This is a genomic window from Ruegeria sp. BB10 (genome assembly GCF_056535725.1).
This window is the reverse complement of the sequence record NZ_JBQFIW010000001.1, coordinates 2,360,024-2,471,720: the sequence shown is the minus strand read 5'-3', so window position 1 is coordinate 2,471,720 and position 111,697 is coordinate 2,360,024. Positions and strand designations below refer to the sequence as shown.

At 58.8% G+C, this 111,697-nt stretch carries 114 protein-coding genes, 1 other RNA gene and 1 riboswitch (1 of these 116 only partly in view); of the genes, 62 read left to right on the top strand and 53 right to left on the bottom strand.

The window, feature by feature from the left end; translation table 11 throughout:
- The 3 genes from ACR3EP_RS12780 to ACR3EP_RS12770 form a co-directional block, all read right to left on the bottom strand.
- Positions 1-1,192: the 5' portion of a DUF427 domain-containing protein gene (locus ACR3EP_RS12780; RefSeq protein WP_480638147.1), read on the bottom strand. Its footprint begins 380 nt before the window's first position; 1,192 of the gene's 1,572 nt are visible here — the first part of the coding sequence; its start codon is at positions 1,190-1,192; its stop codon lies beyond the left edge, outside the window.
- Between the two features lie 106 nt (positions 1,193-1,298).
- Positions 1,299-2,000 (bottom strand): winged helix-turn-helix domain-containing protein, encoded by a 702-nt coding sequence (locus ACR3EP_RS12775; RefSeq protein WP_170398171.1) that lies wholly within the window; start codon positions 1,998-2,000, stop codon positions 1,299-1,301.
- Complete coding sequence (locus ACR3EP_RS12770) at positions 1,972-2,259, bottom strand: hypothetical protein (protein WP_170362372.1); 288 nt, start codon at positions 2,257-2,259, stop codon at positions 1,972-1,974. Before ACR3EP_RS12770 ends, ACR3EP_RS12775 begins: the two co-directional genes overlap by 29 nt.
- 176 nt (positions 2,260-2,435) lie before the next feature.
- On the opposite strand from ACR3EP_RS12770, the gene ACR3EP_RS12765 reads away from it, so the two are divergent.
- The 4 genes from ACR3EP_RS12765 to ACR3EP_RS12750 all read left to right on the top strand — a co-directional run bounded on the left by ACR3EP_RS12765 (position 2,436) and on the right by ACR3EP_RS12750 (position 6,394).
- Positions 2,436-2,924 (top strand): hypothetical protein, encoded by a 489-nt coding sequence (locus tag ACR3EP_RS12765; RefSeq protein WP_480638145.1) that lies wholly within the window; start codon positions 2,436-2,438, stop codon positions 2,922-2,924.
- Between the two features lie 110 nt (positions 2,925-3,034).
- Entirely contained in the window at positions 3,035-3,652 is a 618-nt protein-coding gene (locus ACR3EP_RS12760) for a ribonuclease HII (RefSeq protein WP_480638143.1), read from the top strand.
- Between the two features lie 108 nt (positions 3,653-3,760).
- On the top strand, positions 3,761-4,861 hold the full coding sequence (locus ACR3EP_RS12755) for a site-specific DNA-methyltransferase (RefSeq protein WP_170351075.1): 1,101 nt from the start codon (positions 3,761-3,763) through the stop codon (positions 4,859-4,861).
- Positions 4,862-5,005: 144 nt separating this feature from the next.
- Complete coding sequence (locus tag ACR3EP_RS12750; protein ID WP_480638141.1) at positions 5,006-6,394, top strand: adenylate/guanylate cyclase domain-containing protein; 1,389 nt, start codon at positions 5,006-5,008, stop codon at positions 6,392-6,394.
- Between the two features lie 78 nt (positions 6,395-6,472).
- Here ACR3EP_RS12750 and ACR3EP_RS12745 read toward each other — a convergent pair whose 3' ends face one another.
- Positions 6,473-7,609: an alkane 1-monooxygenase gene (locus tag ACR3EP_RS12745; RefSeq protein WP_480638139.1), complete on the bottom strand. Its 1,137-nt coding sequence runs from the start codon at positions 7,607-7,609 to the stop codon at positions 6,473-6,475.
- A 59-nt stretch (positions 7,610-7,668) separates the two neighbouring features.
- Entirely contained in the window at positions 7,669-8,724 is a 1,056-nt protein-coding gene (mutY, locus tag ACR3EP_RS12740) for an A/G-specific adenine glycosylase (protein WP_480638138.1), read from the bottom strand.
- Between the two features lie 81 nt (positions 8,725-8,805).
- On the opposite strand from mutY, the gene ACR3EP_RS12735 reads away from it, so the two are divergent.
- Positions 8,806-9,312 (top strand): DUF721 domain-containing protein, encoded by a 507-nt coding sequence (locus ACR3EP_RS12735; RefSeq protein WP_170351071.1) that lies wholly within the window; start codon positions 8,806-8,808, stop codon positions 9,310-9,312.
- Positions 9,313-9,326: 14 nt separating this feature from the next.
- Positions 9,327-9,983, top strand: coding sequence for a DsbA family protein (locus ACR3EP_RS12730; RefSeq protein ID WP_170351070.1), 657 nt, complete (start codon positions 9,327-9,329; stop codon positions 9,981-9,983).
- Between the two features lie 39 nt (positions 9,984-10,022).
- On the opposite strand, the gene lpxK is transcribed toward ACR3EP_RS12730, so the two are convergent.
- From lpxK to ACR3EP_RS12710, 4 genes are read right to left on the bottom strand one after another with little or no spacing between them, the layout of a single operon-like run.
- On the bottom strand, positions 10,023-11,021 hold the full coding sequence (gene lpxK, locus ACR3EP_RS12725; protein ID WP_480638135.1) for a tetraacyldisaccharide 4'-kinase: 999 nt from the start codon (positions 11,019-11,021) through the stop codon (positions 10,023-10,025).
- A complete protein-coding gene (locus tag ACR3EP_RS12720) occupies positions 11,021-12,244 on the bottom strand; it encodes a 3-deoxy-D-manno-octulosonic acid transferase (RefSeq protein WP_170533590.1) in 1,224 nt (407 codons plus the stop codon). The genes lpxK and ACR3EP_RS12720 overlap by 1 nt, the downstream gene beginning before the upstream one ends.
- Positions 12,241-13,041 (bottom strand): inositol monophosphatase family protein, encoded by an 801-nt coding sequence (locus ACR3EP_RS12715; protein ID WP_480638133.1) that lies wholly within the window; start codon positions 13,039-13,041, stop codon positions 12,241-12,243. The genes ACR3EP_RS12720 and ACR3EP_RS12715 overlap by 4 nt, the downstream gene beginning before the upstream one ends.
- Positions 13,028-14,374 (bottom strand): TldD/PmbA family protein, encoded by a 1,347-nt coding sequence (locus ACR3EP_RS12710; RefSeq protein ID WP_480638132.1) that lies wholly within the window; start codon positions 14,372-14,374, stop codon positions 13,028-13,030. Before ACR3EP_RS12710 ends, ACR3EP_RS12715 begins: the two co-directional genes overlap by 14 nt.
- Before the next feature lie 239 nt (positions 14,375-14,613).
- Here ACR3EP_RS12710 and ACR3EP_RS12705 point away from each other — a divergent pair, with 239 nt between their 5' ends.
- Positions 14,614-15,540 (top strand): hypothetical protein, encoded by a 927-nt coding sequence (locus tag ACR3EP_RS12705; protein ID WP_480638130.1) that lies wholly within the window; start codon positions 14,614-14,616, stop codon positions 15,538-15,540.
- Between the two features lie 49 nt (positions 15,541-15,589).
- Here the strand turns inward: ACR3EP_RS12705 and ACR3EP_RS12700 are convergent, their stop codons facing one another.
- Entirely contained in the window at positions 15,590-17,113 is a 1,524-nt protein-coding gene (locus ACR3EP_RS12700; protein ID WP_480638128.1) for a DUF2125 domain-containing protein, read from the bottom strand.
- Positions 17,114-17,252: 139 nt separating this feature from the next.
- Here ACR3EP_RS12700 and ACR3EP_RS12695 point away from each other — a divergent pair, with 139 nt between their 5' ends.
- Genes ACR3EP_RS12695 through ACR3EP_RS12685 form a run of 3 tightly spaced genes read left to right on the top strand, consistent with a single transcriptional unit; the run spans position 17,253 to position 19,335 of the window.
- Positions 17,253-17,996, top strand: a complete 744-nt coding sequence (locus tag ACR3EP_RS12695; protein WP_480638126.1) for an SDR family oxidoreductase — start codon at positions 17,253-17,255, stop codon at positions 17,994-17,996.
- Complete coding sequence (locus ACR3EP_RS12690; protein ID WP_480638124.1) at positions 17,993-18,601, top strand: enoyl-CoA hydratase/isomerase family protein; 609 nt, start codon at positions 17,993-17,995, stop codon at positions 18,599-18,601. Before ACR3EP_RS12695 ends, ACR3EP_RS12690 begins: the two co-directional genes overlap by 4 nt.
- Positions 18,598-19,335 carry a VOC family protein gene (locus tag ACR3EP_RS12685; RefSeq protein WP_480638122.1) on the top strand — a complete coding sequence of 246 codons (738 nt, stop codon included), beginning with the start codon at positions 18,598-18,600 and terminating at the stop codon, positions 19,333-19,335. Before ACR3EP_RS12690 ends, ACR3EP_RS12685 begins: the two co-directional genes overlap by 4 nt.
- Here the strand turns inward: ACR3EP_RS12685 and ACR3EP_RS12680 are convergent, their stop codons facing one another.
- Positions 19,336-19,632, bottom strand: a complete 297-nt coding sequence (locus ACR3EP_RS12680; protein ID WP_480638121.1) for an HNH endonuclease — start codon at positions 19,630-19,632, stop codon at positions 19,336-19,338.
- A gap of 48 nt (positions 19,633-19,680) precedes the next feature.
- Between ACR3EP_RS12680 and ACR3EP_RS12675 the strand changes: the two genes are divergently transcribed.
- Positions 19,681-20,862 carry a TIGR03862 family flavoprotein gene (locus ACR3EP_RS12675; protein ID WP_480638119.1) on the top strand — a complete coding sequence of 394 codons (1,182 nt, stop codon included), beginning with the start codon at positions 19,681-19,683 and terminating at the stop codon, positions 20,860-20,862.
- Here ACR3EP_RS12675 and holA read toward each other — a convergent pair.
- The 4 genes from holA to ACR3EP_RS12655 form a co-directional block, all read right to left on the bottom strand.
- Positions 20,859-21,887 (bottom strand): DNA polymerase III subunit delta, encoded by a 1,029-nt coding sequence (holA, locus tag ACR3EP_RS12670; protein ID WP_480638118.1) that lies wholly within the window; start codon positions 21,885-21,887, stop codon positions 20,859-20,861. The genes ACR3EP_RS12675 and holA overlap by 4 nt on opposite strands.
- Positions 21,884-22,375, bottom strand: a complete 492-nt coding sequence (lptE, locus tag ACR3EP_RS12665) for an LPS assembly lipoprotein LptE (protein WP_480638116.1) — start codon at positions 22,373-22,375, stop codon at positions 21,884-21,886. The genes holA and lptE overlap by 4 nt, the downstream gene beginning before the upstream one ends.
- Positions 22,362-24,899 (bottom strand): leucine--tRNA ligase, encoded by a 2,538-nt coding sequence (gene leuS, locus ACR3EP_RS12660; protein WP_480638114.1) that lies wholly within the window; start codon positions 24,897-24,899, stop codon positions 22,362-22,364. Before leuS ends, lptE begins: the two co-directional genes overlap by 14 nt.
- A 72-nt stretch (positions 24,900-24,971) precedes the next feature.
- Positions 24,972-25,457: a DUF3576 domain-containing protein gene (locus ACR3EP_RS12655; RefSeq protein WP_170351055.1), complete on the bottom strand. Its 486-nt coding sequence runs from the start codon at positions 25,455-25,457 to the stop codon at positions 24,972-24,974.
- 283 nt (positions 25,458-25,740) lie between these two features.
- Between ACR3EP_RS12655 and ACR3EP_RS12650 the strand changes: the two genes are divergently transcribed.
- Complete coding sequence (locus ACR3EP_RS12650) at positions 25,741-26,814, top strand: porin (RefSeq protein WP_480638112.1); 1,074 nt, start codon at positions 25,741-25,743, stop codon at positions 26,812-26,814.
- A 102-nt stretch (positions 26,815-26,916) separates the two neighbouring features.
- On the top strand, positions 26,917-27,576 hold the full coding sequence (locus tag ACR3EP_RS12645) for a YggS family pyridoxal phosphate-dependent enzyme (RefSeq protein WP_480638110.1): 660 nt from the start codon (positions 26,917-26,919) through the stop codon (positions 27,574-27,576).
- Here ACR3EP_RS12645 and ACR3EP_RS12640 read toward each other — a convergent pair.
- Positions 27,560-28,060: a L,D-transpeptidase family protein gene (locus tag ACR3EP_RS12640; RefSeq protein ID WP_170398239.1), complete on the bottom strand. Its 501-nt coding sequence runs from the start codon at positions 28,058-28,060 to the stop codon at positions 27,560-27,562. The genes ACR3EP_RS12645 and ACR3EP_RS12640 overlap by 17 nt on opposite strands.
- The gene (gene ribA, locus ACR3EP_RS12635) at positions 28,057-29,151 is read right to left on the bottom strand and encodes a GTP cyclohydrolase II (protein ID WP_170351052.1); all 1,095 of its coding nucleotides are present in this window, start codon (positions 29,149-29,151) and stop codon (positions 28,057-28,059) included. The genes ACR3EP_RS12640 and ribA overlap by 4 nt, the downstream gene beginning before the upstream one ends.
- A gap of 161 nt (positions 29,152-29,312) precedes the next feature.
- On the opposite strand from ribA, the gene ACR3EP_RS12630 reads away from it, so the two are divergent.
- On the top strand, positions 29,313-29,999 hold the full coding sequence (locus ACR3EP_RS12630; RefSeq protein ID WP_058283107.1) for a response regulator transcription factor: 687 nt from the start codon (positions 29,313-29,315) through the stop codon (positions 29,997-29,999).
- A 191-nt stretch (positions 30,000-30,190) separates the two neighbouring features.
- On the opposite strand, the gene ACR3EP_RS12625 is transcribed toward ACR3EP_RS12630, so the two are convergent.
- On the bottom strand, positions 30,191-30,646 hold the full coding sequence (locus ACR3EP_RS12625; RefSeq protein WP_170351051.1) for a hypothetical protein: 456 nt from the start codon (positions 30,644-30,646) through the stop codon (positions 30,191-30,193).
- A gap of 224 nt (positions 30,647-30,870) precedes the next feature.
- Here ACR3EP_RS12625 and ACR3EP_RS12620 point away from each other — a divergent pair, with 224 nt between their 5' ends.
- From ACR3EP_RS12620 to ACR3EP_RS12605, 4 genes are all read left to right on the top strand, one after another.
- A complete protein-coding gene (locus ACR3EP_RS12620; protein WP_170378290.1) occupies positions 30,871-31,659 on the top strand; it encodes an exodeoxyribonuclease III in 789 nt (262 codons plus the stop codon).
- Between the two features lie 76 nt (positions 31,660-31,735).
- Positions 31,736-32,653: a thioredoxin gene (gene trxA, locus ACR3EP_RS12615; RefSeq protein WP_170378292.1), complete on the top strand. Its 918-nt coding sequence runs from the start codon at positions 31,736-31,738 to the stop codon at positions 32,651-32,653.
- A 27-nt stretch (positions 32,654-32,680) separates the two neighbouring features.
- Entirely contained in the window at positions 32,681-33,322 is a 642-nt protein-coding gene (locus ACR3EP_RS12610) for an LON peptidase substrate-binding domain-containing protein (protein ID WP_170362347.1), read from the top strand.
- Positions 33,319-33,504, top strand: a complete 186-nt coding sequence (locus tag ACR3EP_RS12605) for a Trm112 family protein (protein WP_170351047.1) — start codon at positions 33,319-33,321, stop codon at positions 33,502-33,504. Before ACR3EP_RS12610 ends, ACR3EP_RS12605 begins: the two co-directional genes overlap by 4 nt.
- On the opposite strand, the gene ACR3EP_RS12600 is transcribed toward ACR3EP_RS12605, so the two are convergent.
- Positions 33,501-34,763, bottom strand: a complete 1,263-nt coding sequence (locus ACR3EP_RS12600; protein WP_425081809.1) for an FAD-dependent monooxygenase — start codon at positions 34,761-34,763, stop codon at positions 33,501-33,503. The two genes, ACR3EP_RS12605 and ACR3EP_RS12600, sit on opposite strands and share 4 nt — an antisense overlap.
- Before the next feature lie 54 nt (positions 34,764-34,817).
- Between ACR3EP_RS12600 and ACR3EP_RS12595 the strand changes: the two genes are divergently transcribed.
- From ACR3EP_RS12595 to ACR3EP_RS12580, 4 genes are all read left to right on the top strand, one after another.
- Positions 34,818-36,146: an amidase gene (locus ACR3EP_RS12595; protein WP_480638107.1), complete on the top strand. Its 1,329-nt coding sequence runs from the start codon at positions 34,818-34,820 to the stop codon at positions 36,144-36,146.
- A gap of 109 nt (positions 36,147-36,255) precedes the next feature.
- On the top strand, positions 36,256-37,437 hold the full coding sequence (locus tag ACR3EP_RS12590) for an aminotransferase class I/II-fold pyridoxal phosphate-dependent enzyme (protein WP_480638105.1): 1,182 nt from the start codon (positions 36,256-36,258) through the stop codon (positions 37,435-37,437).
- A 14-nt stretch (positions 37,438-37,451) separates the two neighbouring features.
- Positions 37,452-40,349 carry a DNA translocase FtsK gene (locus tag ACR3EP_RS12585; RefSeq protein WP_170506721.1) on the top strand — a complete coding sequence of 966 codons (2,898 nt, stop codon included), beginning with the start codon at positions 37,452-37,454 and terminating at the stop codon, positions 40,347-40,349.
- Between the two features lie 39 nt (positions 40,350-40,388).
- Positions 40,389-40,985: a LolA family protein gene (locus ACR3EP_RS12580; protein WP_480638103.1), complete on the top strand. Its 597-nt coding sequence runs from the start codon at positions 40,389-40,391 to the stop codon at positions 40,983-40,985.
- A 12-nt stretch (positions 40,986-40,997) separates the two neighbouring features.
- Here ACR3EP_RS12580 and ACR3EP_RS12575 read toward each other — a convergent pair whose 3' ends face one another.
- On the bottom strand, positions 40,998-41,579 hold the full coding sequence (locus ACR3EP_RS12575; protein WP_170351042.1) for a transglycosylase SLT domain-containing protein: 582 nt from the start codon (positions 41,577-41,579) through the stop codon (positions 40,998-41,000).
- Between the two features lie 60 nt (positions 41,580-41,639).
- Complete coding sequence (locus ACR3EP_RS12570) at positions 41,640-42,521, bottom strand: AEC family transporter (RefSeq protein ID WP_170351041.1); 882 nt, start codon at positions 42,519-42,521, stop codon at positions 41,640-41,642.
- An 80-nt stretch (positions 42,522-42,601) separates the two neighbouring features.
- Here ACR3EP_RS12570 and hspQ point away from each other — a divergent pair, with 80 nt between their 5' ends.
- Positions 42,602-42,928 carry a heat shock protein HspQ gene (hspQ, locus tag ACR3EP_RS12565; protein WP_170351040.1) on the top strand — a complete coding sequence of 109 codons (327 nt, stop codon included), beginning with the start codon at positions 42,602-42,604 and terminating at the stop codon, positions 42,926-42,928.
- A gap of 25 nt (positions 42,929-42,953) precedes the next feature.
- On the opposite strand, the gene ACR3EP_RS12560 is transcribed toward hspQ, so the two are convergent.
- The 3 genes from ACR3EP_RS12560 to ACR3EP_RS12550 form a co-directional block, all read right to left on the bottom strand.
- Positions 42,954-44,531, bottom strand: a complete 1,578-nt coding sequence (locus ACR3EP_RS12560) for a gamma-glutamyltransferase family protein (RefSeq protein ID WP_480638101.1) — start codon at positions 44,529-44,531, stop codon at positions 42,954-42,956.
- 211 nt (positions 44,532-44,742) lie between these two features.
- Positions 44,743-45,183: an ATP-binding protein gene (locus tag ACR3EP_RS12555; RefSeq protein WP_480638099.1), complete on the bottom strand. Its 441-nt coding sequence runs from the start codon at positions 45,181-45,183 to the stop codon at positions 44,743-44,745.
- 32 nt (positions 45,184-45,215) lie between these two features.
- Positions 45,216-45,554, bottom strand: coding sequence for an STAS domain-containing protein (locus ACR3EP_RS12550; protein ID WP_480638097.1), 339 nt, complete (start codon positions 45,552-45,554; stop codon positions 45,216-45,218).
- Positions 45,555-45,655: 101 nt separating this feature from the next.
- Between ACR3EP_RS12550 and ACR3EP_RS12545 the strand changes: the two genes are divergently transcribed.
- Together ACR3EP_RS12545 and ACR3EP_RS12540 are read left to right on the top strand one after the other, a co-directional pair.
- Entirely contained in the window at positions 45,656-46,828 is a 1,173-nt protein-coding gene (locus ACR3EP_RS12545; protein ID WP_170398261.1) for an acetyl-CoA C-acyltransferase, read from the top strand.
- Between the two features lie 54 nt (positions 46,829-46,882).
- Positions 46,883-47,335 (top strand): GAF domain-containing protein, encoded by a 453-nt coding sequence (locus tag ACR3EP_RS12540; protein ID WP_480638095.1) that lies wholly within the window; start codon positions 46,883-46,885, stop codon positions 47,333-47,335.
- A gap of 54 nt (positions 47,336-47,389) precedes the next feature.
- Here the strand turns inward: ACR3EP_RS12540 and ACR3EP_RS12535 are convergent, their stop codons facing one another.
- Positions 47,390-47,785: an SHOCT domain-containing protein gene (locus tag ACR3EP_RS12535; protein WP_480638093.1), complete on the bottom strand. Its 396-nt coding sequence runs from the start codon at positions 47,783-47,785 to the stop codon at positions 47,390-47,392.
- Between the two features lie 105 nt (positions 47,786-47,890).
- A complete protein-coding gene (locus ACR3EP_RS12530) occupies positions 47,891-48,160 on the bottom strand; it encodes a DUF1294 domain-containing protein (protein ID WP_480638091.1) in 270 nt (89 codons plus the stop codon).
- 129 nt (positions 48,161-48,289) lie between these two features.
- Between ACR3EP_RS12530 and ACR3EP_RS12525 the strand changes: the two genes are divergently transcribed.
- From ACR3EP_RS12525 to rarD, 10 genes are all read left to right on the top strand, one after another.
- Positions 48,290-48,859: a helix-turn-helix domain-containing protein gene (locus ACR3EP_RS12525; protein ID WP_480638090.1), complete on the top strand. Its 570-nt coding sequence runs from the start codon at positions 48,290-48,292 to the stop codon at positions 48,857-48,859.
- Positions 48,859-49,482 carry a LysE family translocator gene (locus ACR3EP_RS12520; RefSeq protein ID WP_480638088.1) on the top strand — a complete coding sequence of 208 codons (624 nt, stop codon included), beginning with the start codon at positions 48,859-48,861 and terminating at the stop codon, positions 49,480-49,482. Before ACR3EP_RS12525 ends, ACR3EP_RS12520 begins: the two co-directional genes overlap by 1 nt.
- Positions 49,483-49,486: 4 nt before the next feature.
- Positions 49,487-49,867 carry a GFA family protein gene (locus tag ACR3EP_RS12515; protein WP_480638086.1) on the top strand — a complete coding sequence of 127 codons (381 nt, stop codon included), beginning with the start codon at positions 49,487-49,489 and terminating at the stop codon, positions 49,865-49,867.
- A 15-nt stretch (positions 49,868-49,882) separates the two neighbouring features.
- The gene (locus ACR3EP_RS12510; RefSeq protein ID WP_170351030.1) at positions 49,883-52,333 is read left to right on the top strand and encodes a GcvT family protein; all 2,451 of its coding nucleotides are present in this window, start codon (positions 49,883-49,885) and stop codon (positions 52,331-52,333) included.
- A 17-nt stretch (positions 52,334-52,350) separates the two neighbouring features.
- The gene (locus ACR3EP_RS12505; protein WP_480638084.1) at positions 52,351-52,827 is read left to right on the top strand and encodes a cupin domain-containing protein; all 477 of its coding nucleotides are present in this window, start codon (positions 52,351-52,353) and stop codon (positions 52,825-52,827) included.
- Between the two features lie 12 nt (positions 52,828-52,839).
- Positions 52,840-53,892 (top strand): alcohol dehydrogenase catalytic domain-containing protein, encoded by a 1,053-nt coding sequence (locus tag ACR3EP_RS12500; RefSeq protein ID WP_170578116.1) that lies wholly within the window; start codon positions 52,840-52,842, stop codon positions 53,890-53,892.
- Positions 53,893-53,904: 12 nt separating this feature from the next.
- The gene (locus ACR3EP_RS12495) at positions 53,905-54,798 is read left to right on the top strand and encodes a homocysteine S-methyltransferase family protein (protein ID WP_480638082.1); all 894 of its coding nucleotides are present in this window, start codon (positions 53,905-53,907) and stop codon (positions 54,796-54,798) included.
- A gap of 10 nt (positions 54,799-54,808) precedes the next feature.
- Positions 54,809-55,780, top strand: a complete 972-nt coding sequence (locus tag ACR3EP_RS12490; protein ID WP_170362328.1) for a GlxA family transcriptional regulator — start codon at positions 54,809-54,811, stop codon at positions 55,778-55,780.
- Between the two features lie 90 nt (positions 55,781-55,870).
- Complete coding sequence (locus ACR3EP_RS12485; RefSeq protein WP_480638081.1) at positions 55,871-58,324, top strand: GcvT family protein; 2,454 nt, start codon at positions 55,871-55,873, stop codon at positions 58,322-58,324.
- 158 nt (positions 58,325-58,482) lie between these two features.
- Positions 58,483-59,388, top strand: coding sequence for an EamA family transporter RarD (gene rarD / locus ACR3EP_RS12480; RefSeq protein WP_170398288.1), 906 nt, complete (start codon positions 58,483-58,485; stop codon positions 59,386-59,388).
- Here the strand turns inward: rarD and ACR3EP_RS12475 are convergent.
- Positions 59,379-60,083 (bottom strand): SGNH/GDSL hydrolase family protein, encoded by a 705-nt coding sequence (locus ACR3EP_RS12475; RefSeq protein ID WP_480638079.1) that lies wholly within the window; start codon positions 60,081-60,083, stop codon positions 59,379-59,381. The two genes, rarD and ACR3EP_RS12475, sit on opposite strands and share 10 nt — an antisense overlap.
- A 2-nt stretch (positions 60,084-60,085) precedes the next feature.
- Positions 60,086-60,496 (bottom strand): nuclear transport factor 2 family protein, encoded by a 411-nt coding sequence (locus tag ACR3EP_RS12470; protein ID WP_170398292.1) that lies wholly within the window; start codon positions 60,494-60,496, stop codon positions 60,086-60,088.
- Between the two features lie 97 nt (positions 60,497-60,593).
- Between ACR3EP_RS12470 and ACR3EP_RS12465 the strand changes: the two genes are divergently transcribed.
- On the top strand, positions 60,594-61,241 hold the full coding sequence (locus tag ACR3EP_RS12465) for an RluA family pseudouridine synthase (RefSeq protein ID WP_170362323.1): 648 nt from the start codon (positions 60,594-60,596) through the stop codon (positions 61,239-61,241).
- A 2-nt stretch (positions 61,242-61,243) separates the two neighbouring features.
- On the opposite strand, the gene ACR3EP_RS12460 is transcribed toward ACR3EP_RS12465, so the two are convergent.
- Entirely contained in the window at positions 61,244-61,429 is a 186-nt protein-coding gene (locus tag ACR3EP_RS12460) for a hypothetical protein (protein WP_480638077.1), read from the bottom strand.
- A gap of 102 nt (positions 61,430-61,531) precedes the next feature.
- Here ACR3EP_RS12460 and ACR3EP_RS12455 point away from each other — a divergent pair, with 102 nt between their 5' ends.
- The 4 genes from ACR3EP_RS12455 to ACR3EP_RS12440 all read left to right on the top strand — a co-directional run bounded on the left by ACR3EP_RS12455 (position 61,532) and on the right by ACR3EP_RS12440 (position 64,507).
- Entirely contained in the window at positions 61,532-62,224 is a 693-nt protein-coding gene (locus tag ACR3EP_RS12455) for a helix-turn-helix transcriptional regulator (RefSeq protein WP_170351019.1), read from the top strand.
- 118 nt (positions 62,225-62,342) lie between these two features.
- Positions 62,343-63,014 (top strand): YiaD family glycine zipper/OmpA-like lipoprotein, encoded by a 672-nt coding sequence (locus tag ACR3EP_RS12450; RefSeq protein WP_170351018.1) that lies wholly within the window; start codon positions 62,343-62,345, stop codon positions 63,012-63,014.
- A gap of 114 nt (positions 63,015-63,128) precedes the next feature.
- Entirely contained in the window at positions 63,129-63,671 is a 543-nt protein-coding gene (locus tag ACR3EP_RS12445) for an NADPH-dependent FMN reductase (RefSeq protein WP_170506695.1), read from the top strand.
- A gap of 38 nt (positions 63,672-63,709) precedes the next feature.
- Positions 63,710-64,507 carry an HTD2 family dehydratase gene (locus tag ACR3EP_RS12440; protein ID WP_480638074.1) on the top strand — a complete coding sequence of 266 codons (798 nt, stop codon included), beginning with the start codon at positions 63,710-63,712 and terminating at the stop codon, positions 64,505-64,507.
- Here the strand turns inward: ACR3EP_RS12440 and ACR3EP_RS12435 are convergent.
- A complete protein-coding gene (locus ACR3EP_RS12435; protein WP_480638073.1) occupies positions 64,499-65,539 on the bottom strand; it encodes an NAD(P)/FAD-dependent oxidoreductase in 1,041 nt (346 codons plus the stop codon). The genes ACR3EP_RS12440 and ACR3EP_RS12435 overlap by 9 nt on opposite strands.
- Before the next feature lie 49 nt (positions 65,540-65,588).
- On the opposite strand from ACR3EP_RS12435, the gene mnmC2 reads away from it, so the two are divergent.
- Together mnmC2 and ACR3EP_RS12425 are read left to right on the top strand one after the other, a co-directional pair.
- Complete coding sequence (gene mnmC2, locus ACR3EP_RS12430) at positions 65,589-66,254, top strand: tRNA (5-methylaminomethyl-2-thiouridine)(34)-methyltransferase MnmC2 (protein WP_480638071.1); 666 nt, start codon at positions 65,589-65,591, stop codon at positions 66,252-66,254.
- Positions 66,251-67,120, top strand: coding sequence for a DMT family transporter (locus ACR3EP_RS12425; RefSeq protein ID WP_170362317.1), 870 nt, complete (start codon positions 66,251-66,253; stop codon positions 67,118-67,120). Before mnmC2 ends, ACR3EP_RS12425 begins: the two co-directional genes overlap by 4 nt.
- Here the strand turns inward: ACR3EP_RS12425 and ACR3EP_RS12420 are convergent.
- Positions 67,094-69,058 carry a lytic transglycosylase domain-containing protein gene (locus ACR3EP_RS12420; RefSeq protein ID WP_480638070.1) on the bottom strand — a complete coding sequence of 655 codons (1,965 nt, stop codon included), beginning with the start codon at positions 69,056-69,058 and terminating at the stop codon, positions 67,094-67,096. The two genes, ACR3EP_RS12425 and ACR3EP_RS12420, sit on opposite strands and share 27 nt — an antisense overlap.
- A 134-nt stretch (positions 69,059-69,192) precedes the next feature.
- Between ACR3EP_RS12420 and dapA the strand changes: the two genes are divergently transcribed.
- Complete coding sequence (dapA, locus tag ACR3EP_RS12415; protein WP_480638068.1) at positions 69,193-70,065, top strand: 4-hydroxy-tetrahydrodipicolinate synthase; 873 nt, start codon at positions 69,193-69,195, stop codon at positions 70,063-70,065.
- Between the two features lie 100 nt (positions 70,066-70,165).
- On the opposite strand, the gene ACR3EP_RS12410 is transcribed toward dapA, so the two are convergent.
- The 7 genes from ACR3EP_RS12410 to pdxR all read right to left on the bottom strand — a co-directional run bounded on the left by ACR3EP_RS12410 (position 70,166) and on the right by pdxR (position 80,119).
- Positions 70,166-71,038, bottom strand: coding sequence for a dimethyl sulfoxide reductase anchor subunit family protein (locus ACR3EP_RS12410; RefSeq protein WP_170351011.1), 873 nt, complete (start codon positions 71,036-71,038; stop codon positions 70,166-70,168).
- Entirely contained in the window at positions 71,038-71,787 is a 750-nt protein-coding gene (locus ACR3EP_RS12405; RefSeq protein WP_170362313.1) for a 4Fe-4S dicluster domain-containing protein, read from the bottom strand. Before ACR3EP_RS12405 ends, ACR3EP_RS12410 begins: the two co-directional genes overlap by 1 nt.
- Positions 71,784-74,603, bottom strand: a complete 2,820-nt coding sequence (locus tag ACR3EP_RS12400; protein WP_480638066.1) for a molybdopterin oxidoreductase family protein — start codon at positions 74,601-74,603, stop codon at positions 71,784-71,786. The genes ACR3EP_RS12405 and ACR3EP_RS12400 overlap by 4 nt, the downstream gene beginning before the upstream one ends.
- A 24-nt stretch (positions 74,604-74,627) precedes the next feature.
- A complete protein-coding gene (locus ACR3EP_RS12395; RefSeq protein ID WP_480638064.1) occupies positions 74,628-75,659 on the bottom strand; it encodes a YeiH family protein in 1,032 nt (343 codons plus the stop codon).
- 71 nt (positions 75,660-75,730) lie between these two features.
- Positions 75,731-76,753 carry a phosphate acetyltransferase gene (pta, locus tag ACR3EP_RS12390; protein WP_480638062.1) on the bottom strand — a complete coding sequence of 341 codons (1,023 nt, stop codon included), beginning with the start codon at positions 76,751-76,753 and terminating at the stop codon, positions 75,731-75,733.
- 4 nt (positions 76,754-76,757) lie between these two features.
- The gene (xsc, locus tag ACR3EP_RS12385) at positions 76,758-78,533 is read right to left on the bottom strand and encodes a sulfoacetaldehyde acetyltransferase (RefSeq protein ID WP_480638060.1); all 1,776 of its coding nucleotides are present in this window, start codon (positions 78,531-78,533) and stop codon (positions 76,758-76,760) included.
- Positions 78,534-78,658: 125 nt separating this feature from the next.
- Entirely contained in the window at positions 78,659-80,119 is a 1,461-nt protein-coding gene (pdxR, locus tag ACR3EP_RS12380; RefSeq protein WP_480638058.1) for a MocR-like pyridoxine biosynthesis transcription factor PdxR, read from the bottom strand.
- 136 nt (positions 80,120-80,255) lie between these two features.
- Here pdxR and ACR3EP_RS12375 point away from each other — a divergent pair, with 136 nt between their 5' ends.
- Both ACR3EP_RS12375 and ACR3EP_RS12370 read left to right on the top strand, forming a co-directional pair.
- A complete protein-coding gene (locus ACR3EP_RS12375; RefSeq protein WP_480638056.1) occupies positions 80,256-80,564 on the top strand; it encodes an ArsR/SmtB family transcription factor in 309 nt (102 codons plus the stop codon).
- Positions 80,557-81,588, top strand: coding sequence for a permease (locus tag ACR3EP_RS12370; protein WP_480638054.1), 1,032 nt, complete (start codon positions 80,557-80,559; stop codon positions 81,586-81,588). The genes ACR3EP_RS12375 and ACR3EP_RS12370 overlap by 8 nt, the downstream gene beginning before the upstream one ends.
- Before the next feature lie 38 nt (positions 81,589-81,626).
- On the opposite strand, the gene ACR3EP_RS12365 is transcribed toward ACR3EP_RS12370, so the two are convergent.
- Both ACR3EP_RS12365 and ACR3EP_RS12360 read right to left on the bottom strand, forming a co-directional pair.
- Positions 81,627-82,019: a hypothetical protein gene (locus ACR3EP_RS12365; protein WP_170362307.1), complete on the bottom strand. Its 393-nt coding sequence runs from the start codon at positions 82,017-82,019 to the stop codon at positions 81,627-81,629.
- Between the two features lie 54 nt (positions 82,020-82,073).
- Positions 82,074-82,835: a DUF1013 domain-containing protein gene (locus ACR3EP_RS12360; RefSeq protein WP_480638053.1), complete on the bottom strand. Its 762-nt coding sequence runs from the start codon at positions 82,833-82,835 to the stop codon at positions 82,074-82,076.
- A gap of 130 nt (positions 82,836-82,965) precedes the next feature.
- Here ACR3EP_RS12360 and ACR3EP_RS12355 point away from each other — a divergent pair, with 130 nt between their 5' ends.
- Complete coding sequence (locus tag ACR3EP_RS12355) at positions 82,966-83,595, top strand: ribonuclease T2 family protein (RefSeq protein ID WP_425081834.1); 630 nt, start codon at positions 82,966-82,968, stop codon at positions 83,593-83,595.
- Here ACR3EP_RS12355 and ACR3EP_RS12350 read toward each other — a convergent pair.
- The 4 genes from ACR3EP_RS12350 to ACR3EP_RS12335 form a co-directional block, all read right to left on the bottom strand.
- Positions 83,592-84,080: a hypothetical protein gene (locus tag ACR3EP_RS12350; protein WP_170351000.1), complete on the bottom strand. Its 489-nt coding sequence runs from the start codon at positions 84,078-84,080 to the stop codon at positions 83,592-83,594. The two genes, ACR3EP_RS12355 and ACR3EP_RS12350, sit on opposite strands and share 4 nt — an antisense overlap.
- A 770-nt stretch (positions 84,081-84,850) precedes the next feature.
- Positions 84,851-85,444, bottom strand: coding sequence for a recombination mediator RecR (recR, locus tag ACR3EP_RS12345; RefSeq protein ID WP_170350998.1), 594 nt, complete (start codon positions 85,442-85,444; stop codon positions 84,851-84,853).
- Positions 85,445-85,508: 64 nt separating this feature from the next.
- Entirely contained in the window at positions 85,509-85,853 is a 345-nt protein-coding gene (locus ACR3EP_RS12340) for a YbaB/EbfC family nucleoid-associated protein (RefSeq protein ID WP_170350997.1), read from the bottom strand.
- 235 nt (positions 85,854-86,088) lie between these two features.
- Positions 86,089-87,849, bottom strand: coding sequence for a DNA polymerase III subunit gamma/tau (locus ACR3EP_RS12335; protein ID WP_480638049.1), 1,761 nt, complete (start codon positions 87,847-87,849; stop codon positions 86,089-86,091).
- Positions 87,850-87,982: 133 nt separating this feature from the next.
- Here ACR3EP_RS12335 and ACR3EP_RS12330 point away from each other — a divergent pair, with 133 nt between their 5' ends.
- Positions 87,983-88,477, top strand: coding sequence for a protein-tyrosine phosphatase family protein (locus ACR3EP_RS12330; RefSeq protein ID WP_170553050.1), 495 nt, complete (start codon positions 87,983-87,985; stop codon positions 88,475-88,477).
- 1 nt (position 88,478) lies between these two features.
- Here the strand turns inward: ACR3EP_RS12330 and ACR3EP_RS12325 are convergent, their stop codons facing one another.
- Positions 88,479-88,886 carry a hypothetical protein gene (locus ACR3EP_RS12325; RefSeq protein ID WP_480638047.1) on the bottom strand — a complete coding sequence of 136 codons (408 nt, stop codon included), beginning with the start codon at positions 88,884-88,886 and terminating at the stop codon, positions 88,479-88,481.
- A gap of 83 nt (positions 88,887-88,969) precedes the next feature.
- Positions 88,970-89,190, bottom strand: a riboswitch (cobalamin riboswitch).
- 135 nt (positions 89,191-89,325) lie between these two features.
- Between ACR3EP_RS12325 and ACR3EP_RS12320 the strand changes: the two genes are divergently transcribed.
- Complete coding sequence (locus ACR3EP_RS12320) at positions 89,326-90,183, top strand: alpha/beta hydrolase family protein (protein ID WP_480638045.1); 858 nt, start codon at positions 89,326-89,328, stop codon at positions 90,181-90,183.
- Between the two features lie 32 nt (positions 90,184-90,215).
- Here the strand turns inward: ACR3EP_RS12320 and ffs are convergent.
- Both ffs and ACR3EP_RS12310 read right to left on the bottom strand, forming a co-directional pair.
- An RNA gene (ffs, locus tag ACR3EP_RS12315) (signal recognition particle sRNA small type) lies at positions 90,216-90,314 on the bottom strand.
- Positions 90,315-90,353: 39 nt separating this feature from the next.
- Complete coding sequence (locus tag ACR3EP_RS12310) at positions 90,354-92,234, bottom strand: bifunctional 2',3'-cyclic-nucleotide 2'-phosphodiesterase/3'-nucleotidase (RefSeq protein ID WP_480638044.1); 1,881 nt, start codon at positions 92,232-92,234, stop codon at positions 90,354-90,356.
- Positions 92,235-92,423: 189 nt separating this feature from the next.
- On the opposite strand from ACR3EP_RS12310, the gene nudC reads away from it, so the two are divergent.
- From nudC to ACR3EP_RS12295, 3 genes are read left to right on the top strand one after another with little or no spacing between them, the layout of a single operon-like run.
- Positions 92,424-93,404 (top strand): NAD(+) diphosphatase, encoded by a 981-nt coding sequence (nudC, locus tag ACR3EP_RS12305; protein WP_170553040.1) that lies wholly within the window; start codon positions 92,424-92,426, stop codon positions 93,402-93,404.
- 40 nt (positions 93,405-93,444) lie between these two features.
- Entirely contained in the window at positions 93,445-93,912 is a 468-nt protein-coding gene (locus tag ACR3EP_RS12300; RefSeq protein WP_170350991.1) for an SRPBCC family protein, read from the top strand.
- A 10-nt stretch (positions 93,913-93,922) separates the two neighbouring features.
- Entirely contained in the window at positions 93,923-94,390 is a 468-nt protein-coding gene (locus ACR3EP_RS12295) for an N-acetyltransferase family protein (protein ID WP_480638042.1), read from the top strand.
- 10 nt (positions 94,391-94,400) lie between these two features.
- Here the strand turns inward: ACR3EP_RS12295 and ACR3EP_RS12290 are convergent, their stop codons facing one another.
- Positions 94,401-95,234, bottom strand: a complete 834-nt coding sequence (locus ACR3EP_RS12290) for a prephenate dehydratase (RefSeq protein ID WP_170413783.1) — start codon at positions 95,232-95,234, stop codon at positions 94,401-94,403.
- A gap of 119 nt (positions 95,235-95,353) precedes the next feature.
- Between ACR3EP_RS12290 and ACR3EP_RS12285 the strand changes: the two genes are divergently transcribed.
- The 5 genes from ACR3EP_RS12285 to ACR3EP_RS12265 all read left to right on the top strand — a co-directional run bounded on the left by ACR3EP_RS12285 (position 95,354) and on the right by ACR3EP_RS12265 (position 101,714).
- Positions 95,354-95,863 carry a c-type cytochrome gene (locus tag ACR3EP_RS12285; protein WP_170351131.1) on the top strand — a complete coding sequence of 170 codons (510 nt, stop codon included), beginning with the start codon at positions 95,354-95,356 and terminating at the stop codon, positions 95,861-95,863.
- A gap of 236 nt (positions 95,864-96,099) precedes the next feature.
- Positions 96,100-97,938: an extracellular solute-binding protein gene (locus tag ACR3EP_RS12280; RefSeq protein ID WP_480639025.1), complete on the top strand. Its 1,839-nt coding sequence runs from the start codon at positions 96,100-96,102 to the stop codon at positions 97,936-97,938.
- A gap of 9 nt (positions 97,939-97,947) precedes the next feature.
- Positions 97,948-99,033, top strand: coding sequence for a microcin C ABC transporter permease YejB (locus ACR3EP_RS12275; RefSeq protein ID WP_170350988.1), 1,086 nt, complete (start codon positions 97,948-97,950; stop codon positions 99,031-99,033).
- Positions 99,034-100,140, top strand: coding sequence for an ABC transporter permease (locus tag ACR3EP_RS12270; RefSeq protein ID WP_170362297.1), 1,107 nt, complete (start codon positions 99,034-99,036; stop codon positions 100,138-100,140).
- Positions 100,137-101,714 (top strand): ABC transporter ATP-binding protein, encoded by a 1,578-nt coding sequence (locus ACR3EP_RS12265; RefSeq protein WP_170350986.1) that lies wholly within the window; start codon positions 100,137-100,139, stop codon positions 101,712-101,714. Before ACR3EP_RS12270 ends, ACR3EP_RS12265 begins: the two co-directional genes overlap by 4 nt.
- 28 nt (positions 101,715-101,742) lie before the next feature.
- Here ACR3EP_RS12265 and ACR3EP_RS12260 read toward each other — a convergent pair whose 3' ends face one another.
- The 3 genes from ACR3EP_RS12260 to hemN all read right to left on the bottom strand — a co-directional run bounded on the left by ACR3EP_RS12260 (position 101,743) and on the right by hemN (position 105,781).
- Positions 101,743-102,222, bottom strand: a complete 480-nt coding sequence (locus ACR3EP_RS12260; RefSeq protein WP_480638039.1) for a DUF995 domain-containing protein — start codon at positions 102,220-102,222, stop codon at positions 101,743-101,745.
- A gap of 96 nt (positions 102,223-102,318) precedes the next feature.
- On the bottom strand, positions 102,319-104,250 hold the full coding sequence (locus ACR3EP_RS12255; protein WP_480638038.1) for an elongation factor G: 1,932 nt from the start codon (positions 104,248-104,250) through the stop codon (positions 102,319-102,321).
- A 175-nt stretch (positions 104,251-104,425) separates the two neighbouring features.
- On the bottom strand, positions 104,426-105,781 hold the full coding sequence (hemN, locus tag ACR3EP_RS12250; protein ID WP_480638037.1) for an oxygen-independent coproporphyrinogen III oxidase: 1,356 nt from the start codon (positions 105,779-105,781) through the stop codon (positions 104,426-104,428).
- A 61-nt stretch (positions 105,782-105,842) separates the two neighbouring features.
- Here hemN and fnrL point away from each other — a divergent pair, with 61 nt between their 5' ends.
- Entirely contained in the window at positions 105,843-106,586 is a 744-nt protein-coding gene (gene fnrL, locus ACR3EP_RS12245) for a transcriptional regulator FnrL (RefSeq protein WP_170350982.1), read from the top strand.
- A 74-nt stretch (positions 106,587-106,660) separates the two neighbouring features.
- On the top strand, positions 106,661-106,912 hold the full coding sequence (locus ACR3EP_RS12240) for a GlsB/YeaQ/YmgE family stress response membrane protein (protein ID WP_058283041.1): 252 nt from the start codon (positions 106,661-106,663) through the stop codon (positions 106,910-106,912).
- Positions 106,913-106,950: 38 nt separating this feature from the next.
- Here the strand turns inward: ACR3EP_RS12240 and ACR3EP_RS12235 are convergent, their stop codons facing one another.
- Positions 106,951-107,790, bottom strand: a complete 840-nt coding sequence (locus ACR3EP_RS12235) for a universal stress protein (protein ID WP_480638034.1) — start codon at positions 107,788-107,790, stop codon at positions 106,951-106,953.
- Between the two features lie 195 nt (positions 107,791-107,985).
- Here ACR3EP_RS12235 and ccoN point away from each other — a divergent pair, with 195 nt between their 5' ends.
- From ccoN to ccoP, 4 genes are read left to right on the top strand one after another with little or no spacing between them, the layout of a single operon-like run.
- Positions 107,986-109,593 carry a cytochrome-c oxidase, cbb3-type subunit I gene (ccoN, locus tag ACR3EP_RS12230; protein ID WP_170350979.1) on the top strand — a complete coding sequence of 536 codons (1,608 nt, stop codon included), beginning with the start codon at positions 107,986-107,988 and terminating at the stop codon, positions 109,591-109,593.
- A gap of 14 nt (positions 109,594-109,607) precedes the next feature.
- Positions 109,608-110,336 carry a cytochrome-c oxidase, cbb3-type subunit II gene (gene ccoO, locus ACR3EP_RS12225; protein ID WP_170350978.1) on the top strand — a complete coding sequence of 243 codons (729 nt, stop codon included), beginning with the start codon at positions 109,608-109,610 and terminating at the stop codon, positions 110,334-110,336.
- Positions 110,337-110,348: 12 nt separating this feature from the next.
- On the top strand, positions 110,349-110,534 hold the full coding sequence (locus ACR3EP_RS12220; protein WP_170350977.1) for a cbb3-type cytochrome c oxidase subunit 3: 186 nt from the start codon (positions 110,349-110,351) through the stop codon (positions 110,532-110,534).
- The gene (gene ccoP, locus ACR3EP_RS12215; RefSeq protein ID WP_480638032.1) at positions 110,531-111,394 is read left to right on the top strand and encodes a cytochrome-c oxidase, cbb3-type subunit III; all 864 of its coding nucleotides are present in this window, start codon (positions 110,531-110,533) and stop codon (positions 111,392-111,394) included. Before ACR3EP_RS12220 ends, ccoP begins: the two co-directional genes overlap by 4 nt.
- A gap of 136 nt (positions 111,395-111,530) precedes the next feature.
- On the opposite strand, the gene ACR3EP_RS12210 is transcribed toward ccoP, so the two are convergent.
- The gene (locus ACR3EP_RS12210; RefSeq protein WP_480638031.1) at positions 111,531-111,668 is read right to left on the bottom strand and encodes a hypothetical protein; all 138 of its coding nucleotides are present in this window, start codon (positions 111,666-111,668) and stop codon (positions 111,531-111,533) included.
- Positions 111,669-111,697: the final 29 nt, after the last annotated feature.

Genomic DNA, 111,697 nt, shown 5'->3' with positions numbered 1-111,697 from the left:
CGGGAAAGACTGCCAGAACAGCGTCACCGATGAACTTCAATACTTCGCCGCCATTGTTATGCACGATATCGGACACGGTTTCGAAAAAGTCGTTCAGCACGTTGATATAGGCGGTACGGCCAAGCTGCTCTTCCAGGCTGGTCGAATTGCGCAGGTCGCAGAACATAATGGCCGCATCAATCTCATCCCCGTCGCCGCGCCGGATTTCACCGCCCAGCACCCGCGCGCCCGAGCGTTTGCCGACATAAGTCTCAAGCAACACCTGTGCGTTCTCGCGCTGCATGAAAACTTCGTAAAAGCGGGCAATGACAGATGAGCACTCGAACACCAACCCGAGGTTTTCTGTTGTAAACCCGTCAGGATGATCGCAGGTCAGGGTCAGAACATTTGTCCGCCCGTCCGAGAACGGCAATGGCATGGCGACGTAATCGGTGGCACCCTTGGCCCGCAGGTCCTCCATAATCGGGAAGCTGTTTTGGGGGTTTTCGTCGTTCAACCGCTGGCGCACGCCGCCCAGCCCGTTCGAGACGTGACGCAGGGGGCTGTTGATATAGGCCGGGTGATCGTGGATTTCATACGTGGGCACGTTGGTCGAAATCTCGGCCTCACCCTTTTCCCAGATATAATGCTTGCCCGCGATCAGCGGATGCAGAGACCAGGCCAGAATGCTGAGCCGTTGAATCGCGATGCCGTGTTCCAACATCTTTTCGGCCAATGCCTTGGTGAAGGCTTCCGGCGTGCTGAGGTTTGATGCACCACGCATCAGCCAATCAATCAGAGGCCCGCTTATATTGCCATCCTCGGTATCTCGCAGTTGGTTTTCGCCCAAGTCGACCCGTGTATAGGCCGAGGGCATAAACCCGACATAGCCCTGAATGGCGGCGCTTTCAGGCAGCGCTTCTTCATAGGCCCAGACTGAGTTGGCCAGCCGTTGCCCATCCAGGATGACATCGTGATAGGTCGCCGTTCCCTTGAATGGGCAAAACGTCTGCAACTCGGTTTCTGCACCAAGATCGACACAGATATCCGTGCGCGGGACGTAAATTGTGGCCGGCAGCCGCGTTTCATACATGACTTTCGCGTCGGTGCTTTCGGCCAACAGGGTGTCATCCCGATAGATCGCGATCCGACCTTTCAGCGATTCGACCGATATCCCGTAGCCTTTAGTCGGCGGTGTGGTATGGACGTTCATCATCAGTTTCCCTGACCCGCTTGGTATTAGGATGGGCCTTTGGGGCAAGCATTCCAAGGGGGATAACCGGCATTTTATCACACATACCTTGTGCGATGCGGCAAAGTCAGACCATCTGAATCACATCTTTTTCGATCGACAACATATAGCCTTTTTTGGCGATATTCTTGACCAGCAACTCACTGACCATCTGATTGCCCAAGGCATCGCGCAGCCGTTTGATCCGTGTGGCACCTGCGGCCTCGTCACAATCGGCGGTGTCTTTGCCCGAGATCATCGACTCGATCTGGACGCCGGATAGGACCTCGTCGTCCAAGCGGGATTCGGCCAGAACTGACAAGGTTTCCATCGCCGCGGGGGTCAGTTTGAAATCCATGTTGTTCAGATAGACGGTATTTTCCTCGCGGCTGATCAACAGCGAGGTGACCTGAATACCAGTGCGTTCGATCTGCGCCATGCGCCGGTTCAACAGAACCAGCATCACCAGAAACACCAGCGCCGTGATCAACATGGCGGTGGCGAAAACCAACAACACGAAAATCACCATGCGATAGCTGGATAGAGTATCGGCAAAGGCGGTGCCTGATTGCGCCAATACCTCAAGCAGACGAATCTCGGTTTGCGAGGTCAGGTCGCTTTCGATGAACAAACGTTCGACCCGGGCGTTAAAGGCATTAGCATCGGGCAGGGTCCAGAATAAAAAGATGGCCGCTGTTACCAGAATCACCACGATCGCCGCGATGCCCGCGCCGACCAGTCTGACACCAGATCGGCGGGCCTCAGTAACGGAGATAGAATTTTCCGGCATTGGCCTTCCTTTTATCCAACCCTTCCGGCCCGAACACGGACATGACGTTCAGCAGGGTCCAGCCCGACCCCTTGAGGCGCTGGGCGACTTCTTTTTTAGCCTGCCCTTTACCGCAAGCCGATACCTGCATGACGCCGTAGTGCAGGCGCAGTGGATTGTCTTGCTTGGCCTTGTAGTCGGCATAGCAATCGGCCGCCGAAGCGGTGGTGCCAAGCGATATCAGGGCCAACAGGGCCAGAGAAGAGAGGATCTGTTTCATAGGCCGCATCCTGCGCATGTGTTGGCACGATATTCAATAACCTAAGGGGTTTCGCGGGCCTGATATCGGATAACACCGGGCCGTTATTGCCTGTCTGAACGAGGCGCGGCCAGTGTCGGGTCATCAGCACACGGCCCGCCACCGGGTCACCTCAAGACTACTGAAGGACAAGCACCATGCATAAGAAATTCATTGCCCTGATCGTGGCCTCGGCAGTTGCCATCACCGGTATTTCCGCGTCTCAGGCGCGGGCCGCGGATGTCGAGGATATTCTTGGCGGGCTTGCAGCCATTGCGCTGATTGGCGCCGCTGTGAAGCATTTCGACGACAAGAGCAAAAAGAACAACGTGACGCACAACTACAATCACATATATAAGGCGCCCCAGAAACACGTACACACCCGGCCAAAGCACCGGCCACATCTCGTACGCCCGCTGCCTCCGCGTGTTGCGCGTTACAGCCTGCCGCAACGATGCTTGCGCACGTTCAAAGGGTATTCGCCCAATCAACGACTGTTGGGGCAGACCTGTCTGGGCAAGCATTACAAATACAGCAATAGCCTGCCTAACCAGTGCAAGGTCAGGTTCTGGAATGGCAAAAAGGTCAAGCGGGCATACCACCCCGGTTGTCTGCGCCAGAAAGGATACCGCGTTAGTTACAAGTAACGGTTTTCGAGCAGGAGCGGCGCCACAGAAGCGCTGTGCGGGAGAGGGCGGCGCAAGCTGCTCTCTCCTTTTTTCTTGCGGTGGGTGGCAAAACGCGGTTTTCCGGGGGTATGACGACTCCGGATTATGAAATTGAGAATGCCGCATCGGCGCGTGGATTTCTGCGGATCGCAGGTGTCGACGAGGTTGGGCGCGGACCGCTGGCCGGACCGGTGGTTGCCGCAGCCGTGGTTCTGCACCCCAGTGATATTCCTGACGGGCTGAACGATTCCAAAAAGCTGACGGCGAAACGGCGCGCCGCGTTAGAGGCAGCCCTGCGTGAGAAGGCCGAGATCGCAATTGCCGAGGCGTCAGTGGCCGAGATTGACGAACACAATATCTTGCGGGCTTCGCATCTGGCGATGGAGCGCGCGGTGGCAGCGCTGGACCCGCCGCCTGATTACCTGCTGATCGATGGGAACATGATTCCACGCGGCCTGACGATCCCCGCGAGGGCGGTGGTCAAAGGCGATGCGCATTCTGTGTCGATTGCGGCGGCTTCGATCGTCGCCAAAAACTGGCGCGATCAACTGATGGTGGATTTGGCGCAACAGCATCCGGGCTACGGATGGGAGACAAACGCCGGTTATCCGTCGAAACAACACAAGGACGCGCTGCAAAATCTTGGTGTGACCCCACACCATAGACGTTCCTTCAAGCCGGTACACAATATCTTGTATCAAGAGTAAATCGTAAGTCGCTGATTCAAAAAAGAAATTGACGGCGAATCGACTTTGACTCATCCTTGTCTCAACCAAATGAGCGCAAAAGCGCCGTGGATACTTGAGGCAGTACAAATGACAACAACCACTAAAAAGGGCGCAAAAGCGCTCCCTTTAAACACGATTCTATCCGGGGACTGCATCGATGTGATGAACAGTCTGCCCGAGGCGTCGGTGGACCTGATTTTCGCGGATCCGCCCTATAATCTGCAGTTGAAGGGTCAATTGCACCGCCCCGATAACAGTCAGGTAGATGCGGTTGACGATCATTGGGATCAATTCTCCAGCTTTGCCGTTTATGACCAATTCACCCGCGAATGGCTGAAGGCAGCGCGTCGTCTGCTTAAGCCAAATGGCGCGATCTGGGTGATTGGGTCTTACCACAATATCTTCCGTGTGGGTTCGGCCCTGCAGGACGCGGGCTATTGGATTTTAAACGACGTCGTGTGGCGCAAATCCAATCCGATGCCGAACTTCCGCGGCAAACGCTTTACCAACGCGCATGAGACGATGATCTGGGCGTCGAAATGCGAAGGGGCAAAGTACACGTTCAACTATGAAGCCTTAAAGGCGCTGAACGAGGGCGTTCAGATGCGCAGTGACTGGGTACTGCCGATCTGCACCGGGCACGAGCGCCTGAAGGATGAAAACGGCGACAAGGCGCATCCGACGCAGAAACCGGAATCGCTGTTGCACCGTGTGCTGATCGGCTCGACCAATCCGGGCGACGTGATCCTTGATCCGTTCTTCGGTACCGGAACCACAGGTGCAGTTGCCAAGATGCTGGGTCGCGAATTCATCGGCATCGAGCGCGAGGAAAGCTATCGCAAGGTCGCTGAAAAGCGCATCTCGAAGGTCCGTAAGTTCGACCGTGAGGCGCTGGAGGTCAGCGCCAGCAAACGTGCCGAGCCGCGCGTGCCCTTCGGCCAACTGGTTGAACGTGGGATGCTGCGCCCGGGTGAAGAACTGTATTCCATGAACCAGCGCCACAAGGCCAAGGTCCGTGCCGACGGCACGCTGGTGGGCAACAACGTCAAGGGCTCGATCCACCAAGTGGGGGCGCAGCTGGAAAACGCGCCGTCCTGTAACGGCTGGACCTACTGGTGCTTTAAACGCGACGGCAAAACGGTGCCGATTGACGTGTTGCGTCAGCAGATCCGGGCCGAGATGAACTGATTTTACCAACACCGCCGGTGCCTGTGGCCTGACACAAGGCACTAAGCCTTGCCCCGCCGATCTCGGCGGGGTCTTTTGTTTTCACGACCTCTGGTTTCAATACGGGCCTTCTGTATTCTGCGGTGCAGTGAAGGAGCTTGTGCAATGTCGGATACCACAGCCAGCGAGTCCCGCTTTGACCGGTTCTTTGTGACCCGCCCGGACAATTTCGATCTGGAAAACAAATATACCGAAGCCGCGATGGAACGACACAAGCGCGAGGGGCTTGAACTTGCGGTCCGCGCTCGCTGGATCGCGATGGCGCTGACTGGTGTGCTGCTGATCTACCTGAATCCGCAATGGGAAGTGCTGTGGTATCACTTCATCTTGCTGCTGATCTGCGCCAACGGCTGGTTTATCCGGCGCGCGGGGCGTGTGGGGCAATCGCGGACCGAGCTGCTTTTGATCTTTGTGGACCTGCTGATCATGACACTGGGAATGATTGTGCCCAACCCGTTCAGCGACGATGTCCGACCGTTGGCGATGCAGTACCGGTTCGACAATTTCCAGTATTTTTTCATCATTCTGGCGGCCGGTACGTTGGCCTATTCCTGGCGCACGGTGATTGCGATCGGATCATGGACGGCAGGGGTCTGGACAGCAGGATGGATCATCGCCTGGTGGGTTGCAACCCCGATGCCCGGTCTCAGCGAGCGTGTGGCTGAGGCATTGGCTGGCTATCCCGATGTGGCAGAATTGCTGGACCCCAACAGCTTTATGCCAGCGCAGCGTATTCAACAGGTGATCGTGTTCATGATGGTGGCGGTGACATTGGGCGTGTCGATGCGGCGGCTCAATCGGTTGCTGATGTCGAATGCGGGGTTGGAGCGCGAAAGGGCAAACCTGTCGCGGTATTTCTCACCGAACGTGGTGGATGAGCTGAGCCAGAATGATGAGCCGCTGAAGCAGGTGCGCAAAGAGCAAATTGCCGTCCTGTTCATCGATATCGTGGGGTTCACCAGATATGCCGCCGGGCGCGACCCTTACGAAGTGATCGAGGTTCTGCGCGGCTTTCACGCACGGATGGAGGCCGAAGTGTTCCGCCATCACGGAACGCTGGACAAATACCTGGGTGACGGGTTGATGGCCACGTTTGGGACGCCGGTGCCGACACCGCAGGATGCGAGTAATGCAGTGGCCTGCGCGCGTGGGATGATCGATGTGATTGACCGTTGGAACGTGGAACGCCGCCGTACGGGCGAGCCTGAGATACGTGTGGGGATCGGGGTCCATTTCGGCGCGGTCGTTCTGGGGGATATCGGCGCCAACCGTTTGGAATTTGCGGTGATAGGGGATGCGGTGAATGTGGCCGCGAAGCTTGAGGCGCAGACTCGCGAGTTTCAGGCAAAAGTCATCATGAGCGACGCAGTTCGGAGCCGTTTGGAGGAAGAAGGCCGCAACGTATCCGAGCTGATGGCGGGGTTTGCGAAACACGAAAATCGTGCGGTCCGGGGGGTGGAGGCCCCGATGGATGTATGGGTGATGACCGGGTGAGGGCTCCCGCCGATCAACCATGCATCGAAGATGCAAGGCGGATCGTTGGGCCGGGCAGCACGCTGACGCGTGCTGCGGTCAGGCACGTGGCAGCGGGTTTTGCAATTTGTTATAGGGCGTCCAGTCCGTAACTTCGGGATAATATTGGCGCCGCCAAGCGCGGACGCGCGGGTTCATGATGCGACGCCACAGCGGTGGGATCATCGCGGCGACCGTCATCACCGGATAGCCGTAGGGCAATTGCGGGGCGGCGTCCTCGGGGTGGTGTTGCAACAGTGGAAAGCGGCGGTTGGGTTTATAGTGGTGGTCCGAGTGGCGCTGCAAATTGATAAGCAGCCAGTTCGACGCTTTTTGTGACGCATTCCATGAGTGGCGTGGTTGGACATGCTCATACTTGCCTGCGCCCAGATGTTTGCGTGTCAGGCCATAATGTTCGACGTAATTAACCAATTCTAGCTGCCAGATGGCGACGCCCGCTTGGATCAGGAACAGTGCGAGCCCCGAGAGACCTCCCATCACGAAGGCCAATACCAGCATTGCACCTTGTAATGCCCAGTAGCGCCAGAACGGGTTGGAGAGGTCACTCCAAGGGCGGTCTTTACGGGCCAGTTTTTCGCGTTCAGCCCGCAAGGCCGAGAACAGGCATTGTTTCAGCACCCGCGGATAAAACCGATGAAACCCCTCGTTATAGCGTGCAGTCACCGGGTCGCGGGGCGTGCCGACATAGCGGTGATGCACCAGCAGATGTTCAGAGCGGAAATGTGAATACAGCACCATCGCCAGAAGGATATCGCCCAACCAGCGTTCGACTCGGCCTTTTTGGTGCATCAACTCGTGGCTGTAGTTGATGCCGATCGTGCCCGAGATTACTCCCATGCCGAAGAACAGCCCAACCTTAGCCAAGGTTGACAGGTGGTCGGTATGCGTGGCGTACCAGATCAGCCCGTAAAGGGTCAGGAATTGCACCGGAACCCAGGCTTTTGTCAGCAGGATGTACCAGTGCAACACCGAGTCGGGGGTATCGGGGCTGGCATTGGTCAGATCCAGTCCGGTGAGCCGGTCGAGCAACGCAAAGGCCCACCATGTGGAAAGTGGCACCAGCAAGACCCACCAACCGCCGGCCATTGCGGTGAACCAGATCAGCGGGATCAGCAGGAATGAGATCCAGAACGGCAGGGCCGATTGCCAATGGGGTAAGGTTTCTGTTGCGGTCATTGGGTGGCTCCGGATGACTACGCGCACATTAGCCACAGTCCGGCAGGACAGACAATGGGTTACCGGTTGCGCCAGAGGTCATATGCTTTGCGCATCACGGTCGGCAGGTCGCTGGGGCGGAAAGTGTGTTTTTCCAAAACGATCAGATCATCGAGGGTCGTTTCCGTCGGCAACGTAGCTGTCCAGACACATAGGATCAGGTGAAAATGGGTGAAGGTGTGGCGCACCTCACCTGCTAAAGCTTGCCAGTCAGCGGAAAAGGGAGGGGAGTCTGCTGGCGCATCTGACCAAACTGACCCCGGCCAGCCCAGCATGCCGCCCAGCAACCCTTTGTCGGGGCGCCGCTCCAGCAGCAGGGCTCCATCCGTACGCTGAGCGATATAGACATGGCCATACCGCGTGGGTTTCGGCTTTTTCGGTGTCTTTCGCGGCAGGTCGGGCTGGGTTCCGGCCGCACGAGCCTGACAAGGGTTGCGCAGGGGGCAGATGCCACAGGCCGGAGATTTCGGGGTACAGATCGTGGCCCCCAGATCCATCACGGCCTGTACATAATCTCCGGGTCGCAGGTCGGGCGTTAGCGCAGCGGCTTTTTCTTTCAACAGGGGTTTCGAGCCTGGCAGAGGGTCGTGAATGTCATACAGACGCGCCATGACCCGCTCGACATTGCCATCCAGAACAGTCTCGGGCTGGTCAAAAGCGATGGCCGAGATAGCGGCGGCCGTATAGGGGCCGATGCCGGGCAGTTTCAGCAGGGCGTCATAGGTATCAGGAAAAACGCCGCCATGTTCATTGGCCACCGCGCGCGCGCATTTCAGCAGGTTGCGGGCACGGGCGTAATAGCCCAGCCCGGCCCATTCGCCCATGACTTGATCATCCGGTGCGGCCGCCAGTGTCTGAACCGTAGGCCAGCGCGCGGTGAATCGCGTAAAATAATCTCGGACAGCGGCCACAGTGGTCTGTTGCAACATCACTTCGGACAACCAGACCCGGTAGGGGTCGGGTATCATGCCCGCCGCCCGGTCGGCTGGTCTAACACGCCACGGCATCGTGCGAGCGTGGCGGTCGTACCAGGCCAGTAACGCACCGCTCAGGTCATATTGAATAGTGTCACGCAAGTTTTATCTATCTCTCTGTCGGGTTTCGCTGGCGTCCGATATCATGCCCTTTACAATAGCGGCGCAGGAGTTGGAAACCAGATGCAGCGCAGACGTTCTTCGACCCGCGGGTTCAAACGCACCGCGACATTGCTGAACGGCCAGATCAGGCGCGCCGGGGAAAGCCGGGGCTTTGCCGTTTCGCGTCTGCTGACCCATTGGGCCGAGATCGTGGGCCAGGATATGGCCGCCATCGCGCGACCGGTGAATGTGGGCTATGGCAAGGGCGGGATCGGCGCGACGCTGACGGTGCTGACCACTGGCCCGCAGGCTCCGATGCTTGAAATGCAAAAGGAACAGCTGCGCGGCAAGGTGAATGCTGTTTATGGCTATAACGCCATCAGCCGGGTGCGTATCACCCAGACCGCGCCGACAGGATTTGCCGAGGGGCAGGCTAGCTTCGATCACAAACCGAAAGCGGCGAAACCCAAAATCGATCCCGAAATCGTGGCCGAGGCGGACCGGACCGCGCGCGACGTCAATGACGGTGATCTGCGCGCGGCCCTTGAACGTCTGGGCCGCAACGTATTATCCAAGCAAAAACGCTGAGAAAGGGCTGACAAATGAGCCGTATTGCAACCGGAATCTGCGCGGCCGTCGCTATTGCCGCTGGCGGCTATTGGCTGTCGAATTCCTCTACTTCATATCCGATGATTGGCAGTGCCGAGGCGCAAGAGGCCGATATTGACACCTCGACCATCGTCGAGATGGTGCAGGGGGCCGAAGATGCTCCGGTCGAGATCATCGAATATGCATCCTATACCTGCCCGCATTGCGCCAACTTCCATACGGGGGCGTATAAGCAGCTGAAGAAGGATTTCATCGACACCGGCAAGGTCAAGTTCATCTACCGCGAGGTGTATTTCGACAAATATGGCCTGTGGGCTTCGATGGTCGCGCGTTGTGACGGCCCCGATAAGTTCTTTGGCATTTCCGACCTGATCTATGAAGGTCAGTCCGAATGGACCCGCGCAGGTGGTCCAGCTGAAATCGTGGACGAGCTGCGCAAGATCGGGCGTCTGGCTGGTATTGACAATGACCAGCTTGAATCCTGTCTGCAGGACGGCACCCGCGCGCAAACACTGGTGGCCTGGTATCAGGAAAACGCCGAACGTGACGGTGTTCAATCCACGCCTTCGTTCGTTGTGAATGGCAAGAAGGTCGACAACCAATCTTATGCCGATTTCAAGAAGCTGATCGAAGAAGAACTGGGCAGCTGATTGCCTGTTGCGACCGGTTCTGCATGGACCGGTCGCACTTTACGGCGACGGGGCGATTTGCAGCAGCATCTGCCGCACCTTGTCGGCCTCATTCACATTCAAACGCACAGGCAGGGTGATGACCTTGCTGCGAAACGCCGGTGGCAGGCGCACGGCGTCTTTTTCTGTTGTCACCATTTGCGCGCCCAGCAGGCGGGCCTCGTTCTCTAACCGGGTCATAAGGGCAGGGGTCAGCGGTTGGTGATCGTCCAGTGCCTCGGCCCGCAAGAGTGTCGCGCCCTGTTGGCGCAAGGTGGCAAAGAACTTTTCAGGATGGCCGATCCCTGCAAAGGCCAGAACCGGCGTATCTGCCCAATCCATACCGGTTTGCAGGGGCTCAACCGTGCCGGTGGCGTGGGGAGCAGTCAATTTCGCCCCCCAGCGATCGGTAAATTGCGACTGCGCGTCGGTATCACCCAGCGACAGTACCAGATCGGCGCGTTGCAATCCGGTTTCAACAGGTTCACGTAAAGGCCCGGCAGGCAGACACAGCCCATTGCCGAATCCGCGCGCCGCATCGACCACGATGACCGAGAAATCCTTGGCGACCGAGGGGTTCTGAAACCCGTCGTCCAGCAGGATCACACTGGCCCCGGCTTCGGCTGCCGCGCGCGCGCCGGCGGCGCGGTCCTTGGCCACCCAGACCTCGGCAAAGGCGGCCAGCAACAGGGGTTCATCCCCGACTTGCGCGGCGGTGTGTTTGGATGGGTCAACCTGCACGGGCCCTTCTAACGAACCTCCATGACCACGCGTCACCACATGCGTTTCGTGCCAGGCGTCGCGTAATTGCTCGATCATCCAGATCACGGTTGGGGTCTTGCCGGTGCCACCCGCGTTCAAGTTGCCGATGCAGATGACCGGAACGCCGGGTTTAACCCCCGGTTTGGACGCAACCCGCCGGGCGGTTGCGGCGGCGTAGATTCGGCCAAGCGGTGCCAGTAGTCTGGCACGCATATCCAGCCGGTTGGGGGCGGTGTTCCAAAAACCAGGTGCTCTCATCAATCCGCACTCCGCTGATCCAGGCAATCCTGCACCATATCGATCAGTTGATCCGCTTGTGGTGCGCCTTCGGATACGATCTGCCACCCGGCCAACGCCATATCTGCAGCCCGGTCAGGCGATAGCAGCTCGACCACGGCGTCGCCCAGTTCGGTTGCGGATCTGACCATGCGGGCAGCGCCGGCCCGATCCAGTTGATCGTACATCTGCTGATGACGATGCACAAACGGGCCGTGGATGACAGACGACCCAAGGGCAACGGCAAAAAGTGGATCGCGCCCACCCGCGTCGCGCTCTAGCGAACTGCCCATGAATGTGACTGGCGAGATCCGGTGCCACAGGCCCAGATCTTCGGAGTGGGCGGACAGGATAACCTGCGTGTTGTCTTCGATCTGACCGCTGGTGTCCCAATTGGTACAACGCAGATCCATAGTCTCAAGGCGGTTTTGCAGTGGTTCTGCCTCGGCGGTGTCTGCCACATGCAGCACCAGTGTCAGCCGGGGCAACATCCGCAATGCCTGGCGATGGGCACTAAGGATCGAGATGAACTCCTTGTCCCGCACACATGCTGCCAACCAGACCGGACGCCCCGCCAGTGCGTGATTGGTTTCGATCAGTTCATCCTCGGGCCAGGGCTGCGGGTTCGGGCTGACATACAATGGTGGAGAGTCGGTGACTTTGCCCGACGTGATGCCAAGGCGACGGATTGTCCGGGTGGTTTCCGAATTCGTGGTCAGGATGGTTTTGAAACAGTCTAAAGTAAAACGGGTGATGTCCGGCAGCCACCGGGCGCCGCGCGCGATCTTTATATCAACCCGTGCTTCGATCAGGATCAGGGGAATACCGCGCTCTTCGGCGCGCGTGATAACATTGGGCATCAGCCCGCCCCCGACCCACAGGCCGATTTCGGGGTGCCAATGGTCCAGAAACGCGCGTGCTGCCCCCGCTTGTTCCGAGGGCAGGTTCACCAGCGGGTAGTCTCCTTGCTCCCAAAGGCTCAGGTCGGCTTCGGCGGGCACTGTCAGCAGCACATGCAAAGTGGGTCGGACCTGCTGCAGCCTATGGCAGAAATCTACGACCGCGCGCTGGCGATCCTGCGCGTTGATATGGACCCATAGCAACTCGCCCTCAGGGCGCTGGATCTCGGGTTGGCTGCTCGGGTTGGACACGCCCCAGGACAGAACCCGATAGGCTGCCAGGCTGAGGGATCGCGGTCGGCTCATGGGCGGATTCCGGTGCTGCCCGGGTCAAGCTGTGCGTGCAGGGTGTCATGAATGGGCGTGCCGGCCGCGATCACGCCGTTCAGGCGCGGATGGGCGTTGTTGAACCGCAAGGGTTGCGCCAACCGGTCGGAACAGCGGCCGCCAGCCTCACGGATAAGCAGGTCGCCCGCAGCGATATCCCATTCCCAACTGGGCCGCAGCGTCAGCATCCCGTCGAAACGCCCTTGTCCGACCAGCGCCATTCGATAGGCCAGTGACGGGCGATAGACCCGTTCAAAGTCAGGCACCTGACCCTGCCGCCAATGGTGTGGCTTCATATTGGGTTTGGCCGCCAATATTTGCGCCGTGTCCAGCGTCGTGATGCCCGAGACGTGGATCGGCGCCCCATTCAGAAACGCGCCTTGTCCTTTGGCCGCAGTATACATCAGATCGCGCAAAGGCAGGTAAATTACAGCTGCAATCACTTCGCCCTGTTCTGCAATGGCCAGTGAGTGTGCCCAGGTGCGCGATCCTTCGGCAAAGCTGCGCGTGCCGTCGATCGGATCGATGATGAACACCCGGTCCTTCGTCAGCCGGTCAGTGGAATCCTCGGTTTCTTCGCTCAGCCAGCCATAGCCTGGCCGGGCGGCGGGCAGGCTCTGTTCCAGCATGGTGTTGACGGCCAGATCGGCCTCGGTCACCGGTCCGGCGCCGTCGGGTTTATCCCAGCGCTGCGCCGTTGTGCCCGAGTATCGGGTGGCGATCTTTCCGGCCTCTAATGCGGCGTCGATCAAAAGTTGCAGGTCAGCTGCCGGCAAGTGTCATTCCTTCGATCAGCACCGACGGAACCACCCGCGACAGATACGGGCGCGCGTCGTTTGCCGGAATGATCCGTTTCAACATATCGCGCAGGTTGCCCGCGATGGTGCATTCGTTGACCGGATGCGTGATCTCTCCGTTCTCGACCCAGAACCCTGATGCACCGCGTGAATAGTCACCCGTGTTTGGGTTGATGGTCGAGCCGATCATAGATGTCACCAGCAGCCCGGTGCCCATGTCACGCAGCAGGTCCTGGCGGCTGTGTGTGCCTTGGGTCAGGCTCAGGTTCCAGTTGCTGGGCGAAGGTGGCCCCGACACGCCGCGCGTGGCGTTACCGGTAGAGGTCATGTCCAGCTTGCGCGCGCTGGACAGATCAAGCGTCCAGCCGGTCAGCACGCCGTTTTCGACAATGGCGCGCCGCTGCGTTGGCAGTCCTTCGGCGTCGAAGGGGCGCGAGCCCGCGATGCGTGGGCGGTGCGGGTCTTCGATCAGCGACAGGTGGTCAGGTAACACCTGTTCGCCCAGACAGTCCTTAAGCCAAGACGCGCCCCGCGCGATGGCCGCACCATTGCTGGCCCCAAGCAGGTGACCGATCAGCGAGGATGAGATGCGTTCGTCAAACAGCACTGAAAATGTGCCAGTGGCGGGTTTCTGAGCCCCGACCAGCGCCACAGCACGTTCACCTGCGGTGCGGCCAATTTCCTCGGGGCTGCGCAGGTCGCTTTGAAAGGTGCGGCTGTCGCCGTCATAGTCGCGCTCCATCCCGGTACCTTCGCCCGAGATCGCCACGCATGAGGTCGAGCGGCTGCTGCGGGCATAGCCACCGGAAAAACCGTTGGTTGCTGCCAGATGTACACGGTGCGTGCCATAAGCCGCCGCTGCATCGGATACTTGCGATACGCCGTGAACCGCCAGTGCCGTAGCTTCGGCTGCCAGCGCGTCATGCAGCAGGTCTTCGGCCGCTGGTTCCGGGGTGGGGTCGAACAATTCCAATGCGGGCAGATCCCAATCCGTGGCCAACTGCGCCGCATCGGCCAGCCCGGTGAACGGATCTTCGGGGGCTTCGCGGGCCATGGCCACAGCGCGCTCGGCCATCGCGGTCAAGGTTTCCGGGCGGCTGTCAGAGCTGGACACGATCGCCTGCCGCTGCCCCAGGAACACCCGCAGACCAAGGTCAGTACCCTCGGACCTTTCGGCATGTTCCAGCGCCCCGCTCCGCACTTCGACTGAAACCGAAGAGCCATCGATCACAATAGCATCCGCCGCGTCGGCCCCGGCATTGCGGGCCGCGTCAATCAAGGATTGGCTGATGTCTTCAGGTGTAAGGGTCATGCGGCCTCCGGTTGTATTGCATTGGACCTAGCCTTGGACCGCCCGTCCCGCAAGACCTCTGGGCAGATAGATCACAGGTCAGCCCCCTTAGTTTGGCCCAAATTCAGATGGGGCAGCCGAAGGGTTTACATTTCCGTATAAACTTTCATTAGTTGGGACGCATTACAGATTTCCGGGTGACGATCACAACAGATTGAAACTTTCACCCGGGCAAGTGAAGGCAAATAGGAGAGCTTGGCTTGGCTCAGTTTTTCGTAGTTGATTTTGACGAGCCGCATGTCGTTGCCGCGGGCAAAGGGTCGAGCAATATCATCAGCCATTTCACAAGGGTTCTTACCAAGCTGCAAGTCCCCGCTGAAGTTTTACCTTTCCGGGAACTGATTGAGCGCGGCCCGACAACAGATCCGAAAAGCTATGTTTTGCTGCATTACAACGAGCTTTTCGTCGTTCAGCATCAAAAAGTAGACTGGCTGCGTGCACGTGAAACAGAGCTTGCTGCTCTGGGTCACAAGGTACTGCATTCCGTTGAACATGGGCGCGTCATTGGCCACAAAGTCCGCCAGAACAAGGTTTTGACGGCCGCGGGCGTTCCCATGCCTAGGTTGATTGAGGCGGGTGACAGTTTCGGCACTGTTTTTTCGAACGAAGTGTCAAACGCGCATGTTCCGGTGCAACTCGTGAGCGACGAAAGGGAATTGGATTCCACGCGGTACAACACCGATTACATCAATTGCAAATACGAACACAAAGGTAAGCCCTGGCATTTATCCATTCGTGCCATGGCGGTAGGCGAACAGGTCTTGTTTTCGTGGATAAGAGCCGGAAAAGGACTCAATGTCCGAACTCGGGGGACGCCGGTTGACGCTGAAATGCTAACACATTTTCACGACCTACTGATCAAACCCAATAGTGACCAAATCCGCGACATCGCGAAAAGCGTCAAGAATGCTGTGGGCGTCGGGCTTTACGCGCATGACATTCTTCCATGCGCAGCAACCGGGAAATTTTTTCTGTGTGAGACCAACTTCAAATTTTATGAGGGGATGTACCGGTTCCACATGCAGAGCATTGCTAAGGATCTGCCGACACCCGCGTATTTTAATGGTCGAACCGCCGGACGGCGTATCGCACGAGCTCTAGTCCACGAGTTGGATTTGCAGACCTGAGTCAGTTAACGGGCGAAGCTCTGGTAATATTGAGCTTCGCCCCCCAACATCACTTGATGCGCTGACCGTTGGCCAGTATCTGGCCATCTTCCGTGAACTCGATTTTCGAGTTCAGCGTATCCGGTTCGTCGCCGGGTACGGCCATCAGGCCCATCATCATCCGCGCACCCATCGCGTCGCTTTCGCCGATCACGCCCATGGTGATCAGCGTGTCGATCAATGCGTTGGCGCCCGCCAGCTGAAGGTTCGCCACGCCGGCCGGGGACGGCAGCCCGTCGAACTCCTCGGTGCTGGAATTGTCGAAAGTAAAGTCCGCGTCACCCGTCAATTTAGCTCCGACCATTGAGACCAGCAATTCGTTGATCTTCAGCGAGTTCAACTCACCCGGTGCTTCGCCAGATGTTTCCAGAGCCTCGATGGCGGCCGGATCGAAGAAGTTCGTCAGGATTTTTGCGGTTCCGGTGGCGTCCAGCGCGATGGTTGCCGGGTCGCGCGGCAGGGCGCCTGCCGGGTCGAAGATGCTCCACAACACGTCCGACATGGTGAAATCGGTTACGTTGACCGACAGTCCAAAGGGCTGCTCTTCTTCGGATTGCTGCACCGGGAATTCGAACCCAAACCCTGTCTCGGCCATTGCCATCTCGATTGGGAACGGCAGCTCGGCCGTAGTCACGGCGAGGTTTGTGCTGTTTTGTTCGACATCATAAGCCAGACGCTGATCATCCAAGCTGGCGCCGAACCGGCCACCTTCGGATTGGGTGGCCATCGAAAAAGCCTGACCTTCGCTCGTCCCTTCAATCGCGGTCTGACCCGAAGCGTAAGTGAACAGACCCGAGAATGAGACCCCGCCGTTGAAGAAGGACTGCGGATCGGTGCCGTCGAAATCTTCGGGGATCACGCTGGTGCCTTCGAAGGTCAATTGGTTCATCGACCCGTTGATCTTGCCATCATCTGACCCTTCGGGATCGGTGAATCCCAGATCATAGGTCAGCCCGGCTGCGGTCATTTTCTGGTCCACTGTGCGGGTTTCGCCGATCTTCATCCGCGAATCTCCTGACAAGTCGGTCAGTTTGAAATCCATGGCCAGCATGTCGTTGGGCAGGGTCTCATCCTCGACCTGTACGCCACCCAGTTTCAGACCAAGTGTGGGCGCGGAATAGTCATAAGTCATATCGTCCGGTTGGCCCGAAACGACCATCTCAAGCCCGGTATGGTAGTACTCGATATCAACGGAAAACGCCTCGCCCTCTTCCTCACCGGACAGGGTCATGGGAAAGCTTTCGGGGAAACCGATGCTGACTGTGCCGTCACCATTTTCAGTCAGGGTCATCTGCGGGACGGTCATCTTGAACGATCCGTCCGTGTCCGGCGAAGACAAGGCAACATTCATATCGGTGATCGTGGTCACCCCGCCCGAGATGGATTGTTCCGCCGAAACCGTATAGCCCATCTGGGACAGGTAGGCCTGCCAATCATCCCAAACCTGCTGGGTGGTGACATCGGCGAACGCGCCCTGAGTGACAACGGCATAGGCCAGAACTGCGCCGCTGCTGCGGCGGAGGAAAGCGGACATTTGAGAACCCTTCTTGAACAAATTTGCCGGCATCGTCGTGCCTGTGGCCCCGGGCGTCAAGGGGCAAGGGCTGGACCCTTTCCCACTTGGCGCGGTAAAGATTCACACAATCTAAAAACAACGGAGGTACAGGGTCCATATGCAGGGCAAAACCGTACTGATAACAGGGGCCAGCCGCGGTATCGGAGCCGAGGCAGGGCGCGTATTTGCCGCAGCCGGGGCGAATGTCGCGCTGGTGGCGCGTAGCCGCGACCAGATTGATGCGCTGGCCGCCGCGCTGGGCGATAATGCAATCGCGATGCAATGCGATGTCAGCGATTTCGCGCAGGTCGAACAGGCCGTGGCAGATTGTGTCGACCGCTTTGGCGGGCTGGATGTTTTGATCGGCAATGCGGGCGTCATTGATCCGATCTTTCACTTGTCCAATGCGGACGTTGCAGCATGGAGCCAGGCGATCGACATCAACCTCAAAGGTATTTTCTATGGTATGCGCGCGGTTCTGCCGGTCATGCGGGCGGCGGGCGGGGGTACTGTGATCACGATATCCTCGGGCGCCGCGACCAATCCGATTGAGGCATGGAGCCATTATTGCGCCTCAAAAGCCGGGGCAAAGATGCTGACCGAATGCCTTCATCTTGAAGACTCTATTCATGGCATCCGCGCCATGGGCCTTTCGCCGGGTACCGTTGCCACAGATATGCAGCGGGTGATTAAGGCCAGCGGCATCAACGCCGTTAGTCAGCTCGACTGGGATGATCACATCCCTGCCGACTGGCCTGCGCGGGCATTGCTGTGGATGTGTTCGCCGGATGCGGATGAGTTTCTGGGTTCCGAAATCTCACTGCGGCGCGAAGATATCCGGCAAAGGGTAGGGCTGACGTGATTGAACTGACCAGGGCGGATGGGCTGTGGACGATAACGCTCAATAACCCGCAAAAGGCCAATGCGCTGACCGCAGCGATGCTGAGTGAATTGGTCGAAATCACCGAAGCCGCAACCGAGGCGCGGGCGCTGATCCTGACCGGCGCGGGTAAGGTGTTCAGCGCAGGGGCAGATCTGGATGAGGCCCGTGCAGGTCTGGCGACCTCGGATCTGTGGGAAAGGTTGTCGGGGGCCATGGCGGCGCTGCCCTGTTTGACGGTGGCCGCTTTGAACGGAACGCTGGCGGGGGGTGCTAACGGGATGGTTCTGGCCTGTGATATCCGCATCGCGGTACCACAGGCCAAGTTCTTTTATCCGGTGATGAAGCTGGGGTTTTTGCCGCAACCTTCGGACCCGGTGCGTATGGCCGCCCTGATCGGGCCGTCACGGGCCAAGATGATTCTGATGGCCGGGCAAAAGATCACGGCGGATGAAGCTTATCGTTTTGGACTGGTCGACCGAGTGGTCGACCCCGATCAACTAACGCCAAAGGCCCATGAACTGGTGGCGGACAGCCTTGCCGCCGATCCGCGAATTGCCACCGGAATCGCAAGGATGTGTCGATGAGATTGTCTGCTGTGCTGCTACGTGTTGCTGATCCGGACCGGCTGACCGGGTTTTATACGGATATTCTGGGTATGACGACACGCGCGCAGGGGCTGAACCGCCGTGTCGGCTATGCCGGTCAGGATGCGGACCTGCTGCTGATGCCGGGTGGCGGCGGATACACTCATGATGGTGGTCAGCGGTATTGGAAGATCGGTATCACCGTGCCGGATGTTGACCTGGCTGTGTCCCACTTGCGGGCGAGGGGGGTTGAGGTTTCGGACCCGAAACAGTTCCTCGACATCGGTTATCTGTGTCACCTGAAAGACCCTCAGGGGTTTGTGATCGAGCTGTTGCAACATGATTTTCAGGGCAACCGGCCTGACAACGCAGCCGACCCAGCCGAACCGTTTGCCAAAGCCTGCATCGGCCAGATCACCTTGCGCACAGGCGACATCGCCGCCGAGGATGCGTTTTGCCGTGCGCAGGGCATGCAGCTTTTGTCGGTGCAAGATGTGGCCCAATATGGGTTCGACCTGCATTTTTATGCGTTCACCGATGACACACCGCCCAATCCGGACCTTTGGTCCGTTGAGAACCGCGAGTGGCTTTGGAAACGTCCTTATACCACGATGGAATTCCAGCACATCGCCGGGGCACAGTTTGCGCCGGCACCGGATTACAGGGGGTTAGAGGTTCAGGGGCTGTCGACGTCCCTGAGGGATGCTTTTGGTGATCCGGTGCGGCCTGGCTGATCAGCGTCCGCGCCGCTTGCCCGGTACTTTCGATCGAAAGCCGGGTGGGCGTTTGCGCACCCAAGTTAGGAATTTCTCTAGTCGTGGATGTGCGCGCAGGGCCTCGACCGTGTTGAACACGCGGGCCAGTTCACTCTCAGTCAGGGTGGCGTGGATCTCTTTGTGGCAAATCACGTGCAGCAAAACCGTGGGTCCGCCCTTGCCCCCTTTGAGTTTTGGGATCAGATGGTGCAGGCTGCCGCCCCCATCCGGAATGGGGCGGTCACAAAGCGGGCAGATCGGATCGCTGTCTGACATGGCAGGTACAAATTTGCGCTGGATGGCGTGAAAGGCAAGGGGACAGACATGGCGCAGGCAGTGGTGATCGGGGCCGGACCCGCAGGCCTGATGGCGGCAGGGGAATTGACAGCTGCTGGCCATGACGTGCTGGTAGCCGAGGCCAAGCCATCAGTCGCACGCAAGTTTCTGATGGCGGGCAAGTCGGGTCTGAACCTGACCAAGGAAGAACCGTTCGAAACCTTCCTGCAGTCCTACGGAGAGGCGGCTGGTTGGCTGCGCCCGATGATTGCCGAATTCGACGCCGCTGGGGTGCAAGACTGGGCGCAGGGCTTGGGGCAAGAGCTGTTTACCGGCTCGACCGGGCGGGTTTTCCCGACAGTGATGAAAGCCTCGCCGCTGTTGCGCGCATGGCTGAGGCGGCTTGAGGGCGCGGGCGTTCGGATACAAACCCGCTGGCGTTGGTTGGGATGGGACGGCGATGCGCTGATTTTCGATACGTCTGAAGGTACACAGAGCCTGAAGCCGGATGTGACCATTCTGGCGCTGGGCGGGGCCAGCTGGGCGCGGTTGGGGTCAGACGGTCAATGGGCGGATACCTTGCGACAGAAAGGCGTCGCGCTGACACCCTTCGCCCCGGCGAATTCCGCCTTGTCCGTTGACTGGAGTCCCCACATGACCCCGCATTTCGGCGCGGCGCTGAAATCGGTGCGTTGGATGGCCGGAGAGCTGGACAGCCGCGGAGAAGCCACGATATCGGCAACGGGGCTTGAGGGCGGCGGGTTGTATTCTTTGACCCCGGCTTTGCGCGCCGGTGCGGACCTGTTAGTCGATCTTGTGCCCGATCTGGACGCAGTGGCGCTACAGTCTCGGTTGGATGCAAAGAAATCCAAGACCACACTGTCACAATGGCTGAAGAAGTCATTGAAGCTGCCGCGGCAAAAGATTGCGTTGTTCCATGAGATGTCGAAACGTTGTGGATTGCCGCAATCCTCTGAGGCCACTGCACTCAAACAACTTCCTGTTTCAGGGGCTGTCCTGCGCCCAATGGATGAAGCCATTTCAACGTCGGGTGGGGTCAGATGTACAGCGCTGGACGAGGGGCTAATGCTGACCGCAATGCCCGGCGTGTTCTGTGCCGGAGAGATGCTGGATTGGGAAGCTCCGACCGGGGGCTATCTGCTGACCGCTTGCATGGCGACTGGGCGATGGGCCGGGCGTTCGGCTGTGGATTGGTTGCGCACCGGCTAGCGTGATCGGGCCAGCATAGCCAGACGGATCATTGCCCGTTCCACCAGCGCCATGGCAGGCGCAGTCTGCCCAGCTGAGCGCAGTGACAGGTCAGTATCAGTCAGAACTGTCAGAGCCGTTTGCAACTTCGGTGCTCCCCAGCCCTGGGCTTGGCGTAAAATCCGGTCACGGCGTTTGCCATAGACCGGTGGCCGCAGCTTGCCGATGCCCTGTGCCGCCCCGCCGGGGTCCGAGGCACAGGCATACAATGTGCGAAAGTGCCGGGTTGCGCCGATACACAGGCTGACCGCATTGGTGCCCTGTGATTGCAGCCGTCGGATCAGCGGACCGATCTCTCCGGCGCGGCCTTCAGCGACCACGTTTAAAACATCATCCAACGCGGCCTCTGTCGAGCGGGGCGCGCAAGCTTCGATATCCTCGATGGCCAGTTCGGAACTGTCTCCACGTTTATAGAGCGACAGTTTTTCAATGGTTTGCGTGAAGTCTCCGGGGCTGATCCCAGTGGCCAGCTCAGCAAGGGCTGACATCGAATCGCGAGGGATGTTCTGCAACCCGGCCTGTGTCAGAATCCGTTCGATCTCGGCCCGCGAGGGTGGGTCGTCATAGATGCCGACAGCATAGGCAGCGGGATGCGCTTCGAACGCTTTGCGGATTTTCGAGCTGGGTTTCAACTGCCCGGCGGTGACGATGATCTGGGCATCACCAGGGGCCCAGTCTTCGAACGCGGCGATGATTGCGGGGGCGACGGTGTCGGTGGTGTCTTCGACGAATACGGCGCGGGGGCCCGGGAAAAACCCCACGGCCTTGACCGCATCCAACAAAAGTGCGGGATCGCCGCGCAAATCTGTGCCCGGAATGCGGGTCAGGCGCATTTCCTCTTCGGCATTGGCGCCCAGAAGTGCCGACAGAACCTGCTGGCGTTTCAGTGCCACGCGCATCGTATCCGAACCATAAATCAAAAGCCCGGCCTTGTCGGTGTCGGGCCGGGCGAAATACCCTTCAGCCTCGCGCGGGCTGAGCTTCATGAACCAAGGCCTGGCGCAGCATAGAGTTCGTTTACGATCTGATCCGATAGGATCGCCATCAACCGTTTGCGGGCGTCGCGTTCGTCCGCCAGCGTGGACACTGTCGATCCGGCGGCTGAATAGCTGACGAAATTCTCGACCGTGCCCGAGGCAATGACCTGACCGGTCTCGTTTAATTTGAGCGTGTAGCTCGACTTGCCTTCGAGGGTATAGCGGTTGGTTTCGTTCGTCGAAGTGATCGCAGACCGCTGGAAAGCAATCGAGACGTTTACATTCAGATTGTATTCGCTGCCCGAGGTCGCGCTGCGCCCCAGCCGCTGTTCCAGATTTTGGACCAGCAAATAGGTGTCGACCGAGTTTGGCGCTGAAACGGCGACCTTGCCGTTCAGGGCCGCACCCGAACCTCCGGGCGCGTAGACCGGTTCAAAGCCGCAGGCAGCCAACACCAGCGGTATCATCAACAGGATTCTTCGGTTAAACAACGACATTTACGATCCGGCCCGGGACAACAATAACCTTCTTAGGCGCATTGCCATCCAGCGCCTTTTGCACAGCTTCGATGCTGAGCGCGATTTTTTCAACCTCGTCCTTCGCCATATCCTTGGCCACGCTGATTTCCGCGCGGCGCTTGCCGTTGATCTGAATCGGCAGGGTCACCGTGTCGTCGACCAGCATCGCCTGATCCGCAACGGGCCATGGGGCTACCGCCACCAAGCCTTCGCCGCCTTGATGTGCCCAGATGTCTTCTGCAAGGTGCGGCGTCATCGGCGACATCAGCTGCGCCAGCGTTTTTATTGCCTGCTTTTGCGCCGCAGCGCCAGCTTTGGATTTTGCCAGCGTATTGGTGAACGCGTAGAGTTTCGCGATCGCTGCGTTGAAGCCAAAGCTCTCAACGCCAAGGGTTACGTCGTGGATAGTCTTGTGCATCTCGCGCAAAAGCTCTTGATCGCCTTCCCCTTCGGCTGCTGGGTTCATGGCCCCGATCTTGTCGCAGAGGTTCCATACCCGGTTGAGGTGCTTATAGGCGGCCTCGGCCCCGGACGCGGTCCATTCCACATCGCGCTCGGGCGGCGAATCGGACAGCACGAACCAGCGCGCGGTGTCGGCACCGAACGCCGAGATAATGCTGACCGGGTCGACCACGTTCTTCTTGGATTTCGACATCTTGGCCGAAGGGATGATCTCGACCTCGGTGCCGTCTGCCAGTTTGCCGTCGGTCACGTCCTCGGGCAGGTGATAGACCGGGCGGCCGTTTTCGTCGCGGGTCTGGTAAATCTCGTGGGTCACCATGCCTTGGGTGAACAGCGCATCGAAGGGTTCGATGGCCTTTTTGGGCAGATGGCCCGTGATGTTCATCGCCCGCGCGAAGAAGCGGGAATAGAGCAGGTGGAGAATCGCGTGCTCGATGCCGCCGATATACTGGTCCACATTCATCCAGTATTCGGCCTCGGCCAGATCAGTGGGCGTTTCGGCGCGCGGGGCGGTGAAGCGGGCGAAATACCACGACGAATCGACAAACGTATCCATCGTGTCGGTTTCGCGCTTGGCCGGGGCGCCGCAGTTCGGGCAGGAACAGTCGCGCCAGGTCGGGTGACGGTCCAGCGGGTTGCCTGGTTTGTCAAAGGTGACATCATCGGGCAGGCGGACCGGCAGGTTCTCTTTCTTCTCGGGCACCACACCGCAACTGTCGCAATGGACAACGGGAATCGGGCAACCCCAATAGCGCTGGCGGGAAAGGCCCCAGTCCCGCAGGCGGTATTTGGTGACGCCTTCGCCCCAACCGGCCTTTTCAGCGAAGTCGACGGTGGCGTTGATGGCCTCATCACCCGTGGCTTCGGTGAGGCCCGCGAAATGGTTCACCCAACGGACTTTTTCGGTCTTGGGCGGCACGAAGGCGGTTTTGTCGACCGGAGTGGCGTCATCCAGCGCAAAGAACGTATCGACCACGGGCAGGCCGTATTTGCGGCAGAAATCCAAGTCGCGCTGGTCATGCGCGGGGCAGGCAAAGATCGCGCCCGTGCCATAGTCCATCAGGATGAAGTTGGCGATCCAAACTGGCAGTTCCCAGCTTGGGTCCAGCGGGTGCTTGACGCGGATCCCGGTATCGTAACCCAGCTTTTCAGCCGTTTCGATGGCTTCTTCGGTGGTGCCACCTTTGCGACATTCAGCCACGAATTCAGCGACTTCGGAGTTCTCGGCTTCCAACTGCTTGGCAATCGGGTGATCCGGCGAGATGCCCACAAACGACGCGCCCAACAACGTGTCGGGGCGCGTCGTGTAGACGGTGATCGGTTCGCCTCCGTCCGTGCGCTCGAACCCGAATTGCAGGCCGCGTGACTTGCCGATCCAGTTTTCCTGCATCAAGCGGACCTTTGCGGGCCAGTTTTCCAGCGTGTCCAGTGCGTCGAGCAGTTCCTCGGAATAGTCCGAGATCTTGAAGAACCATTGGGTCAACTCGCGGCGTTCAACCAACGCGCCCGAGCGCCAGCCGCGCCCTTGTTCCACCTGTTCGTTGGCCAGAACGGTCATGTCGACCGGGTCCCAATTCACAACGGCGTTCTTGCGGTAAACAAGCCCAGCATCGAGCATATCCAGAAACAACGCCTGTTGCTGGCCGTAATATTCTGGGTCACAGGTTGCAAACTCACGCGACCAATCAATCGACAGGCCCAACGGCTTCATTTGCCCACGCATGTCGGCGATGTTCCCGTAGGTCCAGTCCTTGGGGTGGCCCCCAATGGCCATCGCCGCATTTTCCGCAGGCATTCCGAAGGCGTCCCAGCCCATCGGGTGCAATACGTTGTGGCCGGTCGCCAGTTTGTGTCGCGCGATCACGTCGCCCATCGTATAGTTGCGCACATGTCCCATATGGATTCGGCCCGACGGGTAGGGGAACATCTCAAGCACATAGTATTTCGGCTTGTCCGCCTTGTGGTTGGCGGTGAAGATTCCGGCCTTGTCCCAGGCCTCTTGCCATTTTGCTTCGATTTCGTTGGCCGAGTAGCGAGACATCGTACGGTCCTTCGTGAATGAAAACGCCGGGTAGGAACCCGGCGTGGTATTAGTGTGATTTTCGACGAGTTGCTAGAACTTGTTGTCCGCAATGCGCAACTGACGGGCGCGGGACAGGATTGCATCTTCGACTGCGCGGGTCGTGGCTGCACTGACCGGAGCGCCACCGCTGGTCTGCAGCGAGACCGACAGAGACCGCGCCGCCAGGGCCGGGTCACTGATGTGAACTGTCGCGCGATACTGCCGCCCCCCACCCGGAGGTGTGCCGTACCCGGTCACGATTACCCCGGTAAAGGGATCAACTTCCTGAACCGGCAGGAAATTCAATACATCCAGCGACGCCGTCCAAAGATAGCGATTCACATTTGTGATCTGTTCAGCATTGGCCGTGTTGAACACATCCCAGATGGTCTCGCGATTCGGATCGTTGAGCTGGCGCTCATCGGTTTTACCCGCATCGAGATTCGTAGTGTACTCGGTTGGTGCGGCCCGATTCTGTCCGCAGGCGGACACGGCAGCAGTCATTATGATCAAACCGAAAATCGTCTGCAGGCGCATTATCGACTGGTCCTGTTCACTTTGGTCAACGTTGTCAATTGTTACTCCTAGACAAGGACCCGTTCAGCAACAACCCTATTATTGTCACATATCAGTGGTCGTAGGGCTTACCGATGCCCAAAAACAGACTGTGGCATCCTTGCACCAATTTTCCCTCAATGCAGCCGAGTCATTTATGCCAAGCTTGCGTGTTGGGGGCAAAAAGAGCGAAACGGTTCCCGTGCTGAGACATGTGCTGAGGCATGTGTCGAGTAGAAAAACTTTTGAAACCGAGGGAAACAAGATGAAAAAAGTTCTCTTCGCATCGACAGCTCTTATTGCGACCGCAGGTGTCGCAGCGGCTGATTCCGGTGTAAACTTGAGCGGTTATGGCCGTTTCGGTATTGGCTACGTTGAAGATCGCGCCAATGCGACCGGCTTAACTGCTGCCACTCTGACCACCGTGAACGGCGGCACCACAGCTGGTTTTGTTCCGACGTTTGCTGATTCCGACGACGCGATCCTGGTATCGCGCTTCCGTCTGAGCATCGACGGTTTCACTGAAACCGACGGTGGCGTTCGCTTTGAAGGCCGTGTTCGTCTGCAAGCCGACGAAAACTCGTCGACCGGCGAAGCCAACTCCGCTGGCCTGAACGGCGCGCGCTTCTCGGTTATCTACGGTGGTCTGCGTGTTGACGCCGGCAACGTTGCCGGTTCGTTCGACAACCTGGCAAACTACTACGGTAACGAAGTTGGTCTGGAACTGTTCGCAGGTCAGTATTCGGGTGTTGACTACAGCTTCCTGTCGTACACCTCGACCGGTTCGGGTGCGAACGCAGTGTTCTTCCAGTACGCAGTTGGCGACTTCGCTTTCGGCGCATCGTATGACCAGCGCACCATCTTCCTGAACGACGGCCTGGGCGGCACCATCGACGCCGACCGTTGGGACGTGAGCGCGACCTACACCTTCAACAACATCACCGCAGCTATTGCTTATGGTCAAACTGACGCTGGTGTTTCGGGTGTTTCGGATCCAGAACTGCTGGTTTTCACCCTGGGTGCTGAATTCGGCGACTTCTCGGGTACCCTGTTCGTGGCTGACGAAGACAATACCGCTCCTGCTCTGATCGGTACTCGCTTCTATGAAACCGACGGCACCGCTTGGGGTGTGTCGGGTGCCTATAACCTGGGCGCAGCAACCACCCTGCTGTTCACCTACGGTGACGGTAGCGCGGACGCTGACCTTCAGCAGATTGCTATCGGCGCAAGCTATGACCTGGGCGGCGGCGCGTCGCTGGTCGGTGGTATCGGCCGCAACGATTGTTCGGTTTGCGAAGACTCCATCCAGGCTGACTTTGGTGCAATCTTCAACTTCTAAGTTGGGTTGAACCGCAAGGTTTAAGGGCAGGTCTTCGGACCTGCCCTTTTCTTTTTTGCCGACATGGTGTTTTCCTGCGCTGAAAGCAGATTGAGGAAGCTTATGTCGCTGCAAGATATCACTGCCCGTATTTCCAAAGCCGAAACTGCCGCCGGGCGGCCTGCCGGTTCTGTCAAATTGATCGCCGTATCAAAAGTGCAGCCGAACGAACGTGTGCAGGCTGTTTTGGAGCAGGGCCATCGGTGTTTTGGTGAAAATCGGGTTCAAGAGGCCGTAGGTAAATGGCCGGGTTTCATGGAGCAGTTCGCAGACATTGATCTGCACCTGATCGGTCCACTTCAAACCAACAAAGCCCGTCAGGCGATTGAGTTGGTGAACTCTATCCATTCCGTCGACCGGCCCAAGCTGGCCAAAACGCTGGCGCGGCTGGCACAAGAGGTCGGCACCTGCCCGGATCTGTTCATTCAGGTCAATACCGGGGAAGAGGATCAAAAGGCCGGTATCCTGCCTGCAGAGGCGGATGCGTTCATTGCAGAATGCCGTGGGCTGGACCTGCCGATCCAGGGGTTGATGTGTATCCCACCCGTCGATGAGGAACCCTCACTTCATTTCGCACTGCTGGCGAAAATAGCCGATCGCAACGGCCTGACTGGTCTATCGATGGGTATGAGCGGTGATTTCGAGCAAGCCATTGCGCTGGGGGCAACCCATGTGCGCGTGGGCTCGGCCATTTTTGGTGAACGGGTCAGGCCGCAGGAATAATCACACGCGTGCCAGGCGAAATCTGGCGCGCGATCCAATGCAGGTGGTCCCGGCGGAAGGCTACGCAACCCTCGGTCGGGTATCCCGGGCGGCGCCATTGGTGAACAAAGATCGCCGATCCGTGGCCCGGTATCGCATTGGGCCAGTTCCAATCAGTGATCAACACCAGATCATACAGCGGATCTGCGCGGCGCAGCTTTTCATGGCTAAAGTCATAGGGCGCGCTGACCAGATTATTGTACTGGTCGTCCCGCCCGTCATCCGACCAAAGATCGCGCGGACCGATGGGAATCGCCCAAGGGGCCGGTTTGGCCATGCGATCTGGCCGGTACAGCATCCCCACGATGTGATGTACACCCGTGGGCGTGGCGCCATCCCCTTCGCGTTTTGCGTGGCTCAAACCGCCTTTGCCAATCGTGCACGGAAACACACGCCCGGCAAATCGTACCCCGCGCGGTGTCAGGACAAGATCATGCGGCGTCACAGCAGATGCCCGGACTTGGCCGCCTTGGTTGCAAGATATCCGCGGTTATGGGCGGTTTCGCCAACCTTCAGCGGCACGCGCTCGGTCACGGCGATACCGGTCTTCTCCATCATCGCGATCTTTGCCGGGTTGTTGGTCAGCAACCGGACCGAGTTGAACCCCAGAGACTTGAGAATGTCCGAACCCAGCCTGAAATCCCGCTCATCATCCTCGAACCCTAACCGATGATTGGCTTCGACTGTGTCGAACCCCTGATCCTGCAGGAAATAGGCACGCATCTTGTTGGCAAGGCCAATACCGCGCCCTTCCTGGTTCAGATACAGAAGCACCCCAGCGCCTTCCGAGCCCATCTGCGCCAGCGCACCCCGCAATTGCGGACCGCAGTCGCATTTCAGACTGCCCATAAGGTCTCCGGTAAAACAGGCCGAATGCAAACGGGCCAAAACCGGCTTGTCCCGGTCCGGGCGCCCGATCTCGACGGCATAGTGTTCTTCGCCACCATCTTCGGGGCGGAATACGTGCAACCGGCCGGCCTCGGACACTTCCATCGGCAGGCGGGCGGCAACCACCGCATGCAACTCACTGCGATCGGCCAGATGTGGCGCAGCGCGGGTGTGGTCAATGCATGTCAGACCATGTGCCGCTGCAAAGCCGCGCCCATCCTCAATGGGCATCACAACGGCTGCGGGTAGCAATCGCGCCGACTTGGTGAGGGCGATTGCGATGCGGTGCAGGTTGGCGTTGCCCTGACGTTCGGTCATCAGGGGGCCCTTCATCGGAGCGTTCAGGTCGTCTGACGGATCGGCCACCGCCTGCACCCAGGTCATATCGGCATCGGCAGGGATGATAACGCGTGCCAGATCGCCGTCATAAGACCGGGCCTTCAGTGTCTCGGCTCGCCGCACAGTGACAGCAACCACCGGGTCGCCACCAAGCCCGCGCAGATCCGCGAGCCGTTGCGCGCTCAGGGTCTCAGCCGCGATGGCCAGCACGCTGAACCCGCTGTCGTCGGTCAATGCGACGGGAACCCCCATGCGCAGATCGGCGCGGGCACGCGCCAGCAATTCTGAAATATCCGGGATCAGACTCATTTATGTTACCCTGTAACGTTCAAGCCTTCCTGTAGCCTGATACGGCAGAAATGTGAAACATTTCCTCTACCTTGGACACGAGGGCGTGAGACAATTGCAGCAAACCTTGTTGATTGCATCTTCCGCGCGCAAGTGGTGGAAAAGGCTTAGGAGGACCGCACATGGCTCAGCTCAAGAAAATTCTGCTGGTGGATGATGACGAAGACCTGCGCGAGGCGCTTAGCGAGCAACTTGTGATGACCGAGGATTTCGACGTGTTCGAAGCCCATGACGGTCAGTCCGCGATGGAACGGGCGCGTGAAGCGATTTACGATCTGGTCATTCTGGACGTTGGTCTGCCGGATACCGATGGGCGCGAGCTGTGCCGCCTGATGCGCAAGCAAGGTGTAAAAAGCCCGATTCTGATGCTGACCGGCCATGACAGCGACGCAGATACCATCCTGGGCCTGGATGCAGGTGCCAACGACTATGTCTCGAAACCGTTCAAGTTTCCCGTGCTGCTGGCCCGTATCCGTGCCCAGCTGCGCCAGCATGAGCAATCCGAGGATGCGGTGTTTGTTCTGGGGCCGTACACGTTCAAGCCTGCGATGAAGATGCTGATCACCGAAGAAGATCGCAAAATCCGGCTGACCGAAAAAGAAACCAATATTCTCAAGTTCCTGTACCGTTCGACCGATGGCGTGGTTGCCCGCGACGTTCTGCTGCATGAGGTCTGGGGTTATAACGCCGGTGTCACCACCCACACGTTAGAGACGCATATCTACCGTCTGCGCCAGAAAATCGAGCCCGATCCGTCAAATGCGCGCCTTTTGGTCACAGAATCGGGTGGATATCGCTTGGTCTCTTAACTCGTTGTGGATTGACGTGGATCAAAGTGATACTCTGGATACGTAATTAGATTACTCCCAACCCGCGCATGTCCGGGTAATGACATGCACCTCCCTGTTGGACTGCCGGGCCTGATGGCCCGGCCTTTTTTTGAAACAAGTTGGGTCGAAGATACAAATCCGATGGCCAGATTTGCTTACTCAAACACAGTTTAGCTGGTGCCGTCGTTTTCCAGAACGGTACCGTAGGTTATGCCGCTGCGCAGGCTACGAAAATCAGCATAAATCTTGCCATCTTCAAATGTGGCATCGATCAACCCGTTGACCTGGCGGTCTTCTCCGACCCGGGTTTCAACCATGGCGATTGAACCAGTGCCATCGCGGCTGATTGTTCCGGTAACCTGACCTTCGTTCCACCGGTCCGAGCCGATCCGGCTCCATTTGCTGGTTCCCCAGAACGCATTGTCCTGCTGTTCTTTGATCTCAAGAACCCACTCAGATTGATTAAAACGCGGGGCTCCGTCGCTGTGTTCGTTGGGCAGGGCCGCAACGGTGTGGGTGCCGCTCCAGACGCCGCGCAAATCAGGTGTGTTTTCCGCAACTGCATGGGTTGCAAAGGCAAGGGTGCTGGCCAGCGCGGCGGCGCCAAGTGTCTTGAATCTGGTCATGGTTTCCTCCGTTTTCTAGTCACAAATGTTGGGAACCGCTGTTCTGATTTCCATGCTGGCGACGAAACATAAACAGGATTTAACCTGCGCTTTATGTTGCGAACGGTGTGGTGGATTGAGCCCGTTTGCCCTCAAAACCAAAAACTGGCTCAGGACAATTTTTTCTCGTGGCACCGGCGGAAACGCCACGCTAACCTGCGCCAATTGCGACAGAGGAATCCCCCATGCCCTTTACCCTTGCCACCTGGAACATCAACTCGGTCCGCCTGCGCGAGCCTATCGTGCTGAAATTGCTGCAGGAGGAAGCGCCGGATGTTCTGTGTCTGCAGGAGTGCAAGTCGCCGGTTGAAAAGATCCCGACCGAGGGGTTTGCCGAGCTGGGCTACACCCACATGATCGCACGTGGGCAAAAGGGGTATAACGGCGTCGCCATCCTGTCTCGGCTACCAATGGAAGAGGTCGGCGACAAGGATTTCGCGGGTCTCGGTCACGCGCGACACATTGCCGGACGGTTGGAAAACGGGGTCACAATCCACAATTTCTATGTCCCGGCTGGTGGCGACGTGCCGGATCGTGAAAAGAATGAGAAGTTCGGGCAAAAGCTCGACTACCTCAGCGACATGCGCGATTGGTTCCATACGGAAAAGCCGGAAAAATCCATTCTGGTGGGGGATCTGAACATCGCCCCGCGCGAGGATGACGTCTGGTCGCACAAACAACTGCTCAAGGTTGTTTCGCACACACCGATCGAGGTCGAAGCGCTGGCTGAAACCCAGGATGCAGGCGGTTGGGTTGATATCACCCGCCAGGATATTCCCGAGGGGCAATTGTACAGTTGGTGGTCCTATCGCGCGCGCGATTGGGACGCCGCTGACAAGGGGCGGCGGCTGGATCACGTCTGGGCCACGCCCGATATCTCGAACGCGGGCCACTCCAGCCGCGTCCTGCGCGACGCGCGCGGATGGGAAAAACCCAGCGACCACGCACCCGTTTTTGCCAGTTTTGACCTGTAATTACGCAACTCTGCCCTTGGTTTCCGCTGCCAGCGGTTGCATATAGGGCGCAAGTTCGAACCGGAGAGTGAAAACCATGGATCTTCTGAACGCCGCAGCCAGCCCCGAGGCCACCGATCTGATCAAGGACGGGTCCGAGGCGACCTTTATGGTCGACGTGGTCGAGGCCTCTCAGGAAACGCCTGTCATCGTTGATTTCTGGGCGCCTTGGTGCGGGCCATGCAAGACGCTGGGGCCCGCCCTGGAAGAAGCTGTAACCGCTGCCAAGGGCGCGGTGAAGATGGTCAAGATCAACGTGGATGAGGCGCAGATGATCGCGTCGCAAATGCGCATTCAGTCGATCCCGACCGTTTATGCCTTTTTTAAAGGTCAGCCCATCGACGGGTTTCAGGGCGCTCAGCCGGGCTCGGAAATCAAGGCTTTTGTTGATCGTGTGATCGAAGCCGCGGGCGGCGAAAGCCCCGGTGGGCAGCTGGATGATGCAGTCGAAGCTGCCGAAGATATGCTGGCCGATGGCGCCGCTGTTGATGCGGCCCAAACCTTTGCTGCGATTTTGGGCGAAGATCCGAACCATGCCGGGGCTTACGGCGGGCTGGTTCGCGCACACATCGCGTCAGGCGATTTGGAACAGGCCGAAGCCATTCTGAACGGCGCACCTGCCGAGATTTCTACCTCGGCCGAGGTGGAGGCGGCGCATGCGCAGCTGGAACTGGCCAAGCAGGCCGCTGATGCCGGTCCGGTGGCCGAACTGACCGCTGCGGTCGAGGCTGATCCCGACAACCTTCAGGCCCGGTTCGATCTGGCGCAGGCACTGCACGCCAATGGCAATGTGGAGGAGGCCGTGGCGCAGTTGCTGGACCTGTTCCGCCGTGATCGCGAATGGAATGACGGTGCCGCCAAGGCGCAGCTGTTCACCATCTTCGACGCGCTAAAACCCAATGATCCGATCGTTCTGAACGGGCGGCGCAAGCTCAGCTCGATGATATTTGCCTAATTCGGGATCAGAGCTACACTCGGATACATGATGCATCCCGCTGATCTGCCGGAAACGGTATCCGTTTTTCCATTGCCGGGGGCGCTGTTGTTGCCCCGCTCGCGCCTGCCGCTGCATATTTTCGAGCCGCGCTATCTGCAGATGCTGGACGACGCACTGAAAACGCAGGAGCGGCTGATCGGCATGGTGCAGCCGAACCCATGTCACAGCAACGAAGATAAGCTGCACCAGATCGGCTGTGCTGGGCGTGTGACGCAATTTTCGGAAACCGAAGATGGCCGTTACCTGATTACCCTGACCGGGATTTCACGGTTCCGCGTCCAATCCGAGTTGGACGCCTTTACACCTTACCGGCGCTGTGCCGTGTCGTGGGGTGGGTTTGATCGGGATTTGGGCCGGGCCGAGATGGACGATAGTTTCGACCGCAGCGCATTTTTGGGCTTGTTGGAACGGTTTTTCGCCTCGCGCCAGCTTTCGACCGATTGGGATACGTTGAAAGACGCAGATGATGAGTTGCTGGTGAATTCACTGTCGATGCTGCTGGATTTCGATCCCGAGGAAAAACAAGCGCTGCTTGAGGCCCCCTGTCTGCGCACCCGGCGCGAGACACTAACGACACTGATAGAATTCGCCATGCGCGGCGGCACGAATGAGGAAAAACTGCAATGACCGAACCCCAACACCCTTTCGACCGGCATATGCTTGAGGCTCTGATTTGTCCGCAGACACACACGACTTTGCACTACGATGCCGACAAGCAGGAACTGGTGTCCAAGGCGGCCAATCTGGCCTTTCCGATCCGAAATGGGATTCCGGTGATGTTGGTCGATGAGGCGCGAGAACTAGACTAAATCGCGCGACCCTGCAGCAGTTTTGGCAGGTCTCCGGTCAGCCCGGCGGCCTCACGCACGAAGCCACGGCGCAGGCCGGGCAGCGATCCCACAATTCCCATTCCAATGTCGCGCCCGATCCGCAGCAGTGGGTTGTCGTTGGAAAACAGCTTGTTGAACACGTCTGTCGCCATAGCCAGCGCCGCCGTGTCGAACCGCCGCCATTCCTGATAGCGTTCCAGCACCAGGACAGATCCGATATCCTCGCCGCGCCGTCCGGCCAGTGTTAGCACCTCGGCCAGAGCCCCGACATCACGCAGACCCGCGTTCAGGCCTTGCCCCGCGATGGGGTGCATGCCGTGGGCGGCGTCTCCGACCAGGGCCATTCGGTCGCCAATGAAGGAATTGGCGATGGTCAGGTTCAGCGGATAGGTGAACCGGTCGCCCTGCAGGCGGATATCGCCCAGAAAATCTCCGAACCGGGGGCGCAGGACCTGCAGGTACTCGTCTTCGGGCAGGGTGTTGATGTGCTGGGCCGTCTCGGTCCGTTCGCTCCAGACGATCGAACTGCGATTGCCGGTCAGGGGCAGAATGGCTAGCGGGCCGGGTGGCATGAAGAACTGGTGGGCAACGCCGTGGTGGGGCAGGTCATGTTCGATGGCGCAGACCAGTGCGGTCTGGCCGTAATCCCAGCCAGTACGCTTGATGCCCGCCCGCGTGGCGGTCCCGCTGCGGCGACCGTCGCAACCGACCAGCATTGAACCGGTCAGTGTGGTGCCATCGTCCAAGGTCAGCGTCACGCCGGTCGCATCGCAATCCTGCGCGACAACGGTTCTGCCGCTGATTTCTGCGATGCCTTTTTCCTCGGCCATGGCGTTCATAAAGGCGCGACGCAGGTGACGGTCTTCGACCATATAGCCCATCGGACCTTCTTCGATCTCGGCATGGTCGAAATGCATGAAGAACGGGGATGGCCCAACGCCTGCATGCCCATCGGTGACCTTGATTTCCAACATCGGCTGGGCGTGTTCGGCCACGCGATCCCAGACCCCGATCGCATCCAACAACCTTTGCGAGGCTAGCGCCAGCGCATAGGCACGCCCATCAAAGGCTGCGTTCTTGCGCACTTTTTCCGCCAGCGCGTCAATCACGGTGACCGAATGGCCGGTCTGCGCCAGTGCCAAAGCCAATGCCGGGCCGTTCAGGCCGCCGCCCACGATCAGGATATCCGAGGTTTGTTCCATGCCCCGCAATATGCGCGCCCATTCGGGATTGTCCATGTGCGGTCCTGTCGCTACCGTCCGTCAAAGCGCAATTTTTTCAAGGGGGCGGTGATGCAGGATTGGCTGACCATGACGGCGTGTGATCTGGGTCGGGGCATCGGTATGGGGCGGATTGACCCGGTGGAATTGACCGAAACATACCTGTCGGCCATCGACGAACATCCCCACAGTGACCGAATCTATGCCCGTGTCACCCATGATCGCGCCAGGTCTGAGGCGGCAGCGGCTCAAGCCCGCGCCAAGCAGGGGCAGCGTCTGTCGCTTTTGGATGGGGTGCCGATCAGTTGGAAAGACCTGTTCGACACTGCCGGTATCGGAACCGAGTCCGGGTCGGCCTTGCTGAAAGGTCGGGTGCCGGAAACTGACGCGGTCGTGGTGCGCAACGCCACCGCGTTGGGGGCGGTCTGTCTGGGCAAAACCCATATGAGCGAGCTGGCTTTTTCCGGCCTTGGCCTGAACCCAATTACTGGCACGCCGCCCTGCGTCGATGATGTAGAGGCGGTGCCGGGTGGATCCTCGTCTGGTGCCGGGGCATCGGTGGCCTGGGGATTGGCGGCTGGCGGGATCGGCTCGGACACCGGCGGATCGGTCCGCATCCCCGCGGCCTGGAACAACTTGGTGGGGCTTAAAACCACCGCCGGACGGATCAGCCTGGAAGGTGTAGTGCCCTTGTGCCTGCGATTCGACACCGCCGGTCCGCTGACCCGGTCGGTTGAGGATGCCGCGCATATGCTGGCGCTGTTGGAAGGAGGTACACCGGCGGACCTGCGGGGGTCCAGCCTGAAAGGTCGGCGCTTTGCTGATCTGCAGAACGTCGCCAAGGACGACCTACGCGATGCGCCCCGCAATGCTTTTGACGACGCTGTTGACCGGTTGCGCGATGCTGGCGCGGAAATCGTGCCATTGGAAGTGCCCGAACTGGATGAGGCGATGGGGCTTTCGGGCATTCTCTACACCACCGAAGCCTATGGCTTGTGGCGCGACGTGATCGAGGCGAACCCTGACGCCATGTATCCCGAAATTCTGGCTCGGTTCCGTGCAGGCAAGGATACCTCCGGCCCCGATTACGTCGCCGCATGGTCCAAACTGAAAGCCTGCCGGGCCGCTTGGGATGCGGCAACCTCTGGCTTTGACGCCGTTCTGGCCCCGACAGCCCCGATTCTGCCACCGAATCTGGAGCGGTTGATGACGGATCACGACTATTACGTCACCGAAAACCTGCTGGCGCTGCGCAATACGCGGATTGGCAACCTGATGGGGCTTGCAGCCCTGACCCTGCCCACCGGCACCCCCGGTTGTGGGCTGATGATGTTAGGTTATCCGGGCTCGGAAGAAGTGCTTTTGCGACTTGGATCAGCAGCCGAAGCAGCATTGGCCTGAATGCCACAATCCCCTGATTCGGCACCTCTTTGTCTGGACGAAGCGGGGTGCGGCCTGTAATCTGCTAAAAAAACGGGGCGAAAATGATCCCGATATTGAGGCAGCAGTTATGAATTTCCCCGAGCGGTTTTCGAACCTACCGGAATACGCATTTCCGCGTCTGCGCACCCTGCTGGACCACCACCAGCCGGGCGGAGATGTGATTCACATGACCATCGGCGCCCCGATGCATGACTTCCCGGCTTGGGTGACGGATGTGATCATGGAAAACGCTGCTGGGTTTCAGGGCTATCCGCCAAACGAAGGCTCGCCCGAGCTGCGCGGCGCGATCACCGACTGGATCAAGCGCCGCTATGGCGTGGCGATGGACCCCGAAACCAACGTGATGGCGCTGAACGGCACGCGCGAAGGGTTGTATAACGCCGCCATGGCGCTGTGCCCGGAACAGAAGAACGGCCAAAAACCGGTCGTCCTGTGCCCGAACCCGTTTTATCAGGTTTATATGGTCGCCTCGATCTCGGTTGCGGCCGAGCCGGTCTTTGTGCCCGCAACCGCCGCAACGGGTCATCTGCCCGATTACGCTGGATTGCCCGAGGACGTGCTGAACCGCACCGCTGTGGCCTATATCTGCTCACCCGCCAACCCGCAGGGGGCCGTTGCCTCGCGCGATTATTGGGCCGAACTGATCCAATTGGCCGAGAAATACGATTTCCGCATTTTCGCGGATGAGTGTTATTCCGAGATTTATCGCAATGATGCCCCCGCGGGAGCTCTGACCATAGCGCAGGAACTGGGGGCCGATCCCGAACGGGTCACCCTGTTCAACTCGCTGTCAAAACGGTCCAATCTGGCAGGGCTGCGGTCCGGCCTGATTGCGGGCGGGCCTGAGACGATCAAACGGGTCAAGCAGTTGCGCAGTTACGCGGGCGCGCCCTTACCAGCCCCCTTGCAGGCCGCAGCGGCACGGGTTTGGGCGGATGAGGCGCATGTGGCCGAGAACCGCGCGCTGTATCAGGAAAAATACGCGATTGCCGATGAGGTATTTGCCAATGTTCAGGGTTATATGCCGCCAGAGGCGGGGTTTTTCCTGTGGCTACCGGTCGAAAACGGCGAAGAAACCGCATTGAAGCTTTGGCAGCTGACCGGGGTACGGGTGCTGCCGGGCGCATATCTTTCTCAAGGCGATCCGGGGCAAAACCCGGGCGAACAATTTATCCGGGTCGCCATGGTGGCCCCAAAAACAGAGATGAAGCGCGGGCTGATCATGCTCCGCGACTGCATCTATTCGTGAGGTACGAGGGCAAAATGGCATCTTATAACGCGCGCAACCGCGATCCATTGCTGGACAGCACGACTCAGGCCGCGATTGAACGGCGCAGCAAAGAGCTGATCGGGATCGCCCTGATCCTGCTGGGCCTGGCCGCCGCCGCGATGATCTGGTCCTACACGCCGGATGATCCGAATTGGATGGTTTCAACGGACGCGCCGGTGCAAAACTGGATGGGGCGGATTGGTGCCTCAATCGCCGCACCGTTGTTCATGATCGTAGGTTGGGGCAGCTGGAGTATCGCGCTGGTGCTGATCGGTTGGGGCGTGCGCTTTGCTGGGCATTTCGGCGAGGAGCGCGCGGTTGGCCGCCTGATCTTTGCGCCGATCTGGATTGCCATAGTCTCGGTCTACGCCGCGACGCTGGTGCCGGGGGAGGCGTGGCGTGCGACCCACAGCTTTGGTCTGGGTGGTCTGTTCGGCGATACCGTAATGGGCGCGCTTCTGACGCTGCTGCCGATTTCCTCGCATTTCATGGTCAAGCTGATGTCACTGGCCATGGCTGCCGGGATGTTGGCGCTGGGTGTTTTTGTGCTGGGTTTCACCAAAGCGGATGTGCGCAAGGGCTTCCGCGCCTTCTTGCTGGGCTTGGTCATGTCCTATGACATGCTGATGAACCTGCTGGGCCGTGGGGCCACTGCCACCGCGCAGGCCGCTCGCGACCGTCGCACGCAGTGGGAGGAACGCAAGGCCGCCCGTACGGAAGCGGCGGAAGCCGTGTTTGACGATGATCTGGCCTATGCCGATCCGGTGTTCGAAGAGCCGGACTATGACGAACCCGAGCCCGCAAAGCCGGGCTTGTTGGCGCGGATGCCCAGCCTGATCCGCCGTCCCGAGCCGATGATCGAGCCCGAGCTGGTCGATCCTGAACCCGTTGCTGGGTTTGACGAAATGCCGGGTGAGGATCGTATCCGATCCAAGATCTCTGCCGCTGTGCGCAACCGCAAGGTCGCGATCGGCGAAATGACCCCCGAGCCTGATCCGAACCTGCCGCTGACCAAGGGGCGGGGCCGGGGGCCCGATCCGCTGATCCTGAACCCCAGAGGTGGCGACGAGCTACCGCCCGAACCGCCGATGACCTCGGCTGGACTGCCGCCAGAACCGATGCTGACAGCAGAATCCGCGCCAGAGTGGCAGCAAGAACCGCTGCATCAGGACTTTGCGCCCGAGCCGGATTTCGAAGACGAAGCCGTGTTCGAGGACGCGCCCGAACCCGCGCCACAGCAGCGATCTGCGATGAAAATCCCGGTGGCCGAGCCGCGCAAACCGGTGGTGGCACAGCCCGTGCGCCGGACCCCGCCGCCTTCGCGCCGGGCTCAAGCCGAGGCGCAGCCGACCCTGTCATTCGAGGAGCGGCATTCCGATTTTGAATTGCCGCCGCTGAGCCTGTTGTCCAACCCCGCCAGCATTCAGCGCCATCACCTTAGCGACGAGGCGTTGGAAGAAAACGCGCGGATGCTTGAAAACGTGCTGGATGACTATGGCGTCAAGGGTGAGATCACCAGCGTCCGCCCCGGCCCGGTTGTCACCATGTACGAACTGGAACCGGCGCCGGGCCTGAAAGCCAGCCGTGTGATCGGTCTGGCCGACGACATTGCCCGTTCGATGTCGGCGTTGTCGGCCCGGGTTTCGACTCTGCCGGGCCGCTCGGTGATCGGGATCGAACTGCCCAACGAAAACCGTGAGATGGTGGTTCTGCGCGAAATTCTGGCCAGCCGAGATTTTGGTGACGGTAACCATGCGCTGCCTCTGGCCTTGGGCAAGGATATCGGCGGTGAATCCGTGGTGGCGAACCTTGCGAAAATGCCTCACCTGCTGATCGCGGGGACCACGGGGTCCGGCAAATCGGTAGCGATCAACACCATGATCCTGTCGCTGTTGTACAAGTTGTCACCGGACGAATGCCGCCTGATCATGATCGATCCGAAGATGTTGGAACTGTCAGTTTATGACGGCATCCCGCATCTGCTGTCGCCCGTTGTAACCGACCCGAAAAAGGCGGTTGTGGCCCTGAAATGGGTCGTGGGCGAGATGGAGGACCGCTATCGCAAGATGTCCAAGATGGGCGTGCGTAATATCGCGGGCTACAACGGCCGTGTGAAGGACGCGTTGGCCAAGGGCGAGTTGTTCAGCCGCACGGTCCAGACCGGGTTCGATGACGAAACCGGCGAACCGATGTTCGAGACCGAAGAATTCGCCCCCGAGTCGATGCCCTATATCGTTGTCATAGTCGACGAGATGGCCGACCTGATGATGGTCGCGGGCAAAGAGATCGAAGCTTGCATTCAGCGTCTGGCGCAAATGGCGCGGGCCTCGGGTATTCACTTGATCATGGCTACGCAGCGTCCCTCGGTCGATGTGATCACCGGTACGATCAAGGCGAACTTCCCGACCCGGATTTCGTTCCAGGTGACCTCGAAAGTCGACAGCCGCACCATTCTGGGCGAAATGGGTGCTGAACAACTGCTGGGGCAGGGCGATATGCTGTATATGGCCGGTGGGGCCAAGATCACCCGCTGCCACGGGCCATTTGTCTCGGACGAAGAGGTCGAAGAAATCGTCAATCACCTGAAACAGTTCGGCCCGCCGGATTACATGAGCGGCGTTGTCGATGGACCGGCAGATGAGAAGGCTGACAATATCGATGCCGTTCTGGGTCTGAACACGGGTGGCAATACGAACGGCGAAGATGCCCTCTATGATCAGGCCGTGGCGATTGTGATCAAAGATCGCAAATGTTCGACCTCATACATCCAGCGGAAACTTGCCATTGGCTACAACAAGGCCGCGCGGTTGGTTGAGCAGATGGAGGACGAGGGCGTTGTTTCTTCTGCAAATCACGTCGGTAAGCGGGAAATCCTCGTCCCCGAGCAGTAGGATATTTAATAACAAGGGCAAAGCGCTTATCTGGGTTTTATGAAACAGATTGCTTTTGCCCTTGCTCTGACCCTGGCCGCACCTGCCGCCTGGGCGGCCGACAAACTGCCATTGTCGCAGATATCCAATTATCTGAACGGTCTAGATACCGTTGAGACGACATTCACTCAGGTCAATGATGACGGCTCGTTGAGTACCGGCAAGCTGTGGATGCAGCGGCCGGGCAAGATGCGGTTCGAATATGATCCGCCCAACAGTGCCGTTGTTCTGGCCAATACGGGCACGGTGCAAATCTTCGACCCCAAGTCGAACCAGCCGCCCGAGCAATACCCTCTGAATCGGACACCGCTGTCACTGGTGCTGGCGCGTAACGTGAACTTGGGGCAGGCAAATATGGTTGTGGCTCATGACTTCGACGGCACCGCCACAGTTGTCACCGCCCAAGACCCGAAAAACCCCGATAGCGGACGGATCGAGCTGATGTTCACCGACAACCCGGTTGAGCTGCGCAAATGGGTGATCCATGACAATGCGGGCACGAAAACAACCGTGCTGTTGGGTCAACTGGATACAGACAGCAACCTGAGCCGAGATCTGTTTACCAAAGCGAAAAGAAGCGGGTCAGGCAATCGCTGACCCGCGTTCTGGTCAATAGCGGCAACCGGACAGTTGCGCTTGGTAAAGTTTGGCGCGCGCATCCACATCATTGGCGACATTCAGCAACCAGGTCTTGCTATAGTGGCTGCCCCTGGCATAGCCAGTGTGGCCTTCGTGATAGGCTAGATACTGGTTGCGGGTGTCGCTGGGGTGAATGCCGTTCCGCTGATAACTTTTGTTCATATACCAGCCGATAAAGTCAGACGCATCGCGGATACGGTCACGCTTGGCCCGGCGCTTGCCGGTCTCGCGCTGGTATTCATCCCAGGTGCCATCCAACGCTTGACTGAAGCCATATGCGCTGCTCTGCCGGCCCATCGGAATCACACCCAGAACGTAATTATGCGGCGTGCGTGCGTCATGCTTATAGCGGCTTTCCTGATAGATCGTCGCCATTTGTACATGAACCGGGACGCCCCATTTGCGCTCGGTGCTCTTAAAGGCCTTCATATAATCGGGCCGTTCGCGCGCAATGCTGCACGCGTCATTCAATTTGCTGGGTGGTTGCTTGGACCCACCACCACAGGATGCCAAAAGCAGCACCCCGAAGAGTACGATAAGAATTCTGCTCATGTGCCTCGTGCCTTTTTTCTTTATTCTAGCGCAGATTGAGCGTTTAGGGAATCACAATCGCTACAGAATAATCGCGAGAATTATAGGTAATGCGCCCACGGACAACGCTGTTGAGACCATGACCATCCCGGCAACCGCGTCGGAATCGGCATCGAACCGCTCGGCCAGCAGGTATGAGGTTACTGCCACCGGAGTACACATCTGCAGCACCAGAACGCCAAAGGCCACGGCTTCGAGTTTGAAGATCAGCGCAACAGACCAGCCCAGGGCGAAACAGACAGCCAGTTTAAGAAATGACAGCCAGACCGCCTGACTCAGCCGGTGCGTTGTCAGCCGCGCAACCGCCACGCCCAGCGTTATCAGCATCAGGGGCACTGCCATCTGGCCCAACAATTCCAATGTGTTAGTCAGAAACAGGGGCGTCTGCCATCCGCGCCACAAAAACACCGCCCCCAATAGGGTGGCCCAGACCATCGGTTCGCGCACGACTTTGCCGAACGCGCCTTTTCCGGCCACAAGGTAGATGCCGTAAGTAAACGAAAACAACGCTGTTACTGACAGGAAAATGACCGCATAGCCCAACCCTGCCTGGCCAAAGGCGAAAATGCACAAAGGAAGACCCAAATTTCCGGTATTTCCGAATATCAGCGGCGAAAGATAGGTGCGCTGTTCAAGTTTCAGCCCCCGGACGATCAGCCAGAAGACCGCTGCCATCACCAGATTGGCAACGATTGTCGCAACGGTAAAACGGGAAAGATCGCCGCCCGGAATGTCGGTTTGCATCAGCGCCACAAAGATCAGGCTGGGCACAGCAAGGGTCATGGCAAAGCGTGTGACGAATTGCAGGCGATACTCGAATCCCAGCTTGACCCAAGCAAAACCGATGCCCGCCAGAATAAACACCGGGGCCACGATTTCGAATACTGTCAGCAAGAGGTTCACAGACTGTTTCCCTTATTTACGGATCAATGATTGGCATTTCGGCCCGGAAAGAGGTAGTAAGTTCAATGGGGGCATAAACTATGCTGAAGACACACGCCAAGTACGGCCTGGGACAGATCGTCCGTCATAAAAAACATCCCTTCCGAGGGGTGATTTTTGACGTGGACCCCGAGTTTGCGAACACGGAAGAATGGTATCAGGCCATCCCCGAAGACAGCCGCCCGGTCAAAGATCAGCCGTTTTACCACTTGTTGGCGGAAAACGACCAATCCTTCTATGTGGCTTATGTTTCTGAACAAAATCTGATCGCTGACCAGTCGGGCGAACCGGTCGAACACCCCGATATCCCCGATATGTTCGGCCCGTTCGAAAACGGCGCCTATCCGCTCCATTTCCATCTGAACTGAAGGTGCTTGGCCGGGCGTCGGCCCGTCAGTATCCAAGGGCGCACCCGTCTTTTCGCGGATCGCTTGCGCCTTGCAAAACGCCATCCTCACAGATTCGAATAGCTTGTGCGCCACCCAATGGCGTTTCTGGAATCTCTACAGTGTGTCCTAAATCACGCAATTGTTGGGCGGTGCTGGGCGAAATTCCGCGTTCCAGCTTTAATACGCCATTGTCGGCAAAGGCGCGCGGTGCCTCGATGCTGGCCTGAAGGCCCAACCCGTGGTCCGTCAAATTTGACACAAACCGGGCGTGGCCGGTGGGTTGATAGGCGCCACCCATCACGCCGAACGGCATCAGCACACGACCATTTTGCGTCAACAGCCCCGGAATGATTGTGTGCATGGGGCGTTTGCCGCCGCCCAGTTCATTCGGATGACCCGATTGCAGGGTAAAGCCTGCGCCTCGGTTTTGTAGCAGAATGCCGTATTTTTCGGATGCGATCCCCGAACCGAAACTGTGAAAGATGGAATAGATCAGCGAAACCGCCATTCTGTCCCGATCCACAACGGTGATATAGACGGTGTCCTTGTGAATAGCCTCGGTCAGCGGGGCGGCGGCGGGCATGGCGCGTTTCGGGTCGATTAGCGCGGCCAGCCTGTCGGCCACATCCTGATCCGTGAACCGATCCGCATGTGTTGTATGATCGGGATCGGCGATAAAGCGGTTGCGCGCGTCATAGGCGAGTTTCGAAGCCTCCGCCTCAATATGCAGACGCTGCGCCCCGAACAGGTCCATGCAGGCTAGGTCGAAGTTCTTGAGGATATTCAGCAAAAGAATGGCCGTGGCGCCCTGGCCATTTGGTGGATGTTCAACCAACTCCAACCCATTGTAGTCACCGCTGACAGGCTGTGTTTCAGTGCATGCGGTGGCCAGAAAATCCTCAATCGTGTGAACGCCGCCCAGTTGGGTGAGTGCAGCGACCATGTCCTCGGCAATGTCACCAGAGTAAAACGCATCCCGCCCGGTACGAGCAATCTGGCGCAAGACTTCGGCTTGCCCGCGAGAGCGAAACACCTGCCCAGTCTTAGGAGCACTGTCATTGATCAGGTATTGCGTCCGCGCGGCCCCCTGTAGAGTGGCTGCCCCCGCTTCCCAATCAAACGCCACCCTTGGGGCAACCGGCACCCCAGCTTCGGCATAGTGAATGGCGGGTTGCAAAATGGCCTCAAGCCCCAGTTTGCCTTCGGTTTGCGCCAGATGACAGAACGCATCGACGGCGCCGGGAATGGTTACAGCGTCTGCTGTGTTCAAAGGCACTTTTGTCAGCCCCTGCGACCGCAGTTTTTCTGCGTTAGCTGCTCCAGGCGCGCGGCCCGAACCATTCAGGGCGCGTATCTGATCCTCACCTGCCCGGTTGTACAGCACGAAACAATCGCCGCCCAACCCGGTCATCTGAGGTTCACAAATACCCAACAGCACCGCCCCGGCGATGGCGGCATCCATTGCGTTGCCACCCTGGGTAAGAATGTCCACAGCGACCTTTGCGGCCAAGGGATGCGACGTGGCGCACATCCCTTCGGTCGCCAGAACTTCGGATCGACCCGGTGAGTGAAAATCCCGCATGACATTATTCCCCGATTGAACGCGCCGAAGGTATCGCGCAGTCCGGGGTTGTCCAGTCAAATCAAAGGGAAGTTCCTCGGCGCCGTTCACTGGGTGGGGGCTGTGACACGTGGCGCCGAGGGAAGCTATCTGAGCTACAGGTACTGTTTTGCCCTTTGTTTGCGGCGTCACAATGGTTCGATCTGGGCCTTATTGTGACGTTTTCTTGCCGTTAGGCGGGCTCTGGAAAGTCAAAGCGCAGCGACAACCGGTTACAACCATTGCTTCGTTCATAGCGGATATCGCTGGTCAGTTCATGGATTAGAAACCAACCGAACCCACCTTCGGGCAGGTCTTCGACCGTCGATCCCAGTGATGCCGGGATGCCGTCAGGTACCCGAAATCCGGGTAACGGGTTGCCGGTGTCCGAGATCAAAATCTCAAGCCAGTTCTGATGCAGGCGGCACCGAACCTTCACCTTGGCCGGAGTTATGTCGGCATAGGCGTGTTCGACCACGTTATTGATTGCTTCGGCCAGCGCGATTTTTACATCACCCGCCTTGCGCGCCGGAAGCCCATGCGTCGCCAACCCCCGGCTGAGTTGCGCGATCCCGGCACTGGCCTCAGTCTCAGTTGCTGCGAAGCTCAGATCTAAACACTTGCCGTTGTACATGGGCATCGCGCCTATTCAGATAGTCAATTAGGTCAATCCGCGGAGGTCGACAGGGCATCTTCCAGGGTTGGATACAGTTTGAACACCGTGTCCATACGGGTCAGGCGGAATACCTTTTCAACAAAAGGGTGCAGCCCAGCCAGGTCCAGCCTGCGCTCATTTCCAAGCTGTTTCATCGAGGCGACGATGGCACCTAAGCCACTTGAATCTATGAACTCGACACTGGTCAGGTCCAGCACCACGCGTGTGGCCCCGCCTTCGGCCTGATTGCGCATATCTTCCTTGAACTGGATGGCCATGGCCGCATCAATCCGGTCGGAATGCACTTTGATAATTTGGGTTGCGTCGGTCGTTGTGCTGGTCAAGGCCATGCGCGACGGTCCTCTAATATGAAACTCGCTAGTAGAAATACGCTAGACGACAATTCTTACCATTCGGTATCTATCAATGCTGAAAGAGGAGGATCATCGCGATGAAACAGGTTGTTATCGCGGGGGCGGCGCGGACGCCCATGGGCGGGTTTCAGGGTATGTTCGACGGTATTGCCGCTGCTGAATTGGGCGGGAGCGCCATTCGTGCTGCGCTGCACGGCGCGGGCGCTGATACGGTCGACGAGGTGCTGATGGGCTGTGTTCTGCCCGCCGGCCAGGGCCAGGCCCCGGCACGACAGGCCGGATTTGCGGCGGGATTGGGTGAAGAGGTGCCCGCAACAACCCTGAACAAGATGTGCGGGTCGGGAATGAAAGCTGCCATGATCGCATTTGACCAGATTGCTCTGGGTCACGCTGATACGATGATCGCAGGTGGCATGGAGAGTATGACCAACGCCCCTTACCTGTTGCCGAAAATGCGCGGCGGTGCGCGCATCGGGCATGGTCAGGTGGTTGACCATATGTTTCTGGACGGCCTCGAGGACGCCTATGACAAAGGCCGCCTGATGGGTACCTTCGCCGAGGATTGCGCCGAAGCCTATCAATTCACGCGAGAATCGCAGGACGAATACGCGCTGCAGTCGCTTTCCAACGCCCTGTCTGCACAGGAAAGTGGTGCCTTCGAGGGTGAGATCACACCTGTTACCTCCAAGACCCGCAAGGGCGAGGTCACTTTTGCCCAAGATGAACAGCCGCAATCCGCCCGGCCAGATAAAATCCCGACGCTGAAACCTGCCTTTCGTAAGGATGGGACGGTCACGGCAGCCAATTCGTCATCGATTTCTGACGGGGCAGCCGCGTTGCTACTGGCTTCGGCTGAGGCGGCCGAAGCGCAGGGCCTGACTGTGCGTGCCCGGATCATTGGTCATGCCAGCCACGCGCAGGCCCCGGGTTTGTTCACGACCGCGCCGGTTCCGGCCGCACAGAAACTACTGTCGAATATCGGCTGGTCCAAAGATGACGTCGACCTGTGGGAGGTGAACGAGGCCTTTGCCGTTGTACCCATGGCCTTTATGCACGAAATGGGCCTGTCGCGCGACAAGGTGAACGTAAATGGCGGGGCCTGCGCTTTGGGGCATCCAATCGGCGCCTCGGGCGCGCGGATCATGGTCACTCTGCTCAACGCGCTGGAAAAGCGGAACCTCAAACGCGGCGTGGCTGCCATCTGCATCGGTGGCGGCGAAGGCACGGCCATCGCCATCGAACGCGTTTGACGCTTGGGTTTATTCCACATACTGCGGGATGAACCTTTTCCAAAGAGCTCAATCATGACCGCCGATTACGACACGCTTGCTAAAACCATCGCCGCCCTGACCGAAGGTGAAACGGATCAGGTTGCCCTAATGGCGACAATTACCTGCGAGGTGCATCACGCCGATGACCGGTTCGACTGGACTGGCTTTTACCGCGTGACCCAGCCCGGTTTGTTAAAGATCGGTCCCTATCAGGGTGGGCACGGCTGTTTGGTCATTCCGTTCGACCGGGGCGTCTGTGGTGCTGCCGCACGGACTGGCGAAGTGCAGCTTGTGTCGGATGTCGAAGCCTTTCCGGGTCACATCGCCTGTGCGACGTCCACCCGGTCAGAATTGGTGCTGCCAGTGCGGGACGCATCGGGAAAGGTGGTAGCGGTGTTCGACATCGACAGCAATCAGCCGGACGCATTTACCGATCAGGACGCCAAAGCGCTTGGCACCATTCTGACCGACGTCTTTGCAAGATGAATTCAGCCGGGACATGTCCCGGCTGATTAATGTTCAAAAAAGGGTCGCGATTTATCAGCTTGCCAGAATCTTGGCCTTTTGCGCGGCGAATTCCCCTTCCGTCAGATGGCCGCTCTCCTTGAGCTTGGCTAGCCGTTCCAATTCATCCGCGGCGGATACGCTCGCGACCGAGCGGATGTAGTCCTTCTGCGCCTCTTCTATCTGATTCATGGTCTCGACATTGTGCTGGTGCATCTTATCCCCGCGCACGATGAGATAGCACAGCACGCCCAACCAGGGGATCAGGATCACAAAGGCGATCCACAACGCTTTGCCTCCGCCGCTCAGGTCCTTTGAGCGGAAGACATCGGCAACGACCGAAATCATCACCCAGAACCAGGCAACCATCAGGAACAACCAGAAGATTGACCAGACTATATCGAAGAAACCGATCCCATTTTCCATATTCATCCAACCCTTTGCATAAAAAATAGAAATCTCTGCGCACAGAGACACCTATTTGTAACAGACAGTTGGCGATATGGTTAGATATTGTTTTAGGTGAATATAATATTTTTACAGTAGTTTTTCCGAGGCTTCGGTCATCACCAAGAATATTAGAATCATTTGAACGCCAGTTATCGCGAACAGCCAGACTGAGAACCCGCGTTTGCGGGTTTTGTGCCTGAAAATCCATCGCCCGACCACTGCGCCGGGGCTGCCACCAAGCGCGGCCAGCCATAATAGGCGGCGTTCCGGCACTCGGTTTTTGCGCCGTCGTGCGCGGGCCTTGTCCCAGCCAAAGGCCAATAGTGTCAGGGTGTTGATCCCCCATAAATAGATCACTGCAATCCACATGCGAAAGGCATATCAAGCAAACTGATCAAGTGAAATGAAAAAACTCTTGGAAATTTCATGATTCTCAGCCATCGTGAAAAAGGAGAGGAAATTTTCACAAGAATCGGAGCGGCCCTGGTGAATACCCAAGCCCCCCACAGCGCGACACTTGGTGCGGATATCCGCGCCCTGCGCAAGGCGCGCGGGTTGACCTTGACCGAGATTGCAGCGCGGCTGAACCGGTCGGTCGGATGGCTCAGCCAGGTTGAGCGCGACATGTCCGATCCCTCGATCTCGGACCTGCGCCAGATTGCTGAGTGTCTGGGTGTGCCGATGTCGATGCTGTTTGCGCATTCTTCGGTGCCGGTGGCCGAACAGGGTTATGTGGTGCGCGCCGGATCGCGCCGTCCGATGGGCTCGGGTGAGGAAGGGTTGATCGAAGAATTGCTTTCGCCCGATCTGACTGATGATTTCGAGATGGTACATTCCACATTCGAGCCCCGCTCCAGCATGCAGAAACCGGCCAATCGGCCGACGCAAGAGGTTGGTTACATGATCTCTGGCCGATTGGATCTGACCATAGGCTCCAACCAGTTCACGGTGGGGTCGGGTGACAGTTTCCGCATCCGGCATGAACCCTATCAATGGGCCAACCCCTATGATGAGCCCGCCGTGGCCATCTGGGTCATCGCCCCGCCGGTGTATTGATGAGTTTCGAGGCCTGGACCATATTCGCGCTGTTTTGGGTAGTGTTCGTAACTACGCCGGGGCCGAATGCGGTCAATTGTATTTCGAATGGGATGAGCCTGCCGTTTCCAAAGGCGATGCTTGGCGTTCTGGCAATCCTGACGCAGGCCAGCGCGTTTCTGATTCTGTCGGCGCTGGGTGTGACCGCGCTGATCGCGGCCTTTCCAACCGGGTTCTTCATCGCAAAGCTGGTGGGCGCGGGTTTCCTGATCTGGGTGGGTATTCGTGGCTGGATGAATGCTACGAAACCTGCGCCAGCTTCGGAACGGCCTGCACGTCATGTCTATCTGCACGCGCTGGCCGTGGCGACGATCAACCCCAAAAGCGTGGCGGGATATCTGGCGGCCTTTTCGCAATTTGTGCAGCCCGAGGTGCCGATCTGGCAGCAGATGGGGGTGATCATGCCCACCGCGCTGGTCATCACCACGCTCAGCTATACCGGGTTCACCTTGCTAGGTGCGCTGATGGGCAAGGCGGCACTGGGGGCGGTGTTCAACATCTGGGTGCGCCGGGTCATGGCGACCTGTTTCATCATCTATGGCGTGTTGCTGGGGGCCAGCTCCACGCCCGCAACAAGGGGGTAATGACATGCAAGCCGGTTCCTGCCTGTGCGGCGCGGTCGCGTTCACGATTGACGGAGAGTTGTCGCCGCCCTCGGCCTGCCATTGCGGTCAGTGCCGCAAGCAATCAGGGCATTATTGGTCTTCGACCTCGACCCATCAGGACAACCTCAGCTTCGCTGCCAGCGATACGCTGAACTGGTTCCGTGCCTCGGACATTGCTCGGCGTGGCTTTTGCAACGCCTGCGGTTCGTTCCTGTTTTGGCAGCACAATGACGAAGACACGATTTCGATTTCCATGGGCGCACTGGATGAGCCCACAGGACTGCACCTCGCCCGGCATATCTTTGTCGCTGACAAGGGCGATTACTACAACATCACAGACGATCTGCCCCAACGGGCACAGTAACAAGGATCAAGACCAATGAGCGATTTTCCGACAAAAGCCCGCGTGGTTGTTATCGGTGGCGGTGTGGTGGGAGCCTCCTCGCTGTACCATCTGGCCAAGAAAGGCTGGACCGACTGCGTTCTGCTGGAAAAGAACGAGCTGACCGCAGGCTCGACCTGGCACGCGGCGGGTAACGTACCGACTTTCTCGACCTCATGGGCGATCATGAACATGCAGCGGTACTCGACCGAGCTGTATGCGCGGCTGGGTGAAGAAGTCGACTATCCGATGAACTATCATCAGTCCGGTTCGATCCGTTTGGCGCACAGCAAAGAGCGGATGCAGGAGTTTGAGCGTGCCATGTCGATGGGCCTGTACCAGGGCATCCCGATGGAGATGTGGACCCCAGAAGAGGCCAAGGAACGCTATCCCTTCCTTGAAACGCATGATCTTGAGGGCGTGCTGTATGATCCGACCGATGGTGACATTGACCCGGCGCAGTTGACACAGGCGTTGGCCAAGGGTGCCCGCGACATGGGACAAAAGATCATCCGGTTCTGCCCGGCAACCGGCGTGACCCAGCACGACGACGGCACTTGGACCGTACACACTGACAAGGGCGATATCGCCTGTGACTATGTGGTCAACGCTGCTGGGTATTACGCGCAGCGCGTGGGTGAGTGGTTCAAGCCTTACGGTGGCCGCACTGTGCCCGCGATGGTCATGAGTCACCAGTACCTGCTGACCGACGAAATCCCCGAGGTTGAAGAATGGTCCAAGGAAAACGGCGGCAAGAAGCTGCCGCTGCTGCGCGACGTAGATATCTCGTACTACCTGCGGCAAGAGAAGCACGGCTTCAACCTTGGCCCGTATGAGCCCAACTGCAAGGGCCACTGGATGAGCGAAGACGACCCGATGCCCGAGGATTTCTCGTTCCAGCTTTGGAATGACGATCTGGATCGGATTGAGGACATCGTCACCGACGCGATGGAACGGGTGCCGCTGATGGCAACCTCGGGCGTTGGTCGCGTGATCAACGGCCCGATTCCTTACGCGCCGGACGGTCTGCCACTGATTGGCCCAATGCCGGGCGTCAAAAACGCGTTCGAGGCGCACACCTTTACCTTCGGCATCGCGCAAGGCGGTGGTGCAGGCAAAGTGCTGGCCGAATGGATTGTCGATGGTCACACCGAATGGGATATGTGGGCCGTCGATCCGCGCCGCTATACCGATTACACCGATCAGGATTACTGCAACCAGAAAGGGCTTGAGGTCTATGGCAACGAATACGCCATGCACTATCCCCAACACGAATGGCCGGCCGCACGCGACAAGAAACTGTCGCCGGTCCACGCCAAGGTGAAGGAACTGGGCGGCGTCATGGGAGTATATAACGGTTGGGAACGGGCCAACTGGTTCGCACAACCCGGCGATGACACCTCGCTTGAAGCCACCCATACCTGGGGCCGCTCGGGCCCGTGGGAGCAGCGCGTCAAAGAAGAATGCGAGGCTGTACGCGACCATTGCGGTGTGTTGGATCTGCCGGGCTTTTCGCGCTTTATGGTCAAAGGCGAGGGCGCGGCCGAGGCGTTGCGCGGGCTGGTCGCGGGTGGTCTGCCCAAGGTCGGCCGCATCAATCTGGTTTATATCTCGGACGATCGGGGCCGGATTCTGACCGAGATGTCCTGCCTGCGTTTGGGCGAGGATGAGTTCGTCATGATAACGGCCGCAACGGCGCAGTGGCATGACCGCGATATTCTGGTGAATGCGATGCCTGCTGGTGTTTCGGTCGAGGATGTCACCACCACACGCGATACACTGATCGTCACCGGCCCGAAATCGCGGGATATCCTGTCGGGTTTGACGGATGCCGATCTGACCACAGGTTGGCTGACCCACCAAGCGGCCACCGTCGCCGGGCAACCCGCCTATTTGATCCGAGTGTCCTTTGCCGGCGAGCTGGGCTGGGAAGTGCATGCCCTGAACGAGCATATGCCTGCCATCTATGACGCGATCATTGATGCCGGGGCCAAGCCGTTCGGTATGTATGCCTTGAACTCGCTGCGTATCGAAAAGGGATATCGCGCCTGGAAAGGCGACCTGTCGACCGACTATTCGCTGCTGGAAGGTGGACTGGGGCGGTTCGTCAAGCTGGACAAGCCGCAGGACTTCCCCGGCAAGGCCGCGATCCAGAACGAAAAACAGCAGGGCGTGAAGAAATCCTTTGTCACCCTGACTGTGGACGCAGGCGATTGCGACGCACCGTACATGTCTTGCATATGGCAGAATGGTGAGATCGTTGGCGAAACCACCTCGGGCGCATGGGGCTACCGTGTTGGCAAATCCATTGCGCTGGGCATGATCAAGGCCGAGCTTGCCAACCCCGGCACCGAACTTGAGGTCGAAATTTACGGCCGGAAATGCCGCGCCGTGGTAGAAGAGGATCAACCGCTGTGGGATCCTCAGAACGAGCGGCTGCGCGCCTAACCCCTGTCGGAGGAGCCATGAGCAAGCGATATTCCAAATTGGGGCCCGGTGAGGGTCCCAACTATGACTGGGAAAACGACCATACGTTCGTAAAGGTTTCGGCCCGTGATACGAATGGCGCCTATACGCTCATGGAAGACAATCTGAAGGACAGCTTCGCGCTTGGCCTTCATCGCCACGATACTCATGCCGAGACCTTCTATTTCTTGGAAGGTGAAGTGGATTTCTATGTCGACGGTGACTGGCATCGATGCGGTCCGGGTACCACGATGCATGTCCCGCCAGGGGTTCCGCATGCTTGTCGCGTGGCCGATGGGGCACCGGCGCGGATGCTGATGATTTTTCAGCCTTCGGGGTTTGATGGGTTCCTTGCAGAACTTTCGACTATGACCAACGCCGATTTCGCTGATGAGGCTAAGATGGCAGCACTAAACGCCCGCTATGACATCATCCCGATGGGTCCCGTTCCGTCGCATCCAGACGATCAGGCATAAAGGCAGTATCTGATGACGACACCCACAGTCATGTCCGGCGTTTATCTGACCCAACACGGCGGACCCGAGGCGTTGGAATGGCGCGACGACCTTCCGGTACCGCAACCGGGTCCGGGGCAGGCGCTGGTTCGGGTGTTGGCCGCCGGGGTGAACAACACGGATATCAATACGCGGGTCGGCTGGTATTCCTCGGATGTGACAGGCGCGACGGATTCAGTTGATCAGGACGTCGATGCCGGAGGTTGGGGCGGTGCGCTGCAGTTTCCGCGCATTCAGGGTGGTGATTTATGTGGTGTCGTTGAAAAAGTGGGTTCAGGGGTGGCGTTCCAACCGGGCCAACGCGTGACCTGCCCGATCAACCTGCCCCGCCCCAGACCCGGTCACCCGACCGGTTTCGTTGCGCTGGGCTCGGAGTTGGACGGCGCATTTGCGCAATACTGTCTGGTTGAGGCGGATGATCTGTACGACGTCAGCGCCTCGCCCCTGTCTGACGTGGAAATCGCCGCCATCCCCTGCGCCTTTGGCACGGCCGAGAACCTGCTGGCCCGCGCAGGTGTGACCTCGGGGCAAAAGGTGCTGATCACCGGCGCGTCAGGTGGCGTCGGTCTGGCGGCCGTACAGCTGGCGGTGTTGCGGGGGGCAACCGTCTGGGGCGTGACCAGCCCGTCCAAGGCTGAAGTGGTCAAATTACAGGGCGCCGCGGATACGTTCGACCGTGATGCCGCACTGCCAGCCGATATGTTCGACGTGGTGATCGACGTTGTGGGCGGCCCGGCATGGCCCGGCCTGATCCTGGCGTTGAAACCGGGTGGCCACTACGCGGTTTCCGGTGCCATCGCCGGCCCGATCGTAAAGGCCGACCTGCGAGATATCTATTTGCGCGACATCACCATTCACGGCTGCACCCATCAGGCGTTCGAGGTGTTCGGACGGTTGGTTGAGATGATCAATGGCGGGCGCATCATGCCCTTGATCGCAAAGACTTATCCGCTAAAGGACATCGCAACCGCGCAGGCTGATTTTCAATCCAAGGCGTTTGCGGGCAAACTTGTGCTGATTCCCTGAATAGGATGAGATATGGCGGATATCACTCTTCTGGATGGCTCAATCGGACAGGAACTGGTCAAGCGCAGCGGGGACCGGGCCACGCCACTGTGGTCGACGCGGGTGATGATCGACTATCCCGAACTGGTGGGTGACGTACATGACGACTACTTTCGTCGTGGTGCGACTGTCGCCACCACAAACACCTATGCCGTCCACCGCTCGCGTCTGGTGCGCGTGGGGATGGAGGATCAGGTCGCAAACCTGATCGACACTGCCCTGACCCAGGCCGAGCGGGCCCGTGAAGGAACCAGAGGGCGGATTGCCGGATCGCTAGGGCCGCTATTGGCTTCGTACCGACCCGACCTGAACCCTGACCCGACAGATGCAGCGAATAAGTTTCGAGAGCTAGTGTCGCTGATGGCCACGCGCGTCGATCTTTTCCTGATTGAAACGGTGTGTTCGGTGCAGGAAGCCCAAGGCGCTTTGCGCGGGACAGAGGGCTGCGGCAAACCTGTCTGGCTGGGGCTGTCGGTGATGGATGAGGACGGAACCCGCCTACGCTCGGGCGAGCTGTTGAGGGATATCGAACCGGTTGTGGCACGCTTTGCGCCCGACGCCATCTTGATCAACTGTTCGCGTCCCGAGGCGATTCCCGCGGCGCTGCCGATCATTGCGCAGATGGGCCGCCCGTTCGGGGCCTATGCCAACGGGTTCACCGGAATATCAGAAGGATTTCTGAAAGACGCACCCACAGTCGATGCATTGGAACAACGTCAGGATCTTGGACCTGATGCCTATGCCGATCACGCCATGGCCTGGGTGGCGCAGGGGGCGACGATTGTGGGTGGCTGTTGCGAAGTTGGCCCGGATCACATCGAAACGCTGGCCGGCCGGCTGCGCGCAGCCGGCCACCGGATTGTCTGAGGAAAAGGCGATGCGGACACGTTCGGACAATTTACCGCAGACACAGCAGCACTTCGATATCCTTGTGGCACCCGGCTATGTGTTGTTGGAACTGGCCTCGCTGGTCGAAGTTCTGCGACTGGCCAACCGCGTCTGTCCGACCCCTCCGTTCACCTATGCCTATCGGTCACTGAAAGGCGGCCCGATTTCCAGCAGCAGCGAGGCGATGGTTCAAACTGATCCTGTCCCGGCGCAGCCCAAGGCGGATTACCTGTTCGTGATCGGCAATTCTGACCCGGATCACCCCGACCTTTCGCTGGGGCGTGTAGTGTCGAGCTATACGTTCCGCGGGGCCAAGGTGTTCCTTTTGGCCGAGGCCGCCAGCCGCTATATCAACGAACACGGCACGGGCGACATGGCGACCCATTGGGAGAACGCCTCGTTCCTGCGTGAGCGCGGCGCCCGGTTCGAGGCCAAGCTGTCCATTGCCACCGAACAGGGCGCGGTGGTGACCTGTGCCGGGATGGAGGCGACAACAGATGTGGCGCTGGCGGTGATCGGTCGCCATATCTCGGGACCTGCCAAGATGACGGTGGCCGATATCATGCTGCATGAAAACATCCGCGATTTTTCATCAATGCAGCCGTTTTCCGGGGCGAAACTGACCGCGACGGGCGACGCCAGACTGGATCAGTGCATCAAGCTGATGCAGGCCAACATTGAAGACCCGATGCCAATCCATCAGATCGTCGAGTCGCTGCACCTGTCGAACCGGTCGCTAGAGCGGAAGTTCAAAACCTTTTTCGGTACCACGCCCAATGGATTCTATCGTGAAATGCGACTGGCCAAGGCCAATAACCTGCTGCTGAACACCACAATGAGCGTTCGTGAAATCGGGCTTGCCTGCGGATTTCCCAACGGTTTTTCCTCGGTCTACAAAAGCTTCTTCGGGGTTACGCCCTTTGTTGTAAGGCGGGAAAAACGGGCCGCGATACAACGGTGAAAATCGCCAATACAGTGACGGTTTTGGCGCATTTATTGTCGATCTTCCGTGGCATTTTGGCGCAAACCTGACACATCGGAGATTCTCAGGATGGTTGATCTTCCCAGCAAGGCCAAAGTGGTCATCATCGGCGGCGGCGTCATCGGATGCTCGGTCGCTTATCATTTGACCAAGAAGGGCTGGAACGACGTTGTGCTGCTGGAGCGCAAGCAACTGACCAGCGGCACCACATGGCATGCCGCCGGTCTGATCGCGCAGCTGCGCGCCACGGCGAACATGACCAAGTTGGCGAAATACAGTCAGGAGCTTTACGGCTCGCTTGAGGAAGAGACCGGTGTGGCCACCGGTTTCAAACGCTGCGGGTCGATCACCGTGGCGTTGACCGAAGAGCGCAAGGAAGAAATCTATCGCCAGGCCGCCATGGCTCGCGCTTTTGGGGTGGAAGTCGAAGAGATTTCCAACGAACGCGTTCAGGAACTGTATCCGCATATCAACCTCGAAGGTGTGACGGGCGCGGTTTACCTGCCGCTGGACGGGCAGGGCGATCCGGCGAACATTGCGCTAGCTTTGGCCAAGGGCGCACGCCAACGCGGTGCGGTTGTCAAAGAGCGGGTGAAGGTTGCCGATATCGTCAAGCAGGGCCGCAAGGTGACCGGTGTCGATTGGGTTGCGGATGACGGCAGCGCCTCGGGTCATATCGAATGTGACATGGTGGTGAACTGTGCGGGAATGTGGGGGCATGAGGTCGGTCGCATGGCGGGCGTCAATGTCCCGCTGCACGCGTGCGAACACTTCTATATCGTCACCGAGAGTATTGACGGGTTGACCCAGTTGCCGGTGCTGCGGGTGCCGGATGAATGCGCCTATTACAAGGAAGACGCAGGAAAAATCCTGCTAGGGGCCTTTGAGCCCAACGCCAAGCCTTGGGCGATGAATGGCATCCCTGACACGTTCGAGTTTGACCAGCTGCCTGAAGATTTTGATCACTTTGAACCGATCCTCGAAGCTGCCTGTGAACGGATGCCGATGTTGGCCGAGGCCGGTATCCATACCTTCTTTAACGGACCGGAGTCTTTCACACCCGATGATGCATACCATCTGGGCCTCGCGCCCGAGATGGACAATGTCTGGGTTGCCGCGGGGTTCAACTCGATCGGTATCCAGTCCGCCGGTGGCGCGGGCATGGCGCTGGCTGAATGGATGGATACGGGCGAGAAGCCGTTTGATCTGGGCGATGTGGACATCAGCCGGATGCAACCTTTCCAGGGCAATAAGCAGTATCTGTTTGAACGCTCTAAGGAAACGCTGGGCCTGCTTTATGCCGACCACTATCCCTATCGCCAGAAAGCCTCCGCGCGGGGTGTGCGGCGGACCCCGTTCCACCATCATCTGCTGGAACAGGGCGCCGTGATGGGCGAATTGGCTGGTTGGGAGCGCGCCAACTGGTTTGCCAATGAAGGGCAAGAGCGTGAATACCACTACAGCTGGAAGCGCCAGAACTGGTTCGAGAACTCGGCCACCGAACACCACGCCGTGCGTGAGAATGTGGGCATGTACGATATGTCCTCGTTCGGTAAAATCCGCGTCGAAGGACCGGATGCTGAGAAGTTCATGAACTATGTCGGCGGCGGCGACTATTCGGTGCCGAATGGCAAGATCGTCTATACTCAGTTTTTGAACCGTACCGGCGGGATTGAGGCGGACGTGACCGTCACCCGCCTGACGGAAACTTCCTATCTGGTGGTCACTCCGGCGGCGACCCGTCTGGCGGACCAGACCTGGATGATGCGTCACGCAGGTAACTTCAACGTGGTCATCACCGATGTCACCGCGGGCGAGGGCGTTCTGGCCGTTATGGGGCCGAATGCGCGTACGCTGCTGGAGAAAGTCTCACCCAGTGATTTCTCGAACGCGACCAACCCGTTTGGCACCGCGCAGGAGATTGAGATTGGCATGGGCCTCGCTCGCGCGCATCGCGTGACCTATGTGGGTGAGCTTGGTTGGGAAATCTATGTTTCATCCGACATGGCAGGGCACGTGTTTGAAACCTTGCACGAGGCCGGGCAGGACATGGGTCTGAAACTGTGCGGCATGCATATGATGGACAGTTGCCGGATCGAGAAGGGCTTCCGCCATTTCGGCCATGACATCACCTGTGAGGATCACGTGGTCGATGCGGGCCTGGGCTTTGCCGTGAAGGTCGACAAGGGCAGCGACTTTATCGGCCGCGAGGCGGTGATTGCACGTAAGGAAAGCGGGCCGAAGAACCGTCTGGTCCAGTTCAAACTGACCGATGCCGAACCGCTGCTGTTCCACAACGAACCGATCATCCGGGATGGCGAATATGTGGGTTATCTGAGTTCAGGCAACTATGGCCACACGTTGGGTGGTGCCATCGGTCTGGGCTATGTCCCGTGTGAGGGTGAGAAGGCAGTAGATGTGCTGGCCTCGACCTACGAGATCGACGTGTGCGGTGTGAAGGTCAAGGCAGAGGCTTCGCTGAAGCCGATGTATGACCCGAAATCCGAACGCGTTAAGGTGTAATCAAATTGTCGGGGCGCTGCGGCGCCCCGCTCGATTTTAGTGCCTGCCTGTATTGGCACGACGTATCAGATTTCCTGATGACCCTCTTCACAGTTTTCGCGGTTTCCAAGCTAGTCTGATTTGCCGTAGAGAAATACGGTATCAGTCGGAGACCCGCCGTGGCAGACGCCCCACTACCATCGAACAATGCAGACACGCCCAAAGGGCTTGCGCTGGCTGTGACGGCCTATGTCCTGTGGGGATTTTTGCCCCTGTATATGAAGGCACTGTCGCACGTTGGCCCGGTTGAGATTGTTGCGCATCGCGTCATCTGGTCGGTACCTGTGGCCGGGTTGTTGCTTGTGGCGCTGGGGCGTACGCGGGATCTGAAGGCGGCGCTGGTAAACCCAAAGATGTTAGGGATGGCTTGCCTGACGGCAGCGCTGATCTCGGTGAATTGGGCAATCTATGTCTGGTCGATTGCCAATGACCGGGCTTTGGATGCTGCGCTGGGATATTACATCAATCCGTTGTTCAGCATTGCGCTGGGCGCGGTTCTGCTGCGCGAGCCGTTGACGAAAACGCAGCTGATGGCAGTGGCGATTGCGGCCCTTGGAGTGCTGGCTTTGATCATCGAAGCGGGTAGCCTGCCGTGGCCAGCACTGGGGTTGATGGTAACGTGGGGATTTTATGCCTTTTTCAAGCGATCACTGCCCATTGGCCCCAACCAAGGCTTTTTGCTTGAGGTCCTGATCCTGCTGATCCCGGCGTTGATGTACGTCACGTGGTTGGGTGTGAAAGGTGCTGGCAATTTTGGGGTGGGTGCATCGGACACCTTGCTGCTGGCTGCGGCCGGGGTGGTGACGGCGGTGCCCCTGCTGGTTTATGCCAATGGGGCCAAGCTGGTACGGTTGTCGACCATGGGTATTCTGCAATATATCGCTCCGACCATGATTTTTATCACCGCCATTACCGTGTTTGGTGAACAGATTGACCGAGGACGCATGATTGCATTTCCTCTGATCTGGACGGCTCTGGTGGTGTATTCGATTCCGATGATCCGGCAGATGCGGGCTCAGGCTTGACGTAGCAGACGGGCCGCCTCTTCGGCCCAGATCGCATAGGTTTTTGGACTTGGGTGATATCCGTCCGGCGCGACCAGTGCCGGATCGTCGGCCAGATCCATCGCCAGATACCGCGCCTGCGCGAAGCTGGCCGTAACATGCCGTAGGCCCTGATCCAACCGTCTTGCCTGACGGCCTAAGACCCAGGCCAGCGGCTGCGGCAGGGCAGGGAACCGGTTCATCTGCGGTACCGCTGTGACGGCCAATCGTTTTACGCCCAGAGGGCCGGTCAAAAGCTTCAACAATTGGGTCTGGCGGTCCACGAAGCGCTTGTACGTCACGCCGCGCGTCACGTCATTTACACCGAGCGCTGTCACTGCCATGTCGAACTGGCCGCTCACGCCGCGCAATCGGTCAATCGTATCCTGAGTTGTGTGTCCAGTGGTGGCCTCAAGCCGCCATTCGACCGTGTAGTGACTGGCCAGTCGGGACACAAGATGCCCGGACAGCGCTTGCGCCTGCGTCCCCGCACCGACCCCGGCGGCCGAGCTGTCGCCCGTGATCAGCAACCGCAACCGGGGCCCACGCCCTTCGCGCCCTTCGCGCGGGCCAATTGGTTCCGGCAGCAATTGGGCGTTGCGGCGCACCGACAGGCCCTGCATCGCCAGAACCGGCAGTAAAGGCACGCGCAACAGCTGATCCGGGGCAAAAGGCATGGTCAGTTGAGCGCGTTCTTGAATTCTAGGAACCGCGCATCGGTCATGATCCGCGCCATCATCGCCTCGCGCAGGGCACCGATGGTTTTGTGGGGGCGCATGACGACCTCGAATTCCTGGATCAGCCCATCATCGTTCAGGGTGATCAGATCGACACCCACCGCATCCAGGTCACCGACCTTGCACTGAAACTCCAACGCCCAATCCTTGCCCGCACCCATCACACGGCGATAGCGGAAGTCCGAGAACACTTGCCCCACGTGCCCCAGTACCGCCGCCACCGGTGCGCGCCCTGTCCAGGTGCTGTAATAGGTGGGCGGTGAAAACCGCACATCCTCGGCCAGCAACTCGTGGATCAGGCTTTCATCGCCCTTGGCCACCACTTCTTGCATGTGTTTGATCGTGGGGTGCATGGTCTCTCCTTCCGTATTGGAGCGAGAGTTGCTGAACCGTTCCGTTCAGGCAAGCGCGACGTTGCGGGAGGTCGCGCGCTGCGATAGGCAGACGCGCATGAGCGAGACCTATGATCCCCCGATGACCCCCTTGGACGTGTTGCACGAGGATGCGCAGCTAATTGTGGTGAACAAGCCCTCGGGCTTATTGTCCGTGCCGGGGCGGGGCGAGCATCTGGCCGATTGCTTGCTGACGCGGGTTCAGGCGACGTTTCCGCAAGCGCTGTTGGTGCATCGGCTGGATCGGGACACTTCCGGCGTCATGGTCTTTGCTCAGACACCCCACGCTCAGCGGCATCTGAGCATGCAGTTCGAAAATCGTCAGACCCGCAAGACCTATGTGGCGCGCGTCTGGGGGCGGGTCGAGGACAAGACCGGAACCGTCGATCTGCCGCTGATCGTGGACTGGCCCAACCGCCCGCTTCAGATGGTGTGTCATGAGACCGGCAAAGCGGCCGTCACCGACTGGCGCGTGGTCAAGCATGAAGGCGAAACAACCCGCATGCGGTTGTTTCCAAAGACCGGTCGGTCGCACCAACTTCGGGTACATATGCAGGCGCTGGGTCACCCGATCCTGGGTGACCCGTTCTATGCCGAAGGTGCGGCGCGGCAATTCCCGCGCCTGATGCTGCATTCCGAAGAGCTACGCCTGAAAAGCCCCGAAGGCGGGGTTGCAATGAAGTTTCGCGCCAAGGCGGATTTCTGATCCTAAGCCGTGCTGGTCCAAATCAGTTTCAGATTGCCCAGTGAAAACCGCTTCGCTCGTTTCTTAGGGACGCAAGGTCGGCGAGCGGCCATGATTTCGCGTTCGATCTCAAAGGCACGCAGGGTGTGATCCTGTGCCCAGCGGTCCAATTTCAGGGTCATCATCACGTGATTGTCGCGGCTTGGCATGGGAATTCTCCTTTCAACTGATCCCAAGTCTGGCCCATCACTCCTGACACCACCCTGTCAGGGGGGTGTGCTAGTGTGTCAGCAGATCAATCGGAGACCCCCATGCGCCGTTCGACACGCCTGTTTGAAATCATCCAGATTTTGCGTTCAGCCGAAACGCCGGTGACGGCCGAGATGTTGGCAGAAAAGCTGGAGGTGTCCGCGCGCACCGTCTATCGAGACATTGCGGCCCTTCAGGCGCAACGCACCCCGATCGAGGGAGAGGCTGGTGTCGGCTATCTGATGCGACGCGGCTATGACCTGCCACCGCTGAATTTCGATGCCGAAGAGGTCGAGGCCTTGTGGGTCGGCCTGTCGATGCTGGCACGGACCGGGGATAGCACGCTGCAGCAGGCCGCCGACCGTGTGTGCCGCAAGATCGAGGCGTTGCGCGTGCCGACAGACTGGTTGCAGGTTGCCCCATGGGGGGCGCCGATGGATGATCCTGAAAAGGGTTGCGTACCGGTTGTGAACTATCGCGAGGCCATACGGAACGAGCGCAAAATCCGCATCACCTATGTCAATGCCAACGAAGATCGGACCGAACGGATCGTCCGGCCCGTTGCGCTGATCTATCATATCGAATGCACCATGCTGGCCGCGTGGTGCGAGTTGCGGAACGGGTTCCGCCACTTCCGTACCGACCGTATCTGGGCCTGCGAGTTGATTGACGATCACTTTTGCGGGCAGGGTGAGCCGTTGCGCGCGATCTGGCAGGAACAGAATCACTGGGATGTCCCCACAGGTACGTCGTAAGTGGCAGGTATTTGCCGATTTCACTTGATTGTTGCTTGAGCCTACCTGCGGGCAACGCGATATACTGCGCCAAACAATACGCGCCCGAAGAACGGGCGCCGGAGCAGAAGGTGATATCATGACGATTTCCAAATTTGTTTTGTCTGCCGGGCTATCCTCGGCTCTGGTCTTGGCGGCCTGTACGGACCCTGGCACGCTGAACCTGCCATCCGACCCCAATCAGAACACCAGACAAGGTGCGATTCTGGGCGGTCTGGTCGGGGCCGGAGTTGGCGCCATTGCAAACGACTCGGATCCGCTGTTGGGCGCGCTGGCAGGTGGTGCTATCGGTGCTGCAGGTGGTGGTCTGGTCGGCAACCAACTGGACAAGCAGGCGGCGGAACTGCGTCAGCAGCTGGCCAATCAGGGCATCACCGTCACCAATGCCGGAGATCGCCTGATCGTCACCGTGCCGAATGATATCAGCTTTGACACTGACAGCGCGACCGTGCGCCCGGCGCTGCGCGCCGATCTGGTGCGGGTAGGGCAGAACCTGACGCGGTATCCGAACTCGAACATTCAGGTCATCGGCCATACCGACAGCGATGGCGAGGCGTCCTATAATCAGGCCCTGTCCGAACGCCGTGCACGGTCCGTGGCAGATATTCTGCAGGCCAATGGGGTGAGCAGCGCCCGTCTCACGACTATCGGGCTGGGGGAAAACCGCCCCGCTGCGTCGAACCTGACGCCCGAAGGCAAGGCCCGCAACCGCCGGGTTGATATCGAGATTGTCCCCAGCGGCCAAACCTGACGAAACGGGGCACCTGCAGGTGCCCCTTTTTCGCACATTGACTGCGCGTCACATGGGCTTTGGTGCGCGCGTGCTTTGGGCTAGCTATTGGGAAACCCAAACCGGAGTTCCCCAATGTCCGCACCAATCCTTCTGAGCCTGTCCGGTTCGCTGCGTCAAAGCGCCACCAACCGCAAACTTCTACGCGAGGCGGCGCGGCTGTTCGACCCCGGCACCCATATCGAAGCCGACCTGAACCTGCCGCTCTATGATGGCGATCTGGAGGATGGTGAAGGCATTCCCGCGCCTGTTCAAACTCTGGCCGATCAGATCGCGCAGGCGCATGCGGTGATCATTTCCACACCCGAATACAACAAAGGCCCGTCAGGCGTGCTGAAAAACGCGTTGGACTGGGTCAGCCGAACCGAGGGCCGCCCCTGGGCTGACAAGCCGGTCGCCGTGATGTCTGCGGCGGCGGGTCGTGCCGGGGGTGAGCGCGCGCAGATGGTGTTGCGTGGCTATATGGTGCCGTTCCAGCCGCGCATCCTGCAAGGGCCGGAGATTCATCTGGCCAACAGTTCAAACGAGTTTGATGAGAATGGAAAACTGACCAGCGACCGCTATGAAAGCAGCTTGCGGACCCTGATGGAGAAGCTGCGGGCCGAGGCGGGGTTCTAACGCTTGTTCACACAGGTCAGGCTGCCTAATCTGCGGCCATGGCAGAGGAAATTCAGACCGATGTGATTGACCCGGCCCGCGCCGCCGCGTTTCAGGTGGCGCTGGGGCAGGAGGGGACGGTGACCGACGGAACGCCGCTGCCGCCGTTTTTCCATCAGCTCTATTTCTGGTTGCCGCGCCCGCCGTCCCAATTGGGCCGTGATGGTCACCCCAAGGTTGGCGGGCTGATCCCCGACATGGGACTGCCGCGCCGTATGTGGGCCGGAGGGCGATTGGATTTTAATGCGCCATTGATTGCGGGCCGTAGTGCCAAACGTCGGTCGACCTGCGACAGTGCAACCTCGAAAGACGGGCGCAGCGGGCCGCTCGGTTTTGTCACTTTGCGGCATGAAATCTGGCAGGGGGATACCCATTGTCTGACCGAATGGCAGGATCTGGTGTACCGTCAGGACCCTTCGCCAGATCAGGTCAAGCCCGCCCCACCCACGGCGCGCACCGATGAAACCGACCGACACGAGGTCACGTTCGATTCCACCTTGCTGTTTCGCTATTCGGCGCTGACCTTCAATGGCCACCGTATCCATTACGATCTGGATTATGCCCGCGATGTCGAAGGTTATGCCGGGCTGGTCGTGCATGGCCCGTTGCTGGCGCAGTTGCTGATGTTGTTTGCCGAAGAATTGATGGGGCCTTTGGCACGGTTCTCATTCCGCGCAACCGCGCCGTTGATGCAATTTGAAACCGCGACCTTGTGCCGGGAAGGGCAAACGCTGTGGGTGAGCGGCCCCGATGGGCGGCAATGTATGATCGCCGAAGCTGTTGCCCGGTCAGAGTGAGGCTTCGGGCAGGAAATCGTCGGGGATGTTATCGCGTCCGTCCAGAACCAGATCGGCCATGGCCTCGGCCACTTTGGGTGCCATGCCAAAGCCGATCTTGAAGCCTCCATTGGCGATGAACTGCCCCTGATGTAGCGGGTGTTCCCCCATCATCGGTGCACGACTTTTGCTGCGGGGGCGCACACCGGCCCAGCGGTCGATGACCTCTGCCCCATGCAATACAGGCACCGCGCGGGTGGCGCGGTCCAGCACATCATCCAGCGCGGCATCCGTACTGGCCGGGTCATCATATTCGCGTTCCGAGGTCGAGCCGATCGCCAGTGTGCCATCCGCATGGGGGACGATATGGATCGCATCCGCAAACAGCTGTGGCACTTCCCCAGCATCGAACCGCAACAGCGCAGCCTGTCCCTTGACGCCATTGCCGACGGTTTTGCCGAAGGCTTGGCTAAGTTCCAGTAATCCGGCCAGACCAGTGGCATGGACAACCTGCCCCTTGTTCGGCGCGTCTGTCACCACCTCGACACCCATCACCGCAAGCGCAGAAACCAGCGCAGCGCAGGCGCGGCGGGGGTGCATCCGGGCACTTAGCGTATCGTGGATCACGAAACCGGTTGGGCTGGGTGGGCACCATGACCCAAGCGTATCAGTCGCAACAACACGCCATTCGGCGTGACCCTGCCACAGCTTGTCCGCCGTAGCCGCGCGGGCATGGGCAAGCTCCAAGGTGCGGGCGTCAGTGACGGGCTGCAACCGGCCCAGACGCGCATACCCGGCGGAAGCCCCGCCGGTGGCTTCGACCTGTTTCCAGAAGGGTTCGGCCAGGATCAGGCTGTCGAATTGAAAGGCCTTCTTGGCGTTCCAGTTTTCGGGCACATGCGGGGCCAACGCGCCGACCAAACCACCGCTGGAGCCTGATCCGGGACCGAACGGATCGACAACCTGCACCTTGGCGCCGCGCCGGGCGCAGGTCCAGGCAATGGACAGGCCAAAGATGCCCGCGCCACGCACCGTTACATCGACCATTGCCATTCCCCTTATCCTTGTTCAGTGTCGCGCCGCTTAGCTACAGGATTCCCCGATGGCAGACCAGCGCGCCGAACTGACATGGACCGAGGATCAGATCCCGGTCTCGGGCCGTTTCGACGATCCTTATTATTCGCTGCAGAACGGGTTGGAGGAAACGCGGCATGTCTTTCTGGCGGGTAATGATCTGCCCGCGCGATTTGCGCCGGGGTTTCGTATCGCCGAGCTAGGTTTTGGCACGGGTCTAAACATGCTGACTGTGTGGTCCGAATGGGAGAAATCTGGCCAAACCACGCCCCTGACCTTCACCAGTTTCGAAGCCTTTCCGATGACGCCCGAGGACATGTCCCGCGCAATGGCATCGTTCCCCGAATTGACACCGTGGAGCGACCGTTTTCTGGCGCAGTGGCAGAGTGGCGGGTGCGATCTGGGGACCCTGCGCCTTGAAGTGATCGAGGGCGACGCTCGTCAGACATTGCCTGACTGGGCTGGTCGGGCAGATGCATGGTTTCTGGACGGGTTTTCCCCGGCAAAGAACCCTGAATTGTGGGGGGCTGATCTGATGCAGCAGGTGGCGGATCATACGGCAGCCGAGGGCACGGCAGCCACCTACACTGCCGCCGGATTTGTGCGGCGCGGGCTGGAAGAGGCGGGCTTTACCGTCGCCCGAACCCCCGGCTATGGCCGCAAGCGTCATATGACCCGGGCGCGCAAGCCATGACGCAGCAGAATAACGTGCGGGCCGGAATTGGCCTGATGATCGCGGCCACCATCGTGTTTGCCTTGCAGGACGGTATCTCGCGCCATCTGGCCGGGACCTACAACACCTACATGGTTGTGATGATCCGCTACTGGTTCTTCGCCGCGTTTGTCATTGCGCTGGCAGCGCGCGCGCCGGGCGGGTTACGGGCCGCAGCGCAGACGAGCCAGCTGGGGCTACAGGTGTTTCGTGGCGTCTTGCTGGCGGCAGAGATTTGCGTGGCCGTGTTTGCGTTCACCGTTCTTGGCCTGATCGACACGATGGCTGTGTTTATCTGTTATCCATTGTTGGTCGCAGCGTTAAGCGGTCCTGTGCTTGGTGAGAAAGTAGGTTGGAGACGCTGGTCCGCTATTGGTGTCGGTTGCATTGGAGTTCTGATCATCCTGCAGCCCGGGGTCGGGGTGTTCAATCCGTGGGCCATCGTTCCGCTCATATCCGCGCTGATGTTTGCACTCTATGGTCTACTGACCCGGTTCGCTGCCCGTAAGGACAGTGCGGCCACCAGCTTTTTCTGGACTGGAATTGCGGGTGCTGTTGCGATGACTTCGGTGGGAATGTGGTTCTGGGAACCGATGGCCCGCCCGGACTGGGTCTGGATGGCGGTGTTGTGTGTCAGCGGCGTGTTAGGCCACTGGCTGCTGATCAAATGCTATGAGATGGCCGAGGCCAGCGCGGTGCAGCCCTTTGCCTATTTCCACCTGGTCTGGGGTACGATTTTGGGCATCACGGTCTTTGGCGAGGCGCTGCGGCCAGAGGTCGTTCTGGGCGCAGCTCTGGTCGTGGCAGCTGGTCTTTTCACCCTATGGCGCGAACGCCGCCAGGGTTGAGCCGACCAATTCCTGCGAGAAGGGGATCGGCAGAGCGGGCTGACCCAGGCGCGCGCGATAGACCGGCAGGCTTTCGGCCACACGCATCACGTAGTTGCGCGTCTCGCTGAACGGGATCGTCTCGATCCAGTCGACCACGTCAATCTCACCGGCGCGGGGATCGCCATATCGATCCATCCACGATATCGGACGGCGCGGCCCGGCATTATAGCCTGCGGCCATCATCACCACATTGCCGTTGAAATCCTCTGCCAGCCCGGACAGGTAATTGGCGCCCAGCTTGGCGTTGTATTGCCAGTCCGAGGTCAGCTTGATTGTCTTGTGACCGCTGAGAATTCCCAGCTCCTTAGCTACCAGTTGCGCCGTGGCCGGCATCACCTGCATCAGCCCGCGCGCGCCCGCGCCGCTGATCACAACCGGATCGAACTCGCTTTCGCGACGGGCGATGGCCAAGGTCATCTCTTTCGCCATGGGCAGGCCCATATCGGCCACCGGATGCACCGGGTAATAGGCGGCGGGCAGAACAACGCCCGTTTTCGCCGCCCGTTTGGCGATCATCACCGCCAGATGCGGCTCTTTGAGTTCGATCACCAGATCGCCCAATTGCGTCGCCTGCACCTGATCCAGTTCTTCTACCAGATGGGTTAGGAAGCGTTCGGACAGGTTGTCTTCGCCCGCACGCAACAGCAGCAGCCCGGCTTCCAACACGCTGGAGTCGGCAAACTCGGCCTGTTTCCAATGCGGCGCGCGGCGAGGGTTGGCCAATTCGCTGTCAAACGGTCGTCCAATGCGTTCAGCCGCCAACAGGCCATAGAACGACGTCTGGTAATCCGCGCCCATCGCATAAGCTTCATAGGCTTTGTCGGCATCGCCTTGCGCGCTATAGGCCCGGCCCAGCCAGTATCCGCCGCGCCCTTTCGAGATCGGAGACTGCACCGCGCCTGAAAAGTTCTGGAAATGCCGCACGGCCGTGGCCGGATCGTTCAGCTTGCGCAGGGCCAAGAACCCCGCCAGCCATTCCAGATCGGCATAGGCATAGCCCATTTCCGGCGTCATGTGATGGTTCGCAGCGATCTGATAGGCGCGATTCACGTCGCCATTGCGCATCTCAAGCCGGGCCAGACGGCGGCGGCCCTCGGCCCATTTGTCAGGTTCACCCAGCGCCTCAGGCCCGGTCGAGCGTGCCAACATCAGGTCAATTGCGCTGTCGTCCAGCTCTTTCCGGTCGCGCCAGACAAAACGGTCAAAGGCCAACCCAGGCGCGTCGGCCAGGGATTTTGGAACGGCTGCAACCTTGCCATCGACACCGGGTTGGCGTTTTTGCAAGGCAATCCGCGCTTCGGCCAGCTTGCGCTGATCGGCACTGACCAAGGGCAGCATCTGCCCCGCGCTGACCAGATGGTTGTCCCACAGCATCCGGTCCAGCCGCGCCGCGTGGTGGGGTTTCAGCAGCTTGCTGAAATTCTCAAGGTAATTCTTCTGCAGACCCTTACCCATCGGCATGGTGCGCCATGCAGCTACAATGTCAGCCTCGGCATCACCTTCGCGCCCCTTGGCCATCAAGGCGACAGCATAGTTCAGCGCCCCTTCGGCGGTTTGCGGCGGTACGTCGGCGTAGAATTTCAAGACCCGATCGGGATCAGCACCGGTAAAGACCGGCTCGCTTTTGCGCCGCAGCCAGGCCAGACCCGGCCAATCCGGTCGGCGTTCCAGAAACACCAGCACATCGCCAGAGCTGCCATAGCCTTCGCGCAGCCAGTGCCAGACAATGATATCGCGGCTGACCGACCCCCGATTGCCCGAAACCCGCAGGGCGGCATTCCAGTCGCCCTTACGCATTTCGTTCATCCCGGCCCGCAGATCACCGACCGAGTCGGCCTGCGCTTGCCCCATTGACCCAAGAATCATTGCTATCAAAAGCGCTAGAACGCGTGTCATGCCTTGCATTTCCCAACCAACCAAGGATAGAGCCATTCAGGATAAACCTTGTGCCGACGGTATCAACTCACATCGCCATGATTGTGACGATCCTTGGGCACAAAAAACACAAACTGCACACTAAGGAGCGTGTCATGTTCAAAGGCTCAATGCCAGCCCTCGTCACACCGTTTTCAAACGGCGAGTTGGACCTGAAGACGCTCAAACACTTGGTGGAATGGCAGATTCAGGAAGGCTCGACCGGGCTGGTTCCTGTGGGCACCACCGGTGAAAGCCCGACCCTTAGTCATGAAGAGCATGAAACCGTTGTGGAAGAGGTGGTCAAAGCGGCCGCCGGTCGTGTTCCGGTTATCGCCGGGGCGGGGTCGAATAACACGGTTGAGGCAATCCGCTTTGTGCGATTCGCAGAACGGATCGGCGCCGATGCAGCACTGGTGGTGACGCCGTATTACAACAAGCCGACCCAAAAGGGTCTGGTGGCACATTTCCGTGCGCTGCATGATTGCGCCGATATTCCGATCATCATCTACAACATCCCCGGTCGGTCGGTCGTCGACATGACCCCGGCAACCATGGGTGAACTGGCTGAACTGCCGCGCATCGTGGGCGTCAAGGACGCCACTGGTGATCTGGCACGCGTCAGCCAGCAGCGTGCGGCCTGTGGGCCCGCGTTCTGTCAGCTGTCCGGCGAAGACGCGACCGCGCTGGGCTTTAACGCGCATGGCGGTGTTGGCTGCATCTCGGTGACCGCGAATGTCGCACCGAAGCTTTGCGCCGAGTTCCAGCAGGCGACGTTGGCAGGCGATTTTGCCAAGGCGCTGGAATATCAGGATCGCCTGATGCCCCTGCACGAGGCGATTTTCCTCGAGCCGGGTCTGGTCGGGGCAAAATACGCGCTTAGCAAACTGGGTCTGTGCAGTGACGAGGTCCGCTCGCCTCTGACACCGCTGGAAAACAGCACCAAGGTCGCCATTGATGCCGCAATGGCCCATGCCGGTCTGATTTGAGCCCGGCCTAGCCGGATGTTTTCACCCGGTTGGCAATCCCTTGGAAAAGATGGATTGGCCTGTCAGGTCAAAAAAGAAGGGGGCTGAGAGCCCCCTTTTATTATCGTTTTCCGTAGTACAGTCCAACGACGTGTTCGGCCTGTGCAAAGAATAGCCATCGGGAAATTGCAACGCCGGTCAGATGGGATAGGACGGCGAGCAATGCCAGTATGTGATGGAATGGCAGCATCAACAGGATCAGCGGTACGAAAATGGCCAACGTGAACGAGATGATCCGCAGCTTTTCGGCGTGTTTGCGCCCGACCACGTGGACGAACTCGCGCAGCAGATAGTTGGTGCCGGTATGGGGTGGTTCAAACGCCCGAACCGAACCGCGCCCGCCCAGGCCTGTAGCGGTGCCCAGATCAGTGCCGGATTGGACAAAGGCCTTGTCCCCTTGCCGCCAGTACATCAGTTGCACCGCGCCGGCGATCAACAACAACGGCATCGCCCAAGCAAGTTGCCCGGACAGAAGCGCCCCGCCCGCAAGGCTGAAGCTGAGGAACATGGCGGGTGTCAGCTTCATGTTCCAGCGCGGGATGGTCTTGAGCTGGGTATAGATCATCGATGTCGTGAACACTGTTGCCAGTGAGAACAAGGAACCGAGAACGCCCAGAGCGCCCCAGCGCTGCCCAAAAAACACCGCGCCGATGGCGTAAAGCCCCATCAGGATAAGGGCGATGACTGCGCACCAGCCTTCACGGCTGAGCCAGCTTGACCGCCATTGCGTGAAGGCCTTCATCGCGCGTTCCGGGTGGCCCAGGTGGAAGGTCGAGGCCAGCAAGCCGCCGACGGAAAGACCAAAGCCGATGGCAAAAAGCGCAAAGGCGACCCAGCCGGTGACGACGGGCAAGCCGAGGCCGAGGAAAAACAGCAGGCCAAAACCCAGGCCCGAGAGGGTGGTGAAGACGATGACGGAAGGTGCGGGATGCATCAGAGCTTCTCCAGAGTTTTGTCGAGCCAGCCAAGGAATCCTTTGGGTTCTTCGGCGACCGGGGCCAGCAGCGGGGCCAGAATGTCGATCTGATCCTCGATCTGATCCTTGGGCCGGGGTGGAAGGTATTTGTTGACGGGTTTGGTGCCCATTTCCGGCATCAGGTCCATGCCCTCACGCTCAGCCACCAGTTTGCTGACGTCGCTGTCAGGATCGCCAAGATCACCGAAATGCCGGGCCCCGGCGGGGCAAGTGCGCACGCAAGAGGGGACACGATCCACCTCGGGCAGGTTCTCGTTGTAGATGCGATCAACGCACAGGGTGCATTTCTTCATCACACCTTCCGCCTGATCCAGCTCGCGCGCGCCATAGGGGCAGGACCACGCGCATAGGCCACAGCCGATGCAGTCGCTTTCATTGACCAGAACGATGCCATCCTCGACCCGCTTATAGCTGGCCCCGGTGGGGCACACGGTGACGCAGGGCGCGTCTTCGCAATGCAGGCAGGATTTGGGGAAATGGATCAGCTGTGCGTGACCCTCATCCGGTGTCACTTCGTAGGAATGCACGCGGTTCAGGAAGGTGCCCGACGGGTTGGCGCCATAGGCATCCTGATCCGACAGCGGCGCGCCATAGTTTTCGGTGTTCCAGCCTTTGCAGGAAATCACGCAGGCATGGCAGCCAACGCAGGTGTCCAGGTCGATAACCAGACCCATCTTACGTTCGGTGGATTGGGGGAGTTGGGTCATTTGCCTACCTTCCACGCCAGATCTTTCGGGCCGGTTCCCACCGGCGATTTTATAGGATCGAATTCCGGTTGGCTTTCGGCGTCACCCGGGGCTTCGGCTTTTTCGATTTTGACCTTCAGGTCGAACCAGGCGGCCTGACCGGTAATGGGGTCGGAGTTGGCCCACCGCATGCCATCGCCTTTCGGCGGCATTAGCTCGTGAATCAGATGGTTCAGCAGGAAGCCCTTGGTGGCCTCGGGCGCGTCCTCTTGCAGGGCCCAGGCCCCTTTGCGCTTGCCGATGGCGTTCCAGGTCCAGACGGTGTTGTCGTTCAGCGCCGCCATTTCCATGACCGGCACTGTGATGGCGCCGTGCGGCGAGCTGACCTTGGCCCAGTCACCATCCTGCAGCCCGTGCTCGCGCATCAGTTTGGTTGGGACATAAAGCGGGTTGCGCCCATGCAACTGGCGCAGCCAGGCGTTCTGGGTGCCCCAGCTATGGTACATTGCCATCGGGCGTTGGGTCAGGGCGTTGACCGTGAAGCCTTCGTTGCCCTGTTGATCGGTCTCGTACCAGATCGGCAGCGGGTCCATCGTGTCTTTGATGCGCTGGCGCAGATGCTCGGGCGGTTGCCTCTCACCATGGCCTTCGGCCGCCAGTTGGAATTTGCGCATTGGTTCCGAATACAGTTGGAACAGGTAAGGCTGCGGGCTGTCATAGATCCCCATGCCAACGGCCCAGTCCTGATAGGCCGTATTCCAAGGTTTGTAGTAATCCGCACCTTCGGGAATATGCGCGACATAGAAGCCGCCGTTGTCGATATAGCGGTTCAATTGTTCCGGGTTGACCTCACCACGCCCTTCCTTGTCGCCATCTGGGCCACGGAAACCGGCCAGCGGGCCAATGCCCGGGCGGCGTTCGTGGTTGACGATGTAGTCGGCATAGTCCTTCCACTTGGCGCTGCCATCTTCGTTGGTGAAGCCGGGCAGGTTCATACGGTTGGCCAGTTCGATCAACACCGACTGGAAACCGCGGACGTCGCGATCGGGTTCGATCACCGGCCAGCGGATCGCATCGGCGGCGGCATCAGCCTCGCAGATCGGGCGGTCCAGCAGCGAAATACAGTCGTGCCGTTCCAGATAAGTAGTGTCGGGCAAGACCAGATCGGCATAGGCCACCATTTCCGAGGAATAGGCATCGGAATAGATGATGTTCGGAATGACGTAATTTCCGTCATCATCTTTGGCGGTCAGCATTTCCATCACGCCTTTGGTGTTCATGGACGAGTTCCACGACATGTTTGCCATGTACATAAACAGCGTGTCGATCTTGTAGGGATCACCCGCAGCAGCGTTTGAAATCACCATATGCATCAGCCCGTGGGCCGACATCGGGTTTTCCCAGGTGAACGCCTTGTCGATGCGAATGGGGCTGCCGTCATCGTCCAGCAGCAGATCGTCGGGACCGCGTGGAAAGCCCAGATGCGGCCCGTTCAGCGGTCGGCCCGGACGGCGGTCGCCATGCGGTGTCGGGTGCGCCTCGACCGGTTTGGGATAGGGCGGTTTGAAACGGAAACCTCCGGGCACTTCGACAGTGCCCAGCAGGATTTGCAGCACGTGCAGCGCGCGGCAGGTCTGGAACCCATTTGCATGGGCCGACACCCCGCGCATCGAATGGAAGCTGACCGGACGACCGATCATCTTGGAGTGCTTCTCACCCCGGAAATCGGTCCATTCGTGGTCCAGCTCGATCGCTTCGTCAAAGGCAACACGGGCGATTTCGGCCGCGATGGCGCGGATGCGTTGCGCCGGGATGCCACAGCGCTCGGCCACGGCCTCGGGCGCGTTGTCGTCGCTGAGGTATTTGTCCGCCATCAGGTGGAAGACCGGGCGGTGGGTGACGCCATCTTTTTCGTAGGTCGCCGACAGGTCAGGGCGCACACCCGGCTTGTCAAAGGCGGTCAGCTCGCCTGTGGTGCGGTCGATCACCAGCGGTTTTCCATCGGCGTCGCGCAGGAACAGGCCTTTCTCGGGGCCTTCGGCGGCATTCACCAGAACCGGCGCGTTGGTGTAACGGCTGAGGTAATCAAGGTCGATCTTGCCCGCCTTCATCAGCACGTGGATCAGCGACAGGATGAACAGCCCGTCGGTGCCCGGCGTGATCCCGACCCAGTCATCGGCGACAGCGTTATAGCCCGAGCGGATCGGGTTCACCCCGATCACCCGCGCGCCGCGCTTTTTGATCTTGCCGATGCCCATCTTGATCGGGTTGCTGTCATGGTCCTCGGCCACGCCGAACAGAATGAACAGCTTGGTGTGATCCCAGTCGGGCTGACCGAATTCCCAGAACGCGCCACCCATGGTGTAGATGCCACCCGCCGCCATGTTGACGGAACAGAACCCGCCATGGGCCGCATAGTTGGGGGTGCCGAAATTCTGCGCCCAGAAGCTGGTGAAGCTTTGGCTTTGGTCGCGACCGGTAAAGAAGGCCAGTTTCTGCGGCGCGGTTTCGTGCAGCTCGTTCAGCCAGCCAACGGCAGTGCTGATCGCTTCGTCCCATTCGATCTCGCGAAACTCACCCGAGCCGCGCGGACCAACCCGGCGCAGCGGCTTGCGCAGCCGCGACGGCGCGTTGACCTGCATGATCCCCGCCGATCCCTTGGCGCACAGAACGCCCTTGTTCACCGGGTGATCGCGGTTGCCTTCGATATAGGCGACCTTGCCGTCTTTCATATGAACGTTGATGCCGCAGCGGCAGGCACACATGTAACAGGTGGTGCGCCGAACCTCGTCCGAGACTTTAGGGCTGGTGTCTATCTTCGGTTGCTGGATGGTCATCTGGCGTCCTTCTGTCGGGGCGGATCAGGTCAGGAAAGTTATTCCGGCTAGGATAATTCCTGCAATGAAAAGAGTTTCTACGACGATCAGGGCGATTGCAGCGCCGCCGACCGAAAGGATTTGTTTCAGGTTGGTTTTCATGCCCACCGCCGCGATGGCGATCAGCAGCAGCCACCGCGATGCCTGGCTAAGCAGTTCAGTGATGAAAGGCGGGATCAGGCCGAATGAACTGGCGGCAGCCAGAACAAGAAATCCAAGGACAAAGCCCGGCAGGATCGGGGGCCGTTTGCCAGTTTCATCCATTTCAGCAACACCGCGGATGATCAGCGACGCGACCAGAACCACCGGGGCCAGCATCGCCACACGGATAAGCTTTACCAGTGTTGCGGTGTCGCCGGTCTGCTCCGAGATCGAAAATCCTGCGCCAACCACCTGTGCCACATCGTGGATCGTACCGCCCAGGAACACACCGCCCGCGATGTCATTCATTCCCAGTGTCCGCACCAGGATCGGATAGGCGATCATCGCTATGGTCGACAGAACGGTCACGCCCAGAACGGTAAAGATCAGTCGTTCCTCGGACCGTTCATCTTTGGGCAGGATGGCACTGATTGCCATCGCGGCAGAGGCCCCGCAAATCGCGACAGACCCTGCCGTCAAAAAGGCAAAGCGCCATTTGTGACCAAAGAACCGGGCGACCAGAAGTCCAAAGCCGATCGTTGCCAGAACCCCGCCCACGACCAGCGCGATCAAATCCCAGCCCAGCCCCATCATCAGTGTCATCGAAACCCGAACGCCCAAAAGGGCCACGCCCAGGCGCAACAATGATTTCGCTGCAAAGCCGATACCGGGAACGGTTTTACCTTCTTCCCCAAGAAAGCTGAGCGCAATGCCCAACAGCAACGCCATCAGCATCGCCGGGGTCTCATAATGCTCGGACAGAAACTTGGCGGACACGGCAACGATGACCGCCACCAGAATGCCCGGAAAGAGGGTACGGGCCTTCTGCGTGGCGTTTACACCGACAAAGTTTGAAATCTGGGTCTTGGCCAGCATCAATTTAATAGTCCTTCTTGACGCTGTAGCGTCATCGGCGGGCTTGTCGCCGGGGTTGTTATGGGCTCAGGTCAACACGTCTCGGGCTCAGCTTCGGCATGCTGGGCCTGAACAGCTGTAACGGCGATCATGTGCAGCACATCATCGGCTGAACAGCCGCGCGACAGGTCGTTTGCCGGTTTCGCAAGCCCCTGCAGAACAGGGCCGACGGCCTCTGCCCCGCCGATGCGTTGCGCGATCTTGTAGCCAAGGTTACCGGCGTCGAGATTCGGAAAAACAAACACATTGGCTTGCCCTTTCAACGGCGAATCTTTGGCCTTTTTGCTGGCAACTTCGGGCACGTAGGCGGCGTCGAACTGCAGCTCTCCGTCGATCAGCAGATGCGGGCTTGCGGCTTTGGCGATCCGGGTGGCTTCGACCACCTTGGAAACTTTGGGATGGTTGGCGCTGCCGCCTGTGGAAAAGGACAGCATGGCAACACGGGGTTCTTGGCCGGTCAGTGCGTGGTACGACGCCGCCGATGCCTGCGCGATTTCGGCCAGTTCCCGTTCGTCGGGATCAACAACCAGACCGCAATCGGCAAAGATGTGAACACCCTGAACCGCGTGGTGGTCGCGGTCATAGATCATCAAAAAGAAGCTGGACACCATATGGGCGTCGGGCGCTTTGCCAATGATCTGCAAAGCGGCGCGCACAGTGTCCGAGGTGGTTTCAACCGCCCCTCCGACGGTGCCATCGGCCAGTCCCAGGTGGACCAGCATGGCGGCATAGTTCAGGCGGCTTCTGATCAGTTTCTGCGCGTTCTCTGGCGTCATGCCCTTGTGCTTGCGCAACTCATAATAGGTCGTGGCGAACCGATCTGTATGGGGGGATGTCGCGGGGTCATGGATGGTAATCCCGTCCACATCGGATCCGCCTTTTTCCGCCAGCAAGGCGGTGATCTTGGCGTGATCGCCCACAAGGATGATATCGGCGGCATTTTCGGCACGCGCTTTCAGCGCACCTTCCACCACACGTGGATCATCGCCCTCAGCAAGGGCGATGATCTTTTTGGAACTGGTCGCAGCCCCAAGTATTTGGCGCAGGGGCTTCACGTAATTATGCTCCGGCCTGGGGCTTCATGTCCGCAGCGTCGATACCAGCGACCTCGACGGGCTTCTTCATCGCATCGCGGCGGAACGGGTCACCCAATTCCTGGTTGATCATCGCTTCGATCAGCGTGGTGATGCCGTTTTTCTGATCGATGATCGCCTGGTTCAGCGCCGCAGTCAGCTCGTCCTGTGTGCGCGCCTGAACGCCCTTCAGTCCACAAGCTTGCGCGATGCCCGCATACGATACTTGCTGGTCCAGCTCTGTGCCCACGAAGTTGTCGTCGAACCACAGGGTCGAGTTACGCTTTTCCGCGCCCCACTGATAGTTGCGGAAAACGATCTGGGTTACAGCAGGCCATTCTTCGCGACCAATCGCCGTCAGCTCGTTCACTGCGATGCCGAATGCGCCGTCACCTGAGAAACCGACAACCGGAACATCGGGGCAGCCAATCTTGGCACCGATAACCGCTGGCAGGCCATAGCCGCAGGGGCCGAAAAGGCCAGGAGCCAGATATTTGCGACCCTCTTCAAACGACGGATACGCATTGCCGATGGCGCAGTTGTTGCCGATGTCGGACGAGATGATTGCCTCTGTCGGCAGCGCCGCCTGAATTGCGCGCCACGCCATGCGCGGGCTCATCCAGTCGGGCTTGGCGGCACGGGCGCGCTCGTTCCAGGTGGTGCCCGGATCGTCGTTCTCGTGGGTCAGCGAGCTCAGCTCTTGCGCCCAAGCAGATTTGGTGGTGGCGATGGTGTTTTTGCGATCTTCTCGACCTGCGTCACCAGCATGATCACCCAGACGGGCCAGTAGACCTTCGGCAACTTTCTTGGCATCGCCAACGATGCCAACCGTGACATCTTTGGTCAGGCCGATACGGTCAGGGTTCAAGTCAACCTGAATGATCTTGGCGTCGGTCGGCCAGTAGTTGATGCCGTAGCCGGGCAGGGTCGAGAACGGGTTCAGACGGGTGCCCAGAGCCAGTACGACGTCTGCTTTGGCGATCAGCTCCATACCAGCTTTCGAGCCGTTATAGCCCAAAGGACCGGCAAACAGCGGGTGCGAGCCGGGGAAGGCGTCGTTGTGCTGGTAGCCAACGCAGACCGGTGCGGTCAAACGTTCGGCCAGTTCGGCAGATGCGGGGATCGCGCCGGACAGAACAACGCCAGCGCCGTTCAGGATGACGGGGAACTTGGCTTCCGACAGAATGTCAGCCGCTTCCTGCAGTGCGTCGTCACCGCCTGCGGTGCGAGCGAATTCAACGATCTTCGGCAGCTCGATGTCGATAACCTGGGTCCACATATCGCGCGGGATGTTCATCTGAGCCGGTGCCGAGGCACGCTTGGCCTGCAGGATTACCCGGTTCAGAACTTCGGCGACACGCGACGGGTCACGCAGTTCTTCCTGATAAGCCACGCAGTCCGAGAACATGCGCATCTGCTCCATCTCCTGAAAACCGCCCTGACCGATGGTTTTGTTCGCGGCCTGTGGTGTGATCAGAAGTACTGGTGTGTGGTTCCAGTATGCGGTTTTAACAGCCGTTACAAAGTTGGTGATCCCAGGACCGTTTTGCGCGATCATCATCGACATCTTGCCGGTCGCGCGGGTGTAGCCGTCGGCCATCATGCCGCCGGACCCTTCGTGCGCACAGTCCCAGAACGAAATTCCGGCCTTCGGGAAAATATCCGAGATCGGCATCATGGCCGAGCCGATGATACCGAACGCATGTTCGATCCCGTGCATCTGCAACGTCTTAACGAATGCTTCTTCAGTCGTCATTTTCATGTGTGTGATCTCCGCGCATGTGTGGAATGGCCGGGCCCGGTGCCCCGCCTTTGCATACGGTTTTGACCTATGGGGGAGGGCTGCGTTAGGGCCAGATGGATTTGCGGAATATGTCCAGTATGGCGCTAACAGCCGCGGATGGCCTCTGCGATCAATTTCACACCCGGTTCGATACGGTCCTGCCGGATCGAGGAATAGCCGATACGGTAGAAACTCTTCGGCTGATCAGGCCCCGAAAAGAACGGCGCGCCGGGTTCGATATGAACGCTCTGGCCCTGCAGCGTGTGGGCCAGTTGCGTTGTGTCGACGTGTTCAGGGGCAGACATCCACAGGGATGATCCGCCCATGATGCCACGCCCGGCCACTGTCAGCCCGTGTTTGTCGATCGCTTGGTCCAAGGCCTCGCGCCTGCGCGCCAATGCCTTGGACATGCGCCGGATCTGCGCGTCGTAATGGCCCAATGACAGGAAATAGGCGGCGGTGCGCTGGATGTGTCCCGGCGGGTGGCGCAACACCAACGAACGCAGCGCCCGCGCCTCGCGGATGAAAGGTTCCGAGCCGACCATGTATCCCAGGCGCAATCCCGGAAACAGCGATTTTGAAAAGCTGCCAACATAGATCACGCGGCCATCGCGGTCCATCGACTTCAACGCCGGAGAGGGCGCGCCCAAAAAGGCCATTTCGAATTCATAATCGTCTTCGACCACCATCGCGTCCAGGTCATGCGCGCGTTCCAGCAATTTGTGCCTACGCTCAACGGGCATAGTTGCAGTGGTTGGGCTTTGGTGACTGGGCGTCGTAAAGATAACGTCGGCGGTGTCAGGCAATGTCTCAGGGGGCAGCCCGTCGCGGTCGACAGGTATCGGAGTCACGTCGCAATCCCAATGCTCTAGCAGGCTGCGCAGAGAGTAATAGCATGGGTCTTCGATCACCGCGGTGCGATTGTGGGTCAGCAAAATGCGTGAGGCCAGCCACAGTGCGTTCTGCGCGCCCATGGTGATCAGAATCTCTTCGGGGCGGGCGGCGATGCCGCGGCGGGGCAGGGTGTGACGGGCAATGAATTCGACCAGAAGCGGATCATCCTGATCCACGTAATCGGTGGTGAGGGATTCGAAATCCTTGTGCCCGAGGGCGCGCACGGCACACAGGCGCCAGTTGGCGTGGTCAAAAAGATTGCGATCCGCCTGCCCGTAAATGAATGGATAGCGATAGCTGCGCCAGTCCCGTGGTTTCGACAGCATGTCCCCGCCCGAGAATCGGCGAGCCAGCGCAGCATCCCAATCCACGGTTTCGGCACCGCGCTGAAGGGGTGTGTATTTCGGCGGCACCGGTGCGTTTTGCGAGACGAAATAGCCCGAACGCCCCTTTGCCGTCAGATAATCATTGGCCAGCAGTTCGGTATAGGCCAGCGTCACCGTAATCCGGCTGACACCCAGATGGGCGGCCAGTTTGCGTGATGAGGGCAGCTTTTCCCCGACATGAAACCTGCCGGACAGTATGCCTTCGGCAATCATCTGCTGGATCTGCGCCTGCAGCGTACCTTGCCCGTTCAGCTCAAGAAAGAATGTGTCGACCGATATTGCCATGAGGTCTTATAGGGTGGACCTAAAAGATGAGCAATCTGGACTTATGACTTTTCCAAAAATTCCCGCGTTGCCGTGCTTGACGGTGGGTTTCAATTAACCTAAATAACTAGAAATCTAGTTTAATGGAGAATCGAATATGTGGGAAACTGCTGCAGCAGGATTTTCGGCCATGGGGTCCGAGGCCCGGTTGAAGGTTCTGAGAACTTTGGTCCGCGCCGGGCAGGCGGGCCTGACGGTTGGTGAAATTCAAGAGCGGACGGGAATAGCACCGTCAACCTTGGCGCATCACCTTCGGTTTTTGGCCGCTGGCGGTGTCGTGGAACAAGAGAAAGTCGGGCGCAGCACGATCAACCGTGCCTGCTATGACGAGTTGAGAAATATGGCGCAGTTCATCCTTGCCGAATGCTGCGCGGACGAAGTGGGAAAGGCCGCGAACGATGGCTGAACTGACGCAAAATCCCAAAGTGCCCGTGAAGGCGCTTGATCTGATCAAAACCCCTTGGGCATTGATCGTTGCAATCCTGGCCGCCGTGGCTGTTCTGGACCCTGGTAATTGGGTTGAAGTCGTGACTTTTGCTGGTAAGGCGCTGATCCATACCGGCCAGTATATCCTGTTTGCCGTTTTGTTGCTGTCCTACCTCAAGGCGACCGGGGCCGAGGTGATGGTCGCGCGCGCCTTTGAAGGGCGCGAGACGCGGATGATCTTCCTTGCTGCGGTGTTTGGTGGATTGGCGCCGTTCTGTTCCTGTGAGGTCATCCCGTTCATTGCCGGATTGCTGGCGCTGGGTGCGCCCCTGTCTGCGGTGATGGCGTTCTGGCTCAGCTCTCCGTTGATTGACCCGCCAACCCTGTTGATCACCGCCGGTGCGTTAGGATGGCCCTTTGCGATAGGCAAGGCGATTGCTGCGGTGGCGCTGGGTCTGTTCGGCGGTTTCGTTGTGCGCGGCCTGATGCGCTCGGGCGCCTTTGCCCAACCGCTGCGCGACTACAAACCGGCCGGTTGCAGCGCTTGTGGTGGCCCAAAACAGGATGACAAACCGGTCTGGCGATTCTGGCAGGAAGCTGAGCGTCGTCAGCGGTTCCAGTCGGAATTCGTTCACAACGGGCTGTTCCTGCTGAAATGGCTGGCCCTGGCTTATGTACTTGAGGCGCTGTTGGTCAGCTACGTTCCGGCCGATCTGATCGCCCGCGTGGTGGGGGGCGAAGGTGTCGTACCCATCGTGATCGCGGCGTTGGTCGGGATGCCTGCCTATCTGAATTCCTACGTCGCGCCGCCACTGCTAGCGGGGCTGACAGAACAGGGGATGAGTTCGGGGGCCGCGATGTCGTTCATGATCGCGGGTGCGGTCAGCTCGATCCCGGCGATGGCAGCGGTGTGGTCACTGGTCAAACCACGGGTCTTTGCCACCTATCTGGGTCTTGGGATTACCGGGGCGATCATTGCTGGTATTCTGTTTCAGATGATCTAAAGGAAAAACCGCCCGGAGATACCTCCGGGCGGTTTTGCTTATTGGTTGGCCTCGCACAGGCTCGGCAATTTGAACCTGTACCGTGCCTCTCCGCTGTTTACGTAGACACGTTTTTCGACGCAGGCTGTGGTACCTACTGTTCGTGCGACATGCTCTTTGGGTTCGTTGATGGAGGTGGCCGACCCATCCGGCAATTGAATCGAGGCTATGACACCGTTCTTCAAGTCACCGTTCACGGGGGTTGCCGACAGAACCGAAACGGTCAGGTATGAGTCATGTTCGTGCGCGCCGTTGTCATTGAAGACCAGCAATGCGGTAGCAATCGAGATGGTGCCGACGATTGCAACCGCCAACAAACCCCATGTCTTCAAAAAAGCATAGATTGATACGGCGCGGTGCGGGCCAAAGATTTTGGACAGGATGGTCAGCATGGAATCCCTGCGGAAAAAAGCCCCGGCCTGTTCGGACCGGGGCCAATCTGTGCCTTAGGGGCGCAGATCGTCTTCGTCTTCGTCCTCGGCCCCGCCTTTGGGCAGGTTGAAGAAGCTGTCGGCGTCGATGACCGGCTCTTCTTCTTTCTCTTCCACAGGCTCGTCAGACAGCGAGAAGGTTTCCAGACCTTCGATGGCGGTCGGGATCTTGGGTGCTGCGTCCATTTCCAGCGACTGTTCGGTCGAAACCAGCTTGCGGCGTTCGTCATCGCTCATGACGCCACCTTCGGCTGCCTTCTTGGCCGCGGCTTTCTGAACGATGGCGTCCAGCTCGGATTGCTTGCACAAGCCCAGCGCAACCGGGTCGATCGGTTGCATGTTCGAAATGTTCCAGTGGGTACGCTCACGGATCGACTGAATGGTTGGCTTGGTGGTGCCCACCAGCTTGGCAATCTGACCGTCGCTAAGCTCGGGGTGGAATTTGACCAGCCAAAGGATCGAGTTCGGACGGTCCTGCCGTTTGGACAGCGGGGTATAGCGCGGACCACGACGTTTTTCTTCACCGCTGGCAGCTGGGTTGAACTTGAGCTTCAGCTTATGCAGCGGGTTGCCCTGCGCCGAGTCGATCTCATCCTGGGTCAGCTGGTTGTTGGCGATGGGGTCGAACCCTTTCACGCCCGCGGCCACGTCGCCATCGGCGATGCCTTGCACTTCCAACTCGTGCATGCCCACGAAATCCGCGATCTGCTTGAAGCTGATCGTGGTGTTGTCCACCAGCCATACGGCTGTTGCCTTGGCCATAAGCGGTTTTGCCATCAGCCCGTCTCCTATAAATACATCTGTCCCGTCGCCGGAATTCGGCGGCCCCGTGGCTTTGGGGCAGGTTTCCGTTGTCGGGGAACTTGGGGCCTATATAGTCGCGGCAAGGCAAGAAGGGAAGAGGCGAATGCGCTGGGTGATTTTGTGGGTCTTGAGCGCGGTCGCCGCACTGGCAGACGGAGAGAAAGCCGGTGAATTCGACTATTACGTCCTGTCGCTAAGCTGGTCGCCCAACTGGTGCGCCCGCGAAGGCGATGCGCGCGGGTCGGACCAATGCGATGCGCGCCATGATCACGGTTGGATATTGCATGGGTTGTGGCCGCAATATCACCAGGGTTGGCCGGCGTTCTGTCGCACGGCTGAGGCACCGCCGACACGTCGCAAGACACGCGAAATGATGGATATTCAGGGCTCTTCGGGTTTGGCGTGGCACCAGTGGAAAAAGCACGGAACCTGTTCGGGGCTGTCCGCGCCCGACTATTTCGCGCTGTCTCGGGAGGCTTATGACGGAGTCGTGCGTCCGCAGGTGTTCCGTCAATTGGAGACATCGGTCAAATTACCCGCCTCGGTGGTCGAAGAGGCGTTTTTGAAGGCCAATCCCGGTTTAGAGCGGGACATGATCACAATCACCTGCAAACAGGGCTATATTGAAGAGGTCCGTCTGTGCCTGTCGCGCGACCTTAATCCAGTGCCTTGTGGCCGCGACGTTATCCGCGATTGCACAGCCAAGGACGCGCTGTTCGATCCGATTCGTTAGAGCTTCCGGTTCTGGCAGTCGCGGGCATAGTCCAGCGCTTTGGCGGTGCCCTTGAGATCAATCGCCATCACCACCTCACCGGCCGGGTTATAGACGGTCATGGTTTTGTTCTGCGCGATGGCGTTGACGAAACTGCGGTCGGTGAAGAACACTGTCGCGCCCGGCACATCACGCTGATTGAAGCCGATGGCAGTGGCATCAAAGCTTTTACCATCGAGTTCGAAGCGGATTGGGTAACTCTTACCCTGCTCAATATCGCCCCAGGCCTTGTTGTAGACGGCGAAATACCCGCGATTGTCCAGCGCGTCATAGCCGATACGCACCACCGAGAGATCCTGATAGATCGTCTGGATCAGACACCCGTTGCCAAGCGCGGGGTCCATCATGATGTTCCAGCCTTCGACAAAGCCTTTGTCGATGAGTTCCTGCGACCAAGCTGCAGTTGCGGTGAAGGCGGCGATTGTGAGGGCGAGAAGGCGGGTCATGTGTTGGCTCCGGCAGATAGATTTGTTTTGCTATAGTTAAAAACAGCTTACGGTGAAACAGGGTTGGAGTGTTGTGTAGCCAAAACACTTGAGGTGTGCCCAATTAGGCCAGCTAACGTACGACGCCAGTTTTCAGTGTCAAATTTGTCAATGTTTCCAAACTTGAAATACCAAACCGCCGCAGAGAAACAGCGATAAACATTCTCGGTGTTTCGGTTGAGTTCATTATGCACTGAAACAACGAGCTTTTGCTTCCAACAGTGAACCCCTGAATATAGCATTCTTCTGTATTGGTTGGTTGGCGCATCACTGTCTCTGCAATTTCCTCAGGAAGCCCCTCGAGAGTTGGTCGCGTCACTCTTTGATCGCTAATTGTATTTTGCCCGGAATAAAAAGAAACTTATATCTTCTAGGATTCCCCTGAGCTGAATTCTATTTCTTTGTTGCTGTCCAGTATTTCCAGAGTCATAGCGATTGAAAATATGCCAACAAGATCGCTTTCATTTTCAACATTAAGCCCAACGGAAAAGTCTCCGTATGAACTGTTGAAAAGTGGTCCAGATACCGCCTGAGTTATTGTTCCAATTTGAAAGAAAGCGGCCATAAATAGATTGCAGAGTTTCATGCTAAATCTGGGTTCTTTCGTGGAAAGTGAATGGTATAGATCGGAGAATGCCCTTCCCCTGTCGGCTTTTGCAAGGTCGAACTCTTATCCAGTTTTGTATGTGTCCCGGCGCGGAACAATTTGTCTTTGCGATTTCGGAAAGTGACTACAACTCTTTCCGCGCCCTCAATGCCGCCGTAATCGTCCCGTCATCTAGATAATCCAGCTCTCCGCCAATCGGCACGCCTTGGGCCAGCGAGGTCAGGCGGACCTGTCCCTCCAACTGATCGGCGATGTAGTGGGCGGTGGTCTGGCCGTCGACGGTGGCGTTCAGGGCGAGGATGATTTCGGTGATCCCCTCGGCTGTCACGCGGTCTTTGAGGCGGGGGATGCGCAGTTCGTCCGGCCCGACCCCGTCCAGCGCCGATAGCGTGCCGCCCAGAACGTGATAGCGGCCTTTGAATACGCCTGCGCGTTCCATTGCCCACAGGTCGGCCACGTCTTCGACCACGCACAGCTCTCCGGTCGCGCGGTCCTCGCTGTCGCAGATGTCACAGATATCGGTGGTGCCCACATTGCCGCAGTTCAGGCATTCGCGGGCGGTGATGGCAACCTGCTGCATAGCGTCCGACAGAGGCGTCAGCAGCAGGGCGCGTTTGCGGATCAGGTGCAACACCGCGCGGCGGGCCGAGCGGGGGCCGAGGCCCGGCAGCTTGGCCATCAGATCGATCAGGTTGTCAATATCGCTGTTCGAACTCACCGAGGGTGCTCCTGCAAATGGGCCGGGCAGGGGCGCCCGGCCGATGATCCGTCAGGAGGGTGTATCAGAACGGCAGCTTGATGTCTGCGGGCAGGCCCATGCTTTCGGTCAGCTTCGCCATTTCGGCCTGTGCGCGTTCAGTCGCTTTGGTTTGTGCGTCCTTGATGGCGGCCAGGATCAGGTCCTCGACCACTTCCTTGTCGTCGCCGTTAAAGATCGATGGGTCGATGTCCAGACCTTTCAGCTCACCTTTTGCGGTGGCGGTGGCCTTCACCAGTCCTGCACCGGATTCGCCAACGACCATCATGTTGTTCAGCTCTTCCTGCATGTCGGTCATCTTGGCCTGCAAGTCCTGCGCGGATTTCATCATCTTGGCCATGTCGCCCAGACCGCCGAGTCCTTTGAGCATCGGTATTCTCCTGTGTATCGCTTTGTCGCCTAAATACGGGCGGTACCCGTGTGGCACAAGGGGGTGGGGTTGCTCCCGCCCGTCGTCAGGGTCTTTGAAAGACCTTTCCTCCCGTTGGGCCCGGCAGCGCGGGCAAAGCCCGCGCTGCCGGGCCCAAGGCCGCTCAGAGCGATCGGCGTCAGCCGATTGCCCGTGGCGGGCGCGGGAGGATTTCGGGTGTGTGTGTTGAAGTGGCTCAGTCTTCCTCGAACGGGTCCCATTCGTCTTCGACCTCGGGCAGGGCTTCGGTTTCTACCTTGGCTGCGCGTTGCTCAGGCGTTTCGATGCTTTTGATCCGCGCCTTCGGGAACTGGGCCAGAACCGCCTGCACCAGCGGGTGTTCGCGGGCTTCTGCCTTCAGTGCTTCCTCAGCCGCGTTTTCCTTTTCATAGATCGTCTCGCCGCCGCCTTCGTTGACGACAGTGACTGCCCAGCGGTTACCGGTCCATCGCTGCAGGGCGGTCCCCAGACGTTGCGCCAACTGGGCCGAGGCACGCTGGGTCGGTTGGAATTCGATACGCCCGGGTTGATAGGCTGCAAGCCGCAAAGACCGCTTGACCTCATCCAGAAGCACGCCGTCCCGGTTTGCGCGGATTAGTTCGACCACATGATCGAAGGTCGGATAGCGTGCCAGGGCGGCCTGCACATCCTGCGCCAACGCCGCGCTGGGTGCGCCGCCGCCCCCACCATGGGCGGGAGCTGCATAAAAAGATGCCACCGGCGCTTGCGTCTGAACCGCGGCATGCGATGGCGCCGGTATCCCGCCACCGGGTCCGCCATTTGGCGGTGGGGGCGTGTCTTGCAGACGTTTGATCAACTCTTCCGGGCTGGGCAGGTCTGCCACATGGGTCAGCCGGATCACTGCCATTTCAGCTGCCATCATGGCATTCGGGGCCGCCGAGACCTCTTCCAGCGCTTTAAGCAACATCTGCCACATCCGGGTCAGGACGCGCATCGGCAGGGCTTCGGCCATTTGTTGACCACGCGCGCGCTCGTCCGGCGAAACGGTGGGATCATTGGCTGCGTCTGGCGTGATTTTAACCACAGAGACCCAATGGGTGATCTCGGCTAGATCGCGTAGCACGGCCAGCGGATCGGCTCCTTCGGCATATTGCCCGCCCAACTCGGTCAGCGCGCCTGCAGCGTCCCCGCGCAGGATCATGTCCATAAGGTCCAGTACCCGACCGCGATCAGCCAGGCCCAGCATCGCGCGGACCTGATCGGCGCTGGTTTCACCCGCACCGTGCGAGATCGCCTGATCCAGCAGCGAGGTCGCGTCCCGGGCCGAACCCTCGGCTGCACGGGTGATCAGCGCCAGCGCGTCATCCGCGATCTGAGCGTTTTCCGCCGCCGCAATCTTGCCGAGCAGACCGATCATGTCCTCGGGTTCGATCCGGCGCAGGTCGAACCGTTGGCAGCGCGACAGAACCGTCACTGGCACTTTACGAATCTCGGTGGTGGCAAAGATGAACTTCACATGCTCGGGCGGTTCTTCAAGCGTCTTGAGCAGCGCGTTGAACGCGCTGGTCGACAGCATGTGGACCTCGTCGATGATATAGATTTTGTAGCGCGCGCTGGCGGCGCGATAGCGGACACTGTCGATGATCTCGCGGATATCGTTCACACCAGTACGGCTGGCGGCGTCCATCTCCATCACGTCAACGTGGCGGCCTTCCATAATGGCCACGCAATGTTCGCATTGGCCGCAGGGCTCAGTCGTTGGCTTGCCTTCACCATCGGGGCCGATGCAGTTCATGCCCTTGGCTATGATCCGTGCCGTGGTGGTTTTGCCGGTGCCGCGAATGCCGGTCATGATGAAAGCCTGCGCGATCCGGTCGGCCTCGAACGCATTTTTCAGCGTGCGCACCATTGCGTCTTGACCGACGAGATCGGCAAAGGTTTCCGGGCGGTATTTGCGGGCAAGAACCTGATAGGCGGGGCTGGGCGTGTCGTTCATATCTGCTCTGTCGGATTCGGGTTCCGATGCAGCGTAGAGACCCCTGCCGCCCGCGTCCACAGCAGGCTTGGGTGAATTTCGGTTTGCAGCACAATTTGCACGCCTTAGAAGCGAGTATTAGGGAGGGTCCGTAGTGAGCCAGTTCGCACTTCATTCAGTTCAGATTGGAAACGGCACCGTTGCCTTGTCGCCCCTTCCGGGGCGCGGTGGCGGGTATACGCGGGACTTGGGAATGATCCGCGACTGGCAGCCGGATCTTGTGATCTCGATGACCACCGAGGTCGAAATACTGCAAGAGGGCGCAAGCGGGCTTGGCGAAGACCTGCACGCACTCAATATCGCATGGGTGCATCTGCCGGTTGCGGATTTCGGTACGCCGCCTCCTGAGGTTGACGCGGCGTGGGGCAGTGTCAGCCCTGCGGCGACTGATATCCTGTCCTGCGGGGGGCGGGTGCTGGTGCATTGCCGGGGCGGCTGTGGCCGGTCCGGGATGATCGTGCTGCGCCTTATGGTCGAGCATGGCGAAGACCCCGAGACAGCGTTGGCCCGTTTGCGGGCGGTGCGGTCCTGCGCCGTCGAGACCGACGGCCAAATGGAATGGGCAGCCCTTGGGCGGACGCGCGGCTAGATCAGAGCGCCACCTGCCGCTCTGCCTGTGCCACCGGGTTGGGCGGGATCGCTGTGACCTCAAGCATGGCGCAGGGGGGGGTGGTTAGCATGCCTGCGGGGCGCATGGTCACATCCTGGCCGAACATCATATCTGCGTAAGCATCCAGCGACTCGAGGGGCGCATCCTCGCTTGTTCCACAAAAGACCCGGATCAGGTCTTTTTGTGCGCGAAACCGTGCGCTGCATCCTTGCGTGCAATAAGCCAGCTCAGTGCTGCCGTCGAACTCAAAATCAGGCGTCGTCGCAGGAACGACCGCGTCCATCGCCTGCACGATCGCGCGCGCCATCTGTGCCAGCGCCGGACAGGTTTTTCCTGTGCGTTGGCAAACGGTTGCGGTAAATTGGTGTGTCTTTGTCTTCCAGATCATATTGCGCCCTCCGCGCGTGGAACGGGGGCATGGATCAGGTGTGGCAGCGTGCTGACGACCTGCCCGGACACCCCTTCCGAGTTTCGGTTTCTTGTTCGATGGCAGGTCTCCTGACTTGCGGGTCGTTGCGTTGCCGACCTTCCCAGCCTTGCGGCCAGTGGTGTTTCGGCATTGCTCACCGCTTACAGTTGCGGGGGCAGTCGCGGCCTTGGTTCGTTCCGGTATTCCGGGCAGAACCGCACCGTGTTCCCTTTTCATCCCGCCCCGGGGACCGGGGACGAGAACCATCACCCAATCGCTAGCGGGTAGGGGTGACCTGAGTCAAGCCGCCTTTTGGTGGGGCAAAGTGGACGCGTGGTCATGCGGAAACAGGATTGACTTAGGGTGGCAAAAGATGCCGTTTGGGGTGGTGAACTAATCGGTTCAGATTGAGGGCGCCATGCTGGATACCGCACAAGCTGTTTTAACCGAGGATTTTCAGTTTCCTTCTGGTTCGACCCAACTGTCGGCTCGGTTGTACCTGCCGGTGGCGGAATCTGGGATCGCAGTGGTGATCCACAGCGCCACCGGGGTGCCGCGCGACTATTATCAGCATTTCGCACGCTGGTTGGCTGCGGAACATGGCATTGCCTGTCTGACCTATGATTACAGCGATTTCGGTCATTCGCAGAGCAGGCCATTGAAGTCAGCTCAGGCCACGATGGCGGATTGGGCGCTGATCGACATGCCTGCGGCTCGGGCCGAGATGCGCAGGCGATACCCCGACGCGCAGCACTGGAGCATCGGCCATTCCGTCGGCGGTATGCTGGGGCCGATTCAACCCGATATTGATCAGATCGACCGTATGATCTGCGTCTGCGCCGGGCCGGTGACTGTGTCGGACCATCCCTGGCCTTATCGGGCGTTGGCTTTGCTGTTTTGGTACGGACACGCGCCCCTGGCCGTAAAAGCGCTGGGTTACCTGCCGGGCAAGGCACTAGGATTCGGATCGAACCTGCCTGCCAGCGTCTATTGGCAGTGGCGCCGCTGGTGTACTGCGCCGCGCAACTACCTGCCCGAAATCGGCGTGTCCTTGCCCGAGGCCCGCTGGGCACAGTCAGACACACCAGTGGATCTGTTCAGCTTTGAGGATGACGATCTGGTTCCAAAGAACGCGGTCTGGCGGCTGGCTGATCTGTACGGGCCCAACGCACGCCGCCATTTGTTGTCTCCGGCCGAGTTCGGACTGTCCGAGGTTGGCCATATCGGTGCCTTTGCCCGGCGCAATTCGGCTGTCTGGCCACGGTTGATTGCCTAGGCCTGTTCGCAACAATTCAATGTCGGAAGTTTAAGTGAGAGGTTGGACATCGACCCAAGCGGGGCTCGTTGTGGCTGCTTCCTTCCGGACCTGACCAGGTTGGCGAGGCGCTCGCCCGCGCCAACCTCTCGGGGTCTGATATAGGCAACGGGCGCAGGAAACACAACCCGTCAGAGCGTCAAACGGATCAGCAAAAAGCCCTCATCGTCTTCTCCGACGACGTGGGGGTCATATTCTTCAAGCTCGGCAATGTGGGTTTGTGCCTTCGGGCCGGTTCTTAATAGCGCAGTCGCGCCCTGCATCGAGGCAAAGCCAAAAGGATAGGGCGCATACTGCAAGGGATCTTGCGGCAGCGCGCCGGACAGATAGTCCTGCAAGACGCGCTGAACAGGCAGGTTCGGCAGCGCGATGGGCTCGGCCTGATCAACAAAGGGAAAGTGACCCCCGCCATTGGCACGGTAACTGTTCAGCGCGACGACGAACCGTTGATCGGCCGCCATCGGTTGACCGTCAAAGCGAATGTTGCGAATGCGCCGGTTGACGGGGTCGATCAAGTGACCGCCAGCGTCGAACCGAGCCGGCTGAGAGAGATCAAATTGATAAGTAAGTCCCTGTATAATATCAAAATTATGCCCCGCCCTGTTGATGTCGACCAATGTGGTCTGATGTCCCGGCGTAATCTGGTTGAACACGCCTGCAGACATCTCAAGCCAGTAGCTGATCTGCTCTCCGGTGACAACTGCCGCCTGCAGCTCATTGGGAAACGCATACATGTCGTTGACATGGCGCAGGCATATCTGGCCGGGCGGGACGTCGGTGAAAAACCGGGGGCCGGCACGCCCCCCGAACTTTGAAGGCGCGGTCGCGGACAGAACAGGAAAATCCGCAAATGACGTGTCCTGCAGATAGGGCCGCAGGGCTGCTGCCTGGGCCGCGGCGGTCAGAATCAAACCTCTGTCCGGGGCGCAAAAACTGAAATAGCTGTGCAAATGCTGATCGGTCTGGCCAACGGGTTGCGCCGTGCGCCGCCGGGTTTCCGAATGGCCCCGGGCGAAAAGGCGCGCCAAAACAGGGTCTTCCTGGATAAGCTTGGGTGAGCCGTCGGGTTTGGTTGGGCATATCGAACGCAGACTGACGCGATGATCCTGAACGGTCCAATGGCCATTTCCCGCCCTGTCCAATGTCAGGTCGATCACCCCCAGAAATGACCCGGACGCACCGGGCATGACCACCGGCTTTCCGTGAACCAGACCCCGATTTGCATCGACGTGCTCAATCCCGTCATGTGTGTTTCCGGGCAGTGTCAGATGTGAATGCCCGGCAATCAGCGCATCAATTCCTTCGATACCGGCCAGCGGGATGACGGCATTTTCCAAACCCGTTTCCGGTTCGGCCGACCCTATCCCTGTATGCGCCAACGCAAGGATCAAATCGCAACCCTGCGCTTTCAGATTCGTCACTTTTTGTGCGGCGCAAGTCAGGATATCTTCGATGACGACCTTGCCTTGTAGCAGGTGTGCTTCCCATTTGGCTGTCTGCGGTGGCAGGACTGAGAACGCACCAATTTTCAGCGTAACATGTTGATCATAATATTTTATTTCTCGATTCAAAATCGCATGATCTTGCCAGCAGGAGGGGGCGTCTTGTCGGTGTGCATTGCTGCAAATCACTGGGCACGCAGTATCTGCAATCACACGGTCCAGCGTTTCCAGTCCAAAGCCGAAATCATGATTTCCGAGCCCGATTGCGTCATAACCCAGCTCGGAAAATGCTTGCATCAGGATGTGCGGTGCATTTTCGGATTGAACCGCCCATTCCCCCAGTGGCGTGCCTTGCAGTGAATCTCCGTTGTCGCACAGAACCACCAGAGCACCCTGCGCTTCGGCCTCGGACCTGGCTGCGCGGATCAGGCTGGCGGTGCGGGTAAAGCCGATTGAGGGGGCGGGGGTGTCCGAATAATAATCGAAGCCGCATAGATTCATATGCAGATCGGATGTTGCCAGAACCCGTATCTTCAGTGGCGCGCGGGACGGGAGAAGGGGATGTGTCAAATTTCTACTTCTGGCGGTTATATGCTAATCATTTTCTCCAAAAAGTATACTAAATGCAACTTGCATAGCGTGCTTTTAGTCAATTGACGGCTTCAAGTTTTCGGGTGGTGCGAATTGGCATTGCAACATTGGCATTGCAACAAAAGGGCAGCCGTGGCAGCCCTGTGCCGACGACCCAAGGGAATTCCTATGAAACACGCGGAACTGGTGACATTTGGCAGCTCGGGCCTTGATCGCGCGGCGCATATTCGAGGGAATGCAGACCATTTGGCGCAGGTGCGCGCGCATCCGCAAGCGACCTGCCTGTTGCTGTGGCGTGGTAAGCCGCTGGTTCAGGGGGAAGCACTGGACCGCTTGGGGTTGATTCCCATAACCCACGGACTGGTACAAAACGGCCCGGGCGGCAGTATTGAAGAACCTGTATTTCTGGGACTTTCAGACGGTGATCCGGTTTTTGCGCTGGATATCTCGGGCTGGTCCCCCGAGGGGCTGGACATGTCGCAGGTCGGTGCCTTTATCGACCCGTCGGAACAGCAGCACCCGGACCTGCCAACAGGCCATGTCTTTGCTGAGTTGCGCCGGATCATGACCCGACTGTCTGCCCGCGATGCGGAATTGGCTGCGGCCGCCAAGGCCGTTATTGGCTGGCACGAAACGCATCGGTTCTGTGCCCGTTGTGGTGCACCCAGCGAAGTATCCCAAGCTGGATGGCAGCGCAGTTGCGCCGAATGCGGTGGGCAGCATTTTCCGCGCACCGATCCGGTGGTCATAATGCTGATCACCCATGGGGATTCGGTATTGATGGGGCGGTCACCGGGCTGGCCCGAGGGGATGTATTCCCTGCTGGCTGGATTTGTCGAGCCCGGAGAAACGCTTGAGGCAGCGGTTCGACGTGAGGTGATGGAAGAGGCAGGCGTGCCGGTTGGCCCGGTCAGCTATCTATCCAGCCAACCCTGGCCATTCCCGGCCTCGCTGATGTTTGGTTGCGCGGGTGAGGCGTTGTCGCGCGAGATCACCATTGATCCGGTGGAAATCGAAGATGCAATGTGGGTCAGCAAGCCCGAGATGATGCAGGCCTTTGCCGGAGAACACCCGGTCCTGCTGCCAGCTCGCAAGGGGGCCATTGCGCATTTCCTGCTGCAAAACTGGCTTGCGGATACGCTGGACTGACAAAATACTAGGCCAATAGACAAGAGACCCACGAACCATCATGCAGTTTACAGCACGCGAAGATATCGAAGCCCCGATCAATGCGGTGTTCGAAATGGTCGCTGACTTTGAGCGGTTCGAACGCATGGCCATGCGCCGGGGGATCGAAGTAAGGCGCATGTCGGGTCATATGGGTGTTGTGCCCGGTACGCAGTGGGAAACCGAGTTCAACCTGCGTGGCAAGCCCCGCCATGTTGCGATTGAGATGGCTGAATGCGACCCGCCTGCTTTGATGCGGTTTCAGGCAGCAAGCAAGGGCATGAACGGGACAACAACTGTTGAGTTTCTGGCCTTGTCGCAGCGCCGCACCCGCTTGAGTGTCGAGATGGCGCTGGCGGCGAAAACGCTGCCGGCCCGGTTGTTGCTTCAGTCACTGAGACTGGGCCAGTCGCGGTTCCGACGACAATTCCAACTGCGGCTCAGCGAGTTCGCGCGCGAGATGGAAGAACGCCATCTGCACGGTTCCTGACAGGAGGCAAATGGACAATCTGATCATCCGACAGGCCGGTTTGGACGACGTCCAAGGCATTTCAGACGTGTTGCATGAAATTACTGCTGCCGGAAAACGCAGAAGACCGAGTGACCCGGGCTTTGTACTGACGAACTATGTCGGGCACCCGGATCAGTTGACATGTGTCTTGGCACTCAGCGAAACCCGACTTTTGGGGTTCCAGTCCATGAAACGGGCGGTCGCAGCCAATCCTTACGGAGTACAAGTCGGCTGGGGAATCATCGGTACCCACATTCGACCCTCGGCCGCGCGTTGCGGGGTGGGGCGGGCCTTGTTTCAGGCGACATTGAAGGTTGCCAAAGAGCAGGGCATTCCCGCCATCGACGCCACCATTGCGGCAAGTAACGCCGAAGGTTTGGCCTATTACGCCGCAATGGGGTTTATCGATTACAGATCACACGAAGGGGCTGTGTGCAAAGCCTACACAGTTAAATGAAACCAGGCGCTTACCCGCGCGAATGCGCTGCGGGATAGACGCCCAGTACTTCGACATTGGTGGTGAAATGCTCCAGCTCTTCCATGGCCAGCTGCACGTTGCGGTCTTCGGGGTGTCCGACGATATCGGCATAAAACTGGGTCGCGGTGAATGACCCGTCGACCATATAGCTTTCCAGCTTTGTCATGTTGATACCGTTGGTGGCAAACCCGCCCATCGCTTTGTACAGCGCAGCCGGAATGTTGCGCACCTGAAACACGAAACTGGTGATCATGCCATGCGGGCCGCGTCGGGACATGTCCGCCTGCCGCGACATCACCAGGAACCGCGTGGTGTTGTTGTCCTGATCTTCGATGTGACGGGCCAGCACGTTCAGCCCATAGATTTCGCCCGCCAGCTCACTGGCCAGTGCCGCAGAATGCAAATCACCTTGCTCCGAGACCTCACGCGCGGCGCGCGCGTTGTCGGGGCTGACACGGCCGCGAATGTCGTGTTCTTTCAGAAAGCCTGCGCATTGCGGCAGTAGAACCAAATGCGAATGCGCCTCGGTAATATCTTCAAGCGTTGCCCCGGGGACGGCTAGCAGATTGATATGCACGCGTACAAAGGCCTCATCAATGATGTGCAGCCCACTATGGGGAAGCAGGCGGTGAATATCCGCCACCCGGCCATAGGTGGTGTTTTCGACCGGCAGCATCGCCAGATCAGCATCGCCTGACCGAACCGATTCGATCACATCTTCGAAAGTACGGCAGGGCAGGGCCTCCATATCGGGGCGTGCATTGCGGCAGGCCTCGTGGCTATAGGCGCCTGGTTCTCCCTGAAATGCGATACGATTGCTCATTTGGTCGATTCCGTGCAACAAGTTCTAGAATTGGGCGTTTAGTCGCGGTGTCTATACCTTGCCTCTTGCAAGGGGAAGCCTTAGACACCCCGCAGACAGCTGAAATGGACTCGCGATCAATGTTCGACACGATGACAGTTACCAAGGCCGCCGCAGGCCTGTTTGGCACCTTCCTGGTGCTTCTTCTGGCCAAATGGGGTGCCGAAGTTCTTTACCATGCGGATGGGCATGGTGAGACAGCCTCTTACATTATCGAAACCGAAAGCGCTGGTGAAAGCGCCGACGGTGAAGAGGTGGTCTTCGAAGATATGCTGGCCGCCGCCGATCCGGAAAAAGGCGCCCGTGTCTTCCGTAAATGCACCGCCTGCCACAAGCTGGAGGACGGCGCAAACGGTACCGGCCCCTACTTGTACGGTGTCGTAGATCGCCCGGTTGCATCAGCCAACGGCTTCACCGGCTATTCAGCCTCGATGCAGGCCCATGGCGGCAATTGGACTCCCGAAGCGCTGGATGCGTTCCTCGAGCGCCCAAGTGCTTACATCTCGGGTACTTCGATGAGCTTTGCCGGTCTGAAGAAACCGCAAGAGCGCGCCGATCTGATCGCGTATCTGCAGACCATCGGCAACTGATCGTTTGATCAAAGCATGATTTTCTAAGCCGCTGCCTCGCGCAGCGGCTTTTTTTTGCCTAAGAAAAACTTCACAAAGTGTTCACGCATTCTAAACTTGAACCTGACAGTGCTGGTCATTTAGCTGGCGCGAACAAGATAAAAGACACAACGACCCAGAGGATGAGCAAAATGATATCCAATCGACTTACTGCACAGGCGCGCTCGGTGGATATTAAGGGTTGGTCGCACGCTTTGATGTTCGGGTTGATTGTGGTCATGCTGACATCGGCTCAACTTTTTGCGGAAGAAAAGATAATCAAAAGCCACGGATTCTCGGAATTCGGCGATCTGAAATACCCCGAAGGTTTCGCTCATTTCGACTATGTGAACCCCGACGCTCCGCGTGGGGGAGAGCTATCTTATGCGGCGCAGGGCACGTTCTCTAGCTTGAACCCGTTTACGCGGAAAGGGCGCGCGGGTGCGCGGTCTGCTGACCAATATGAAACCCTGCTGGTCTCATCCTATGATGAGCCCGCGTCCTATTATGGGTTGTTGGCCGAAAGCTTGGAATACCCGGAAAGTCAGGATTGGGTTATTTTCAACATGCGGCCCGAGGCCCGGTTTTCCGACGGCAGCCCCGTGACCGCCGAGGATGTTGTGTTTTCCCACAATCTGCTGCTGGATCAGGGACTGAAGTCTTATGCAGATGCGGTTCGCAAACGTATCCCACGCGCCGAGGCACTGGATGAACACAGGGTCAAATTCTATTTCGCACCGGATATCTCGCGCCGGGCACTGATCTCGCAGGTGGGCGGAACGCCGGTGTTTTCCAAAGCCTGGTTCGAAGCAGACCCGGAAAACCGGCGTCTGGATGAACCGCGTTTGGTTCAGGGGGTTGGATCTGCCCCATATGTTTTGGACAGCTATGACATCAACCGGCGCATCATTTACAAGCGCAACCCCGATTATTGGGGCGATCACGTCAACGTAAACGTGGGTCGCAACAACTATGACACCATCAGGATCGAGTACTTCAGTGACTCGATTGCCGCGATGGAGGGATTCAAGGCAGGCACGTTCACGTTGCGGCAGGAAAACAACTCGAAAAGCTGGGCGACCGCCTATGATTTTCCGGCCATTGCGAACGGCTCCGTCATTCGGGACGAGTTGGCGAATGGAAACGTGCCATCTGCGTCAGGCTTCATCATGAATCTTGATCGCCCACAGTTGCAGGATCCGCGTGTTCGCGAAGCCATCCAGCTTGGTTATAATTTCGAATGGACCAACGAAAGCCTGCAGTACGGGTTGTTCCAACAGCGCAGTTCGTTCTGGGAAGGCACGCACCTTGAGGCGACTGGCCTGCCAGAAGGGCGTGAATTGGAGGTGCTGCAAAGCCTCGGCGATGCGTTGGACCCGGACGTTCTGACCGAGGAACCGGTCAGCGCCCATGAATCGCGCCCGGCGCGTCAGAACGACCGTCGCAACCTGCGCGCGGCGATGAAGCTATTGGACGAGGCCGGTTGGCTGGTTGGTGATGACGGCATTCGCCGGAACGACAAGGGCGAAGTGTTGTCGATCGAGTTTTTGTCGGACCAACCGACGCTGGACCGCATCGTTCAGCCCTTTGTCGATAACCTGCGGGCAATGGGTATCGACGCGCTGTATAACCGGGTGGACAATGCCCAGTTCACGCTGCGCCGCCGGGATCGGGATTTTGACATGATCGTCGGCGGGTATCCGAAATCACTGCAGCCTTCGACTGGCCTGTATCAGCAATTCGGGACCGAGGCGGCCTCGTATTCCGTATTCAACCCGTCGGGTGCGCATGGTCCCGATATTGAACCATTGATCGACAACATCGTTGCCGCCACCGAAAGCGAGGAGCTTTTCGCCAATGTCCGCGCGTTGGACCGTGTTCTGAGGGCTAAGCGGATCATGGTTCCGACATGGTATCTGGGCAAATATTGGGTCGCGTATTGGGACATGTACGAATACCCGGAAAACCTGCCACCCTATGCGTTGGGCGTGGAAGACCTGTGGTGGATCAACGCCAAAAAAGAAGCCGAGTTGAAATCCTCGGGCGCGTTGAGGTAATCCGCCCCCATGGGAGCATATATTCTAAGACGCCTGTTGCTGGTCATCCCCACATTGCTTGGGATCATGATCGTCAATTTCACGCTGGTTCAGTTTGTCCCCGGTGGTCCGATTGAACAGATGATCGCCCAGATGCAAGGGGGCGGTGACGTGTTCGAAGGCATCGCAGGCGGCGGCAGCGATATCGAGCAGCAAACCAGCAGCGTGAATGACCGTTATATCGGCGCGCGCGGATTGCCGCCCGAATTTATCGAAGAGTTGGAAAAGGAATTTGGATTCGACAAACCTCCGGTCGAACGGTTCCTTGACATGTTGGGCAACTACATGACGTTGGACTTCGGCGAGAGTTATTTTCGCTCGATCAGCGTGATTGATCTAGTGCTGGAAAAAATGCCCGTTTCAATCTCGCTGGGCCTGTGGTCCACATTGATTGCCTATCTGGTGTCGATCCCGCTGGGTATTCGCAAGGCGGTCAAGGATGGTTCAAAGTTCGATACCTGGACCAGTGGCACCATCATTGTGGCCTATGCCATTCCCGGCTTCCTGTTTGCGATCCTGCTGCTGGTGCTGTTTGCCGGTGGGTCCTACTGGCAAATCTTCCCGCTGCGGGGGCTGACATCTGACAATTGGGACAGCCTCAGCCTGATTGGCAAGATCGCGGACTATTTCTGGCACATCACACTGCCGGTCATTGCCCTGACGATTTCTGCCTTTGCGACGCTGACGCTGCTGACCAAGAACTCGTTTCTGGATGAGATCAAAAAGCAATATGTCATGACCGCCCGGGCCAAGGGCCTAAGCGAGGGCCGGGTGCTGTATGGCCACGTGTTCCGCAATGCCATGCTGATCGTGATTGCAGGCTTCCCGGCGGTGTTCATTGGCGTCTTCTTCGGAAGTTCGATCATCATCGAGACGATCTTCTCACTCGATGGTCTGGGCCGTTTGGGGTTCGAGGCAGCTGTCGCACGCGACTACCCGGTGATCTTTGGCACGCTGTTCATCTTTGGCCTGATGGGTCTTGTCGTCGGTATCGTCAGCGATCTGATGTATGTGCTGGTCGACCCGCGCATCGATTTCGAAAAGCGGGAGGGGTAAATGGCGCTTTCCCCCCTCAATCAGCGCCGGTGGCGTAATTTCCGGCGCAATGGCCGGGCTTTTTGGTCGCTGATCATCTTCTCGGTACTGTTCGGTATCTCGCTGTTTGCCGAGTTCATCGCGAACGACAAGCCGATCCTGGTGAAATATCGGGGTGAGCTTTATACGCCGATCTTCAATTTTTACCCGGAAACTGAATTCGGCGGGGATTTCCAAACCGAAGCAATCTATCGCGATCCCGAGGTGCAGTGTCTGATCGACAGCGGCGGGCTTGAGGAGTGTTTCGACGATCCAGAAGGGATCATTGACGAAATCAAAGACGGGACCTTTCAGGCCGAGGGGTTTGAACGCGGTTGGGCGATCTGGCCGCTGATTCCATACTCCTTCAACACCAGTGTGGATCGTCCAGGGGCCGCACCGCTGCCGCCCAATGGGCAGAACCTGTTGGGAACCGATGACACCAAGCGCGATGTGTTGGCTCGGGTCATCTATGGCTTCCGCTTGTCGATCCTGTTCACATTGATGGTCACAGGGGCCGCCAGCCTGATTGGCATTTTCGCCGGTGCAATTCAGGGCTTTTTCGGCGGCTGGTTGGATTTGGTCTTTCAGCGCATCATCGAGATCTGGTCGGCCACCCCATCGCTGTACGTGATCATCATCATGTTCGCCATTCTGGGTCGAAGTTTCTGGCTGCTGGTGGCGTTGATGATCCTGTTCAGTTGGACCGGATTAGTCGGCGTTGTCCGGGCCGAATTCCTGCGCGCGCGCAATCTGGAATATGTCCGCGCGGCACGGGCGTTGGGCGTGGGCAACATGACGATCATGTTCCGCCACATGCTGCCCAACGCGATGGTTGCGACGCTGACATTCATGCCCTTCATCGTCACTGGCACCATTGGCGGATTGGCCTCGCTGGATTTCTTGGGCTTTGGCTTGCCGTCTTCGGCGCCGTCGCTGGGGGAATTGACCTTGCAGGCGAAACAGAACCTGCAGGCACCTTGGCTGGCCTTCACTGCGTTCTTCACCTTTGCCATCATGTTGTCGCTGCTGGTCTTCATCTTTGAAGGCGTTCGCGATGCGTTTGACCCCAGAAAGACCTTCTCATGAGCCTTTTGGATGTGAAAAATCTCAAGGTCTCGTTCAAGCAGGACGGGCAGGTGAGCGCGGCGGTCAAAGGTGTTTCGTTCACTGTGGACCGGGGGGAAACCGTCGCACTTGTGGGGGAATCCGGATCAGGCAAGTCGGTTACGGCATTGTCCACCGTGTCGTTGCTGGGGGACAGTGCTATCGTCGAAGGTTCGGTCACCTATGACGGTGATGAGATGATCGGCGCCTCGCAAGACAAGCTGATGGACGTGCGCGGCAATGATATCAGCTTTATTTTTCAAGAGCCGATGACCTCGTTGAACCCGCTGCACACAATCCAAAAGCAGATGGCAGAATCGCTGGCCCTGCACCAGGGTCTGAGCGGAGATGCGGCACGCACACGTATTGTCGAACTGCTGACCAAGGTGGGGATTCGTGATCCGCAGGATCGGTTGGACAGCTATCCACACCAGTTGTCCGGCGGGCAGCGGCAGCGGGTCATGATCGCAATGGCGCTGGCCAACAAGCCCGACATTCTGATCGCGGATGAACCGACAACTGCCCTGGACGTGACCATTCAGGCGCAGATTCTGGAGTTGTTGGCCGAGCTGCAAAAGTCTGAGAATATGGGGATGCTGTTCATCACCCATGATCTGGGCATTGTGCGGCGCATCGCCGACCGGGTTTGCGTGATGAAGGATGGTGAGATCGTCGAGACCGGCGCCACTGCAGAGATCTTCAACAACCCGCAGCACCCCTATACGCAGAAACTGCTGGGGGCCGAGCCCTCGGGTCATCCCGACCCCGTCGCCCCCGAGGCCGAAGAGGTTGCCCGTACCGATCACCTGAAGGTCTGGTTCCCGATCCAGCGCGGGTTTTTGAAACGGACCGTGGGCCATGTGAAGGCAGTGAACGACGCCACGCTTAGCGTGCGCGCGGGCGAGACGGTGGGCATTGTCGGTGAAAGCGGGTCTGGTAAGACGACGCTGGCGCTGGCGATCATGCGCCTGATTGCGTCCGAAGGCGCCATCACTTTTCGCGAACAGGACGTGCGCCGCTGGTCCACGCGAGAGTTGCGGCGGTTGCGCAAAGACATGCAGATCGTGTTCCAGGACCCGTTTGGCAGCCTTAGCCCGCGGATGACCTGCATGCAGATCATTGCCGAGGGCTTGGCGATCCATAAGGTCGACCCCCACCGTGCCCCGCGCGAATTGGTGGCCGAGGTGATGACCGAAGTGGGGTTGGACCCGGCGGCAATGGACCGATACCCGCATGAATTCTCGGGCGGACAACGTCAGCGTATCGCGATAGCGCGCGCCATGGTGTTGCGGCCCAAGCTACTGGTACTGGACGAACCGACCAGCGCGCTGGACATGACGGTGCAGGTGCAGATCGTTGATCTTTTGCGCAATCTTCAGCGGAAATACGGGCTGGCCTATCTGTTCATCAGCCACGACCTGAAGGTGGTCCGGGCGATGTCTCACAAGGTGATTGTCATGCGGAACGGAGATGTCATCGAAATGGGTGCGGCTGAAGATTTGTTCGAAAATGCTCAGACAGATTATACCCGTGAACTGATTGCGGCAGCGGGGTAGGGTGAGTACCTACCCGCGCGGCAAAGGGTTATAGACCCAGATCTTTCTTCAATTTGTTGAACTTTCTTTGGTGCGGGTTGCCTCTGACTTGCGAACGGATACTGTGGCGATACCAGTTTGACTTCTCAGGGATAAACCTCTCCCAGATTGTTCCGTCCGGGGCTGTCACAAACTCCCAACATTCTTCGAAACGTTTGTATTGCCTCGCACCGTTTTCGAACCAGTACCAGTCAGTCTCGTTACACAGTTTACCTCTGTTTGTGACGTACCATCGCCCAATGCCAACGGCGCCTTCTTTTTGTCCGATCCCCTGTAAGGTGCCGTTAGGAGCCCAATAGAACGACCCTCCAAGTCTCCAATTTGTTGTCTTGCCGGAATAGAGCTTAGCTATCGTTTGTGGGTCAGTGCGTTTTGCGCCTTTGGGTTTCCCCTTGGCAAGGCTTTCCCCAGCAGCCAAAAAAATGGCCGCGACTACAAATGTCGTCAGGACGGTTGTTGAATACGCCATAACTGCGGCTCCTCTTTAAATAACAAACCTGAAATGCGGGGCGGCCCTCCTGTGTATTCTCTGACCAGGGTGCCGGTCAGAGGTTTTCTGAGAATTTCACTGTGCGTTGGCGGCCTCGCGCGCTGCACTTTTCGGAAGTGGTCCGCGCAGCTCTTCATAGTGATCAAAGCTCAGCTTGACCCAACCGGTGCCGCGTGTGGCGCTGGCAAGGTTTCGGTGCAACTCGTCCTCGGCCACGGCGGGCAATTGGGCGTTGAAGATCTCCCAGCCTGAGGCGTTGGGATTGCCTTCAAAGCCCAGAACCTGGCCTTGCAGCGAACTTATGGTCGGAACCAGATCGCCTACAAAATCCGACGGCAGGTGGATTTCGGCACTCAGTATTGGCTGCAGGACTACCGGTTTGGCTTGTGGCAAGGCCTCACGCACAGCATTCTTGCCTGCGGTACGGAAGGCATAGTCCGAGCTGTCCACGTTGTGGTGCTTGCCATCGCTAAGCGTGACTTTCACATCAACCACTGGAAAGCCCTCGGGCCCCTGCACCAACGCATCCTTGGCGCCGTGTTCGACCGATGGAATATAGTTCTTGGGCACCGCGCCCCCCTTTACGATTTCCTCGAACTGGAACCCTGAACCCCGCGGCATTGGCGCAACCGAGATTACTACGTCTGCGAACTGTCCAGCCCCACCAGATTGTTTGCGGTGGCGGTGACGGTGTTCGACGGGTGCGCGAATGGTTTCGCGATAGGCGGTCTCGACCGCGTCGGCAGTAATCTCGATCCCGAAATCCTCGTCCAGCTTGGCGGTGACACGACGCATGTGTTGCGGACCCTGTGAACCCAGAATTGCATGACCGCTAAGTTCGTCCTGCTCCAAATGCAGGCCGGGGTCGATCTCGACCAGACGGGTTAGTGCGTTAGACAGGCGCACGTCGTCTCGCTCATGGGTGGGCGACACGATCTGACGATGTGCTGCCGGGTGGGAGCCGGCCCATTCGGGCAGAGGGGTCGCCGAAGAACTGTCATAGAGATTGCCGGGATTTAGGTGATCGGATTTCACGGCGAGCCCAATTTGCCCAGCTGGTAGCTCGGCAATCTGCGTCTTGGCGTCCAACGTAGTTAGGTTGCCGACGGTTTCGCCGCCCAGATTCTCATGCGCTTTCACACCTGCGCCCAGCCCGCGCAGAACGACGATCTTGCCGATATGTTTTTTTACATCCGCGAAGCCAGCGATCGCGCGGGCGTTTTCTGCCGCTTCGTCGCGCCCGGCGGCTATGTCAAACTCCGGGGCCTCGTGCCGCAGGGCTTTCATCAAACGAGTCAGCCCGTTTCCATGGCTGGCCGCGCCCAAACAGGCGGGTATCAACTGGTGGTTCTGCAGCACTTGTGCGGCCAGATCATAAACCTCGGCGCTGGGCGGTTGCTTGTCTTCGATCAGTTGCTCAAGCAAGTTGTCGTCGAAATCTGACAAGGTTTCCAACAATTCCGTGCGGGCCTCCTGTTCGCGGTCCTCGACCGATTGCGGCAATTCGATCAGGGCTGAGGGCTGGCCTTCCTGATATTTCCAGGCCCGCTCCGAGATCAGATCAACCGCACCGACGATCGTGTCGCCCTCGCGGATCGGCACCTGACGCAGGGCGATGTGGTGGGTGCAATAGGTCTGCAACGCCGCAATGATGTCGCGAATCCGGCCATTGGGGTTGTCCATACGGTTGATGAACAGGAAGCAGGGAATGCCAGCCTCTTCGACCAGTCGCAGATATGGGGCGCACAGAACGGCGGCCAGCGGGTCGGGCGGCACGACCACCACGGCGGCGTCCGAGATTGCCATGGCAGGGCCGACATAGGCCAGATTATCGCCGCCGCCATCGACATCAATGGCGCACCAGGGTTCGTCTAAATAAGAAAAACCGTGCAAATGCACGGTTCCGGATACGTCGAATGTGGTGGACCGGCCGTCGAGGCGGCTGATGGCCTCGACCAGAGTGGTTTTGCCCGATTGGCTGGGGCCGAGGACGGTGAAAACGCGCATGGGTGCTGTCCCTCTTTCAAATTGCAGATCGGCTGCACGAAAGGGATAGCCTTACGCAAATGCGTTGGCGCGAACTGTCTGGTATTGGGCCTGCCTCGGGTGCGGGCGGGTTCCGCCCGCCCTGCAAGTGTGGAAAAAACCGACCCGCCGCGTCAAGCCCTGACCTGCCTTGATGTCAGATTGCCGAACTGTGGCCGGCCAAGCTCAGGTCATAGGCGTCAAAGCTGCGGGCAATCATGCGGGTCAGCGGACGGGCCTCAGGCGGGATGAACAAGCCATCTTCTGTGATCCGCAGCAGGCCGTCAAAGGCTGTATTGGCAGCCTGATACATAACCTGCAACTCTGGTCCGGTGATGTCGTGATTGCCCAGAACCTCGGCTGTATTGATCTGGAAATCGCACATCAGCGCTTCGATCAGCCGGGCGCGCAGAACGTCCTGCCCTTTGAACAAGTGCCCGCGTGAGGTCGAGAACCGCCCTTCGCGAATCGCCTTGGTATGGGCAGATGTTGCGGGCGCATTCTGGGCATAGCCTTGCGGAAAGCGCGAGATAGAGCTGGCACCAACCCCGATCAGAACCTCGGCCTGATCGTCGGTATAGCCCTGGAAGTTCCGCTTTAGCCGCCCGGCCTTGAGCGCATGGGTCAGGCCGTCATCCTGCGTGGCGAAATGGTCAATGCCGATCTCGGCATAGTCATCCCACATGAACAGGCGGCGGGCGGTGTCGAACAGATCAAGACGTTCTTCGGGGGTCGGCAGGGCATCTGAGGGGATCAGTTGCTGCCGCTTGGCCATCCATGGCACATGGGCATAACCGTATAGCGCGACACGATCCGGGCTGAGCGACAGAAGTTTCTGCACGCTTTCCGTCATCCGCGATTTGGTCTGGTGCGGCAGGCCATACAGGATATCCGCATTCAGGCTGCTGATCCCACGGGCGCGGATCATGTCCACGGCTTTGCGTGTGACGTCATAGCTTTGGATACGCCCGATGGTCTTCTGAATTTCGTCGTCGAAATCCTGCACCCCGATTGAGGCGCGGTTCATCCCGGCCTCGGCCAATGCGTCCAGACGGGCCTCATCAATCTCGTTCGGGTCGATCTCGACCGAGAACTCGGCATTCGGGCCCAGCGGTACGACATCCAGAATCCGCGCGGCCAGATCCCGCATCAGATCCGGGTTCAACAGGGTTGGCGTGCCGCCACCCCAATGCAGGCGCGACAGGGTAATGCCCTCGGGCAGGCGTTCAGCCAGCAGGTCAAGCTCGGCTTTCAGAACGTCCACATAGGCAATCACCGGGTTGTCGGTTTGGGTGCCTTGCGTGCGGCAGGCGCAGAACCAGCACAGCCTGCGGCAGAACGGGACATGGACGTACAACGACACCTCGCTGCCCGGCTTCAGGCCGGAAATCCAGTCGGAATAAAGGCTTGACCCCACGTCATTGCTGAAGTGGGGGGCGGTGGGATAGCTTGTATAACGCGGGACTTTCGCGTCAAATAGTCCAAGCTTGGCCAATTGTGGTTTCACTATCATGGCGATAGCTTTAAGGGACGGACCGTCTAGATGCTTTGACCGAGATCAAGTGGAAACGTGCATGACACCGATACTCAAATTCGACCATACAAACTGCGGAGATTGCCCCATCCGGCATCGTGCAGTATGCGCCCACTGTGATGCGAACGAGCTGGTAGAGCTTGAAGGCATCAAATACTATCGCAGTTTTGAGGCTGGTCAGACGATCATCTGGTCGGGGGATCAGATGAATTTTGTGGGCTCGGTCGTGTCAGGCATCGCCTCGCTGACCCAGACAATGGAAGATGGTCGCACCCAGATGGTCGGCCTTTTGCTGCCCAGTGATTTCGTCGGGCGGCCAGGCCGCGATTCTGCGCCATATGATGTGCTGGCAACAACCGATCTGGTCATGTGTTGTTTTCGCAAGAAGCCGTTTGAAGACTTGATGAGCAATACCCCGCATATTGCACACCGGCTGTTGCAAATGACGCTGGACGAGCTGGACGCCGCGCGCGAGTGGATGTTGGTGCTGGGGCGCAAGACTGCGCGAGAAAAGATTGCCAGCCTGCTGTCGATTATCGCCCGGCGCGATGCGTCGATCAATCAAAAGGGAAACACGGGGCCGATCGTGTTTGACCTTCCGCTAACCCGCGAGGCGATGGCGGACTACCTTGGGCTGACGCTGGAAACAGTCAGTCGGCAGATCTCGGCCCTGAAAAAGGATCAGGTCATCACGTTGGAAGGCAAACGCCACGTGACGATTCCGGATATGGGCCGCCTGATGGAAGAGGCAGGCGACGACTCGGATGGAGGTTTTCTGGTCTGACACGCTTGCAGCGTGACTGGATCGGCTGGCCATGTTTAACTGGGGTCATTTGAAGCAGACCTCAGGAGTAAGTCATGGGATTCAGTAGCATTCTGGCGATGCTGTTCATCGGCGCGATCGCCGGGTGGCTGTCGGGCAAGATCATGGAAGGCCGCGGCTTTGGCCTGATTGGCAATATCATCGTCGGCATTGTCGGCGCGTTTTTGGCCGGTCTGATCTTTCCCGCGCTGGGCTTTGCTGTGGGCGGTGGTGTCTTTTCATCTATTTTCTTTGCCACCATCGGCGCGATCATCCTGCTGTTCCTGATCGGCCTGGTGAAAAAGTAAAAACCGCCCCAGGGGGCGGTTTTCTGTAACGGCCTATACTAGTGCGCCAGGAACACCGGTACTGTGGCTTGTTCCAGCATGTTCCGTGTCGCGCCGCCCAAAATGGCTTCGCGGAACCGCGAGTGCCCATAGGCCCCCATCACGATCATGTCTGCCTCGGTATCTGCGGCGTGGCGGTTCAGGATATCGGATACCCGCGTCATGGTCTTGCTCAGCACGTCGATTTCGCATTTCACGCCATGGCGGGCCAACATCTGGGACAGCATCCCACCAGGGTCCGAGCGGTCGGGGCCGTGGCGCGGCGGATCAATCACGACGATGCGCACCAGATCGGCTTGCGTCAGAAACGGCAGCGCGCGGCGGATGGCTCGCATGGCCTCGACGCTCTCGTTCCAGCCGATCAGGATGTTGCCCGGTCGTGCGAACGGGGTTGCATCGTCAGGAACGACTAGAACAGGCGCGTGACCTTCGAACATGGCAGCTTCGACAATGGGTTCGGCCTCGGCGTCGCGGTCAGGTCCGTAAGGTTGCGGGAGAATGACAAGATCGGAAAACCGTGCGCGGTGCGCCACGTGGCGCCCGATATCCGAGATCTGGGCAACACCGCTTTCGGCGGACCAGCGGATTCCAGTCTTGCTCAGATAGTCTTTGGCATAGGCCAGTACCTCTTCGGCTTCGGCATTCGCGCGGCTCAGTGTTTCCTGAAGTATCAGGGCGTTTGCGCCGGCGTAGTAATATCCCGTCTGGCTGCGGTCGACGCCCAGACACAAAGCCTCGGCATGCGCGTCTTGCGAAGCAGTCAGAGCGGCCATCTGGGCCAGAGGCGCGTCACTGTGGTTCGTGTCTGTCATCACCGTGAGAAGAGATTTGTATGCCATTTTGACCTCTTGTCTTTCAGGCTCATGTACCTGCGGCCCTATGGCCCAGTTGTCAGTTTACGATTGTCACAGAAATCAGTGTATTGTCTTGACACAGATCAAAGTAATTCTGGCCGCCGTTCGACAAAACGGCAACCAGTCAAAAGGGTCCTGCGATATACAAGAATCACGTGGGGCATGGCAAAGGGACGCAATATGTCAAATTACATCAAGCTGATCGTGCTTGGTCTGGTTGTGGTGTTCACTGCGATCGGGTCCAACTATGCACGCGATTTGGCGTATCAGGTGCATTCGATTCTGGTGATGCTGATCGCCGGTGGTTTGTTCATCTGGACGCTTAGAAACACCGACGAGCCAGATATTCTTGTAGACCGTTCGGGTGAATACATGGATGGCGTGATCCGCTATGGCGTGATCGCAACTGCCTTTTGGGGCGTGGTCGGGTTCCTTGCAGGGACTTTCATCGCGTTTCAGCTGGCCTTTCCAGCGCTGAACTTCGAATGGGCGCAGGGCTACCTGAACTTTGGTCGTTTGCGTCCGCTGCACACATCGGCGGTGATCTTTGCCTTTGGGGGTAACGCCTTGATCGCAACCTCGTTCTACGTGGTGCAGCGCACCAGCGCCGCGCGCCTTTGGGGCGGCAATCTGGCGTGGTTTGTGTTCTGGGGCTATCAGCTGTTCATTGTACTGGCAGCGACCGGCTACGTTCTGGGTGGCACTCAGTCCAAAGAATACGCCGAGCCCGAATGGTATGTTGACCTTTGGCTGACCGTCGTATGGGTTGCTTATCTGGCCGTTTTCCTTGGAACGATCGTCAGGCGGAAAGAACCCCACATTTACGTGGCGAACTGGTTCTACCTCGCGTTCATCGTGACTGTCGCCATGCTGCATCTGGTCAACAACATGACCATCCCGGTCAGCATCTGGGGTTCGAAATCGGTTATCGTCTGGTCTGGTGTGCAGGATGCCATGATCCAGTGGTGGTACGGCCACAACGCTGTGGGTTTCTTCCTGACCGCGGGTTTCCTGGGCATGATGTATTACTTCATCCCGAAACAAGCCGAGCGTCCGGTATTCAGCTATAAACTGTCGATCATCCACTTCTGGGCTCTGATCTTCCTTTATATCTGGGCTGGTCCGCACCACCTGCATTATACCGCGTTGCCTGACTGGGCTTCGACGCTGGGCATGGTGTTCTCGATCGTGCTGTGGATGCCGTCATGGGGTGGAATGATCAACGGTCTGATGACCCTGTCGGGTGCATGGGACAAGCTGCGCACTGATCCGGTTATTCGGATGATGGTGATCTCGGTCGGCTTCTATGGAATGTCCACCTTTGAAGGCCCGATGATGTCGATCCGTGCGGTGAACTCGCTGTCGCACTACACCGACTGGACCATCGGTCACGTGCATTCGGGCGCGCTGGGCTGGAACGGCATGATCACTTTTGGTGCGCTGTACTTCTTGGTGCCTGTCCTGTGGAAGCGTGAGCGTCTGTATTCGCTGCAGATGGTCAGCTGGCACTTCTGGCTCGCTACCATCGGCATCGTGCTTTACGCAGCGTCGATGTGGGTCACCGGCATCATGGAAGGTCTGATGTGGCGTGAAGTGGATGCCAACGGCTTCCTGGTGAACTCGTTCGCCGACACCGTGGCTGCCAAGTTCCCGATGTATGTGGTGCGTGCTTTGGGTGGCGTGATGTTCGTCGCTGGCTCGCTGATCATGTGCTACAACCTGTGGATGACTGTGCGGAAAGCGCCGGCCAAAGAGGCCAGCCTGTCCGTCGCGGTCCCGGCTGAATAAGGAGGGCCGGAGCAATGGCAATTCTCGACAAACATAAGATCCTCGAGACCAACGCGACCCTCCTGCTGATCTTCAGCTTTCTGGTCGTTACCATCGGTGGCATCGTACAAATCACCCCGCTGTTCTATCTTGAGAACACCATCGAGAAGGTAGAGGGCATGCGCCCATACACCCCCCTCGAATTGGCCGGGCGTGACATCTACATCCGCGAAGGGTGCTATGTCTGCCACAGTCAGATGATCCGCCCGATGCGGGACGAGGTTGAGCGCTATGGTCATTACTCGCTGGCGGCTGAATCGATGTATGATCACCCATTCCAGTGGGGCTCCAAGCGTACCGGGCCTGATATCGCTCGTGTCGGTGGCCGTTATTCGGACCAGTGGCAGGTGGACCACCTGCGTGATCCGCAATCGGTTGTGCCTGAATCGGTGATGCCGAAATATGGCTTCCTCGAGCATCGGAAGATCGACGGTAAGTATATCGGTGATGTCATGGCTGCCAATTCTGTGGTCGGCACGCCGTACACAGACGAGATGCTCGAGCAGGCACAGGCGGATTTCCGTGCGCAGGCGGATCCGGACAGTGACTATGACGGATTGCTGGAACGCTATGGCGACAAGGTCAATGTCCGCAATTTCGATGGTCAATCTGAGTTGACCGAGATGGATGCGCTCGTTGCTTACCTTCAGATGCTGGGCACGTTGGTTGATTTCTCGACCTTCACCCCGGACGCTAGCCGATAACAGGAGGGTGTGATGGAAGAATATACTCTCTTACGGCAGTTCGCGGATAGCTGGATGTTACTTGTGCTGTTTGCCTTCTTTGTAGGCATCGTGATCTGGGTTTTCCGCCCCGGTGCCAGCAAAGAATACAAGGATACCGCCAACATCCCTTTCCGGCATCAAGATAAACCCGCCGAAGTCAAGGAGGCGAGGAAATGAGCAAAACACCTGAAAAACAGCCGGGTGATCCGAATACCACCGGCCACAGCTGGGACGGAATTGAGGAATTTGACAATCCGATGCCGCGCTGGTGGCTGTGGGTCTTGTACGCAACCATTGTTTGGGGCGTGATCTATACGATCATGTATCCGGCTTGGCCGTTGGTTCGGTCTGCAACGGCTGGTGTCATAGGATGGTCTTCCCGAGCACTTGTGCAGGAAGAGATGATCTCGTTCGAGGAGGCCAATGCGCCGTGGAACACCAAGCTGATTGAAACGCCGCTGGAGGATATCTCGAAAGATGCCGAGTTGCAGCAATACGCGGTGAACGCAGGCGGTGCGGTGTTCCGTACCTGGTGTGCGCAGTGTCACGGCTCGGGCGCGCAGGGTGCGCCGGGTTTCCCGAACTTGCTGGACGATGCCTGGCTGTGGGGAGGGTCGCTTGAGGATATCGAGATGACCGTTGCCTATGGTATTCGCAACGAAGAAAGCGACGACGCGCGCTATTCCGAGATGCCGGCCTTTGGCGAGATTCTGGAACAGGACGAAATCACTCAGGTGGTGCAGTATGTCATGTCGCTGACCAACGCTCAGACTGATGATGCGGCGGCGCAGGCGGGCAAAGTTGTTTTTGAGGACAACTGCGCAGCATGTCATGGCGAAGACGGCACCGGTGATATCACTCAGGGCGCACCGAACCTGACCGATGCCATCTGGCTTTATGGCGGCAGCGAAGAGGCTTTGACCGAAACGGTCACCAACAGCCGCTTTGGCGTGATGCCATCCTGGGAAAACCGTCTGACCGACGCGCAGATTCGCGCGGTCACAGCTTATGTCCACCAATTGGGTGGCGGTCAGTAACGGCAAAAGAATACCTTCGGACGGTTCGCCGCCCGAAGGTTAGGCACCGGCTGTTCCATCTGTTCGCGCGTTTCCTGAACAGCCGGTGCTACAAGTTCAGATTAGTTCTCTGTTTTGATCGGGTCCAGAGGGCCCGTCATTTCGCACGGGAACGTGTGACGCGCGTGGTTCTCTTCCACCAATTGCCCTCGGGGCGGTATTCGCGGTTTTGCGGTGTCGTTAGCCCATCCGTGTGGGTGGCGACCATGAATGTACGTGCAAGAATCGATAGCATCTGATCTCTCCTTAAGTTGGGTCTGATTG

Bases quoted from the DNA above. Each gene is read 5' to 3' on its own strand.
- ACR3EP_RS12775 (WP_170398171.1), bottom strand. From the start codon at position 2,000: ATGCCGGAAAATTCTATCTCCGTTACTGAGGCCCGCCGATCTGGTGTC.
- ACR3EP_RS12770 (WP_170362372.1), bottom strand. From the start codon at position 2,259: ATGAAACAGATCCTCTCTTCTCTGGCCCTGTTGGCCCTGATATCGCTT.
- ACR3EP_RS12765 (WP_480638145.1), top strand. From the start codon at position 2,436: ATGCATAAGAAATTCATTGCCCTGATCGTGGCCTCGGCAGTTGCCATC.
- ACR3EP_RS12760 (WP_480638143.1), top strand. From the start codon at position 3,035: ATGACGACTCCGGATTATGAAATTGAGAATGCCGCATCGGCGCGTGGA.
- ACR3EP_RS12755 (WP_170351075.1), top strand. From the start codon at position 3,761: ATGACAACAACCACTAAAAAGGGCGCAAAAGCGCTCCCTTTAAACACG.
- ACR3EP_RS12750 (WP_480638141.1), top strand. From the start codon at position 5,006: ATGTCGGATACCACAGCCAGCGAGTCCCGCTTTGACCGGTTCTTTGTG.
- ACR3EP_RS12745 (WP_480638139.1), bottom strand. From the start codon at position 7,609: ATGACCGCAACAGAAACCTTACCCCATTGGCAATCGGCCCTGCCGTTC.
- ACR3EP_RS12735 (WP_170351071.1), top strand. From the start codon at position 8,806: ATGCAGCGCAGACGTTCTTCGACCCGCGGGTTCAAACGCACCGCGACA.
- ACR3EP_RS12730 (WP_170351070.1), top strand. From the start codon at position 9,327: ATGAGCCGTATTGCAACCGGAATCTGCGCGGCCGTCGCTATTGCCGCT.
- lpxK (WP_480638135.1), bottom strand. From the start codon at position 11,021: ATGAGAGCACCTGGTTTTTGGAACACCGCCCCCAACCGGCTGGATATG.
- ACR3EP_RS12720 (WP_170533590.1), bottom strand. From the start codon at position 12,244: ATGAGCCGACCGCGATCCCTCAGCCTGGCAGCCTATCGGGTTCTGTCC.
- ACR3EP_RS12710 (WP_480638132.1), bottom strand. From the start codon at position 14,374: ATGACCCTTACACCTGAAGACATCAGCCAATCCTTGATTGACGCGGCC.
- ACR3EP_RS12700 (WP_480638128.1), bottom strand. From the start codon at position 17,113: ATGTCCGCTTTCCTCCGCCGCAGCAGCGGCGCAGTTCTGGCCTATGCC.
- ACR3EP_RS12695 (WP_480638126.1), top strand. From the start codon at position 17,253: ATGCAGGGCAAAACCGTACTGATAACAGGGGCCAGCCGCGGTATCGGA.
- ACR3EP_RS12685 (WP_480638122.1), top strand. From the start codon at position 18,598: ATGAGATTGTCTGCTGTGCTGCTACGTGTTGCTGATCCGGACCGGCTG.
- ACR3EP_RS12680 (WP_480638121.1), bottom strand. From the start codon at position 19,632: ATGTCAGACAGCGATCCGATCTGCCCGCTTTGTGACCGCCCCATTCCG.
- ACR3EP_RS12675 (WP_480638119.1), top strand. From the start codon at position 19,681: ATGGCGCAGGCAGTGGTGATCGGGGCCGGACCCGCAGGCCTGATGGCG.
- holA (WP_480638118.1), bottom strand. From the start codon at position 21,887: ATGAAGCTCAGCCCGCGCGAGGCTGAAGGGTATTTCGCCCGGCCCGAC.
- lptE (WP_480638116.1), bottom strand. From the start codon at position 22,375: ATGTCGTTGTTTAACCGAAGAATCCTGTTGATGATACCGCTGGTGTTG.
- leuS (WP_480638114.1), bottom strand. From the start codon at position 24,899: ATGTCTCGCTACTCGGCCAACGAAATCGAAGCAAAATGGCAAGAGGCC.
- ACR3EP_RS12655 (WP_170351055.1), bottom strand. From the start codon at position 25,457: ATGCGCCTGCAGACGATTTTCGGTTTGATCATAATGACTGCTGCCGTG.
- ACR3EP_RS12650 (WP_480638112.1), top strand. From the start codon at position 25,741: ATGAAAAAAGTTCTCTTCGCATCGACAGCTCTTATTGCGACCGCAGGT.
- ACR3EP_RS12645 (WP_480638110.1), top strand. From the start codon at position 26,917: ATGTCGCTGCAAGATATCACTGCCCGTATTTCCAAAGCCGAAACTGCC.
- ribA (WP_170351052.1), bottom strand. From the start codon at position 29,151: ATGAGTCTGATCCCGGATATTTCAGAATTGCTGGCGCGTGCCCGCGCC.
- ACR3EP_RS12630 (WP_058283107.1), top strand. From the start codon at position 29,313: ATGGCTCAGCTCAAGAAAATTCTGCTGGTGGATGATGACGAAGACCTG.
- ACR3EP_RS12625 (WP_170351051.1), bottom strand. From the start codon at position 30,646: ATGACCAGATTCAAGACACTTGGCGCCGCCGCGCTGGCCAGCACCCTT.
- ACR3EP_RS12620 (WP_170378290.1), top strand. From the start codon at position 30,871: ATGCCCTTTACCCTTGCCACCTGGAACATCAACTCGGTCCGCCTGCGC.
- trxA (WP_170378292.1), top strand. From the start codon at position 31,736: ATGGATCTTCTGAACGCCGCAGCCAGCCCCGAGGCCACCGATCTGATC.
- ACR3EP_RS12610 (WP_170362347.1), top strand. From the start codon at position 32,681: ATGATGCATCCCGCTGATCTGCCGGAAACGGTATCCGTTTTTCCATTG.
- ACR3EP_RS12605 (WP_170351047.1), top strand. From the start codon at position 33,319: ATGACCGAACCCCAACACCCTTTCGACCGGCATATGCTTGAGGCTCTG.
- ACR3EP_RS12600 (WP_425081809.1), bottom strand. From the start codon at position 34,763: ATGGACAATCCCGAATGGGCGCGCATATTGCGGGGCATGGAACAAACC.
- ACR3EP_RS12595 (WP_480638107.1), top strand. From the start codon at position 34,818: ATGCAGGATTGGCTGACCATGACGGCGTGTGATCTGGGTCGGGGCATC.
- ACR3EP_RS12590 (WP_480638105.1), top strand. From the start codon at position 36,256: ATGAATTTCCCCGAGCGGTTTTCGAACCTACCGGAATACGCATTTCCG.
- ACR3EP_RS12585 (WP_170506721.1), top strand. From the start codon at position 37,452: ATGGCATCTTATAACGCGCGCAACCGCGATCCATTGCTGGACAGCACG.
- ACR3EP_RS12580 (WP_480638103.1), top strand. From the start codon at position 40,389: ATGAAACAGATTGCTTTTGCCCTTGCTCTGACCCTGGCCGCACCTGCC.
- ACR3EP_RS12575 (WP_170351042.1), bottom strand. From the start codon at position 41,579: ATGAGCAGAATTCTTATCGTACTCTTCGGGGTGCTGCTTTTGGCATCC.
- hspQ (WP_170351040.1), top strand. From the start codon at position 42,602: ATGCTGAAGACACACGCCAAGTACGGCCTGGGACAGATCGTCCGTCAT.
- ACR3EP_RS12560 (WP_480638101.1), bottom strand. From the start codon at position 44,531: ATGCGGGATTTTCACTCACCGGGTCGATCCGAAGTTCTGGCGACCGAA.
- ACR3EP_RS12555 (WP_480638099.1), bottom strand. From the start codon at position 45,183: ATGTACAACGGCAAGTGTTTAGATCTGAGCTTCGCAGCAACTGAGACT.
- ACR3EP_RS12550 (WP_480638097.1), bottom strand. From the start codon at position 45,554: ATGGCCTTGACCAGCACAACGACCGACGCAACCCAAATTATCAAAGTG.
- ACR3EP_RS12545 (WP_170398261.1), top strand. From the start codon at position 45,656: ATGAAACAGGTTGTTATCGCGGGGGCGGCGCGGACGCCCATGGGCGGG.
- ACR3EP_RS12540 (WP_480638095.1), top strand. From the start codon at position 46,883: ATGACCGCCGATTACGACACGCTTGCTAAAACCATCGCCGCCCTGACC.
- ACR3EP_RS12535 (WP_480638093.1), bottom strand. From the start codon at position 47,785: ATGAATATGGAAAATGGGATCGGTTTCTTCGATATAGTCTGGTCAATC.
- ACR3EP_RS12520 (WP_480638088.1), top strand. From the start codon at position 48,859: ATGAGTTTCGAGGCCTGGACCATATTCGCGCTGTTTTGGGTAGTGTTC.
- ACR3EP_RS12515 (WP_480638086.1), top strand. From the start codon at position 49,487: ATGCAAGCCGGTTCCTGCCTGTGCGGCGCGGTCGCGTTCACGATTGAC.
- ACR3EP_RS12510 (WP_170351030.1), top strand. From the start codon at position 49,883: ATGAGCGATTTTCCGACAAAAGCCCGCGTGGTTGTTATCGGTGGCGGT.
- ACR3EP_RS12505 (WP_480638084.1), top strand. From the start codon at position 52,351: ATGAGCAAGCGATATTCCAAATTGGGGCCCGGTGAGGGTCCCAACTAT.
- ACR3EP_RS12500 (WP_170578116.1), top strand. From the start codon at position 52,840: ATGACGACACCCACAGTCATGTCCGGCGTTTATCTGACCCAACACGGC.
- ACR3EP_RS12495 (WP_480638082.1), top strand. From the start codon at position 53,905: ATGGCGGATATCACTCTTCTGGATGGCTCAATCGGACAGGAACTGGTC.
- ACR3EP_RS12490 (WP_170362328.1), top strand. From the start codon at position 54,809: ATGCGGACACGTTCGGACAATTTACCGCAGACACAGCAGCACTTCGAT.
- ACR3EP_RS12485 (WP_480638081.1), top strand. From the start codon at position 55,871: ATGGTTGATCTTCCCAGCAAGGCCAAAGTGGTCATCATCGGCGGCGGC.
- ACR3EP_RS12475 (WP_480638079.1), bottom strand. From the start codon at position 60,083: ATGCCTTTTGCCCCGGATCAGCTGTTGCGCGTGCCTTTACTGCCGGTT.
- ACR3EP_RS12470 (WP_170398292.1), bottom strand. From the start codon at position 60,496: ATGCACCCCACGATCAAACACATGCAAGAAGTGGTGGCCAAGGGCGAT.
- ACR3EP_RS12465 (WP_170362323.1), top strand. From the start codon at position 60,594: ATGAGCGAGACCTATGATCCCCCGATGACCCCCTTGGACGTGTTGCAC.
- ACR3EP_RS12460 (WP_480638077.1), bottom strand. From the start codon at position 61,429: ATGCCAAGCCGCGACAATCACGTGATGATGACCCTGAAATTGGACCGC.
- ACR3EP_RS12455 (WP_170351019.1), top strand. From the start codon at position 61,532: ATGCGCCGTTCGACACGCCTGTTTGAAATCATCCAGATTTTGCGTTCA.
- ACR3EP_RS12450 (WP_170351018.1), top strand. From the start codon at position 62,343: ATGACGATTTCCAAATTTGTTTTGTCTGCCGGGCTATCCTCGGCTCTG.
- ACR3EP_RS12445 (WP_170506695.1), top strand. From the start codon at position 63,129: ATGTCCGCACCAATCCTTCTGAGCCTGTCCGGTTCGCTGCGTCAAAGC.
- ACR3EP_RS12440 (WP_480638074.1), top strand. From the start codon at position 63,710: ATGGCAGAGGAAATTCAGACCGATGTGATTGACCCGGCCCGCGCCGCC.
- ACR3EP_RS12435 (WP_480638073.1), bottom strand. From the start codon at position 65,539: ATGGCAATGGTCGATGTAACGGTGCGTGGCGCGGGCATCTTTGGCCTG.
- mnmC2 (WP_480638071.1), top strand. From the start codon at position 65,589: ATGGCAGACCAGCGCGCCGAACTGACATGGACCGAGGATCAGATCCCG.
- ACR3EP_RS12425 (WP_170362317.1), top strand. From the start codon at position 66,251: ATGACGCAGCAGAATAACGTGCGGGCCGGAATTGGCCTGATGATCGCG.
- ACR3EP_RS12420 (WP_480638070.1), bottom strand. From the start codon at position 69,058: ATGACACGCGTTCTAGCGCTTTTGATAGCAATGATTCTTGGGTCAATG.
- dapA (WP_480638068.1), top strand. From the start codon at position 69,193: ATGTTCAAAGGCTCAATGCCAGCCCTCGTCACACCGTTTTCAAACGGC.
- ACR3EP_RS12410 (WP_170351011.1), bottom strand. From the start codon at position 71,038: ATGCATCCCGCACCTTCCGTCATCGTCTTCACCACCCTCTCGGGCCTG.
- ACR3EP_RS12405 (WP_170362313.1), bottom strand. From the start codon at position 71,787: ATGACCCAACTCCCCCAATCCACCGAACGTAAGATGGGTCTGGTTATC.
- ACR3EP_RS12400 (WP_480638066.1), bottom strand. From the start codon at position 74,603: ATGACCATCCAGCAACCGAAGATAGACACCAGCCCTAAAGTCTCGGAC.
- ACR3EP_RS12395 (WP_480638064.1), bottom strand. From the start codon at position 75,659: ATGCTGGCCAAGACCCAGATTTCAAACTTTGTCGGTGTAAACGCCACG.
- xsc (WP_480638060.1), bottom strand. From the start codon at position 78,533: ATGAAAATGACGACTGAAGAAGCATTCGTTAAGACGTTGCAGATGCAC.
- pdxR (WP_480638058.1), bottom strand. From the start codon at position 80,119: ATGGCAATATCGGTCGACACATTCTTTCTTGAGCTGAACGGGCAAGGT.
- ACR3EP_RS12375 (WP_480638056.1), top strand. From the start codon at position 80,256: ATGTGGGAAACTGCTGCAGCAGGATTTTCGGCCATGGGGTCCGAGGCC.
- ACR3EP_RS12370 (WP_480638054.1), top strand. From the start codon at position 80,557: ATGGCTGAACTGACGCAAAATCCCAAAGTGCCCGTGAAGGCGCTTGAT.
- ACR3EP_RS12365 (WP_170362307.1), bottom strand. From the start codon at position 82,019: ATGCTGACCATCCTGTCCAAAATCTTTGGCCCGCACCGCGCCGTATCA.
- ACR3EP_RS12360 (WP_480638053.1), bottom strand. From the start codon at position 82,835: ATGGCAAAACCGCTTATGGCCAAGGCAACAGCCGTATGGCTGGTGGAC.
- ACR3EP_RS12355 (WP_425081834.1), top strand. From the start codon at position 82,966: ATGCGCTGGGTGATTTTGTGGGTCTTGAGCGCGGTCGCCGCACTGGCA.
- ACR3EP_RS12350 (WP_170351000.1), bottom strand. From the start codon at position 84,080: ATGACCCGCCTTCTCGCCCTCACAATCGCCGCCTTCACCGCAACTGCA.
- ACR3EP_RS12340 (WP_170350997.1), bottom strand. From the start codon at position 85,853: ATGCTCAAAGGACTCGGCGGTCTGGGCGACATGGCCAAGATGATGAAA.
- ACR3EP_RS12335 (WP_480638049.1), bottom strand. From the start codon at position 87,849: ATGAACGACACGCCCAGCCCCGCCTATCAGGTTCTTGCCCGCAAATAC.
- ACR3EP_RS12325 (WP_480638047.1), bottom strand. From the start codon at position 88,886: ATGATCTGGAAGACAAAGACACACCAATTTACCGCAACCGTTTGCCAA.
- ACR3EP_RS12320 (WP_480638045.1), top strand. From the start codon at position 89,326: ATGCTGGATACCGCACAAGCTGTTTTAACCGAGGATTTTCAGTTTCCT.
- nudC (WP_170553040.1), top strand. From the start codon at position 92,424: ATGAAACACGCGGAACTGGTGACATTTGGCAGCTCGGGCCTTGATCGC.
- ACR3EP_RS12300 (WP_170350991.1), top strand. From the start codon at position 93,445: ATGCAGTTTACAGCACGCGAAGATATCGAAGCCCCGATCAATGCGGTG.
- ACR3EP_RS12295 (WP_480638042.1), top strand. From the start codon at position 93,923: ATGGACAATCTGATCATCCGACAGGCCGGTTTGGACGACGTCCAAGGC.
- ACR3EP_RS12290 (WP_170413783.1), bottom strand. From the start codon at position 95,234: ATGAGCAATCGTATCGCATTTCAGGGAGAACCAGGCGCCTATAGCCAC.
- ACR3EP_RS12285 (WP_170351131.1), top strand. From the start codon at position 95,354: ATGTTCGACACGATGACAGTTACCAAGGCCGCCGCAGGCCTGTTTGGC.
- ACR3EP_RS12280 (WP_480639025.1), top strand. From the start codon at position 96,100: ATGTTCGGGTTGATTGTGGTCATGCTGACATCGGCTCAACTTTTTGCG.
- ACR3EP_RS12275 (WP_170350988.1), top strand. From the start codon at position 97,948: ATGGGAGCATATATTCTAAGACGCCTGTTGCTGGTCATCCCCACATTG.
- ACR3EP_RS12270 (WP_170362297.1), top strand. From the start codon at position 99,034: ATGGCGCTTTCCCCCCTCAATCAGCGCCGGTGGCGTAATTTCCGGCGC.
- ACR3EP_RS12265 (WP_170350986.1), top strand. From the start codon at position 100,137: ATGAGCCTTTTGGATGTGAAAAATCTCAAGGTCTCGTTCAAGCAGGAC.
- ACR3EP_RS12260 (WP_480638039.1), bottom strand. From the start codon at position 102,222: ATGGCGTATTCAACAACCGTCCTGACGACATTTGTAGTCGCGGCCATT.
- ACR3EP_RS12255 (WP_480638038.1), bottom strand. From the start codon at position 104,250: ATGCGCGTTTTCACCGTCCTCGGCCCCAGCCAATCGGGCAAAACCACT.
- hemN (WP_480638037.1), bottom strand. From the start codon at position 105,781: ATGATAGTGAAACCACAATTGGCCAAGCTTGGACTATTTGACGCGAAA.
- fnrL (WP_170350982.1), top strand. From the start codon at position 105,843: ATGACACCGATACTCAAATTCGACCATACAAACTGCGGAGATTGCCCC.
- ACR3EP_RS12240 (WP_058283041.1), top strand. From the start codon at position 106,661: ATGGGATTCAGTAGCATTCTGGCGATGCTGTTCATCGGCGCGATCGCC.
- ACR3EP_RS12235 (WP_480638034.1), bottom strand. From the start codon at position 107,790: ATGGCATACAAATCTCTTCTCACGGTGATGACAGACACGAACCACAGT.
- ccoN (WP_170350979.1), top strand. From the start codon at position 107,986: ATGTCAAATTACATCAAGCTGATCGTGCTTGGTCTGGTTGTGGTGTTC.
- ccoO (WP_170350978.1), top strand. From the start codon at position 109,608: ATGGCAATTCTCGACAAACATAAGATCCTCGAGACCAACGCGACCCTC.
- ACR3EP_RS12220 (WP_170350977.1), top strand. From the start codon at position 110,349: ATGGAAGAATATACTCTCTTACGGCAGTTCGCGGATAGCTGGATGTTA.
- ccoP (WP_480638032.1), top strand. From the start codon at position 110,531: ATGAGCAAAACACCTGAAAAACAGCCGGGTGATCCGAATACCACCGGC.
- ACR3EP_RS12210 (WP_480638031.1), bottom strand. From the start codon at position 111,668: ATGCTATCGATTCTTGCACGTACATTCATGGTCGCCACCCACACGGAT.